100 protein-coding genes and 1 pseudogene (1 of these 101 running past the window's edge) are annotated in these 113,972 nt (G+C 69.1%); 62 read left to right on the forward strand and 39 right to left on the reverse strand.

Annotation, left to right across the window (positions count from 1 at the left end):
• Window positions 1–193 precede the first annotated feature (193 nt).
• The 4 genes from ACZ3HL_RS23790 to ACZ3HL_RS23805 form a co-directional block, all read right to left on the reverse strand.
• Window positions 194–856, reverse strand: a complete 663-nt coding sequence (locus ACZ3HL_RS23790) for an ABC transporter ATP-binding protein (protein ID WP_465411360.1) — start codon at window positions 854–856, stop codon at window positions 194–196.
• Window positions 856–1,548: an ABC transporter ATP-binding protein gene (locus tag ACZ3HL_RS23795; protein WP_465411359.1), complete on the reverse strand. Its 693-nt coding sequence runs from the start codon at window positions 1,546–1,548 to the stop codon at window positions 856–858. The genes ACZ3HL_RS23790 and ACZ3HL_RS23795 overlap by 1 nt, the downstream gene beginning before the upstream one ends.
• Window positions 1,541–4,117 carry an FtsX-like permease family protein gene (locus ACZ3HL_RS23800; protein WP_465533743.1) on the reverse strand — a complete coding sequence of 859 codons (2,577 nt, stop codon included), beginning with the start codon at window positions 4,115–4,117 and terminating at the stop codon, window positions 1,541–1,543. Before ACZ3HL_RS23800 ends, ACZ3HL_RS23795 begins: the two co-directional genes overlap by 8 nt.
• Window positions 4,118–4,263: 146 nt before the next feature.
• Window positions 4,264–7,452, reverse strand: coding sequence for an AfsR/SARP family transcriptional regulator (locus ACZ3HL_RS23805; protein WP_465533745.1), 3,189 nt, complete (start codon window positions 7,450–7,452; stop codon window positions 4,264–4,266).
• 95 nt (window positions 7,453–7,547) lie between these two features.
• Here ACZ3HL_RS23805 and ACZ3HL_RS23810 point away from each other — a divergent pair, with 95 nt between their 5' ends.
• Both ACZ3HL_RS23810 and ACZ3HL_RS23815 read left to right on the forward strand, forming a co-directional pair.
• Window positions 7,548–8,423 (forward strand): NAD(P)-dependent oxidoreductase, encoded by an 876-nt coding sequence (locus tag ACZ3HL_RS23810; RefSeq protein ID WP_465533747.1) that lies wholly within the window; start codon window positions 7,548–7,550, stop codon window positions 8,421–8,423.
• 11 nt (window positions 8,424–8,434) lie between these two features.
• Window positions 8,435–9,295, forward strand: a complete 861-nt coding sequence (locus ACZ3HL_RS23815) for an NAD(P)-dependent oxidoreductase (protein ID WP_465411355.1) — start codon at window positions 8,435–8,437, stop codon at window positions 9,293–9,295.
• 42 nt (window positions 9,296–9,337) lie between these two features.
• On the opposite strand, the gene ACZ3HL_RS23820 is transcribed toward ACZ3HL_RS23815, so the two are convergent.
• On the reverse strand, window positions 9,338–10,252 hold the full coding sequence (locus tag ACZ3HL_RS23820) for a LysR family transcriptional regulator (RefSeq protein WP_465533749.1): 915 nt from the start codon (window positions 10,250–10,252) through the stop codon (window positions 9,338–9,340).
• A gap of 79 nt (window positions 10,253–10,331) precedes the next feature.
• Between ACZ3HL_RS23820 and ACZ3HL_RS23825 the strand changes: the two genes are divergently transcribed.
• The 4 genes from ACZ3HL_RS23825 to rraA all read left to right on the forward strand — a co-directional run bounded on the left by ACZ3HL_RS23825 (window position 10,332) and on the right by rraA (window position 13,248).
• Window positions 10,332–11,234 (forward strand): EamA family transporter, encoded by a 903-nt coding sequence (locus tag ACZ3HL_RS23825; protein ID WP_465411353.1) that lies wholly within the window; start codon window positions 10,332–10,334, stop codon window positions 11,232–11,234.
• Window positions 11,231–11,851 (forward strand): NAD(P)-dependent oxidoreductase, encoded by a 621-nt coding sequence (locus tag ACZ3HL_RS23830; RefSeq protein WP_465533751.1) that lies wholly within the window; start codon window positions 11,231–11,233, stop codon window positions 11,849–11,851. The genes ACZ3HL_RS23825 and ACZ3HL_RS23830 overlap by 4 nt, the downstream gene beginning before the upstream one ends.
• A gap of 298 nt (window positions 11,852–12,149) precedes the next feature.
• Window positions 12,150–12,749, forward strand: a complete 600-nt coding sequence (locus ACZ3HL_RS23835) for a TetR/AcrR family transcriptional regulator (RefSeq protein ID WP_465533753.1) — start codon at window positions 12,150–12,152, stop codon at window positions 12,747–12,749.
• A 13-nt stretch (window positions 12,750–12,762) separates the two neighbouring features.
• Complete coding sequence (gene rraA, locus ACZ3HL_RS23840) at window positions 12,763–13,248, forward strand: ribonuclease E activity regulator RraA (RefSeq protein WP_465533755.1); 486 nt, start codon at window positions 12,763–12,765, stop codon at window positions 13,246–13,248.
• 6 nt (window positions 13,249–13,254) lie between these two features.
• Here rraA and ACZ3HL_RS23845 read toward each other — a convergent pair whose 3' ends face one another.
• Complete coding sequence (locus ACZ3HL_RS23845) at window positions 13,255–14,148, reverse strand: NADP-dependent oxidoreductase (protein ID WP_465533757.1); 894 nt, start codon at window positions 14,146–14,148, stop codon at window positions 13,255–13,257.
• A gap of 70 nt (window positions 14,149–14,218) precedes the next feature.
• On the opposite strand from ACZ3HL_RS23845, the gene ACZ3HL_RS23850 reads away from it, so the two are divergent.
• Together ACZ3HL_RS23850 and ACZ3HL_RS23855 are read left to right on the forward strand one after the other, a co-directional pair.
• On the forward strand, window positions 14,219–14,797 hold the full coding sequence (locus ACZ3HL_RS23850) for a TetR/AcrR family transcriptional regulator (protein ID WP_465411347.1): 579 nt from the start codon (window positions 14,219–14,221) through the stop codon (window positions 14,795–14,797).
• Window positions 14,798–14,871: 74 nt separating this feature from the next.
• Entirely contained in the window at window positions 14,872–15,711 is an 840-nt protein-coding gene (locus ACZ3HL_RS23855) for an MBL fold metallo-hydrolase (RefSeq protein ID WP_465533759.1), read from the forward strand.
• Here ACZ3HL_RS23855 and ACZ3HL_RS23860 read toward each other — a convergent pair.
• The 4 genes from ACZ3HL_RS23860 to cmtR are packed head-to-tail and all read right to left on the reverse strand — an operon-like array spanning window position 15,679 to window position 17,767.
• Complete coding sequence (locus ACZ3HL_RS23860) at window positions 15,679–16,125, reverse strand: LppU/SCO3897 family protein (RefSeq protein ID WP_465533761.1); 447 nt, start codon at window positions 16,123–16,125, stop codon at window positions 15,679–15,681. The genes ACZ3HL_RS23855 and ACZ3HL_RS23860 overlap by 33 nt on opposite strands.
• Window positions 16,126–16,168: 43 nt before the next feature.
• Window positions 16,169–16,780 (reverse strand): class I SAM-dependent methyltransferase, encoded by a 612-nt coding sequence (locus tag ACZ3HL_RS23865; protein WP_465533763.1) that lies wholly within the window; start codon window positions 16,778–16,780, stop codon window positions 16,169–16,171.
• A 10-nt stretch (window positions 16,781–16,790) separates the two neighbouring features.
• Window positions 16,791–17,444 carry a cation efflux transmembrane domain-containing protein gene (locus ACZ3HL_RS23870; RefSeq protein WP_465411343.1) on the reverse strand — a complete coding sequence of 218 codons (654 nt, stop codon included), beginning with the start codon at window positions 17,442–17,444 and terminating at the stop codon, window positions 16,791–16,793.
• On the reverse strand, window positions 17,441–17,767 hold the full coding sequence (cmtR, locus tag ACZ3HL_RS23875; RefSeq protein WP_465411342.1) for a Cd(II)/Pb(II)-sensing metalloregulatory transcriptional regulator CmtR: 327 nt from the start codon (window positions 17,765–17,767) through the stop codon (window positions 17,441–17,443). Before cmtR ends, ACZ3HL_RS23870 begins: the two co-directional genes overlap by 4 nt.
• A 453-nt stretch (window positions 17,768–18,220) precedes the next feature.
• On the opposite strand from cmtR, the gene ACZ3HL_RS23880 reads away from it, so the two are divergent.
• Genes ACZ3HL_RS23880 through ACZ3HL_RS23895 form a run of 4 tightly spaced genes read left to right on the forward strand, consistent with a single transcriptional unit; the run spans window position 18,221 to window position 23,087 of the window.
• On the forward strand, window positions 18,221–19,642 hold the full coding sequence (locus tag ACZ3HL_RS23880) for a family 2B encapsulin nanocompartment shell protein (protein ID WP_465411341.1): 1,422 nt from the start codon (window positions 18,221–18,223) through the stop codon (window positions 19,640–19,642).
• Window positions 19,639–21,027, forward strand: coding sequence for a family 2B encapsulin nanocompartment shell protein (locus ACZ3HL_RS23885; RefSeq protein ID WP_465533765.1), 1,389 nt, complete (start codon window positions 19,639–19,641; stop codon window positions 21,025–21,027). Before ACZ3HL_RS23880 ends, ACZ3HL_RS23885 begins: the two co-directional genes overlap by 4 nt.
• Window positions 21,028–21,065: 38 nt before the next feature.
• Window positions 21,066–21,929, forward strand: coding sequence for a geranyl diphosphate 2-C-methyltransferase (locus ACZ3HL_RS23890; RefSeq protein WP_465411339.1), 864 nt, complete (start codon window positions 21,066–21,068; stop codon window positions 21,927–21,929).
• A 27-nt stretch (window positions 21,930–21,956) separates the two neighbouring features.
• Window positions 21,957–23,087, forward strand: coding sequence for a family 2 encapsulin nanocompartment cargo protein terpene cyclase (locus ACZ3HL_RS23895; RefSeq protein ID WP_465533767.1), 1,131 nt, complete (start codon window positions 21,957–21,959; stop codon window positions 23,085–23,087).
• 64 nt (window positions 23,088–23,151) lie between these two features.
• On the opposite strand, the gene ligA is transcribed toward ACZ3HL_RS23895, so the two are convergent.
• From ligA to ACZ3HL_RS23910, 3 genes are all read right to left on the reverse strand, one after another.
• Entirely contained in the window at window positions 23,152–25,143 is a 1,992-nt protein-coding gene (gene ligA / locus ACZ3HL_RS23900; RefSeq protein ID WP_465533769.1) for an NAD-dependent DNA ligase LigA, read from the reverse strand.
• A 54-nt stretch (window positions 25,144–25,197) separates the two neighbouring features.
• Complete coding sequence (locus ACZ3HL_RS23905) at window positions 25,198–26,295, reverse strand: calcium:cation antiporter (RefSeq protein ID WP_465533771.1); 1,098 nt, start codon at window positions 26,293–26,295, stop codon at window positions 25,198–25,200.
• Window positions 26,296–26,501: 206 nt separating this feature from the next.
• Complete coding sequence (locus tag ACZ3HL_RS23910) at window positions 26,502–27,038, reverse strand: TetR/AcrR family transcriptional regulator (protein WP_465533773.1); 537 nt, start codon at window positions 27,036–27,038, stop codon at window positions 26,502–26,504.
• Between the two features lie 76 nt (window positions 27,039–27,114).
• Here ACZ3HL_RS23910 and ACZ3HL_RS23915 point away from each other — a divergent pair, with 76 nt between their 5' ends.
• Window positions 27,115–28,575 (forward strand): aldehyde dehydrogenase, encoded by a 1,461-nt coding sequence (locus ACZ3HL_RS23915; protein ID WP_465533775.1) that lies wholly within the window; start codon window positions 27,115–27,117, stop codon window positions 28,573–28,575.
• On the opposite strand, the gene ACZ3HL_RS23920 is transcribed toward ACZ3HL_RS23915, so the two are convergent.
• Window positions 28,547–28,798 carry a hypothetical protein gene (locus ACZ3HL_RS23920; RefSeq protein WP_465533777.1) on the reverse strand — a complete coding sequence of 84 codons (252 nt, stop codon included), beginning with the start codon at window positions 28,796–28,798 and terminating at the stop codon, window positions 28,547–28,549. The two genes, ACZ3HL_RS23915 and ACZ3HL_RS23920, sit on opposite strands and share 29 nt — an antisense overlap.
• A 334-nt stretch (window positions 28,799–29,132) precedes the next feature.
• On the opposite strand from ACZ3HL_RS23920, the gene ACZ3HL_RS23925 reads away from it, so the two are divergent.
• Window positions 29,133–29,564: a hypothetical protein gene (locus ACZ3HL_RS23925; protein ID WP_465533779.1), complete on the forward strand. Its 432-nt coding sequence runs from the start codon at window positions 29,133–29,135 to the stop codon at window positions 29,562–29,564.
• A gap of 58 nt (window positions 29,565–29,622) precedes the next feature.
• Here ACZ3HL_RS23925 and ACZ3HL_RS23930 read toward each other — a convergent pair whose 3' ends face one another.
• The 3 genes from ACZ3HL_RS23930 to ACZ3HL_RS23940 form a co-directional block, all read right to left on the reverse strand.
• Window positions 29,623–31,089, reverse strand: coding sequence for a trypsin-like serine protease (locus tag ACZ3HL_RS23930; RefSeq protein WP_465533781.1), 1,467 nt, complete (start codon window positions 31,087–31,089; stop codon window positions 29,623–29,625).
• A 124-nt stretch (window positions 31,090–31,213) separates the two neighbouring features.
• Window positions 31,214–31,615: a hypothetical protein gene (locus ACZ3HL_RS23935; RefSeq protein ID WP_465411330.1), complete on the reverse strand. Its 402-nt coding sequence runs from the start codon at window positions 31,613–31,615 to the stop codon at window positions 31,214–31,216.
• A gap of 496 nt (window positions 31,616–32,111) precedes the next feature.
• Entirely contained in the window at window positions 32,112–33,152 is a 1,041-nt protein-coding gene (locus tag ACZ3HL_RS23940; protein WP_465533783.1) for a DUF2891 domain-containing protein, read from the reverse strand.
• A 39-nt stretch (window positions 33,153–33,191) separates the two neighbouring features.
• Between ACZ3HL_RS23940 and ACZ3HL_RS23945 the strand changes: the two genes are divergently transcribed.
• Window positions 33,192–33,875 carry a class I SAM-dependent methyltransferase gene (locus tag ACZ3HL_RS23945; RefSeq protein WP_465533785.1) on the forward strand — a complete coding sequence of 228 codons (684 nt, stop codon included), beginning with the start codon at window positions 33,192–33,194 and terminating at the stop codon, window positions 33,873–33,875.
• Between the two features lie 11 nt (window positions 33,876–33,886).
• On the opposite strand, the gene ACZ3HL_RS23950 is transcribed toward ACZ3HL_RS23945, so the two are convergent.
• On the reverse strand, window positions 33,887–34,348 hold the full coding sequence (locus ACZ3HL_RS23950; protein WP_465411327.1) for a nuclear transport factor 2 family protein: 462 nt from the start codon (window positions 34,346–34,348) through the stop codon (window positions 33,887–33,889).
• Window positions 34,349–34,436: 88 nt separating this feature from the next.
• Here ACZ3HL_RS23950 and ACZ3HL_RS23955 point away from each other — a divergent pair, with 88 nt between their 5' ends.
• Window positions 34,437–35,003: a TetR/AcrR family transcriptional regulator gene (locus ACZ3HL_RS23955; protein WP_465533787.1), complete on the forward strand. Its 567-nt coding sequence runs from the start codon at window positions 34,437–34,439 to the stop codon at window positions 35,001–35,003.
• A gap of 56 nt (window positions 35,004–35,059) precedes the next feature.
• Here ACZ3HL_RS23955 and ACZ3HL_RS23960 read toward each other — a convergent pair whose 3' ends face one another.
• A complete protein-coding gene (locus ACZ3HL_RS23960) occupies window positions 35,060–36,058 on the reverse strand; it encodes a hypothetical protein (protein WP_465533789.1) in 999 nt (332 codons plus the stop codon).
• Between the two features lie 194 nt (window positions 36,059–36,252).
• Between ACZ3HL_RS23960 and ACZ3HL_RS23965 the strand changes: the two genes are divergently transcribed.
• The 6 genes from ACZ3HL_RS23965 to ACZ3HL_RS23990 are packed head-to-tail and all read left to right on the forward strand — an operon-like array spanning window position 36,253 to window position 43,557.
• The gene (locus ACZ3HL_RS23965) at window positions 36,253–37,254 is read left to right on the forward strand and encodes a LacI family DNA-binding transcriptional regulator (RefSeq protein ID WP_465533791.1); all 1,002 of its coding nucleotides are present in this window, start codon (window positions 36,253–36,255) and stop codon (window positions 37,252–37,254) included.
• Between the two features lie 8 nt (window positions 37,255–37,262).
• Window positions 37,263–38,885, forward strand: a complete 1,623-nt coding sequence (locus ACZ3HL_RS23970) for an FAD-dependent oxidoreductase (RefSeq protein WP_465533793.1) — start codon at window positions 37,263–37,265, stop codon at window positions 38,883–38,885.
• Window positions 38,886–38,911: 26 nt separating this feature from the next.
• Window positions 38,912–41,050, forward strand: a complete 2,139-nt coding sequence (locus ACZ3HL_RS23975; protein ID WP_465533795.1) for a hydantoinase/oxoprolinase family protein — start codon at window positions 38,912–38,914, stop codon at window positions 41,048–41,050.
• A complete protein-coding gene (locus ACZ3HL_RS23980) occupies window positions 41,047–41,559 on the forward strand; it encodes a hypothetical protein (protein WP_465411321.1) in 513 nt (170 codons plus the stop codon). The genes ACZ3HL_RS23975 and ACZ3HL_RS23980 overlap by 4 nt, the downstream gene beginning before the upstream one ends.
• Before the next feature lies 1 nt (window position 41,560).
• Window positions 41,561–42,832, forward strand: a complete 1,272-nt coding sequence (locus tag ACZ3HL_RS23985; protein ID WP_465533797.1) for a transporter — start codon at window positions 41,561–41,563, stop codon at window positions 42,830–42,832.
• A complete protein-coding gene (locus ACZ3HL_RS23990) occupies window positions 42,829–43,557 on the forward strand; it encodes an alpha/beta fold hydrolase (RefSeq protein ID WP_465533799.1) in 729 nt (242 codons plus the stop codon). Before ACZ3HL_RS23985 ends, ACZ3HL_RS23990 begins: the two co-directional genes overlap by 4 nt.
• On the opposite strand, the gene ACZ3HL_RS23995 is transcribed toward ACZ3HL_RS23990, so the two are convergent.
• Together ACZ3HL_RS23995 and aztA are read right to left on the reverse strand one after the other, a co-directional pair.
• Window positions 43,544–44,068: an SMI1/KNR4 family protein gene (locus ACZ3HL_RS23995; RefSeq protein ID WP_465533801.1), complete on the reverse strand. Its 525-nt coding sequence runs from the start codon at window positions 44,066–44,068 to the stop codon at window positions 43,544–43,546. The two genes, ACZ3HL_RS23990 and ACZ3HL_RS23995, sit on opposite strands and share 14 nt — an antisense overlap.
• A gap of 9 nt (window positions 44,069–44,077) precedes the next feature.
• Window positions 44,078–44,815, reverse strand: a complete 738-nt coding sequence (gene aztA / locus ACZ3HL_RS24000; protein ID WP_465533803.1) for a zinc ABC transporter ATP-binding protein AztA — start codon at window positions 44,813–44,815, stop codon at window positions 44,078–44,080.
• Window positions 44,816–44,863: 48 nt separating this feature from the next.
• Here aztA and aztB point away from each other — a divergent pair, with 48 nt between their 5' ends.
• The 4 genes from aztB to aztD are packed head-to-tail and all read left to right on the forward strand — an operon-like array spanning window position 44,864 to window position 49,004.
• Entirely contained in the window at window positions 44,864–45,715 is an 852-nt protein-coding gene (aztB, locus tag ACZ3HL_RS24005) for a zinc ABC transporter permease AztB (protein ID WP_465533805.1), read from the forward strand.
• On the forward strand, window positions 45,712–46,908 hold the full coding sequence (locus ACZ3HL_RS24010) for a hypothetical protein (protein WP_465533807.1): 1,197 nt from the start codon (window positions 45,712–45,714) through the stop codon (window positions 46,906–46,908). The genes aztB and ACZ3HL_RS24010 overlap by 4 nt, the downstream gene beginning before the upstream one ends.
• The gene (gene aztC / locus ACZ3HL_RS24015) at window positions 46,905–47,804 is read left to right on the forward strand and encodes a zinc ABC transporter substrate-binding protein AztC (RefSeq protein WP_465533809.1); all 900 of its coding nucleotides are present in this window, start codon (window positions 46,905–46,907) and stop codon (window positions 47,802–47,804) included. The genes ACZ3HL_RS24010 and aztC overlap by 4 nt, the downstream gene beginning before the upstream one ends.
• Window positions 47,805–47,831: 27 nt before the next feature.
• A complete protein-coding gene (gene aztD, locus ACZ3HL_RS24020; RefSeq protein WP_465533811.1) occupies window positions 47,832–49,004 on the forward strand; it encodes a zinc metallochaperone AztD in 1,173 nt (390 codons plus the stop codon).
• A gap of 300 nt (window positions 49,005–49,304) precedes the next feature.
• Here aztD and ACZ3HL_RS24025 read toward each other — a convergent pair whose 3' ends face one another.
• Window positions 49,305–49,940 (reverse strand): response regulator, encoded by a 636-nt coding sequence (locus ACZ3HL_RS24025; RefSeq protein WP_465533813.1) that lies wholly within the window; start codon window positions 49,938–49,940, stop codon window positions 49,305–49,307.
• On the reverse strand, window positions 49,937–51,103 hold the full coding sequence (locus ACZ3HL_RS24030; RefSeq protein WP_465533815.1) for a sensor histidine kinase: 1,167 nt from the start codon (window positions 51,101–51,103) through the stop codon (window positions 49,937–49,939). The genes ACZ3HL_RS24025 and ACZ3HL_RS24030 overlap by 4 nt, the downstream gene beginning before the upstream one ends.
• 171 nt (window positions 51,104–51,274) lie before the next feature.
• On the opposite strand from ACZ3HL_RS24030, the gene ACZ3HL_RS24035 reads away from it, so the two are divergent.
• From ACZ3HL_RS24035 to ACZ3HL_RS24050, 4 genes are all read left to right on the forward strand, one after another.
• Window positions 51,275–52,357 carry an ABC transporter permease gene (locus tag ACZ3HL_RS24035; protein WP_465533817.1) on the forward strand — a complete coding sequence of 361 codons (1,083 nt, stop codon included), beginning with the start codon at window positions 51,275–51,277 and terminating at the stop codon, window positions 52,355–52,357.
• Window positions 52,354–53,037, forward strand: a complete 684-nt coding sequence (locus tag ACZ3HL_RS24040) for an ABC transporter ATP-binding protein (protein ID WP_465411309.1) — start codon at window positions 52,354–52,356, stop codon at window positions 53,035–53,037. Before ACZ3HL_RS24035 ends, ACZ3HL_RS24040 begins: the two co-directional genes overlap by 4 nt.
• An 89-nt stretch (window positions 53,038–53,126) precedes the next feature.
• Window positions 53,127–53,933, forward strand: coding sequence for a type I methionyl aminopeptidase (gene map / locus ACZ3HL_RS24045; protein ID WP_465533819.1), 807 nt, complete (start codon window positions 53,127–53,129; stop codon window positions 53,931–53,933).
• A 137-nt stretch (window positions 53,934–54,070) separates the two neighbouring features.
• On the forward strand, window positions 54,071–54,220 hold the full coding sequence (locus tag ACZ3HL_RS24050; protein WP_465411307.1) for a hypothetical protein: 150 nt from the start codon (window positions 54,071–54,073) through the stop codon (window positions 54,218–54,220).
• Between the two features lie 14 nt (window positions 54,221–54,234).
• On the opposite strand, the gene ACZ3HL_RS24055 is transcribed toward ACZ3HL_RS24050, so the two are convergent.
• On the reverse strand, window positions 54,235–54,912 hold the full coding sequence (locus ACZ3HL_RS24055; protein WP_465533821.1) for a hypothetical protein: 678 nt from the start codon (window positions 54,910–54,912) through the stop codon (window positions 54,235–54,237).
• 266 nt (window positions 54,913–55,178) lie between these two features.
• Between ACZ3HL_RS24055 and ACZ3HL_RS24060 the strand changes: the two genes are divergently transcribed.
• On the forward strand, window positions 55,179–55,544 hold the full coding sequence (locus ACZ3HL_RS24060) for an ArsR/SmtB family transcription factor (protein ID WP_465411305.1): 366 nt from the start codon (window positions 55,179–55,181) through the stop codon (window positions 55,542–55,544).
• A gap of 419 nt (window positions 55,545–55,963) precedes the next feature.
• On the opposite strand, the gene ACZ3HL_RS24065 is transcribed toward ACZ3HL_RS24060, so the two are convergent.
• Entirely contained in the window at window positions 55,964–56,938 is a 975-nt protein-coding gene (locus ACZ3HL_RS24065) for a helix-turn-helix domain-containing protein (RefSeq protein ID WP_465533823.1), read from the reverse strand.
• A 120-nt stretch (window positions 56,939–57,058) separates the two neighbouring features.
• Here ACZ3HL_RS24065 and ACZ3HL_RS24070 point away from each other — a divergent pair, with 120 nt between their 5' ends.
• Both ACZ3HL_RS24070 and ACZ3HL_RS24075 read left to right on the forward strand, forming a co-directional pair.
• Window positions 57,059–57,649 (forward strand): isochorismatase family protein, encoded by a 591-nt coding sequence (locus ACZ3HL_RS24070; RefSeq protein ID WP_465533825.1) that lies wholly within the window; start codon window positions 57,059–57,061, stop codon window positions 57,647–57,649.
• Window positions 57,650–57,848: 199 nt separating this feature from the next.
• On the forward strand, window positions 57,849–59,588 hold the full coding sequence (locus ACZ3HL_RS24075; protein WP_465533827.1) for a pyruvate dehydrogenase: 1,740 nt from the start codon (window positions 57,849–57,851) through the stop codon (window positions 59,586–59,588).
• Window positions 59,589–59,594: 6 nt separating this feature from the next.
• Here the strand turns inward: ACZ3HL_RS24075 and ACZ3HL_RS24080 are convergent, their stop codons facing one another.
• Complete coding sequence (locus ACZ3HL_RS24080) at window positions 59,595–60,170, reverse strand: TetR/AcrR family transcriptional regulator (RefSeq protein WP_465411297.1); 576 nt, start codon at window positions 60,168–60,170, stop codon at window positions 59,595–59,597.
• Between the two features lie 222 nt (window positions 60,171–60,392).
• Between ACZ3HL_RS24080 and ACZ3HL_RS24085 the strand changes: the two genes are divergently transcribed.
• The 3 genes from ACZ3HL_RS24085 to ACZ3HL_RS24095 are packed head-to-tail and all read left to right on the forward strand — an operon-like array spanning window position 60,393 to window position 63,965.
• Window positions 60,393–60,845: a (2Fe-2S)-binding protein gene (locus ACZ3HL_RS24085; RefSeq protein WP_465533829.1), complete on the forward strand. Its 453-nt coding sequence runs from the start codon at window positions 60,393–60,395 to the stop codon at window positions 60,843–60,845.
• On the forward strand, window positions 60,832–61,794 hold the full coding sequence (locus ACZ3HL_RS24090; RefSeq protein ID WP_465533831.1) for an FAD binding domain-containing protein: 963 nt from the start codon (window positions 60,832–60,834) through the stop codon (window positions 61,792–61,794). The genes ACZ3HL_RS24085 and ACZ3HL_RS24090 overlap by 14 nt, the downstream gene beginning before the upstream one ends.
• Window positions 61,791–63,965: a xanthine dehydrogenase family protein molybdopterin-binding subunit gene (locus ACZ3HL_RS24095; protein ID WP_465533833.1), complete on the forward strand. Its 2,175-nt coding sequence runs from the start codon at window positions 61,791–61,793 to the stop codon at window positions 63,963–63,965. Before ACZ3HL_RS24090 ends, ACZ3HL_RS24095 begins: the two co-directional genes overlap by 4 nt.
• Before the next feature lie 118 nt (window positions 63,966–64,083).
• Here ACZ3HL_RS24095 and ACZ3HL_RS24100 read toward each other — a convergent pair whose 3' ends face one another.
• From ACZ3HL_RS24100 to ACZ3HL_RS24120, 5 genes are all read right to left on the reverse strand, one after another.
• Window positions 64,084–64,974 (reverse strand): DMT family transporter, encoded by an 891-nt coding sequence (locus ACZ3HL_RS24100; protein WP_465533835.1) that lies wholly within the window; start codon window positions 64,972–64,974, stop codon window positions 64,084–64,086.
• Window positions 64,975–65,205: 231 nt separating this feature from the next.
• Window positions 65,206–65,661 (reverse strand): GreA/GreB family elongation factor, encoded by a 456-nt coding sequence (locus tag ACZ3HL_RS24105; protein ID WP_465533837.1) that lies wholly within the window; start codon window positions 65,659–65,661, stop codon window positions 65,206–65,208.
• 89 nt (window positions 65,662–65,750) lie between these two features.
• Window positions 65,751–65,921 (reverse strand): transposase, encoded by a 171-nt coding sequence (locus tag ACZ3HL_RS24110; protein WP_465411293.1) that lies wholly within the window; start codon window positions 65,919–65,921, stop codon window positions 65,751–65,753.
• Complete coding sequence (locus tag ACZ3HL_RS24115; RefSeq protein WP_465533839.1) at window positions 65,918–67,183, reverse strand: NAD(P)/FAD-dependent oxidoreductase; 1,266 nt, start codon at window positions 67,181–67,183, stop codon at window positions 65,918–65,920. Before ACZ3HL_RS24115 ends, ACZ3HL_RS24110 begins: the two co-directional genes overlap by 4 nt.
• Before the next feature lie 109 nt (window positions 67,184–67,292).
• On the reverse strand, window positions 67,293–68,816 hold the full coding sequence (locus tag ACZ3HL_RS24120; RefSeq protein WP_465411291.1) for a PucR family transcriptional regulator: 1,524 nt from the start codon (window positions 68,814–68,816) through the stop codon (window positions 67,293–67,295).
• Window positions 68,817–68,990: 174 nt separating this feature from the next.
• Here ACZ3HL_RS24120 and ACZ3HL_RS24125 point away from each other — a divergent pair, with 174 nt between their 5' ends.
• From ACZ3HL_RS24125 to ACZ3HL_RS24135, 3 genes are all read left to right on the forward strand, one after another.
• Window positions 68,991–70,559: a discoidin domain-containing protein gene (locus ACZ3HL_RS24125; protein WP_465533841.1), complete on the forward strand. Its 1,569-nt coding sequence runs from the start codon at window positions 68,991–68,993 to the stop codon at window positions 70,557–70,559.
• Between the two features lie 79 nt (window positions 70,560–70,638).
• On the forward strand, window positions 70,639–72,198 hold the full coding sequence (locus ACZ3HL_RS24130; protein WP_465533843.1) for a discoidin domain-containing protein: 1,560 nt from the start codon (window positions 70,639–70,641) through the stop codon (window positions 72,196–72,198).
• Window positions 72,199–72,215: 17 nt separating this feature from the next.
• The gene (locus ACZ3HL_RS24135) at window positions 72,216–73,247 is read left to right on the forward strand and encodes a TolB-like translocation protein (RefSeq protein ID WP_465533845.1); all 1,032 of its coding nucleotides are present in this window, start codon (window positions 72,216–72,218) and stop codon (window positions 73,245–73,247) included.
• Here the strand turns inward: ACZ3HL_RS24135 and ACZ3HL_RS24140 are convergent.
• A complete protein-coding gene (locus ACZ3HL_RS24140) occupies window positions 73,228–74,226 on the reverse strand; it encodes an Lrp/AsnC family transcriptional regulator (protein ID WP_465533847.1) in 999 nt (332 codons plus the stop codon). The genes ACZ3HL_RS24135 and ACZ3HL_RS24140 overlap by 20 nt on opposite strands.
• Before the next feature lie 159 nt (window positions 74,227–74,385).
• Here ACZ3HL_RS24140 and ACZ3HL_RS24145 point away from each other — a divergent pair.
• From ACZ3HL_RS24145 to ACZ3HL_RS24170, 6 genes and pseudogenes are all read left to right on the forward strand, one after another.
• Window positions 74,386–75,896 (forward strand): annotated as a pseudogene (locus ACZ3HL_RS24145) (AbgT family transporter).
• Between the two features lie 50 nt (window positions 75,897–75,946).
• A complete protein-coding gene (locus ACZ3HL_RS24150) occupies window positions 75,947–77,041 on the forward strand; it encodes a M20 family metallopeptidase (protein WP_465534046.1) in 1,095 nt (364 codons plus the stop codon).
• A 57-nt stretch (window positions 77,042–77,098) separates the two neighbouring features.
• Entirely contained in the window at window positions 77,099–77,239 is a 141-nt protein-coding gene (locus ACZ3HL_RS24155; RefSeq protein WP_465533849.1) for a hypothetical protein, read from the forward strand.
• A gap of 319 nt (window positions 77,240–77,558) precedes the next feature.
• Window positions 77,559–78,494, forward strand: coding sequence for a universal stress protein (locus tag ACZ3HL_RS24160; RefSeq protein ID WP_465411285.1), 936 nt, complete (start codon window positions 77,559–77,561; stop codon window positions 78,492–78,494).
• Window positions 78,495–78,590: 96 nt separating this feature from the next.
• The gene (locus ACZ3HL_RS24165; RefSeq protein ID WP_465533851.1) at window positions 78,591–79,526 is read left to right on the forward strand and encodes a glycoside hydrolase family 43 protein; all 936 of its coding nucleotides are present in this window, start codon (window positions 78,591–78,593) and stop codon (window positions 79,524–79,526) included.
• Between the two features lie 62 nt (window positions 79,527–79,588).
• Window positions 79,589–79,825 (forward strand): DUF6480 family protein, encoded by a 237-nt coding sequence (locus ACZ3HL_RS24170; protein WP_457954410.1) that lies wholly within the window; start codon window positions 79,589–79,591, stop codon window positions 79,823–79,825.
• On the opposite strand, the gene ACZ3HL_RS24175 is transcribed toward ACZ3HL_RS24170, so the two are convergent.
• Entirely contained in the window at window positions 79,812–80,540 is a 729-nt protein-coding gene (locus ACZ3HL_RS24175) for a dienelactone hydrolase family protein (RefSeq protein ID WP_465533854.1), read from the reverse strand. The two genes, ACZ3HL_RS24170 and ACZ3HL_RS24175, sit on opposite strands and share 14 nt — an antisense overlap.
• A gap of 10 nt (window positions 80,541–80,550) precedes the next feature.
• Complete coding sequence (locus ACZ3HL_RS24180; RefSeq protein WP_465533856.1) at window positions 80,551–81,894, reverse strand: MFS transporter; 1,344 nt, start codon at window positions 81,892–81,894, stop codon at window positions 80,551–80,553.
• A 370-nt stretch (window positions 81,895–82,264) separates the two neighbouring features.
• On the opposite strand from ACZ3HL_RS24180, the gene ACZ3HL_RS24185 reads away from it, so the two are divergent.
• The 8 genes from ACZ3HL_RS24185 to ACZ3HL_RS24220 are packed head-to-tail and all read left to right on the forward strand — an operon-like array spanning window position 82,265 to window position 89,159.
• Complete coding sequence (locus ACZ3HL_RS24185; protein ID WP_465533858.1) at window positions 82,265–83,734, forward strand: 2-hydroxymuconic semialdehyde dehydrogenase; 1,470 nt, start codon at window positions 82,265–82,267, stop codon at window positions 83,732–83,734.
• A complete protein-coding gene (locus ACZ3HL_RS24190; protein ID WP_465533859.1) occupies window positions 83,731–84,522 on the forward strand; it encodes a 2-keto-4-pentenoate hydratase in 792 nt (263 codons plus the stop codon). The genes ACZ3HL_RS24185 and ACZ3HL_RS24190 overlap by 4 nt, the downstream gene beginning before the upstream one ends.
• Entirely contained in the window at window positions 84,519–85,451 is a 933-nt protein-coding gene (locus ACZ3HL_RS24195; protein ID WP_465533861.1) for an acetaldehyde dehydrogenase (acetylating), read from the forward strand. Before ACZ3HL_RS24190 ends, ACZ3HL_RS24195 begins: the two co-directional genes overlap by 4 nt.
• On the forward strand, window positions 85,448–86,455 hold the full coding sequence (gene dmpG / locus ACZ3HL_RS24200) for a 4-hydroxy-2-oxovalerate aldolase (RefSeq protein ID WP_465533863.1): 1,008 nt from the start codon (window positions 85,448–85,450) through the stop codon (window positions 86,453–86,455). The genes ACZ3HL_RS24195 and dmpG overlap by 4 nt, the downstream gene beginning before the upstream one ends.
• Complete coding sequence (locus ACZ3HL_RS24205; protein WP_465533865.1) at window positions 86,452–87,219, forward strand: 2-keto-4-pentenoate hydratase; 768 nt, start codon at window positions 86,452–86,454, stop codon at window positions 87,217–87,219. The genes dmpG and ACZ3HL_RS24205 overlap by 4 nt, the downstream gene beginning before the upstream one ends.
• On the forward strand, window positions 87,216–87,644 hold the full coding sequence (locus tag ACZ3HL_RS24210; RefSeq protein WP_465411275.1) for a RidA family protein: 429 nt from the start codon (window positions 87,216–87,218) through the stop codon (window positions 87,642–87,644). Before ACZ3HL_RS24205 ends, ACZ3HL_RS24210 begins: the two co-directional genes overlap by 4 nt.
• On the forward strand, window positions 87,641–88,162 hold the full coding sequence (locus tag ACZ3HL_RS24215; RefSeq protein ID WP_465533867.1) for a 3-hydroxyanthranilate 3,4-dioxygenase: 522 nt from the start codon (window positions 87,641–87,643) through the stop codon (window positions 88,160–88,162). The genes ACZ3HL_RS24210 and ACZ3HL_RS24215 overlap by 4 nt, the downstream gene beginning before the upstream one ends.
• A 1-nt stretch (window position 88,163) precedes the next feature.
• On the forward strand, window positions 88,164–89,159 hold the full coding sequence (locus tag ACZ3HL_RS24220) for an amidohydrolase family protein (protein ID WP_465533869.1): 996 nt from the start codon (window positions 88,164–88,166) through the stop codon (window positions 89,157–89,159).
• Window positions 89,160–89,164: 5 nt separating this feature from the next.
• Here ACZ3HL_RS24220 and ACZ3HL_RS24225 read toward each other — a convergent pair whose 3' ends face one another.
• Window positions 89,165–90,088 (reverse strand): LysR substrate-binding domain-containing protein, encoded by a 924-nt coding sequence (locus tag ACZ3HL_RS24225; RefSeq protein WP_465411272.1) that lies wholly within the window; start codon window positions 90,086–90,088, stop codon window positions 89,165–89,167.
• A gap of 26 nt (window positions 90,089–90,114) precedes the next feature.
• Here ACZ3HL_RS24225 and ACZ3HL_RS24230 point away from each other — a divergent pair, with 26 nt between their 5' ends.
• The 5 genes from ACZ3HL_RS24230 (at window position 90,115) to yicI (ending at window position 96,783) form a co-directional block, all read left to right on the forward strand.
• Window positions 90,115–91,281 carry a carboxylesterase family protein gene (locus ACZ3HL_RS24230; protein ID WP_465533871.1) on the forward strand — a complete coding sequence of 389 codons (1,167 nt, stop codon included), beginning with the start codon at window positions 90,115–90,117 and terminating at the stop codon, window positions 91,279–91,281.
• A gap of 252 nt (window positions 91,282–91,533) precedes the next feature.
• Window positions 91,534–92,811, forward strand: coding sequence for an ABC transporter substrate-binding protein (locus ACZ3HL_RS24235; protein WP_465533873.1), 1,278 nt, complete (start codon window positions 91,534–91,536; stop codon window positions 92,809–92,811).
• A complete protein-coding gene (locus ACZ3HL_RS24240; RefSeq protein WP_465411269.1) occupies window positions 92,808–93,692 on the forward strand; it encodes a carbohydrate ABC transporter permease in 885 nt (294 codons plus the stop codon). Before ACZ3HL_RS24235 ends, ACZ3HL_RS24240 begins: the two co-directional genes overlap by 4 nt.
• The gene (locus tag ACZ3HL_RS24245) at window positions 93,689–94,501 is read left to right on the forward strand and encodes a carbohydrate ABC transporter permease (RefSeq protein WP_465533875.1); all 813 of its coding nucleotides are present in this window, start codon (window positions 93,689–93,691) and stop codon (window positions 94,499–94,501) included. The genes ACZ3HL_RS24240 and ACZ3HL_RS24245 overlap by 4 nt, the downstream gene beginning before the upstream one ends.
• Window positions 94,498–96,783: an alpha-xylosidase gene (yicI, locus tag ACZ3HL_RS24250; RefSeq protein ID WP_465533877.1), complete on the forward strand. Its 2,286-nt coding sequence runs from the start codon at window positions 94,498–94,500 to the stop codon at window positions 96,781–96,783. Before ACZ3HL_RS24245 ends, yicI begins: the two co-directional genes overlap by 4 nt.
• Window positions 96,784–96,820: 37 nt before the next feature.
• On the opposite strand, the gene ACZ3HL_RS24255 is transcribed toward yicI, so the two are convergent.
• Window positions 96,821–97,831, reverse strand: coding sequence for a LacI family DNA-binding transcriptional regulator (locus ACZ3HL_RS24255; protein WP_465533879.1), 1,011 nt, complete (start codon window positions 97,829–97,831; stop codon window positions 96,821–96,823).
• Window positions 97,832–97,869: 38 nt separating this feature from the next.
• The gene (locus ACZ3HL_RS24260; RefSeq protein ID WP_465533881.1) at window positions 97,870–100,074 is read right to left on the reverse strand and encodes a glycoside hydrolase family 3 C-terminal domain-containing protein; all 2,205 of its coding nucleotides are present in this window, start codon (window positions 100,072–100,074) and stop codon (window positions 97,870–97,872) included.
• 393 nt (window positions 100,075–100,467) lie between these two features.
• Here ACZ3HL_RS24260 and ACZ3HL_RS24265 point away from each other — a divergent pair, with 393 nt between their 5' ends.
• From ACZ3HL_RS24265 to ACZ3HL_RS24280, 4 genes are all read left to right on the forward strand, one after another.
• Window positions 100,468–103,455: a glycoside hydrolase family 3 protein gene (locus ACZ3HL_RS24265; protein ID WP_465533883.1), complete on the forward strand. Its 2,988-nt coding sequence runs from the start codon at window positions 100,468–100,470 to the stop codon at window positions 103,453–103,455.
• 37 nt (window positions 103,456–103,492) lie between these two features.
• Window positions 103,493–104,188 (forward strand): glycoside hydrolase family 12 protein, encoded by a 696-nt coding sequence (locus ACZ3HL_RS24270; RefSeq protein WP_465533885.1) that lies wholly within the window; start codon window positions 103,493–103,495, stop codon window positions 104,186–104,188.
• Between the two features lie 174 nt (window positions 104,189–104,362).
• Window positions 104,363–105,571 carry an acyltransferase family protein gene (locus ACZ3HL_RS24275; protein WP_465533887.1) on the forward strand — a complete coding sequence of 403 codons (1,209 nt, stop codon included), beginning with the start codon at window positions 104,363–104,365 and terminating at the stop codon, window positions 105,569–105,571.
• The gene (locus ACZ3HL_RS24280; RefSeq protein WP_465411261.1) at window positions 105,564–106,754 is read left to right on the forward strand and encodes a cytochrome P450; all 1,191 of its coding nucleotides are present in this window, start codon (window positions 105,564–105,566) and stop codon (window positions 106,752–106,754) included. The genes ACZ3HL_RS24275 and ACZ3HL_RS24280 overlap by 8 nt, the downstream gene beginning before the upstream one ends.
• Window positions 106,755–106,829: 75 nt before the next feature.
• Here ACZ3HL_RS24280 and ACZ3HL_RS24285 read toward each other — a convergent pair whose 3' ends face one another.
• Both ACZ3HL_RS24285 and ACZ3HL_RS24290 read right to left on the reverse strand, forming a co-directional pair.
• The gene (locus ACZ3HL_RS24285; protein WP_465533888.1) at window positions 106,830–107,324 is read right to left on the reverse strand and encodes a TIGR03618 family F420-dependent PPOX class oxidoreductase; all 495 of its coding nucleotides are present in this window, start codon (window positions 107,322–107,324) and stop codon (window positions 106,830–106,832) included.
• Between the two features lie 18 nt (window positions 107,325–107,342).
• Window positions 107,343–113,972, reverse strand: partial view of a type I polyketide synthase gene (locus ACZ3HL_RS24290; RefSeq protein ID WP_465533889.1) — the 3' portion only. 5,301 nt of this gene lie beyond the right edge of the window; only the last 6,630 of its 11,931 coding nucleotides appear in the window; its start codon lies off the right edge, out of view — the gene reads right to left on this strand; its stop codon occupies window positions 107,343–107,345.

Genomic DNA, 113,972 nt, shown 5'->3' on the forward strand with positions numbered 1-113,972 from the left:
GGGGTGTTTTCCAAACCCTATACCTAAACATATATTGACGATAAAGTGGCTTTCGCAACCCCCGGCCGAGCCCCAGCACCCAGCAGTACATGAAGGGCTCCGCCTACTCGGGCGAGCGAGTAACACCAGCACCGAACCGGGTTGGGTCTCGTGAGTGGTTAGGACGGTTAGAACCGTCCTAACCACTCACGAGTCAGGAGAGGACGCCGTCCAGCAGCCGTACCCGCCGGTCCGCGATCCGGTGCACGTCGTCGTCGTGCGTCGCCACGATGACCGCGGCACCCTCTTCGGCGCAGCGCCGCAGCAGCCGAAGCACCCGCGGCGTGCTCCCGGCGTCCAGGTGCGCCGTCGGCTCGTCGGTGAGCAGGACCCGGGGCCGTCCGCTGACCGCCCTGGCGAGTGCGACCCGTTGCTGCTGCCCGAACGAGACCTCGAGCGGGTACCGGTCGCCGAGATCGCCGATCCCGAGTTCCTCCAGCAGTTCCGAAACCCGCGTGTGGATGTCTTTCGCACTGGGCTTGGGAACGTCAGACCGGAGCCGCAACGGCAGCGCCACGTTCTCCGCGATGGTCAGTTCGTTCGCGAGGCCGAGCGCCTGCGGCAGGACGGCGCAGGTGTGCCACGGCGGCGCGCCCGCTATCGGGACGCCGTCCAGCAGGACACTGCCCGAATCGGGCGAGTCGAAACCGCACAGCAGCGCCAGCAGCGCGCTCTTGCCGGAACCCGACCGGCCGGACACGGTGACCAGTTCGCCCGCGGCCACTCGCAGTTCGAGTCCGCGCAGGACTTCGACGTCCCCGCTGGGATGGGGGAACCGGCGGCGCAACCCGACGGCCTCGAGGGCGGGTTCCGCCATCACGGCACGACCTCCCGTTCTTCGACTTCTTCCAGTCTGCCCTTGTGCATCCGCGCGACCCGGCTGCCGAGCTCGATGAGCCTGTCGTCGTGAGACGCCACGATGACGGCGAAATCCTGATCCGCCAGGTACTTCAGGGTGTCGAGCACCCTGTCCGCGGAGCCTTCGTCCAATTGGGACGTCGGCTCGTCGGCGAGCACGACGGTCGAGCGGCGGGCCAGGGTGCAGCCGAACGCCAGGCGCTGCTGCTGCCCGCCCGACAGCGCGGAGATCCGCCAGCTGCCGGTCCCGCCGAGCCCCAGCTGCTCGAGGATGTCATCGGGCAGGCATTCGGTCCCGGCCGATTCCGCCGCCGCGTGGAGATTGTCGGCGACGCTCAGGTACGCGAGCAGGTTGTCGGTCGGGTTCTGGAACACCAGGCCGAGGTGGTTCCGCCGCAGCGCCCGCCGGTCACGATGCCGCAGCTTGCCGGTTTCGCTGCCCTGGAAGGAGATCGTGCCCCGCACGGGCTGCTCGAAGAGGCCGAGCGTCCGCAGCAGGGTGGACTTGCCGGAGCCGGACGGTCCCGCCAGCACGGTGATCCCGCGCGCCGGGATGTCGAAGGTGACGTCTTCGACGCCGGTGACCGTGCCCGCCGGCGTCTGGTAGTCGACGCCGATCCCGCGCAGCCGGAAGATCGGTTTCTCAGGCACGGATCAACTCCGCGGTCCGGGCGGTGCGCACCGAGCGCATCGCGATCCAGCCCGCCAGCGCCACGACGAGCACGCCGACGGCGAGCACGGTCAGGGCGAGCGGGGTCGGGTCGGGCAGTGCCGACTGCGGCGGCAGGAACGTCGCCGGATCGAACCGCGGCACCGAAAGCCCCGCGACCGACACACCGCACACGACACCGATGACCACGGCGAGCCCGCTGAGGGTGCCCAGTTCCATCAGATGACTCGCCAGCAGGGCACGTGGCCGCATCCCCATCCGTAGCACCAGAGCCCCGGCGAGCGCGTTCTGGCGCCGTCGGACTTCGACCGCGACCAGCAGCGACAGCACGGCCACGACGCCGAGCACGGCACCGAGCAGAGCCATGAACGAGAACGTCCACGACACCACGTAGAACGGGAGCGCGTCGAGCGCGGACTCACGGGTGACGCGGTTGACCGCCGTCATCACCCCCACGGACGCCAGCGCTTCGGTCACCTGCGTCATCGACGAGCTGGACAGCACGCTCCACTTGGGCACGGTGCGCAACTGCGCCTCGGTGAGCGAATCCCGCGAGATCACGTACCCGGCCTTGGTGCCGATGATCGGGAACATCGGCAGCTCGCCGATCGCCTTCGCGTCGGCGAGACCGGCGGGCAGCGTGGTCTTCTGCGCGGCGTCGTGTCCGATCCGGATCGCCGGGACACCGGTGCCCTGGCTCGCCAGACCGCCCAGCAACCGGTCGACCTCGTCGCCATTGAGCGGACCGAGTGTGGCCGCCTGCCGGAATGTTCGCGGGTCCACTACCAGCACGACGTTGCCGGTGCCGGTCAGCTCGCCGACGATCGTGGTGCTGCCGCTCAGCGAGGCGGGCAGTGCGACCTTCCCGGTGCCGACGATGCTTTCGGTGTCGAGCCTGGTCTCGGCCCCGACGAAGATGGCGGACTTCGTCTGCAGGGCCTCTTCCTGACCGCGCGCGATGCCGATCCCGGTGGCGAGGGTCCCGATGGCGAGCGTGCCGATCACGAGCACACCGGTGACCGGCGCGCGGGCACTGGCGAGCCGCCGGATGGCCAGTTGCAGCGCGGGCCGGGACCACAGCCGGGCGCGATGCGACGCGTGCAGGGCGAGCCAGGCCAGTCGTGCGGCGACGAGCCCGACCGTCAGCACCACGAACACCGGATACGTGAGCGCGAGCGGGTCGACCTGGGGGAGCGGATTGCCGATCCGCGACCCCTTGCTGTAGTCGACGAGCCGGTTCCAGCCGAGCAGGGCGACACCGGCGGTGAGCAGTTCCCACGGGAAGAAGGCCAGGAACTTCACCTTCCTGCGCCGTCCGGAGCGGACCCGGCCGAGCTCGAACTCCCGGTGGGTCCGGACGGAGATCACCCCGGCGAGCAGTGCGAGCGAGACGAGCAGGATCGCGGCCGCGACGAGCGATCCCCAGAACGTCGCGCCGTCGTCCAGTTCACCCGGTGGCCCGTAGAGCACGAGCAGCAGCCGGGCGAGCACCGCGCCCACCGCGCCACCGGCGACGATCGGGAGCCCGAGTTCGGCGACCGCGAGCAACCCCAGCGCGCCGGGGCCGCTGCCCCGCGCGGACAGCAACCTCAGCTGCGGATGCCGTCGCTGGTACCACTGCAAGGCGACCGTGCCGATCCCCGCGCAGCCGACGAGAATGCTGATGGCCGCGAGCGGCAGGATCGAGATCAGGACGTTCGATTCCGCCTGGTTGCTGATCTCGACCGAGCGCTCGAACGGCAGCGATCCGACGATCGCGTCGCCGAGGCCGCGGGAGCCCAGATCCGCCTTGACCGCGGCGATGAGGGCCTTCCCTCGTTCCTCCAGGTCCTCGGCTTCGCTCACGGTCTTGGGCGGAGCCTCGTAGAACGACATGTGCAAGGTCTTGATCACCGGGATGCCCAGCGCACGGACCGTGTCGTCGAACGTCTTCCCGTCGCCGGCGAACATGACCGAGTCGAGCGGGTCGTTGGCGAGCCTGCTGACGACGGCGTTCCGCTGCTGCGAGCACCACCAGCGCGGCGCCGGGTCGGGAAGGTCTCGGTACAGCCCGGTCACCGGAGGTATCGGGGTGCCCTGGATGCTCGGCGTGGCCCCGGCCTTGATGTCCTCCGCCCCGGCGACGACGGTGCCGAGCAGGAAACCGGCGCCCACGGATCCGCTCGCCACGTCGAGATGGCCCTGCGTCGCCTGGTCACGGTGAGCGAGAACGACCTTGTAGTTGGGGTCGCCGTTGAACTCGGTGCCGAAGAGATACGGCGTGTAGCGGGAGGTGATCGGCGCGGGGAAGCCGTGCGCCGGGGCGTTGCGGCGGACCGAGTCGACGACCTGCGGGGCCACCGCGGCAGGCACGTTGTCCTTGCTGAAGACCGGCCCGTAGTAGTCCGGGCACACGATGCCGGACTGGTACGTGACGGTCGCGCCACCCGCGGCCGAGGCCTGCAGGACGGCGGCGGTGCCGAGGAAACAGGCCAGTAAGGCCGTCACCGCGGCGATGATCAAAGTCAGGGGACTGGTCAGTGCCGCTTTCGGAGCCGCTCGCCACGGCATTGTCACCCTGGGCCCGCCGGGAGCCCCCCACCTCACCCGCATGGATACGCACGCTACCGGTCACGGCGCTCTGACGACAGGAAGGAATCACTGTTTGTTGCTGACGTGAAGTAAGGCATGGTCCATTGTGGTGAAACGGTGCGCACTCACTGACTGTCCGTCACCAATTTCTCGATCGGCGTTGTCTCACCCGCCTCACTCTGCGCCGAGAATGCGGTTTCCCCGAGCGCCGCGACGATCACGCCGGTGATCCTGTCGACGTCGCCGCGCTCGGCTTTCGGCAGGGGAGCGCCCACCGAGCGGCGCGCGGCCGCCGCGGCACCGAGCAGCCGCGCGGCCAGAGGATACGAGCCTGCCGCCGCCTCCGCGCCGGCCAGACCCTCGAGACCGAGGGCGATCGCACGAGGATCTTCGCTGACACGAGCGATCGCGAGACCGTCCAGGTGCAGCCGTTTCGCCGCCGCCGTATCCCCGCGTTGCTCGGCGATGAACCCGAGCTCCGCCAGGATCAGGGTGCTGCCCGCTTCGGACTCCACCCGGCGATGCCAGTCCAGTATGGACAGAAGGCGCCGCTCGGCCTCGTCGAACAGCCCCTGACGCCGCGCACCGAGCGCGAGCCCTGTCTCGGCGTAGACCTCCCCGGGTTTGAAGCTGTGCTCGACGGCCAGCGTCCTTGCCCGCTCGTGGAACTCCTTCGCTCCTTCGAAGTCGCCGGTGAGCAGCGCCGTCCGGCCCAGCCACGACAGCTTGTAGGAGACCTCCGGCCACAGCTCCAATTCCTCCGCGCGGCGAAGGCTTTCCCGATGGACGCGGGCGGCGTGGTCGTAGTCCCCGGCGATCGAGGCCAGCATGCCGATGACGAACGAGGCCTGCAACCAGCCCCACCGTTCGCCGAGGCCGTCGAAGACGCCGGCGCTCTGCGCGGCGATCCGGCCGCCTCCGGTGAGGTCGCCACCGGCGATCAGGTGGGCCGCCCTGTCGCTCAGCGCGGCGGCGGCGCTCCAGTCGTCCCCGATGTCGTGGGCGGTTTCCAGGGCGCCGAGTGTGAGCTTCTCCGCCCGGCACAGGTCGCCGACCGTGGACCACGCGTAGCCGAGGAACCACAACGTCCGCGCCCGTACGAGCGGATCGGCGATGCCCCACATGGCCTCTTCCGCCGCGTCCTCCGTGCCGGTGCCGTCGAGCACGGCGATGCCGGTGCGCCAGCCGAGCGCCTGCGCGTGCTCGTCTCCGGTGACGGCCTCGGTGCCGAGCACGAGATCCAGCGAGCGCCGGGCCTGGGTGAGCCGTCCGCGGAGGAACCAGAACCAGGTCGTCGCGTTCACCAGCCGCAGCGCGAGCCGATGTTCTCCTTGCCGTAGCAGCGTTTCCAGTGCGCGCCGGGTGTTGGCTTCTTCGGCGTCCAGCCTGTCGAGCCAGCGCCGCTGCTCCTTCCCGCGCAGGCCCGCGTCCCCGCGTTCGGCCAGCTCGACGTGGAAACGGGCGTGCCGCAAGTACAGGTCGTCGAGTTCGCCCGCCTGCTCGGCGTGGCCCAAGGCATACGCCGATACGGACTCCAGCAGCCGGAACCGCGGTTCACCCGACCGGCCGGGCCTGCTGACCACCAGCGACCTGTCGACGAGCCGGGACACGAGGTCCAGCACATCGCCGGTGGCGATCTCGCCGCCGGCGCACACCGACTCCGCCGCGTCGAGCCCGCAGCCCTCGGCATGGACGGCGAGCCGCCGCAGCACGATCTGCTCCGGCTCGCTGAGCAGGCTCCAGCTCCAGTCGATCATCGCCCGGAGCGTCTGCTGGCGACGCGGCCCGCCTCGCCTGCCGGAAGACAGCAGGGCGAACCGGTCGTCGAGGCGGGCGAGGAGTTCGTGCACGCCCAGCGTCCGGACGCGGGTGGCGGCGAGTTCGAGCGCCAGCGGGATGCCGTCGAGCGTGCGGCAGATCCGCGCGACCACGGCCGCGTTCTCCGCGTCGAGCGCGAACCCCGGCGCGGCCGCCGCGGCACGGGCGGCGAACAGCCGGACGGCGCTCGACTCCCGCACGGCGGCGAAATCCGGCAGCTCGGGCAACTCCAGCGGCGGCACTGCCCAGACGTTCTCTCCTGGCAACCCGAGCGGCTCCTGGCTGGTGGCGAGCACGCGCAGCCGGGGCGCCGCCGCGAGCAGCCTTTCCACCAGTGCGGCGACCGGCTCGACGACCTGTTCACAGTTGTCCAGGACGAGCAGGATCTCCTTGTCCCGCAAGGCATCGGCCAGCGACTGGGACAGCGTACCGGCCGACGTCGCGTCCTCCCGGAGATCCAGCACGGCCGCCAGGACGACGGCGACGAGATCCTCGGGCGGGCACGTCGGGCACTCGACGTTGTCCAGACCCGCCAGCTCGACGAGCCAGGTGCCGTCAGCCAGCTCGAGCTTCGACGCGGCCTCGATGGCGAGCCGGGTCTTGCCCACACCGCCCGGCCCGGTCAAAGTGACCAGCCGCGCGTCGGTGACGAGCGCTCCGACCTCCTTGACCGCCGTCGTGCGGCCGATCAGCTCGGTCACCGCCTCCGGCAGATTCCCGCGCACCGGCCCCGCGGTGCGGACAGGCTCGAGGTCCGGACTGCGGGTGAGGATCGCCTGGTGCAACGCCGCGAGCTCCGGCCCCGGTTCGAGACCGGATTCGTCACGCAGACGGGCGCGCAGTTCGGCGTAGGTTTCGAGGGCTTCACTGTGCCGCCCGGCCGCGTACAACGCGCGCATCAGCAGGCCGCGGAGCCGCTCCCGCAGCGGATAACGCGAGACCAGCCCGGCCAGCTCCCCGGTGAGGACGCCGTGTTCGCCGAGCGCCAGCCGGGCTTCGGCACGCTCCTCCTCGGCGAGGAGCCTCTCCTCCTCCAGGCGCTGAGCAGCGGCGACGGCGAACGGCTCGTCCTCGAATCCGGCGTACGCGGGCCCTCGCCACAACGCCAGCGCATCCGCCAGCAGAGCGGCACGGGCGCGTGGGTCCACGGTGTCGCGGGCCCGCGCGGTGAGCGCACGGAACCGGTGGACGTCAAGGTCTCCAGGCTCGATGGCGAGGACGTACCCGGCCGGCTGGTGCGTCACGAGCTCCCGCGCGCCGGGCTCGGCGCGATCCAGCGCGCGGCGCAACTGGGAGACCTTCGTCTGCAGGGTGTTGCCCGGATTGCCCGGCGGATGCTCGCCCCACAGATCGTCGGTCAACGACGACACCGACGCCGCCCTGCCGTCGCGGCTCAGCAGCCCGGCGAGCACGAGGCGGACCTTCGCCTCGGGCACGACGACGGGCTCGCCCGCGGTCGTCCACACGGCGAGTGGTCCCAGCACTCCGAATCGCACGAAACCGACGTTAGCGCGGACCACCGACAGGATCGTGCGCGAGGCCGTGCGCGGACCCGCAGCGATCCGTGCGCGGCCGGCGTCACGGTGGTCCCATGAGCGAACACGGCAAGACCCCGGTGACGGTACTGGGGCTGGGCGCGATGGGAACCGCGCTCGTAGAGGCACTACTGACGGCAGGCCATCCGGTCACCGTGTGGAACCGGACCGCGAGCCGCGCCGAGGCAGTGGCGGCGAAGGGAGCTTCGGTCGCTTCGACCGTCTCGGAGGCTCTCGCGGCGAACCAGATCGTGATCGCCTGCCTGCTCGACTACGACTCGGTGCACGAGGTCCTCGACCCGGTGGCGTCCGAGCTCGAGGGACGGCAGCTGATCAACCTGACCAACGGCACCCCCGGCCAGGCGCGCGAAATGAGTGCCTGGGCCGAGGAACTGGGCGCGGAGTACCTGGACGGCGGGATCATGGCGGTCCCGCCGATGATCGGCAGCCCCGCGGCGTTCATCTTCTACAGCGGTTCGGGCACGGTCTTCGGCCGGGCACGCACCGCGCTCGACACCTTCGGCGGCGCCAACTACCTCGGTGCCGATCCCGGGCTGGCGCCACTGCACGACATCGCGCTGCTCAGCGGGATGTACGGGTACTTCATCGGCGTCATCCAGGCGTACGCGCTCGTCGGCTCGGCGGGGGTCAAGGCGCGGGAATTCGCGCCGCTGCTCCGCACCTGGATCGAGGCGATGAGCGGCTTCCTGGAGCGCTCCGCCGAACAGATCGACGACGGCGACTACGTGACCGACGTCGTGTCGAACATCGGGATGCAGGCAGCCGCCTACCCGAACCTGGCGCAGGCGGCGAAGGACCAGGGCATCAGCGCCGAGTTGCTCACGCCGCTCCAGTCGCTGATGGACAAGCGGGTCACCGACGGACGCGGCGCCGAAGACCTCATCGGCGTCATCGAACTCCTCAAGAAGTAAAGGAAAACACAATGATCACAATGATCGGGCTCGGCCCGATGGGACAGGCCATGGTCCGCGTACTCCTGGCGAACGGCCACGGAGTGACCGTCTGGAACCGCACCGCCGCCCGCGCGGACGACGTCGTCGCCGCGGGTGCCGTGCGCGCCGGGACCCCAGCGGAAGCGGTGGCGGCCTCGGAGCTGGTGTTGCTGAGCCTCACCGACTACGCCGCGATGTACGACATCCTGGGCAAGGCCGAGGATGCCTTGGCGGGCAAGGTGATCGTCAACCTCAGCTCGGACACCCCGGAGAAGACCCGGGAAGCCGCGGACTGGGTCGCGGCCAGGGGCGGGCAGTTCATCGCCGGTGGCGTGATGGTGCCCGCCGAACTGGTGGGCAAGGACGATGCGTACGTCTTCTACAGCGGCCCGACCGACGTCTTCGAGAAGCACCGCGAGACCCTGGCGCTGATCGGGCGACCGGACTTCCTCGGTGAGGACATCAGGCTGGCGCAGCTGTTCTACCAGGCGCAGCTGGACATCTTCCTGACCTCGCTTTCGGTGTTCCTGCACGCGAGCGCGCTGGTCCGCTCGGCCGGGGTGCCCGCGCAGAAGTTCGTCCCGTACGCCAAGGAGAACTTCAGGATGATGGATTTCTACCTGGACGCCGCGGTCGAGCAGATCGAGAAGGGCGAGCACCCGGGCGACGACGCCAACGTGACCATGATGGGCGCGACGGCCGACCACATCGTCCAGGCGAGCCGGGACGCCGGGATCGACGTGCTCCTGCCGGAGGCGGTCAAGGCGCACTACGACCAGGCGATCGCCGCCGGGCACGGCCGTAGCTCGTGGACCAGCCTTTTCGAGATCATCAAGGCGGGGCGCAAGTAAGTGCTCGTGGCTCGTGAGTGGTAAGGACGGTTCTAACCGTCCTTACCACTCACGAGACTGGACCGACTCGGCACGGCCGCCCTTGCCGTTGGCGACGCCCAGTACTTCCAGGAAGGCCTTCGCCGCCGGAGTGACCGTGAAGCGGTTCCAGACGAGATGCTCGATCCGCGCGGGCGCGTCCCGCACCGGCACGGTGACCACGTCGGTCAGGTTCGGCACGAATTTCGACGGCAGCAGCGCCACTCCCAGTCCCTGATGGATGAGCCGTGCCATGAAGTCGGCGGCCGTCACCTCGAAGGCGACTTCCCGGGTCACCTTCGCCGCGGCGAAGGCCTGATCCGTCTGGGCCCGTCCCGCTGATCCCGCCGGGAAATCGACGAACACCTCCGACGAGAGCCGCTTCAGGTCCACTTCGGACTCGACGGCGAGAGGATGCCCCGGAGCCACCACGGCGATCAGATCGTCGCGGCCCAGTTCGCACGTGGCCACGCCGTCCGGCCGGTCGGTCACCGGGAGGCCGAGGAACGCGACCTCGATCGCACCGTCCTTGATCTGTGCCACCAGTTGTTCACTCGCGCCGACTCGCAGCCCGATCCGGACGTGCGGATACCGGCTACGGAAGGTCTGCAGGGCGGCCGGGACGTCGACCGCCGCGACGGTCGGGATGACGCCGACGGTGAGCCGCCCGCGGATCTCGCCGACGGCCGCGGCGACCTCCGATCCGGCCCGCTCGGCGGCCTCGAGGCATTGCCGGGCGGCGGGCAGGAACGCCTCACCGGCGGCGGTGAGCCGCACCCGGCGGCTCGTGCGCTCGAACAGCCGCGCGCCGAGTTCCCGTTCCAGCCGCGCGATCTGGTGACTCAATGCCGACTGCACGACCAGACACCGTTGCGCGGCACGCGTGAAGCTGTTCGTCTCCGCCACGGCCAAGACGTACCGCATCTGCTGAAGCTCCATGGATCCATCTTGAATCACGATGGATCAAGTGACAAACATGTGTTGGACTCATCGATCGGCTGCGTCGAAGCTGGGAAGCGTGAAAACGCTGACGACCACACCTCTCGCCGCAGGTCTCGCCGGAACCGCGCTGACCGCCTTCGCCCCCATGGTCTGGGGAACGACCTACGTGGTCACCACCGAACTCCTACCGCCGGGACATCCGCTTTTCGCTGGTCTCATGCGCGCCTTGCCCGCCGGACTGATCGCGCTCGCCATCACCCGCACCCTCCCGCGCGGCACCTGGTGGCTGAAGGCCGCCGCGCTCGGCGTCCTCAACATCGGGATGTTCTTCCCCTTGCTGTTCGTCGCCGCCGAACGCCTGCCCGGCGGAGTCGCGGCCACGCTCGGTGCCGCCCAGCCGTTGCTCGTCGCGACCCTCGCCGTGGCCGTACTGCGCCAGAGCCCGTCCGCATGGCGCTTCGCCTGGGGGATCGTCGGGATCGTGGGTGTGGGCCTGGTCGTGATCGGGCCCGCGGCGGGCTTCGACCTCGTCGGCGTCATCGCCGGACTCGGCGGCGCGGGCACCATGGCGCTCGGCGTCACCCTCACCAAACGATGGGGACGCCCCGCCGACGCCGGGCCGACCGCGTTCGCGTCGTGGCAGCTCACCGCGGGCGGGTTGTTCCTGGTGCCGGTGACCTTCCTGTTCGAAGGCGCGCCGCCCGCCATCGACCTCGACGCGGCCCTCGGCTATCTCTGGCTCGGTCTGATCGGCGGCCTGCTCGCCTACGTGCTGTGGTTCCGCGGCATCACGTCCCTGCCGGTCACCTCGGTCGCGGTCCTCGGCCTGCTCTCGCCGATGGTCGCCGCGGTGCTCGGAGCCGTGCTGCTCGCTCAGTCGCTCGGCCCGATCCAGCTCGCCGGTTTCGCGCTCGCGCTGGCCTCGATCGTGGCCGGCCAGATCACCCCGAAGAGCAAGCGGGAAGGTGTCGTCCGATGAAGATCGCCGTCGTCGGAGCGTCGGGAATGGCAGGTTCTCGCATCGTCGCCGAGGCCGTTTCCCGCGGACATCACGTCACCGCCGTCTTTCGCCGCACCCCACCGGACTTCCCGCATCCCGACGTGGACGTGGTGCGCGCCGACGTCACCGACATCGGCCACATGAGCGCGGTATTGGGTGGAGCCGATGCCGTCGTGGGCGCGACGAGACCCGCGCCCGGCACCGAAGAGACGGTCGCCGCCACGGTCACGGCGCTGCTCGACGCCGCGGCGGGCACGCGGGTCCTGGTCGTCGGCGGCGCCGGCCCCTTGCGGTCGCCGTCCGGCGGGCTGGTGATCGACGACCCGGCGTTCGTGCCGCCGGCGTGGCGGACCATCGCCTCGGCCAGTACCAGCCAACTCCAGGCATGCGAGGCCCATCCGGGCGACTGGGTGTACCTCAGTCCGCCCGCGATGCTCGAACCCGGCGCCCGGACCGGGGTCTACCGTCGGGGAACGACGACCATCCTCACCGCCGAGGACGGCGCGTCCAGGATTTCGGCGGAGGATCTGGCCGTCGCGATCGTGGACGAACTCGAGGATCCCGGCCGGGACCGGCATTTCACCGTCGGCTACTGACGCCGCAGCCGCCACTTCAGCTCGGGCGGGTCACCGGGCGACGGCGTCTCCGGGCTCCGTTCGGCCTCGACCTGGATCTCGATGTTGGTCTTGTGCGAGATCGGGTCCCAGATCTCCTCGATCGGCGCCAGCAGCGACTGACTGACGCCTGCCCGGCGGGCGCGCGCGGCGTACCACGCGAACCCGGCCAGAAAGAGGGAAGGCTGAGGAACGCGGCCACGGGTGCCAGGAACTCCATGCGCCGGACGATACAGTAACGTCGTGTATCCAGAAACAGTCTGTTACTGAATGGCGGGCGATGACCAGGCTGACACGAGCCGAACAGCAACGGCGCACCCACGAACACCTGCTGGAGGCCGGGCGCCAGGTCTTCCTGCGGCGCGGCTTCCTGGCGGCGACGGTGGAGGAGATCGCGGCCGACGCCGGGTACACCCGGGGCGCCGTCTACAAGCACTTCGGCGGCAAGGAAGGGCTGTGGCTGGCGATCGTCGAAGCCACCGCGGAAGGACACCTCGCGGAGCTGAGGAAAACCCTCGCCCTCGCCACCGGCAGGGACGACGTGATCGCGGCACTGGCCCCGGTCGACGTGGCGGACAAGGATGCCGCCAGATGGAGCGCGGCCGCCGCGGAGGTGCTCGCCGCGACGGCACAACAGCCCGAAACCGCCGCCCTCGTCGCCGCCATCCAGCGACGTCACGACGACGAGGTCGTCTCTCTGCTCGTCGAGCACACCCGGCGGCTCCGCCTCGAACCCGCCTTGCCGCTCCACGAGGCCGTCGTGATGCTGGGCGCTCTGGGTATCGGGCTCGCCCTGCGTCAGACGGTCGCACCGGCCGCCGACCCCGCCGCGATCCTCACTCACGTACTGGACTCGGTGTTCCCGCCCGGGACGACGTGAGAAACTCGCGCGCGTGATCGATTCCTTCACCACCGCCGACCTCGTGGACGAACACGGCGACCGGCTGCGCGTCTGCGACACCCAGTTCCGCCAGTTCGGCGGGCACCGGAAGTTCTCGGGCCCGATCCGGACCGTCTCCTGTCACGAGGACAACGGGCTGGTCAAGAAGCTCCTGGCGACCCCCGGCAACGGCGCCGTCCTGGTCGTCGACGGCGGAGGTTCGCTGCACAGCGCGCTCACCGGCGACATGATCGCGAAGTCCGCCGTCGACAACGGCTGGGCGGGCATCGTCGTCAACGGCGCGGTACGCGACAGCGCCGAGCTCGCCGGACTACCGCTCGGGGTGAAGGCGCTCGGCACCAACCCGCGCAAGAGTTCCAAGGCGGGCGCCGGCGCTGTCGACGTCCCGGTCGGCTTCGGGGGAGTGACCTTCACTCCCGGCGACACGCTCTACGCCGATGACGACGGCGTCGTGATCCTTCCTTCGACCGGATCCTGAACCGGCTCAGACGACGATGACCCGGCGGCCGCGGGTGTGCCCGGAGTGGCTGTCGGCATGCGCCGCCGCGGCATCGGCGAGCGAATAGGCCTTCTCGACCGGGATGTGCAGCTTCCCCCGCGAGATGAGGTCGACGGCCTCGGCCAGCGCGTCCGGCACGCTTCCGGCCACGCCGGAGAAGCGGACGCCGAGCTCGGGCGCGCCGAGATCGGCGATGGAGACGACCTTCCCCGGATCCCCGGTGAGCTCGACCAGTTCGGTGATCACCCCGGACCCGGCCAGGTCGAGAGCGGCGTCGACGCGGCCGAACCGCCGCACCCGCTCGACCCAGCCCTCGCCGTAAGTCGTGGCGAGCGCGCCCAGGCCGCGCAGGTAGTCCTGGTTCGCGGCACCGGCCGTGCCGATCACCTCGATGCCGCGCTCGCGGGCGATCTGCAGCACCGCCGACCCGACCCCGCCGGACGCGCCACTGACCAGCAGCTTCTCGCCAGGCCGCACCCCGACTTCGCGGATCAGCCGCAGCGCGGTCTCGACCACGGAGGGGTATCCCGCCGCCTCTTCGAAGGTCAGCCCTTCGGGCATCACAGCCCAGGCCGTCAGTACGGCGAACTCGGCATAGGTGCTCGCGCCCTCTCCGAACACGAAGTCGCCGACTTCGACTCCGGTGACATTTTCGCCGACCTCGTCCACCACTCCGGCGGCGTCCAGGCCCACGCCGGACGGCAACACGATCGGATGCGCGCCGAGGACCTGACCTTCGCGGATCCTCCAGTCGACTGGGTTCACCCCGGCGGCCCGCACCGCGATGCGTACCTGGCCTGGTCCCGCGTGCGGATCTTCGGCGTCGACGAGCTGCAGGACTTCCGGACCACCGAACTCGGTGAAGATCACTTTCTTCATGTCTCCGACCGTAGCACTAACGGTTAGTGTTTTGGAGCAGTTGTTGTTTTGGATCTGATAGCGTCCCCGCATGACCGTGCCGACCGGACGGCGTGAGCGGAAGAAGGCCGCCACCCGTCAGAAGATCGCCGACACCGCACTGCGGCTTTTCCTGGAACGCGGATACGAGGCGGTGGGCATCCGCGAGGTGGCCGCGGAGGCCGACGTCGCCGTCACGACGCTCTTTTCCCACTTCGCCTCGAAAGAGGCCTTGGTGTTCGGCCAGGACGCGGACTTCGAGCAGGGGCTCGTGCGGGCGGTCGCCGAAAGGGCGCCGGACGAGCCGCTCATCCCGGCGCTTCGTCGCGAGATCCACGCGATGGTGCGCCATTGCACGGCGGACGGCGTCGCCGCGATCTGGCGCATGATCGACGACTCGCCCGCATTGCGGGAGTACGAGGACTCGATGCGGCTGCGCCACGCGGAGTCGCTGGCGGCGGCCATCGCGGCCGATCCGGAGTTGTCGCGGTCCGCGACCGCCTGCCGGACGATCGCGAGGTTCGTACTCGACGCCTACTCACTCGGCCGGGAGGCCGCGGATCCGGAGGTCGCGGTGAACGAGATCTTCCGGATGATCGAAGCGGCCTGGGAGGCCACCGGCCCGGTCTAGTGCTTGCGATCTGCCACCAGTTGGGTCTACCGTCTCGGCAAAGCGGTTGCAAATCACAATCGGAGAGGGTCGCCGTGCTGACACAGGTCGCGGAGGGCGTGCTGGTCCATCAGAGCGCGTTGCTCGAGAACAACACGGTCGTCGTGGAGGGCCGGGACGGTGTGCTGCTCGTCGACCCCGGGCTCACGGGCGACGAAATGGCCTGCCTGGCGCACGACCTCGCCGATTCGGGCCGCCCGGTGGTGGCGGGTTTCGCGACGCATCCCGATTGGGATCACGTGCTCTGGCACACCGAGCTGGGTGACGTACCCCGTTACGGCACCGCCCGTTGCGCGGAGTACCTGCGAGATCTGCGGTCGAACGCCGATTGGAAGACCGGCGTCGCCGAGGGGCTGCCACCGGAAATCGCCGGTGAGGTGCCGCTGGACCTGTTCGGCCTGATCACCGGCCTGCCCGCCGGAACCGCCCGGATTCCTTGGGACGGCCCGCGAATCCGGATCGTCGAGCACCCGGCCCACGCTCCCGGTCACGCGGCGCTGGTGATCGAGGAACGCGGGGTGCTCGTCGCCGGCGACATGCTTTCCGACGTCCTGGTACCGATGTTCGACGACGACGGGGATCCGCTCGAGGACTACCTTGCCGGGCTCCGCGTGATCGAAGACGTGGCGGGCGACATCGACGTCGTCGTACCCGGCCACGGGGCCGTCGGCGGAGCCGGTGAAGTGCGGGCGCGGGTCGACTTGGACCGGGCGTACGTGCACGCCTTGCGGGACGGCCGGGCCCCGGACGACCCGCGAATCGGCCCGTCCGCGAGACCCGGCTGGGAATGGGTGAGCGATCTGCACGCCGGGCAAGCCCAGACCCTAGCCCGGAGGCGGTCGTCAGCCTCTCGGCATGACACAGAGCTCCCGTGACTCCCCGGACTTGAAGTCGTAGACGACGGGATTGCCGTACTCGTAGCCGGGCACGGAGTTGCAGTCCGAGCCGGACCCGGACGCGAGCTGGGCGATCACCGAGTAGTTGGCGGAGCTGTCCGAACAGTGGACCCGGACGGCGCTGGCGCTGAACGCGCCGTTGCTGCCGGCGTCTTCGTCGGCCGAGATGCAATCCCCGGCCTGTGCGGAGAACGGGTCGGGGTCGACCTGGGGGACACTGGCACCGGACGAGCCGCCGCTCGTGGTGATCGCCACGGTCACCGCGATCGCCCCGCCGGTGACGACGACCGCCGCCGCGGCGATCCCGACGATCAACCCGGTCTTCGGGGTCTTCTTCGGCGGCGCGACGGGGTACTGCTGCCAGATCGGCGGCTGCTGCTGAGGGTAGGTCACGCCATCATGGTCGGCCTCGGCGATGAAATTCCGATGACACGGTTCACTTGCGGGCGACGAGCCGTTCCACCAGCCCGAGTTTGAACCGCTCCCGACGCTCCACGGCCAAGCCGAGACCGTCGATCTTGTCGAGCGGGCGGCGGAGGAAGTGCTCTCCCGCCATCGGCACGGTGATCTTCTCGGCGATCCATTGCAGACCGCGGACGGCGCGCGACGAGCTCGCGATGTGGTCGAGCAGGACGAGCCTGCCCCCTGGCCGGAGGACCCTGGTCATTTCCCGCAACGCCCTGCCGTCGTCGGGAATGGCGCAGAGCCCGAGAGTGCAGACCACGGTGTCGAACGAATCGGCGTCGAAGGGCAGGTGGTGGGCATCGGCGCGCTGCAGTGTCACCGGGCGGCCGAGGCGTTCGGCGCGGCCGCGGGCGATGGCGAGCATGCCGTCACTGAGGTCGATGCCGGTGAGCGTGACGCCGTCGGGATAGAGCGGCAGGTTCAGGCCGGTGCCGACGGCGACTTCGAGGACTTCGCCGGTGGCCTGGCCGCAGGCCCACGCACGGGAATCGCCGAAGAGCTTCCGGTCCAGGAACTGCATCTCCCGGTCGTAGTTGCGGGATTTGGTGTCCCAGTAACGGTTCCATCGGGCCGGCCGGGTCATGGCGCTCCTTTCAGCAGCAGTGCTCACCGCGCCAGGCCTCACGGCCTTCCTTGATCGCGACGGCGGCGATGACGAGCGCGACCAGCGGATCGGCCCAGTACCAGCCGAAGAGGCTGTTGAGCAGTAGCCCGACAAGCAGCACACCGGAAAGATAGGTGCACAGCAAGGTCTGCTTCGAGTCGGCGACGGCGCTCGCGGAGCCGAGTTCGCGCCCGGCGCGGCGCTGGGCGTAGGACAGGAACGGCATCACGATCAGTGAGACCGCCGCCAGCACGATGCCGACAGGGGAGTGCTCGGCAGGGTCGGCACCGAACAGGGTGCGGACCGCTTCGACGGTGACGTACGCGGCAAGCGCGAAGAAGGACACCGCGATGACCTTGAGTGCGGTGCGTTCGCGGGCTTCGGGATCCTTGCCGGAGAACTGCCAGGCGACCGCCGTGGCCGAGGCGACCTCGATGACCGAGTCCAGGCCGAAACCGACGAGGGCGGTCGACGAGGCGATGGTGCCCGCCGAGATGGCGACGACCGCCTCGACGACGTTGTAGGTGATCGTCGCGGCGACCAGGAGCCGGACCCGCCGGGACAGCACGGCACGGCGATCCGGGGCCACAGTGGACGTCGCGCCGCAGCAGCCGTCCGCGCAGGAACCGCTCTCCACGCTCATCGGAGCACCTCGTCCAGGCAGGGCTCCGCGGTGTCGACGGCCAGGACGACCTGGACGAGTTCACGCAGGGCGCGGGCGAGATGCGCGTCCGCCAGCGAGTAGCGGACCTGCCTGCCTTCGTAGGTGGCCACGACCAGTCCGCAACCTCGCAGGCAGGCGAGATGGTTCGACACGTTCGAGCGGCTCAACCCGAGTTGCCCGGCCAGGAGCCCGGGATAGCTCACGCCATCGAGCAGGGCGACCAGGATCCGGCACCGGTTCGGGTCGGCGAGGGCGCGGCCGAGCCGGGCGAGGGCGGCCCCCTGGGTCTCACATGTCAGCACGAACAGGACAGTACAGCCAACGCTGACATGTCAGCAAGGGCTGAACCATTGACCCGACGGAGTGTCCGGAGGCGACCCTCTGTTTCGTCGCGGTCTGTCAAGTCGTCGCCGAACGCGGGCGCCGGAGCGACCCGAAAGAGTCCGGTGTGGCCACTCCAACGGCCGCATCGCGGGCACGCGGGGGAGTCCCGGCGCGGCTTCGCATGACACCTCAGCGCAATTGCCTGCCCGATTGCGTGGCCACATAAAACGTCGAGTCACCTTTCAGAAAGGGTTCCCGCATAAGAAGGAATTCGGCATTCGGGTGGCCTTGTCGCATTACCTGAAAGTGCGCTTGTGTGGGAAAAACCCCTTGCTATGTTGATCCTGCGGACCGCACTTCGGGGCATGACCGGCGCGCCGCGAACTGTGGATCTTGTTTGTTCACACGACTATCGAAGGGTGGACCTTGCTGTGACCGTGACCGAATCGGGCACTTCCGCCGAAGGTGTCCAGGGGCCGGAAAATCCGCAGCTGAGTTTGGGCAGGGCCGCCGCTCGCAACCTGGCGACGACCACCAAATCCGTTCCGCAGATGCAGGGAATATCGTCCCGGTGGCTGCTGAAATCGCTCGAATGGGTTCAGGTGAACGGCGGCGCCTACCGGGTCAACCGGCGGCTGAATTACGCGGTCGGCGATGGACGGGTGACCTTCTCGAAGGCGGGCGCCGAGGTGACCGTGATCCCGGCGGAACTGGGAGAACTGAAGCCGCTCAAGGGATATGACGACGAAGAGGTACTCGCCGAACTCGCCCGCCGGTTCGAACAGCAGGAAGTGGCGGCCGGCGACGTGCTGGTCGAATTCGGGCACCGGGCAGACCGGGTCTACCTCATCGCACACGGCAAGATCACCAAGACCGGCCCCGGTCACTACGGTGACGAGACCGCGCTCGGCGTGGTCAAGGACGGCGACTACTTCGGCGCGCAAACCCTCGTCGCGGACGACGGCATCTGGGAATTCACCGCCAAGGCGGCCACCGCCTGCACCGTGCTCACCCTGACCCGTCAGGACTTCGAGCGCGTACTGGAACAGTCCGAATCGCTGCAGACGCAGATCGAGCAAGCCGCACAGGACTCCGGGCGCGCCAACGACTTCGGCGAGGCCGAGATCGACATCTCCTCGGGGCACGACGGTGAGCCGCTGCTTCCGGGCACGTTCGTCGACTACGAGACCTCGCCGCGCGAGTACGAACTGAGCGTCGCCCAGACGGTGCTCCGGGTCCACAGCCGGGTGTCCGATCTCTACAACCAGCCGATGGACCAGACCGAGCAGCAGTTGCGCCTGACCATCGAGGCACTGCGTGAGCGGCAAGAGCACGAAATGATCAACAACACGGACTTCGGCCTGCTCCACAACGCCGACTTCACCCAGCGCATCGCGACGCGCACCGGCCCGCCCACCCCGGACGACTTCGACGACCTGCTCGCGCTGGTGTGGAAGGAACCCGGCTTCTTCCTCGCGCATCCGCGTACGATCGCCGCGTTCAGCCGCGAGTGCAGCAAACGCGGGATCTACCCGACCGGCACCGATCTCGGCGGGCACAAGGTGCCGTCCTGGCGCGGGGTGCCGATCCTGCCCTGCAACAAGATCCCGGTGAGCCAGACCAGCACCAGTTCCGTGCTGCTGATCCGCACCGGCGAGAAGAACCAGGGCGTCGTCGGACTGCGTCAGATCGGGCTGCCGGACGAATACGAGCCCGGCCTGAACGTCCGGTTCATGGGGATCTCGGAGCAGGCGATCATCTCCTACCTCGTCAGCACCTACTACTCCGCGGCCGTGCTCGTTCCGGACGCGCTCGCCGTCCTCGAAGCCGCCGAACTCGGCCGCGAAGGATGACCGCCACGACGCCGGAGGCCGACCGGCGGCTCAGTCTCGGCCCCGCCGCCGCGCGCAACCTGGCGACGACCACCAAGACGCGGCCGCAGATGCAGAGCATCACGCCGCGCTGGCTGCTGAAGATGCTGCCCTGGGTCGAGGCGTCCGGCGGTACCTTCCGGGTCAACCGGCGGCTGACCTACGCGATCGGTGACGGGCGGGTGAGCTTCACCAACGTCGGCACCGAGGTCCGGGTCGTCCCGCAGGAGCTCGCGGAATTGGCCTTGCTGCGGGGTTTCGACGACGAGGACACGCTCACCGCGCTCGCCGACCGGTTCGTGCAGCACGAGTATCAGCCCGGCGAGACCATCGTCGCCCACGGATCTCCGCTCGACGAGGTCGTGCTGGTCGCGCACGGCAAGATCGCCAAGGTGGTGCCGGGCGAGTACGGCGCCGAGGCCGCTGTCGGCGGTATGGCCGACGGCGACCACTTCGGTGACGAGATGCTCGCCGGCATCGACCGGAACTGGCCGTTCACGGCGAAGGCCGTCACCCCGGTCATCGTGCTGACCCTGCGCGCGGACGACTTCGCCGACCTCAACGGCCGGTCCGAAGCGATGCGCCGTCACGTCCAGGACATGCTGGCGAACAAGGGAAAGCCGCAGAACGCCAAGGGCGAGGCCGAGATCGGGATGTCGTCAGGGCACGACGGCGAGCCGCTGCTCCCTGGCACGTTCGTCGACTACGAGATCTCACCGCGTGAATACGACCTCGCCGTCGCGCAGACGTCGCTGCGGGTGCACACGCGGGTGACCGATCTCTACAACGGGCCGATGGACCAGTTCGACGAGCAGCTCCGGCTGACCGTGGCGGCGCTGCGGGAGCGGCAGGAGCACGACCTGATCAACAACCGCGAGTTCGGGCTGCTGCACAACGCCGACCTCAAATCGCGGTTCCAGACCCGGGCGGGTCCGCCGACGCCCGACGACATGGACGAACTCGTCAGCCGTCGCCGCAAGACGAAGTTCTTCCTCGCCCATCCGAAGGCGATCGCCGCGTTCGGCAGGGAATGCACGCGCCGCGGCCTGTATCCCGAGGGCACCACGGTCGACGGCAAGGTGGTCGGCGCGTGGCGCGGGGTGCCGCTGCTGCCCTGCGACAAGATCCCGATCACCGACAGCGGAACGTCCTCGATCCTCGCCATGCGGACCGGGGTCGAGGACAACGGGGTGATCGGGCTGCACCAGACCGGCCTGCCCGACGAGTACGAGCCGGGCCTGAACGTGCGCTTCGACGGTATCAACGAACAGGCGATCGCGAGCTATCTGATCAGCACCTACTACTCGGCCGCCGTGCTCGTTCCGGACGCGCTCGGTGTCCTGGAGAACGTCGAGGTCGCACGGTGACGACAACGAACAACAATGCTCCAGAAAGGACCACACACGTGACCATCGCCCGTACTCCCGCTCCTGCCAAGGTGTTGCGCACCGAGTACCAGAAGTCGGTGGCGTCGTACTGGAACAAGGAGAAGGACCCGGTCAACCTGCGGCTGGGCGATGTGGACGGGCTTTACCACCACCACTACGGGGTCGGCGAGGTCGACTGGTCGGTGCTGGAAGGCCCCGAGAACACCCGCGACGAGCGGATCATCGCCGAAATGCACCGCCTGGAGACCGCTCAGGCGGACGTCCTGCTCGATCACCTCGGCGACGTCAAACCGGACGACCGGCTCCTCGACGCCGGCTGTGGACGCGGCGGGACCAGCATCATGGCCAACGCGCGGTTCGGCTGTCACGTCGACGGCATCTCGATCTCGGAGAAGCAGGTGGAGTTCGCCAATCACCAGGCGGATATCCGTGGCGTCGCCGACCGGGTGCGCTACCACTTCCGCAACATGCTCGACACCGGTTTCGACACCGGCTCGCGCAAGGCGATCTGGAACAACGAAAGCACGATGTACGTCGACCTCCACGAACTGTTCGCCGAGCACGCGCGACAGCTGGAGTTCGGCGGGCGGTACGTCACCATCACCGGGTGCTACAACGACGTGACCGGCGGCCGGTCCAAGGCCGTCGCGCAGATCGACCAGCACTACACGTGCAACATCCACCCGCGCAGCGAGTACTTCAAGGCCATGACGGCGAACGACCTGGTGCCGATCTCGGTGGTGGATCTGACGCCGGACACGATCCCGTACTGGGAACTGCGGGCGAAGTCGTCGGTGGCGACCGGGATCGAAGGGCCGTTCCTGGACGCCTATCGCGAAGGCAGCTTCCACTACCTGCTGATCGCCGCGGACCGCGTCTGATCCCGGCGAGACCATCGGAGCGAAGCGATGACCGAACAGGGTGCGCTCGCCACACTGCTGGCCGGTCCGAGCGGGCTGGGCACCTCCGCCGCCAGGCTGGCGGCCCGGCTGACCGCTGTCCCTCAGGAGATCCCGTCGCCTGAGGAGCCCGCTCTCGACCCGGCGTACGCCTACCGGCCGTGGGGCGACGGGTCGGCACCACCGCTCTACTGTCCCGTCACCGAGCGGATCAACGACCCGCTCGCCGAGGAGGTGGACCGGCGGCTGGTCCTATGGGCAGGGGAGTGCGGGTTCGACGAGGAGGAGTGCGAGCAGATCGGGAAGGCGGGCTTCGGCAGGCTCGTGATGCTCGCCCACCCGGACTGCGAGGACCCCGAAAGGCTGCTGATCTCGGCGAAGCTCAACGCCGCGTGGTGGGCGGCCGACGACCTCTACGCCGACGACACCTCGCTCGGCGCCGTACCGGCCGAGCTGCCGCCGAAGCTCGCGCTGGCGATGGCGGCCATGGACCCGGTGCCGTCGCTGGGCGAGTTCAGCCGCGATCTCGACGAAACACTGCGGAACGACCGGGTTCTGGTGGCGCTGGGCTCGGCGACGGACTTCCTGCGGCGATCCGGGACCGCCGCGCAGGTCCAGCGCGTCTGCTACTCGACCTTCGCGATGTTCGTGAGCTGGACCGCCTACGCCGCATGGCGCCACAGCGGGAAATACCCGCCGGCGTGGGAATATCTCGCGGCGCGGCAGCACGACAGCTTCTACACCTCGATGACGTTGATCGACGTCCTCGGTGGCTACGAACTGACCTCGAACCTGTACTACGACCCCCGGGTCCGGGAGGCGGCGATCCAAGCGGGGACGGCGTCCGTGCTCGTCAACGACGTGCACTCGGTCGTCAAGGACCTGGAGGACGAGTCGCCGCCCTGCAACGCGGTCCTGTTGATCGCCGACGACCGGAAATGCTCGATCGAAGAGGCCACGGCGATCACCGTCGAATTGCACAACGACGTCGTCCGGGACTTCCAGTCCGCGCACGAGAAGCTCAGCGCGGTCCCGTCCGTCGAGCTGCAACGGTTTCTACGCGGGTTGCGAGGGTGGATGGGCGGCGGTTTCGAATGGCACTCGACGAGTCCCCGGTACCGGACGCAGCCCAGCGTTTAGTCCTCTGAATGCGGTAGTTCGCGACACGAACCTCCGCATTCAGAGGACTAAACGCGGAAGGAGGTCAAACGACCCCGGCCTCGATCAACTGACCCCAGATCACGCCTTGGTCCACGACCTCGACTTCGAGTTTTTCGGCCTTGGTGAGCTTGCTCGCCCCGACGTCGGCGCCGGTGATCAGCATGTCCGTGTTCGCCGAGACCGAAGACGCGATGGTCGCGCCCGCCCGTTCGCACAGCCGCTGGAAGGTCGGGCGCGGCACCTTCTCACCGGAGCGGGGGTCGCTGATCGAGCCGGTGACCACGACCGTCTTGCCTTCCAGCGGCGCACCGGCCGCGACGACCGGCGGCAGGTCTTCTTCGCGTACGTCCAGCGAGACCCCGACCTCCCGCAGCCGCTCGAGCTCGGGACGAAGCCGGGTGAGGTGCTCGATCAGGGACGCGGCGACCTTGGGGCCGATGTCCTCCACGGCGACGAGGCCTTCCTCGCCGGCGTCGGCGACGGCTTCCAGCGAACCGAACCCTGCCCGGCACAGGCGCGCGGCGGTGCCCTCGGAGGCCATCGGGATCGCGAGCCCGATCAGCGCCCGGCGCAGCCCGACGGCCCGGCTCGCGTCGATCGACTCGATCATGCGCGTGGCGGAGATCTCGCCGATGCGGTCGAACTCCAGCAGCTTTTCCTTGGTGAGCCGGTAGAAGTCCGACGGGTGCTCGAGAATCCCGGCCTCGGCGAGCCGCTCGATCCAGACCCCGCCGATCGCGTCGATGTCCGCGGCCGCGCGCGACGCCCAGTGGATCAGCCGCCGGACGGTCTGGGCGGGGCAGGCGACGTTGGTGCAGAACAGTTCCCGGCTGTTGCCCTGTTCGGTCAACGGTTCTTCGCACGACGGACAGACCGACGGCGGCACGATCTCCCGTTCCTCGCCGGTGCGTTTGGCCGCGTCGAGTACGCCCGCCACGAACGGGATCACGTCGCCCGCGCGGCGTACCAGCACCGTGTCGCCGATCTTGATGCCGCGGGCCTTGATGACCTCTTGGTTGGCCAGCGTCGCCCGGGTGACGGTGGTCCCGCCGACGAACACCGGCTCCAGCCACGCGACGGGCGCGATCTTGCCGGTCTTGCCGACATCCCAGACGACATCGGCGAGCACGGTGGTCTTCTCCTCGGCGGCGAACTTGAACGCCAGCGCGCCGCGCGGTGAGCTGGACCTGGTCCCGGCTGCGGCGTAGGCGTCGCGATCCGCCAGGCGCAGCACCGCACCGTCGAGGTCGTAGTCGAGTTCGTTGCGCTGCTGCTCGATGGTCGTGATGACGGCCTGCGCCGACTCGGCGTCCTCGCAGTGGCGCATGTCGGCGGCGGCGAATCCGAGCGTCCGGAGCGCGCCGTCGAGATCGGTTTCCGCGCTGTCGGGCTCCGTGGAGAGGTCGAACGCGAAGAACTGGAGACGCCGCTCGGCGACGGTGGCCGGATCCTTGGCGCGCAGGGTGCCGGCGGCGGCGTTGCGCGGGTTGATCAGCGGCTTGTCCGGATGGACCTTGTTGTAGGCGGCGAAAGTCGAGCGCAGCATGACCGCCTCGCCGCGGACCTCGACCCGGCTGGGCGCGTCGACCTTGTCCGGGACGCCGTCGGTCAGCGCCCGGACCAGCATGGTCACGTCGTCGCCCGTGGTCCCGTCGCCCCGGGTGACCGCCCTGGCGAGCCGGCCGTTCTCGTAGACCAGCGCCAGCGACAGGCCGTCAAGCTTCGGCATGACGACCACCGGCTGCCCGGGGAACCGGGCGAAGAACGCCTCGACCTGCTCGGGTTTGGTCGCCTTCTCCAGCGACAACATCGGGCGCGAGTGCCGGATGGGCGCGTGCAGGATGGCGGGCGCGCCGACCTGCTCGAGCGGGTTCGGATCCGGGGCCAGCTCGGGGTTCGCCTCGATGAGCCCGCGCAATTCGTCTTCGATCGCGTCGTAGTCGGCGTCGGCGACCTTCGGCGAGCCCCGGTAGTAGGCGTCGCGAAGGACGACGATCTGATCGGCGAGTTCTTGGATGCGGTCCCGAGCGTTCACGGGGCAGAGATTACCCGGGACCACCGACAGAACACCGTCCGAAGAGGACTCGTGTCACGGGCTGACGGCGAGCACCAGGAACGCGGCCAGCAGGATCAGGTGCACCCCGCCCTGCAGCCGCGTCGCGCGGCCGGGGACGACGGTGAGCACGCTGACCGCGATCGTCAGCGCCAGCAGCACGATATGCGTGGCGCCGAGGCCCAGCATGAGCGGGCCGTCCAGCCAGATCGACGCCAGCGCGATGGTCGGGATGGTGAGCCCGATGCTCGCGATCGCCGAACCGTAGGCGAGGTTCAGGCTGGTCTGCATCCGGTCGCGCCGCGCGGCCCGGGTCGCGGCCAGGGTCTCGGGCAGCAGCACCAGCATGGCGATCACGACGCCGACGAACGACTGCGGAAAACCCGCGGCGCTGACCCCCGCTTCGATCGCGGGCGACTCGACCTTGGCCAGGCCGACGACGGCGACCAACGCGACCACCAGCAGCCCCAGGCTGGTCAGCGCGGCCTTGCTGCTCGGCGGTTCGGCGTGCTCCTCCTCCTTGACGGAGCCCTCGCTGTCGACCGGCAGGAAGAAGTCGCGGTGGCGCACCGTCTGCGTGAGCACGAAAAGCCCGTAGAGCAGCAACGACGCGACCGCGGCGAAGGTGAGCTGTGTGCCGTTGAAGGCCGGGCCGGGGGTGCTCGTGGTGAACGTCGGCAGCACGAGGGTGACCGATGCGAGTGTCGCCACGGTGGCGAGCGCGCCGCCACTGCCTTCGGGGTTGAAGTGCGTTGCGCCGTAGCGGCGGGCGCCGACGAAGAGCGAGATGCCGGCGATGCCGTTCATCGTGATCATCACCGCGGCGAACACGGTGTCGCGCGCGAGGGTTCCGGCCTCGGGGCCGCCGGAGGACATCATCGTCACGATCAGCGCGACTTCGATGACCGTGACCGCGATCGCCAGCACCAGCGAGCCGAACGGTTCCCCGACGCGATGCGCGACCACCTCGGCGTGGTGAACCGCGGCGAGCACCGTCCCGCCGAGCGCGAGCGCGACGATGACCACGGGCACCGGGCCCAGGTCGCGGCCCCAGCTCAGGGCCAGCACGACTATGGCGAGGACCGGCATGACGGTGGTCCAGGACACCGGGAATCGTCTGCGCGAAGCGGCCATGCCGTCACCCTCGCACACACTGCGTGACGTCGCCCCTCCATAGGGGTCGCGGGTGACGAAGTTCTTAGGCGAGGTTCGCGCCACATCGACGCCTCAAGCGCGCTCTGGTCCGGGAGGTCCCCGTGCCGATCGAAGTCTTCAAGAAGCAAAAGGTGGTCGCGGCCCCATCGCCAAGCGCGACGCAACCCTCATGGAGGGCGTGGGCGCTAGCGAGCACCGACTCCGTTCAGGAAGGTCTCGACGAGCAGATCGGCGGCGCGCGGTGCGTCCATGTCCTCCCTCGACGCGAGGTGGAGCAGCTGGATCAGCAGACGGCCCGCCCAGCCGTCCGGAACGTCCGCGCGGAGGAACCCCTCGCCGGTGGCCCGCTGGAGGAACGTCTCCACCTCGGCGGTGAGCCGGCTCCGGCGGTCCTGGATGGAGGGTTCGGCGCGCATCCGGGTCAGTTCGACCGGCCATCGGCGGTTGACTTCGATGATGCCTTCGACGTAGCGGTGCAACGCCACGGGAACCGCCGTCTCGGTGAACCGGGCAGCGCTGACGACCTCCTCGACCGCGGTCAACCGGGAGTCGTAGATGGCGGCCAGGAGCTCTTCGCGGGAGGCGAAGCGTCGATAGACGGTGCGCCGGTCGACGCCGGCTTCGGCGGCGATCGCGCTGATGCTGGCCGAGGGGTCGTCAGCGAGCATCCGCGCGCCAGTCCTCAGAAGGACTTCCAGATTGCGGGCGGCGTCAGCTCTCATGGCGGGAATGTATCACGCAGGAGTGGCGTTAACCTGCATAAGTGCTACTTCAGTGTGACAGTATGGAGGCAAGGCCGTGCTCACGAACGACAAGCTCTTCATCGGAGGCGAGTGGACGACGCCGAGCGAACCGGCGCGGCTCGACATCGTGTCCCCGCACGACCAGTCGGTTCTGGGGCGGGTGGCCCAAGCCCTGCCCGCGGACGTCGACCGTGCCGTCGCCGCGGCTCGCGCCGCCTTCGACGAGGGTCCGTGGCCGCGGACCTCGCCTGCGGAACGGATCGAGGTTCTCCGGCGGCTGAACGCGTTGCGGGAGGCTCGCGCGGACGAGATCGCGAAACTGATCTCCGCCGAGAACGGTTCGGCTCTCTGGTTCACCCGGGCCGGGCAGCCCGGAGTGGGGCGCATGGCCGTTTCGTATCTGAAGGCGGCCGAGGAGTTCGGGTGGGAAGAGACGCTCACGCCCTCGGACCCGTCCTCGCCGTTCCGTTCGATCGTGCGCCGGGAACCGATCGGGGTGGTCGCCGCGATCATCCCGTGGAACTCGCCGTTCTCCGCGGCGACGGCGAAGATCGTCCCGGCGCTTCTCGCGGGGAACACGGTCGTCCTCAAGGTGTCGCCCGAGAACTCGCTCAGCATGGGCCTGCTCGCGGACCTGCTGGCGGAAGCCGGGCTGCCTGCCGGAGTGATCAGTGTGCTGCCCGCCGACCGGGAGACCAGCGAATACCTGGTGAAGCACCCCGGCGTCGACAAGATCGCGTTCACGGGCTCGACCGCCGCCGGCCGCCGGATCGCGTCTCTGGCGGGGGAGCGGCTGAAGCGGGTCAGCCTGGAACTGGGCGGCAAATCCGCGGCCGTGATCCTGCCCGACGCCGTCCTCGACGACGTGCTGGCCGGATTGAAGTTCGGGTCCCTGCTCAACAACGGCGAGGCGTGCATCGCGCAGACGCGGATCCTCGCGCCGCGTGACCGGTACGACGAGGTCGTCACCGGGCTCAAGGAGATGATGGAATCGCTCGTGGTCGGCGACCCCGCCGACGAGAAGACGTTCATCGGCCCGATGGTGCGGCCCGGCCAGCAGCAGCGCGTGCGCGACTACATCGACATCGGCGTCGCCGAGGGCGCGCGGCTGGTCACCGGAGGCTCCGAACTTCCGGCAGGCCTGGACAAGGGCAACTACGTCACGCCGACGTTGTTCGCCGACGTCGACAGCACGATGCGCATCGCCAAGGAGGAGATCTTCGGGCCGGTACTGGTCGTCATTCCCTACGAGGACGAAGACGACGCGGTCCGCATCGCCAACGACTCGGAGTACGGGCTCTCCGGCGGCGTCTGGTCGGCGGACGAGGGCCGCGCGCTCGCCGTCGCACGGCGGATGCGCACCGGGACCGTCACCGTCAACGGTGCACCGATCGGCTTCGACGGCCCCTTCGGCGGCTACAAGGCCAGCGGAATCGGCCGTGAATACGGTGCCGCCGGCCTCGCCCAGTACGTGGAGCTCAAGACCATCACGAAGGGCGAGCGCCGGGGATCTTGACGGTGATCCGCTCGTCCGCGGCCACGATCCGCTGAAGGCGGAAGCGGCAGAGGGCGTGGAACATCTCGCCCAGCTCTTCGGGGTCGATGCGGCCTTCGAGGTCGCGTTTGCTCGCGTTGAGCACCCGGCCGATCACGGCCGCGGGCACACGGCCACCGAATTCGCCCGTCAGCCAGACACCGATTTCGCCGATCTCGTTCGTGATGGTGCGCTGCGCGGTCATCAGCCGTACCCCTCTGCGTCGGAGTGTCACGACACACCGACGGGCGACCGGAAGCCCCATGACGGGATACTCGCCAGATTGCTCTGCTCGGCCCAACCGCCCGGTGTCGGTTGCATCGAACCGTGCAGCGGGCCGGACGGATCTCCGGGAGAACCCCGATGTGACCGGCATCCGGGTGTGCCAGCCTCGAAGTTGACCATTGTGGACAGTCAGGGAGGAGGGCACACGCGTAGTGGCCCCAGCAAGTGATGAAGAGACCACGCGATGGATAGCGGAGTTGACGGCCCTCTGTGAGCTTTACCGGTCCGCGGAGATCGCGGGATCGACGGAGGCGGTGTCACACGCGGGGTGGCACACCGGAGCCCGGACCGGCACGAGCACCTCGGACGGGCGGATGCTGGCCTATCACGATTCGGGTGTCGAGGCGGAGTGCGTCTTCCGAGAGGGAGAGCGCACGCTGTTCAACATCATGAGCACCGGATACGGGAGCGACACCGGCGAGCACGGGTTCGCGGTGTGGAGCAGCCGACCGGGCGTGCTCGGAGCGATAGACACCGGGGTGACCCGGCTGGAGGTGACCGACGCGGACGGCGATGTCGTCCAGGCCGCGATCGTGGCGCACACCTTCGCGGTGGACGTGGATCTGGGGCCGGTGCCCCAGACGATCGACGAAGTGTTCGCCCCATGGGAGCCGCCGGAGCTGACGGTCCGGGTGTACGGCGAGGGTGACGCGCTGAGGTACGAAGGTCCTCTGCTGACCGCGTGAAAATAGGTGAAGGCCCCCTTCGCCAAGCAACGAAGGGGGCCTTCACCTGGCTGTGAGGTCAGCCGTTCGGAGTCGTGATCACCGCGAACGTGGATCCCTGACTGGCGATCCGCTCGCTGAGATCGGTGGTGATCGTCTCGATCGGCGCGTAGTTGTTCAGCTCACCGGCCTGGCATGGGCCCGACCTGGACTGCTGGTTGCCGACCAGGATGCCCAGGGCCGCGTGGTCGGCCTGGCTGAACAGCGGGCCGCCGCTGTCACCCGGACGGGCGCAGAGGTCGGTGTTGATGCCGACGTCCGTGGACAGGACCCGGCCGCAACGGGTCCCGACGAGGTAGCCTGCGCCCGCGCCGCTGTCGACGGAATCGGGATAGTTCACCGCGCTCGACGCCGTCCCGGAGGCACAGACGACATACCCGGCCTTGATGTCGGCGAGCTTGCGGGCACTGGTGATGTACTCGTCGACCGACGTGGCCTGCGCGCCGCACGGGGTGTCGCCGTTGCTGTCCATACCGCCGTTGCGGCAGTACTTCAGCACGCGGTTGCGGCCCGTCTGACCTTCGAGCCACTGCGTCGCCGCCGCGTCGTTCACGTACGGCAGAGCCGCGTAGTCGTACGGGTACGAGCTCTTCTCGATGCCGTGCTGCTGCAGGACGTCGTTGCCGTTGTGCTGGGTCGGCGTGTTGTTGGTCTTGGTCCGCATGCAGTGCCCCGCGGTGAGCACCCAGCCCCTGCCGGGGAAACCGCCACCGGTTGAGCGCAGGTTGAAGCCGCTGGTGCAACCACCCCAGGTGCCGTTGTCACGTTTCATGTCGAGCCGGAGGCCACCGCGCATCGGGCCGTAGTTCGTGCAGTAGAGCGGATGGCAGAAACCCAGATCCACGTTCGCCGTGGACAGCGCGTTCGGGTTCTTCAGCACGCGGGAGACGACCATGCCGGATTCGGCCGCCGCGGCCTGGTGCGCGGCGTTCGTCTCGGCGGCCGCGGCGCGCATGGCCGCCGCCTTCTCCTGCGCCACCCAGTCGCGTTCCCAAAGCACGACACGGTTTTCGGACTCACTCACCGAAGGCAGGTACACCGCTTCCGGTCCAGCGCCGACCTTGGCCGCTACGCGGTCCTTCGCCGCCGTGAGCTGCTGCAACGAGTGCTGGACCTGTTGCGTGCGAACGGCGGAACGGGCGGGCATCGCCTTCAGATACGGTTCGGCCGCCGAAGGCTTGGTCATCGCCACGACCAGTTGACCCTTGTCCTGGTCGAGCCACATGCCGCCGTACTCCGCGCCGCGGTCGCGGCGCAGGAGTTCGTCCAGTCTGAGGCTGTCGGCCTGGAGCTCCAGACGCCGCAGTGCCTCCTGTTCGCTCACTTGGTAGTTCTCGACCAGATAACGCATCGACTCCCGCACCGAAGCAGGGTCGAGCGAGGTGTGGAACGACTGCACGGTTTCGGCCGTCGCCGGGCTGCCCAGTGCCATGGTCGCTGCCAGTACCGAAGCGGCCAGCGCCCCCAGTTTTCTAGCTCTCCGCACGAGATCTCCTCACATGTCGGACCTTCGCGATCATTCAACCGGACGCCGCCGCGTGAGTGGGGAGATTTTCCGACAACGCCTCGCGCCCCGTGCCCGCGATGCGGCGGGCACGGGGCGCGATTCGCTACAGACTCGGCTCTCGCCGCTGTTTTCCTTGGCGGGACTTGACGATCCAGGCGCAAAAGAGCGTCAGGAGACCGACGCTGGTCCCCGCCGACACCCCGATTTGCGGGGTGCTGATCCTGACGACGCCGACGACGATTCCGCCGCCGATCGTCAGCAGGAGGCACATCCGCAGGGTCGGGGCCCAGCCGGCGAGGACCGCCATCGCCAGGCAGAGCCAGCTGTCGCGCGTCGGCTCCTTGCGATGGCGTCCCGGGGTCCTCAGCAGCGGCCGCGCCGTGCGGATCATTTCCGCGGGCGTCGCGACTCGCCGAGCCGGCTTTACGGCGTGTTCGATGACGACTTTGACCCGTTGGGGCGGCTCGTTGTCTGGTGTCTCGGTGTTGTCGGGCTGTAAGGTCACGACCGTCCTGTCCTTGTTCTAGCGAGCGAGCGAATGGACATCCGCGTGGCCTCCTGTGACAGCAGGGGGCCACGCGTGCGTTACCGGTTTTTGACCGGTGCGGCTGAAGACATCTTGGCGAAAGCGGACTGTGACCGTTCAGTAGTACTGCGTGTGTCGCGCTGAACGGTATGCACGCGTCGCTCAACGGTCTGGGTGACTTCGGAAACTACTAAAAGTAGCGGGTGGGACCGAATGGACTAGTGCCGCCGAAAGGTCTCCATGACCCGGCACCTTCCCTTTCCCGTGTGTCTCGCGCCAGGGCCGCTGCGGCAAGGTTCGCAGGTGGAGGCGATGTTGACGCGGAAGCGCAGCGTGTTTTCGCATTGTGCGAAATGCTGATCGCAACTGCCGAGTACGGTCGGATTCGAGCATTCGTGCTCACGCTCGGTTCACCCGACCAGGAGCGTGCTCACCCGGAGTCGTCTCGCTCGGCTCACCAACAGCGAGTGACTGCTCAGTCGAGCAGGAGGAGCGCGTAGTAGGCAAGGAAGTGTTCGACCATGTAGGCGCCGCCGGTGGTCTGTGCGAGCGAAGCGTGGGTATGAGCGTGTGTGGTTTCGAGGACGGCAGGGATCCGGTCGTCCTGGTCGGGAAGCGCGGCCGCGACGCGGTGCCAGCACCACGCCCGGTGCAGGTTGAGACCGTGCAAATGGGCGAGTTGCCCGTCGGAGGTGTCCGTCACGGTCGCCGGGGTGAACAGGGACGCGGGCCGCCGTTCCGCGATGCCTGGCAGGAAACCGTCCAGCCAATCGGCGAACTCGGCCGCGGACATCAGGCGTGACATGAGCTCGGCCTCGGCGAGGGCGGGCGACAGGAAGTCGGCTCCTGACGGTTCCCAGGATCCGGGGTAGTCGCGGTCCGCGCCGAACCAACGCCAGGCGGTCTCGGTGATGAGGCTGCGCAACCGCGGGTCGCCGTGGTCGGCAAGGTACTCCGCGTACAGCAGAGCGCGGGACAGTCCGAACGCGCCGTTGTCATGCACCCCGTACCGGATCGGGTAGGTGGCTTGGGGAAGCCAGTCGAGATAGCGGTTCACGAAAACCGTGCTCAACCGATGCAATCCCGCTGACCAGCGCATGGCGTCCGGGTCGTCCCAGGTGGCGACTTCGAAGCTGAGTTCCAGCAGTGCCGACCAGCCGTACGGGCGCTGGGTGTTGCGCTGCTCGTCGGGGGCGAAGTAGGCGATCTCGCCCGCGAGGGCTTCGACGGTCAGGTGCTCGCCGAGAAGACCGCGGATCTCCTCGGCGGGCACGAGTTCGGGGTGATGGCGAAGCAACCGCACGAGTACCCAGAACATCTCCACGCAGGAATGCCAATCGAAACTGCCGTAGAAGCACGGGTGCGACAGTTTCGGCGAGCGAATGGGCACGCCTTCGAGGTGCCAGTGACTCTCGTGGTGCGGATATTCGCGGACGACGTTCGCCAGTGCCGTCCTTGCCAGCGCACCGGCATTCGACTTCAACAGCCGGTCGCGTTCGGAATCCCAGCCGGTCATCGCACCACCCCTCACCACTCACGAGGTTACGATGCGGGAGTGGACGAACGACCGATCACCACGGCGCAGCGCAACTTCCGGCGGGTCGCCGAAGAGCTGGAAAGCATGGGGACCCAGGATCGTTTCACCTACATCTTCCGCTCCCGGTTGTGGAGTTCCTCCTCGGTCTCCGGGCCCGGTTCGGAGTCGGTCCAGACACGGGAACTGAGCGACCGGTTGCCCGCTCTCCTCGATCGTTTCGGGGTGCGTACCCTGTTCGACCTGCCGTGTGGCGACTACGGCTGGCTCAGTGAGGTCGGCCTGGATCTCGACCGGTACATCGGTGCCGACATCGTCCCCGATCTGATCGAGCTGAACGCCGAAAGGTTCCGGGACGACCCGGTCCACGAGTTCCGGGTGCTCGATCTGACCGGTGATCCGCTGCCGTCGGCCGATCTCGTGTTGTGCCGGGATTGCCTGGTCCATCTGAGTTTCGCCGATATCGGGCGAGCCCTGCGCAACCTGCGGCGGAGCGGTTCCCGGTACCTGCTGACCACGACCTTCACCGAACTGCGGACCAACACCGACATCGTGACCGGCGACTGGCGGCCGCTGAATCTGTGCCGGGAGCCGTTCGGGTTCCCGGAGCCGCTGGCCGTGCTGGTCGAGGGGTGCACCGAGGAGGACGGCGCCTATGCCGACAAGTCCTTGGGCCTGTGGGAGATCTCCGCGATCGTGGACTGATCGCGCCGGCTTCACCTAAGCGGGAAGTCGGCGCCGTGTTCTTCCTTCGGGCGCGGGCCGTGGATCCGCCGCTCCGTCTCGGAGATGGCGACGTCGTTGATACTCGCCTCGCGACGGCTCATGAGACCGTGCGCGTCGAACTCCCACAGTTCGTTGCCGTAGCTGCGCCACGACTGCCCGGCCCGGTCGTGCCATTCGTACTGGAATCGGACGGCGATCCGGTCCTCGGTAAACGTCCAAAGGTTCTTGCGCAGCGCGTAATCCAGCTCCCGCTCCCACTTTCCGGTCAGGAACGTGACGATCTCCTCGCGGCCCCGGACGAAGGTCTCCCGGTTCCGCCACACCGAATCCGGTGTGTACGCCGACGCAACCTTGCGGGGATCCCGGGTGTTCCAGGCATCCTCTGCCGCTTGGACTTTCCGCAGTGCCGTCTCGCGGGTGAACGGCGGACAGGGCGGGCGTTCTTCGGTCATCGTCGAGCCTCCTCAGGTGGAGAACGTGCGTTCTCTACGGCTGCCGCCTACGATAGGGAACGATCGTTCTCAACGTCAAGGAGCTCCCATGCCCGCCGCCGTCACCGAGGAGCGGAACCGCGCGGATCGCGAAGCCCTGCTCGACGCCGCCGAGAACCTCTTCTACGAGAACGGCATCCAGGCGGTCGGCATGGACCAGGTCCGCGCGGCGTCCGGCCTCTCGCTCAAGCGCATCTACCGGTTCTTCGAAGCCAAGGAAGACCTCGTGGTGGCGATGCTCAAACGTCGTGATCAGCGTTGGCGGGGAAGCCTGGCAGCTCATGTGGACCGGGTCACGGATCCCCGCGAGCGGGTGCTCTCGATCTTCGACTGGCTTGGGGAGTGGTTCGCCGAACCGGGTTTCCGTGGCTGCGCCTGGATCAACGCCCACGGCGAACTCGGCACGTCGTCCGAGGCGGTACTGGCCGAGGTGCGAGCGCACAAGCAGGCGTTCCACGACCAGATCGACACCTGGGTGCGGGCCGCGGGCCGGTCGGTGACCGAACCGGTCTACCTGCTCGCCGAAGGGGCCATCGTGACGGCGGGAATCAGCGGTGACCCGGCGCCTGCCCGGCAGGCGCGTGCGGCGGTCGCGGCGCTGCTCGGGCGCCCGTGACCAGGACGCCTCGTGAGTGGTAAGGACGGTTCTAACCGTCCTTACCACTCACGAGGTCAGATCGCCCGCGCGATCGCGATCGAGCCGTCCAGGCGTGCCCCGGCTTCGTAGAACATGTACTCCTTGCCGTTCATGGTCCCGAACGACGGAGCCGCGCAGCGCCCGTTGTCCGGCGCACCCGGCAGCGGGGCGTGGAAGACGCCGAGATGCCTGCGCTTGCCGAAGTCGTTGCCGACCTCGGTGATGAGCATGTTGCCGCCGGCTTCGATGTTCTCGTGGTAGATGACGTACGTCGACGTGCCGCGTTGCGCGATCGTCGGGGCGCCGATGTTGCTCGCGCCGACCTCTTCGGGGCGGATCAGCGGGGTCTGCGAGAACGTCCAGTTCCGTCCGTCGGCGGACCAGCCCCAGCCGATCGAGCGATGGTTGCTCCTGTCGTTGATCATGAAGACCATCACGTACTTCGCGCCGCGTGACGGCAGGCTGTGCCGGAACACCCGCGCGTAGGAGGCCTCGGTGGTGCCGGCGGGCAGCATCGAGGTGGACAGCACGACCTTGTCGTAGGTGAAGCGGATGCCGTCCTTGGATCGGGCGAGCCGGGTCGTGGTGTTCTCGCCGTGGAAGTACAGCCACAGTTCGCGCGCGTCCTCGTTCCACAGCACGTGCGAAGACGAGACGTGCGAGACGTCGTAGTGCGGTTTCCACGTCCTTTTGACGATCGGGTTGTTCGCGTATTCGATGAAGGGGCCATCGAGGCTGTCGGCGTAGGAGAGACAGATGCCGCCGGGCGCGTCGTGCGGCGCGTAATACAGGTAGTAGCGGCCCAACGGGTTCGCGACCCGGCCCGCGACACCACGGATGCACGGGAAGATCAGCTCGCCGGTCGGGTTGTACTTCAGCTTGCTCTTGTCGAACGCGGTGCGCAGGAACCGGTACTCCGGGAATCCGGCCGGCGCCGCGGCCGCGGACCCGGCGCCCAGGACGGGTATCGCGGCCAGGCCGAGGCCTACTCCGGCGGCTCCGCGCAGAGCCGCGCGTCGGGACAGCTCGGTCATGCGGACACTCCCTTTTCGTCGGCGTTGACGTGGTCGTCCAACCATTCGGACAGCACGCGGGAAGCGTCAAGGAGCTAATACGTATTAGTCCTGCTCAGCGACGGTACCGGACAGGAAGTGCCGGTTTCCTTGATTTCGCCGGATCCCGCACAGATGCTCGGCTAAACCGCATTAGCCCACATCGAGGAGCCGGAATGGCAGCAGGACGCCGTCCGCCGCGGCAGGCGGACATCGCCCGCATCGCCGGGGTGTCGCAGGCGACCGTCTCCGTGGTGCTCGGCGGCAACCGCTCCGTGCGGATGGCCGAGTCGACGCGGCAACGGGTGATGGAGGTGGCGCAGGATCTCGGCTACGTGCCGCATCCGGTCGCGACCCGGCTCGCGCGTTCGCGCTCGAACCTGCTCGGTCTCTACACGTTCCGCAGCGCTTTCCCGACCGACGAGGCCGACACCTACCACCCGATCCTGTCCGGTGTGGAGGAAGAGGCGGCGAAATTGGGCCAGGACCTCATCCTGTTCACCGGCACCAGCGGACCGGGCGCCCGGCAGGAGGCCGCGATCCGCCGCACCCGGCTGGCCGACGGCTGTCTGTTCTTCGGCAGGCACGTCCCGGAAGGTCCGGTGGCCCGGCTCGTCGACGACGGCTTCCCGCTGGTCTACATCGGACGGCGGCCGGAGCTCGGCGGCCGGATCCCTTACGTCGGCGCCGATTACGTGACGGCGTCCGCGCTGGTGCTGCGGCGCCTGCTCGATCTCGGCCACCGCGAAATCCGGTATGTGCGCGAGGCGGACGAGGCACCGTCGTCGGAAGACCGGCAGCGCGGAGTGCTCCGCGCCGCACCGCGGACGGGCGTCGTCCGGTTGCAGGGTCCGGAGGTCACCGCGACGACCGTGCGCGGCTGGATCGCCGACGGGGCCACCGCCGTGGTGGTGGAGGGGACCGACACCGGTGCGGCGTACCGCGCGGTGCGGCGTGCCGTCGACACCGCGGGACTGTCCACTCCGGACGATCTCTCGCTGGCGGTGCTCGGTGGCCCGCCAGGGGTGAGCGGTTTCGAGGTCCCCATGCGGGAGATGGGCAGACGCGCGGTGCGGCTGCTGGTCGACCTCGTGACCGAAAAGACGACCGCGCCGCAGCAGCTGCTGCGGTGCCCTTTGGTGGACGGCGCGCAGGTCGGCCCACCACGATCCCGATAGGACGAACCATGTACGAACTCGGCACCGAGATCCTCGTCGCGGGCGGCGGGGTGGGCGGCGTCGCCGCGGCGCTCGCCGCCGCCTCGGCGGGCCATCACGTCGTGCTGACCGAGGAAACCGACTGGCTCGGCGGCCAGTTCACCGCACAGGCCGTGCCCCCGGACGAGAACCCGTGGATCGAACGCTTCGGTGGCACGGCGTCGTATCGCGCCTTCCGTGAGGGCGTGCGCGACTACTACCGGCGGAACTATCCGCTGCGCGCCGAAGCGGCGGCGTTGACCGACCTCAACCCGGGCGCGGGCCGGGTCAGCAAGCTGTGTCACGAGCCGCGGGTGGCGCTCGCCGTGCTGGAGGCGATGCTGGCGCCGCACCGGGCCGCCGGACGGCTCACCGTGCTGCTTCGCCATCGGCCGGTGGCGGCGGAGGTGAGCGGTGATCGGGTCGACGTCGTCACGTTCGAAGGGCCTGGTGGGGAGCGCACCGCGGTGCGTGCGCGATACGTGCTCGACGCGACCGAGAACGGCGATCTGCTGCCGTTGACCGGTACCGAATTCGCGATCGGCGCCGAAGCCCAGTCCGACCACGGCGAACCGCACGCCCCGGAACACGCGGATCCCGGCAACCTCCAGGGGATCACCTATTGCTTCGCCTTGTCGCATCACGCGGGTGAGGACCACACGATCGACCGGCCGGAGATGTACGGCTTCTGGCGCGAGTACCAGCCGGACTTCTGGCCGGGCCGATTACTCGGTTTCCTCGCGCCGGATCCGCGTTCGCTGGCGCCGGTCGGCCGCACCTTCGACCCGAACCCGGACACCGATCCGCTGGCGGTGAGCGCGGACCAGAGTGCCGACGCCGGCGACAAGGAACTGTGGGGATTCCGCCGGATCCTCGCGCGCAAGCTGCACCAGCCGGGCTCCTTCGACTCCGACATCACGCTGGTGAACTGGCCTCTCAACGACTACTGGCTGCGGCCCGCGGTGGAGATCGACGGCGTGAGCACCGCCTCGGACGTCGCGCTGGCGCATCACGAGGCCAAACAGCTCTCGTTGTCGGTGCTGTACTGGTTGCAGACGGAGGCACCGCGGCTGGACGGCGGCACCGGCTTCCCCGGGCTGAAGCTCCGCCGGGACGTCGTCGACACCGACGACGGGCTGGCCAAATCCGCCTATGTGCGTGAAGCACGGCGGATCCGGGCCGTGACGACGATCGTCGAGCAGGACGTTTCGCTCGACGTACTCGGCCCCACCGGCCGCAAGCGTCGCGAACACTCCGTGGGTGTCGGCAGCTACCGGATCGATCTGCATCCCTCGACGGCGGGCGACACCTACGTCGATGTCCCGAGCGTCCCGTTCGAGCTTCCACTCGGCGCGTTGCTGCCCCAGCGGATGCGGAACCTGCTGCCCGCCGGCAAGAACATCGGCACGACCCACATCACCAACGGCTGTCACCGGCTGCACCCCGTGGAGTGGAACGTCGGCGAGGTCGCCGGCCATCTCGCCGGATTCGCGGTGCGCGGAGGCGGCGAGCCGCACGCGGTCCGCGAGGACCCGGCGCGGTTCGAGGAGTTCGCCCGCCTGCTGGATCGGGCCGGCGTCGAACGGCGCTGGCCCGAGGTCCGCGGTTACTGACCCCCATTCACCAGGAGGTGTGGACGATGACGTCCCAGCCCACTCCGGTCCGCGTCGGCATCGACGTCGGCGGTACGTTCACCGACGCCGTCGCCGTCGACGCCCGCACGTTCGCGTTGCTCGGCCAGGTCAAGGTCCCGACCAGCCATGACCACGAAGACGGCGTCGCACACGGGATTCTCGAGGCATTGGAGAAGCTCCGCGCCGACGTCGGCATCGGCGCGGAGGACGTGTCGTTCCTCGCGCACGGCACCACCCAGGCGACCAACGCGTTGCTGGAAGGCGACGTGGCGACGGTCGGGATCGCCGGCGTGGGGACCGGTTTCGACGCCTTCGCCACCCGACGGCTCGGGGCCTTCGCGAAAATGGAGCTGGCACCCGGGCGGAAACTCCCGGTGCGGTTCGCGCCGGTGCGTGAGCTCGCCGACGCGGGTGAAGCCGTCGAAGCATTGGTCCGCCAGGGAGCGGAAGTGATCGTCGCCGTCGAACCGTTCAGCGTCGACGATCCGGCGGGGGAGCGGGCGGTGGCGGCCGCCGCACGGGAGCGGGACGTGCTCGCCACGGCCACACACGAGATCACCGGCCTGTACGGGCTCACGAAACGCGCCCGCACCGCGGTGCTGAACGCGGGGATCATGCCGCGCATGGTGTCCACCGCCGATCTGGTCGAGTCGAGTGTGCGGCGGGCGGGCGTGACCGCGCCGTTGATGGTGGTCCGTGGTGACGGCGGGGTCATGTCGTTGCCGGAGATGCGCCGGCGGCCGCTGCTGACGGCGCTGTCCGGGCCCGCCGCGGGTGTCGCCGGCGCGTTGATGGGGGAGAAGCTCAGCGAAGGTCTTTTCCTCGAAACCGGCGGCACGTCCACCGACATCAGCGTGGTCCGTCGCGGGCGGGTGCTCGTTCGGCACGCCCATCTCGGTGGGCACGAGACGTACCTGCCCGCCCTCGACGTGCGCACGATCGGCATCGGCGGCGGTTCCCTGATCCGGTTTTCCGGACGCGCCGTGACCGACGTGGGGCCACGCAGCGCGCATATCGCGGGCCTGCCGTACGCGTGTTTCGCGCCCGCGTCGGCGCTGGAGGGGGCGAAACTGATCACCGTCTCCCCACGGCCGGACGATCCGAGTGACTACGTCGCGCTGGAAGCGGCCGACGGCAAGCGGTACGCGCTCACGCTGACGTGTGCCGCCAACGCGCTCGGCATCGTGCCCGCCGATTCCTACGCGCGTTCGGAGGCGGAATCCGCGCGGCTGGCACTGGCGCCGCTCGCCGAGGCGATGGGCACGTCGGGTGAGGAAGCCGCCCGGACGGTGATGCGCCAAGCGGTGAAGCCGGTACGCGCGGTCGTCGACGAACTGATCCGGGAGTATCGGCTGGACCGGCCGACCCTCGTCGGTGGCGGAGGCGGGGCGGCCTCGGTCACCCCCTTCCTCGGCGAGGATTCCGGGCACGAGTGGCGGATCGCCGCGCACGCGGAAGTGATCAGCCCGCTCGGCGCCGCGCTGGCGCTGGTCCGGGAGTCGGTCGAGCGGATCGTGCCCAGTCCCTCCAACGCCGACGTCCTCGCCGTGCGGACCGAAGCCGAAGCCGCCGTGGTCGCGCAGGGTGCCGACCCGGCGGGCGTCGAGGTCGACGTCACGGTCGACCCTCAGCGCAACCTGGTGCGCGCGGTCGCCACTGGCGCGACCGAGCTGCGCACCAAGGACCGTGCCTCCACAGTGGACGATGAGGCGGTCGGAACCGCCGTCGCGCGCAGCATCGGTGTCGGACCTGATCGGTTGAGGCGCGTCGCGAGCACGGCACACCACCGTGTCTTCGCCGCGTCGGCCCGGCGGCAAGGAGTGTTCGGCCGGTTCACGAAACCGGTCCGGCATGTGCGGGTCGTCGACGGCGAAGGCGTGATCCGGCTGCACGGTGCGGGGGCTGTCGTCGAGACCTCCGACGCCGGTGCCGCCCAGGCTCGGCTGGCCACGCTCGCCGACCAGCACACCCGTTACGGCGACGGCGGTTCTCGTGCTCCGGCGGTGTGGTTGCTGGTGGGGCCCAAGATCGCGGACCTGTCCGGCGTGCTCGACCGGGACCAGCTGCTCGCGTTGGCCGGGGCCGAGTTGAAGACCCGCGCGAGTGACGAGCCGGTCGTCGTGATTCTGCAGGACCGCCGATGAGCGACGTCGATCTGGCGGTCGGCCTGCTGCGCGCGACGCCCACCCACGAGAACCGTTCCGACGCGCAACTGCGTACCTGGGCGGAGATCGCGCTGGCCTACGGCGACGAACTGGCCGCCGGCAACGATTCCGGCGACGTCCAGGTCGTGGAGCGCGAAGGTGGCGTCAGCGACGGCGAACTGGTGCTCGCCGAGCATCAGCGCGGCTCCGTCATCGTGTACCCCGATGCCTTGCGCCGAGTCGAAAAGCTGGCACGAGCACGCGGATGGCCGATCACCCGGGAAGCGCTGCGCCGGGCCGCCGTGGCACACGAACTCGCCCACCACCGGCTCGACGTGCGCGAGCTGAACCGGCGGCTCGGGCATACCGCGTTCCGGCTCGGACCGCTGCGCCTGCGCGGCCACGTCGCCGGGGCGGAAGAGATCACCGCGCACCGCTTCGCCCACCACCGCAGTGGCCTGGCCGTCAGCCCGCTGCTCATCACCACCGCGCTCGCGGGAGGGAACTGACATGGGAATCGCGATTCTCGTCCTGATGGCGGTGGGCGTCGTGCTCATGCTCACCCGAGTGCTGCCCACCGCGTTCGCGCTGGTGCTGCTCGCGCTCGGGATCGCCGTACTCGCCGGAGCTCCCCTGACGGGCGCGAAGGACAGCATCCTGACCGGAGTGCTCCAGACCGGCTCGGCGACCCTGGCGTCCACGATGATCGCCGTCCTGCTCGGTTCCTGGCTCGGCACGCTCATGGACGAGACCGGTATCGCCGGAACGCTCGTGCGGAAGATCGTCGAGTTCGGCGGGGAACGGCCGTCGGTCGTCGCGCTCGGCGTGTTCGCCGTGTCGATCCTGTGCGGCAGCATCACCGGTTCGGCTCCGGCGGCCATGCTCGCGGGCGTCGTCGGCATCCCCGCGATGATCGCCGTGGGGGTCAGCCCCGTCGCCGCCGGTGGCACGGTGCTGATGGGCATCTCGGCCGGAGCACCGCTGGAACTGGCCGTTTGGCAGTTCCTGTCCGACGCGCTGGGCGCGCCTGTCTCCGACGTCAAGTCGATCATGATCAAGCTGTTCCCGCTCGCGCTCGTCGTGGGCATCGCCTACGTCCTCATCCAGACGCGGCACGGCGCCCGGCACACGTGGGCGGTGAAACTGGAGCGGCCGAAGGCGCGCGTGCGCCGCGGCGACGCACCTTGGTATGCGTTGCTTTCGCCACTGTTGCCCATCGTCCTCGCGCTCGGGTTCGCGGTGCCGATCGTGCCGTCCCTGCTGGCCGGGGTGGTCTACGCACTCGTGACGACGACGAAATGGGGCGAGCTCAGCGGACGTGGCCTGCGCTCGCTGTACAAGGCGTTCGACGTCGCGGCGCCGCCGATCGTGTTGTTCGTCGCGATCGGAATGCTGCTGGCCGCCGTGAAACTTCCCGGCGCGAAGGACGCGCTGACGCCGATCGTGGCGGCGATCAGCCCGTCCGGGGCGGTGTGGTTCGTCGTGGTCTTCGCGGCGCTGGTCCCACTGTGCCTGTTCCGCGGTCCGCTCAACGTGTTCGGGCTCGGTGCCGGTGTCGCGGGTGTGCTGGTCACCGGCGGCATCTACCCGCTTCCGGCCGTCGTCGGGCTGATGGCGTCCTACAACCAGGTGTTCAGCGTCTCCGACCCCACGAGCACTCAAACCGTGTGGGCGTCCCAGTACGCCGGGGTGCGTCCCGAACGCGCGATGGTCTCGACGCTGCCGTACACCTGGCTGGTCGGTTTGGGCGGCATGGTGCTCACGGCGGTGCTGTACCTGTGATCACGACGTCCGACGGACTCCGGCTCGACAGCATCAGGCACGATGGGGGCCCGGAGACGGTCGTGTTCGTCCACGGCATCACCGCGGACCTCGACGAGAACGGGCTCTTCACCGAGCTCGCGCAGAGGCTCGCCGCCGCGGGATTCACCGTGCTGAGGTTCTCCTTCCGCGGGCACGGCCGTAGTGACGGGCGGCCGAGAGACATGACCATCGCGGGCGAACTCCTGGACCTGCGCGCCGTGGTGGAGTCGGTGGGCGGCCCCGTTTCGGTGGTGGCGTCGAGCTTCGGTGCGGTCAGCACGGCACTGTCGCCGGCGTCGCTACCGGTGCGGCGGGTCGTGCTGTGGCAGCCGGTGCTCGACCTGCGCCGTACGTTCCTGGAGCCGGAGCTGCCCAGGGGTATCGCGTTGTACTCGGACCGCGCTTCGTTGGCACAGAACGGGTTCCTGAACGTCGAAGGCCGGTTCGAGCTCGGCGCGGCGCTGTTCGAGGAGTTCGCCCACCTCGACCCGAGGGGTGCCTTCCTGGCATCCAGAATGCCCGCGCTCGTCGTCCACGGCTCGGGAGACGAGCACGTTTCTCACGACATCGCGCGGGAAACGGCCTTGGCACGGGCCGGGACGGATTGGCATTCTCTGGCGGGCGCGGGACACGGGTTCGGGGACTCGGCGGAAGAGGCGCTGGACGTCACCGTGCGGTGGCTTTCGCGGGTCAGGGTCGGCTGAGCCGCTCGTCGATCTCGTCGAGGATTTTGGCCATGCTCGCCCAATCCGACTCGTAGATCCCCTCGCTGGCGTACCACTCCATCACGCAGCCGTGGTGCTCGCCCGTCCGGAGATCGACGCACAGCAGTCCTCCGTCGATGGCCCGGCCGACGGGGACGTTCGCCGTGCAGAACGGGAACCCGGCCTGGCCCGCTTGCTTGCGGTGTGTTCCTTCCGACGTGCAGCAGCCAGGGTCTGGGTACCGCGACTGCCTGGCGTATTCCTCCTCGGCTCGCGCCACCGGCAGAGGCTGGTAGCCCTTCGGGATAAGGTTTCCGGCTCCGTGAACGCGCTGGTCGTCGACGCCGTCCATGAGGGCCCACCAGGTGAGCAGTTCGGACGGGAACTCGAGGCCGACGCGCTTTCGCAGACGTTCGACGTGTGCTGCCGGCGCCGGTGGCCGGATTTCCCGCGCGGTGGCGGGTGCGTGCTCGGACAGAAAGGCCATGATGCGCCGCCACGTCGCTTCCATCGGTGCACCCTAGCGAGAATCAGCGGCCTCAGGTGGCTGGATGCGGGCCGGCAGGCCCCATGCCTCCGCCACGCGTTCCGGGGTCAGCACCGACGCCGGTTCGCCTTCGCCGACGAGCCGCCCGTCCTGGAGCAGCAGGCAGTGATCGGCCCGGCCCGCCACCTCCAGATCGTGGGTGACGCGCAGGATGGTCGTGCCTTCGGCGAGCGTGGCGCGCAGGGCTTCGTCGATCAGGCCGCGGGCGTGCAGATCGAGCCCGGCCGATGGCTCGTCGAGCAGCAGAAGCCCGGCTTGCTGAGCCAACCCCTGCGCCACCAGTGCCCGTTGACGTTGCCCGCCGGACAACGTGCCGATCAATCGGTCCGCGATCGACGTGATCTCCAGTAGGTCCAGGCATCCCGCGACGATCTTCCGGTCCATCTTGGACAGTCGCCGCCAGTGCCCCCGGTGCGCCCAGCGCCCCATCGTGACGGTGGCGCGGACGGTGATCGGCAGCGACCGCGACACCTCGCTCTGCTGGGTCACGTAGGCGACGCGTCCCGGGTCCCGCCGGGTCACCGCGCCGGTGGTCGGCGGAAGCACGCCCGCGACGAGGTTCAGCAGCGACGATTTCCCCGCTCCGTTCGCGCCGGCGATCGCGGTGAGCCGTGCCGACGGTACCTGGGCGGTGATTCCGCGCAGCACCTCACGGGAGCCGTAGTGGGCGTGCGCGCGGTCGATCGTGAGCGCCGCTGTGTCCGGGGTCATCGACACCTCTTTCGGATAATGACAATCATTGCCACTATAGTGTGACGCGTGGAGTGGTTGCTGATCCCCTTCGAGGTGTCGTTCGTACAGCGTGCGCTGGTGGCGGGAGTACTCGTTTCGGCGGTGTGCGCCGTCGTGGGCACCTGGGTGGTGTTGCGCGGCATGGCTTTCATCGGCGACGCGATGTCGCACGGCATGTTGCCCGGCGTGGCGATCGCCTCGCTGACCGGCATGAACCTGTTGATCGGCGCGGCGATCAGCGCCGGGGTGATGGCGCTCGGCGTGACCGCGCTCGGCCGTTCGCGGCGATTGTCCGAGGACACCACGATCGGGCTGCTCTTCGTGGGGATGCTCGCGAGCGGCGTGATCATCGTGTCCCACTCGCGGTCGTTCGCGGTCGATCTCACCGGCTTCCTGTTCGGCGACGTGCTCGCCGTCGGATCGGGTGATCTGGTGGGCCTGGCGATCACCCTTCTGGTCGTGGGGGCGGTGGCGTTGGCGGGGCACCGTTCGTTCACCGCGCTCACCTTCGACGTCCGCAAAGCACACACACTGGGGCTTCGTCCACGCCTGGCCAACGCGGTGCTGCTGGGGCTGGTCACGTTGACGATCGTCGCGTCGTTCCGCGTGGTGGGGACGTTGCTGGTGTTCGGGCTGCTCATCGCCCCCGCCGCGGCGGCGCTCTTCTGGTCGCGGCGGATCACCACGATCATGCTCATCGCGGCGCTGCTCGGCATCGCCGCCACGGTCGGCGGCCTGCTCGTGTCCTGGCATTGGGGCACCGCGGCGGGCGCGACCATCGCCGCCGGCGCGGTCCTCCTGTTCTTCCTTTCCGCGTTCCTGTCCTTCGCACGACAGCGAATCCGTTCCCTGACACCGGAGATCGAGAGCTCACGATGAAACTGAAAGCAGTGACGGTGGTCGTCGCGGCGCTGACCCTGGCGGCGTGCGGCTCGGAGCAGCCGAAGGAGGTGACCGCGGAAGTCCCGCACGGCTACGTCGAAGGCGCCGAGGAGGCGGCCGAGGCGCAGTCGCGGCTGATCGTCGCCGACACGGACACCGGCGCCGTACGCGTCGTCGACCTGATCACCGAGGAAGTGCACGAGGCCGGACGAGTCGACGGAGTGCGAACCGTGACCGGCGACGGCCGATTCGGTTACCTGACCGCTCGCGACGGCGCGATCCGGGTGATCGACAGCGGCTCGTGGATGGTCGACCACGGAGACCACGTCCACTACTACCGGTCGAAAGTCCGGGATGTCGGCGTCGCGCCCGGCAAAGAGCCCTTGGCGGCCTACAGCGATCCAGTCGTCACCGTACTGTCCTATTCGGACGGTTCGGCGACGTTGCTGGATCGGGCCGCGCTCGACAAGGGTTCCGTGACCGAACTGGGGAAGATCCCGCGTGAGCCGCACGCGGCTGTCGCGGTCCCGTACGGCGGGCACATCATCGCCACGGTGGCCGATGCGGGGAAGCCGTTCGCCCGCGGCGTACGCGTCCACGACCGCCAGGGCAAAGCGGTGGCGGAAATCGGCCAGCCGTGCCCGGAATTGCAGGGCCAGGCCGTGACCAGGCGCGGAGTCGTTTTCGGTTGCGCGGACGGCGCCCTGCTGGTGACCGAAAAGGACGGTGCGTTCGCCGGGGTGAAGATCCCGTACCCGCGCACTGTCACCGCGCAGGAACGCGCCACCGCCTTCTTCCACCGCCCCGGCAGCTCCACGCTCGCGGCGCGGGCGGGGGAGTCCGCGGTGTGGTCACTGGACGTCGGGCGCCGTAGCTGGCAGCACGTCGAAACCGGCCCGGTCGCCGCGGTGAACGCCGTCGGAGAGGGCGGCCCGCTGCTGGTCCTCGCCAGGGACGGACAGCTGCGCTCCTTCGACAGCGCCGGAAAGGAACAGACGGCCATCCCGCTCCTGACCCCGGAGGCGGCCGCCGCCGACGTTTCGTCGATCCAGGTCGATTCCACCCGCGCCTACGTCAACGACCCGCTCTCGGCCGAGGTGTTCGAGATCGACTACAACGACAACCTCCGGCGCGCCAGGACACTGAAGGTCGGCGGCAAGGCGGGGCACATCGTGGAGACCGGCCGATGAGGCGCCGCGTACTCGCCCTGTTCGTGGTGGCGCTGCTGGCGGCGGCCGGCTGCTCCGGGACCGGCGGGGGCGGCAAGTCGGTCGTCGTCACGACGAACATCCTCGGTGACATCACTCGTGCCGTGGTCGGTGATCAGGCCGAGGTGACGGTGCTGATGAAGCCGAACGCGGACCCGCATTCCTTCGGTATCTCCGCACAGCAGGCGGCCCAGGTCGAACGTGCCGGTCTGATCGTCTACAACGGACTCGGCCTCGAAGAGGGTATCCTGCGCACTGTCCGCACAGCCGAGGAAAGCGGCGTACCGGCGTTGCCCGCCGGGGAGCGGGCGAACCCGATCAGTTACGCCGACAACAAGCCGGATCCCCACTTCTGGACGGATCCGGCACGGGTGCGCGACGCGGTGAAGGCGATCGCCGACGAGGTCGTCGCCCATGTCGACGGGGTCGACGAAGCGGTGATCCGCGCCAACGCCGAACGCTATCGCGGCGAGATCGATGCGCTCGACAAGATGATGGCCGAGAAGTTCGGCGGGATTCCACCGGAACGCCGGAAGCTCGTCACGAATCACCACGTGTTCGGGTACCTGGCCCAGCGGTTCGGATTCCAGGTCGTCGGCGCCGTGATCCCCGGCGGGACCACGCTCGCTTCACCGAGTTCCTCGGATCTGAAGGCCCTCGCCGACACCGTTCGCGCCGCGGGAGTGCCGGTGATCTTCGCCGATTCCTCACAACCGGACCGGCTCGCGCGGGTTCTGGCCGAGCAGGCGGGGCTGCACGTCCAGGTGGCCCCGTTGTTCTCGGAATCGCTCAGTGAACCAGGCCAGGGGGCGGCCACCTATCTGGAAATGATGCGCGCCAACACCGAATCGATCACCACCGGTTTGACCCGTTCCTGACCGGAACAGACGAAAGGCACAGGAAAAATGGCACGGAAGACCCGATATCTCGCGCTGATGGCGGCGACGGCGAGCACGCTCGCGCTCGCCGCCTGCGGGACCGAACAGCCGGCGGCGGAGCCGGCGAAGGACGCGGCTCCGGCACCGGTCGTCGCCGATCCGGTGGCCGTCACCTACGACGGCGGAATCGTCCTGCTCGACGGGAACACCTTGAAGGTCGCGAAGAACCTTCCGCTGGAAGGCTTCAACCGTCTCAACCCCGCCGGGAACGACCGGCACCTCCTGGTCTCGACCTCCACCGGGTTCCGGGTCCTCGACGCGGTCGGTGCCGTGCTCACGGACAACGAGGTGAAGGCGGCCAAGCCGGGTCACGTCGTCCGGCACGCCGGCAAGACGGTGCTGTTCGCCGACGGGACCGGTGAAGTGACCGTCTTCGACCCGAAGACGATCGGTACCGCGGCGCTCCCCGCGCCGAAGCACAAGACGCCGGAGGCACATCACGGCGTGGCCGTCGAACTCGCGAACGGCGAACTGCTCACCACCGTCGGCAACGAGGACAAGCGGTCCGGGATCGTGGTGCTGGACAAGGACAAGAAGGAGATCGCGCGCAACGAGCAGTGCCCCGGCGTGCACGGTGAAGCCGCCGCGCGCGGGGAAGCTGTCGTGGTCGGCTGCCAGACCGGTGCGCTGATCTACCGCAACGGCGTCATCACCAAGGTGACCAGCCCGGATCCCTACGGACGCATCGGCAACCAGGCCGGCTCGGACGTCTCCCCGATCACCTTGGGCGACTACAAGGTCGACGAAGCGGCCGAGCTCGAACGCCCGAGCCGGATCTCCCTGATCGACACCGAGAAGGCCACGCTCAAGCACGTCGACATCGGGACCAGCTACACCTTCCGGTCGCTGGCCCGCGGGCCTCAGGGTGAGGCACTGGTACTGGGCACCGACGGCCAGATCCACGTGATCGACCCGGTCAGCGGTGCGGTGACGCGGAAGATCGCCGTCCTCGGCACGTGGCAGGAGCCGATCGAGTGGCAGCAGCCGCGCCCGGCGATCTTCGTCCGGGGCGGGACCGCCTACGTCACCGATCCCGGCAAGAAGGAGATCCACTCGGTGGACCTCGCGTCCGGCACCAAGACCGCGACCGGGACGATTCCGGGAACGCCGAACGAGATCAGCGGGGTGCTCGGGCACTGATTCAGTCGGCGCCTGACAGCAGGCTTCGGTAGCGATGCTGCGAAAGCCACTTTCGCAACCTTCAAGGTTGCGAAAGTGGCTTTCGCAACACGCTCGCCCGAGCAGTTCGGGTCGCAAGCCAGGAGCGTGTCCGATTTGAGTGCTTTGCAAGGGTCGGTGGTGGGTGCAGGGCCCTCGGCCCCGACCACTCACGACCACCGCACCGACCACCTCGCCGCCGACGCCCTCGTCGCGAAAGCCACTTTCGCGACGCCTGATGTCCCGAAAGTGGCTTTCGCGACACGTCAGGGGCCCCTGCGGTCAGCGCCGGATCAGGCCGAGGTCGGTCGCGGTGGCGACGGCCGCGGTGCGCGAATCGACGCCCAGTTTGGTGTAGCTGCGGGCCAGATGGGATTTCACCGTGCCCTCGGTCAGGTGCAGCCGGTCCGCGATGGCCCGGTTGGAGAGACCGTCCGCGACCAGGACCAGGACTTCGATCTCGCGCGGCGTCAGTGCGGTGGCGGGCATCCGCATCCGGTTCATGAGCCGGTCGGCGACGGTCGGGGCGAGCGTGGTCCGCCCGGCCGCGGCGGTGCGCACGGCGGCCGCCAGATCCTCGGGAGGGGCGTCCTTGAGAAGATAACCGGTGGCTCCCGCTTCGATGGCGGGCAGGGTGTCCGCGTCGGTGTCGTACGTGGTGACGATGAGCACGCGAGGAGCGTCCGGCCGCGCGGTGATCGCCGCGGTGGCCTCGGCGCCGGTCATCCCGGAGCCGAAACGCAGGTCCATCAGCACGACGTCGATGTCGCCTTCGGCGGCCCGGGTCACCGCTTCCTCGGCGGTCGAGGCTTCGGCCGAGACCACGAGACCCGGTTCGGTTTCCAGTACGGCACGCAGGCCCGCCCGGACGATGGGGTGGTCGTCGGCCAGCAGGAGCCGGATCGGCGGTTCGGTCACGGGCCTTCCTTGGGCAGTCGCGCGGACAGGGTGGTGCCATGGCCGGGGGAGGACTCGACGGTGAGGATCCCGTCCAGCGCTTCGATCCGGGCGCGCATCGCGGTGAGCCCGAAGCCGCTGTGTTCCGGGTCGAAGCCGACGCCGTCGTCGACGACGGCGAGGGTGACGTGCTCATCGCGGTAGCTCAACGTGACTTCGGCGGTGGACGCGTCGGCGTGCCGGACGGTATTCGCCAGGGCCGCCTGACCGATGCGCAGCAAGGCGACCTCGTGCGCGGTCGGCAGCGGAACGACGTCGCCTTCGAGACGGAAGCGCGCGGTGATCCGGTGCCGGTCGCCGGCGGTGGCGCACAGCCGTTCCAGCGCGTCGGCCAGTGTGGTGTCGTCGAGCGCGGGAGGCGACAGGGCGACGACGAACCGGCGGGCTTCGGCGAGGTTGTCCGCGGCGGCCTGCCGAGCCTGCTCGACGTAGCGAGCGGCGTTCCCCGCGGTATCGGGCAGCGTCCTTTCCGCTGCGCGCAACAGGAGTTGAATGCTCGACAGTCCCTGGGCGAGGGTGTCATGGATCTCGTGGGCCAGCCGCTCCCGCTCGGCGAGCACTCCAGCCGCGTGCTGGGCTTCGGCCAGATCGGCGCGGGTGGCGGTGAGCTCCTCGATCAGGTTCCGGCGTCGTTCGCTTTCGCGGTACAGCGCCTGGTAGCCCCAGACGACGGCGACCGCGACGGCGGCGCCGAGTGCCGGGCCGATCGCCGCCGCCGGAACGAACGAACCTTGGTGGGCGGCGAACGCGGTGATGGCCGCCAGCGCGGTCACGATCACGGCCACGAGGCCCTGACGGCGCGGCAGCAGGTGCAACTGCAGGAAGTACAGCGGGAAGGCGACCCAGACGCCGTCGGCGGTCAGCACCAGCAGGACCAGCCACACGAGGCCCACCGCGACCAGCCACCACAGGGCGGCCCGGCGGGACGTCCGGACGCGGGGCAGAAGCGGGCCGGCCGCGTACACCACGGCGCACGTCACGGCCGCCGCGACGATCGCTCCCGCTTCGGGTGAGCCCTCCGCGACCGCCCGCACGGTGGCCAGCGCGAGCAGTGCGACGAGCAGCAGGTGCAGACACCAGGTCAGCACCCGGCTGGTCGGGGTCAAAACGGGCGCGGCGGTCACAGTGCGTCCAGATTACGGAGCGGGATCGGCGAGCGCCTCTATCCAAAGGTAGAGGCGGCGTGCCGTCTTCCGGCCGGCGAAGTGCCATCTCCGGCCGGATGCCGGCGCGGTCAGCGGCGGCGATCGTGGAGAGGTAGCCAGCCCACCCTCCCGAGAGGACAGACCCGAGCCGTGTTCGTCGCCTGGAGAGATCTGAGATTCGCCAAAGGACGGTTCGCCCTGATGGGTGCCGTCGTCGTGCTGATCACCCTGCTGGTCGGCCTGTTGTCCGGGCTCACCGCGGGGCTGGGCGAGCAGAACGTCTCCGCGATCACGGGCCTGCCCGCGGACAAGATCGTCTTCACCGCTCCCGGTGCCGGGCAGAACCTTTCCTATGCCAATTCAGCGGTCACCGAAACACAGCGGCGGAAGTGGGCAGGGACCCCGGGCGTCACCGCGGCCGAACCGCTGGGCATAGCCACCACCAAGGCCACCGCGGGCGACCGCAGCGCCGGGATCTCCGTTTTCGGCGTCCGGACCGGTTCGGCGCTCGCCCCGGACGGCGAAAAGATCACCGCCGACTCGGTGGTGCTGTCGACGTCCGCGGCCGAGGATCTGGACGTCCGGAGCGGGGACACCATCGCCGTAGCCGGGCGCCCGCTGAAGGTCGCCGCCGTGACGGGGGACGCCTGGTTCAGCCACACACCGGTGATCTGGGCGGATCTCGACGTCTGGGCGAAGACGGCGCCACCCACCGACGGCGAGCCGAGCGCGACGGTGCTCGCGCTGACCACCACGGACGACGCCGATCTCGCGGCCACCGACCTCGCCGCCGGCACGACGACGGTCTCGAAGAGCGACTCGCTGTCCGCGATCGGCTCCTACACGTCCGAAAACGGCTCGCTGCAACTGATGCGTGGCTTCCTGTTCGCCATCTCCGCCCTCGTGATCGGCGCCTTCTTCACCGTGTGGACCATCCAGCGCAGCGGTGACATCGCCGTCCTCAAGGCGTTGGGGGCGAGTACCGCCTTCCTGCTGAAGGACGCCCTCGGCCAGGCCGTCGTCCTTCTGGTCGGCGGCACCGCCATCGGAACCGGTTTGGCCGTCGGGCTCGGCACGGCGGTCGCCGGCTCAGCCGTGCCCTTCCTGCTGACTCCGGCCACCGTGCTCGTGCCGTCCGCCGTGATGATCCTGCTCGGTGCGCTGGGTGCGGCGCTTTCCGTCCGCCGCATCACTTCCGTCGACCCGCTGACCGCATTGGGGAGTGCCCGATGAGCCTGAACCTGACCGGTGTCACCCTCACCTATCCCGACGGTGACACCCGCCTCACCGCGCTCGACGACGTCACCCTGGACGTTCCGCCGGGCACGATCACCGCCGTCGCCGGTCCCTCCGGCTCCGGCAAGTCCAGCCTGCTCGCCGTCGCGGCGACCCTCATCACCCCGGACCGGGGGACCGTCACCGTCGACGGCACCACGACCACCGGCCTGACGCGCGGCGAACTCACCGAAATTCGCCGCCGCAAGATCGGGATCGTCTTCCAGCAGCCGAATCTGCTGCCCGCCCTCACGGCCGCCGAACAGCTTCAGGTGATGGCCCGGATCGACGGCCGCTCCCCGGCCGGGGCCCGCGGCGTGGCCATGGACCTGCTGGACGCCGTCGGGCTCGCGGCGCAGGCGGGCCGCCGCCCGCACCAGCTTTCCGGCGGCCAGCGGCAGCGGGTGAACATCGCGCGCGCGTTGATGAACGAGCCGACCGTGCTGCTGATCGACGAGCCGACGAGCGCTCTCGATCACGACCGCGGCGCCGCGGTCGTCGATCTGATCGCCGGCCTGACACGCGAGCGGGCCACCGCCACCGTTCTGGTCACGCACGACCGTGTCCATCTCGCCGCGATGGACCGGATCGTCGAGGTTCACGACGGACGGCTGGGCAGTCCTTCCCCGGTCGGCTGACGGTTCTCCACGAAGGAAGTTGGTATTATTATACCGCCGCCTGCTAGGGTGCCGGTATAATAATACCAACCCTGTGACACGAGGATCCGATGATCGAACTGAAGACGCCCGCCGAGATCGAGCGTATGCACGTGACCGGGCGTTTCGTCGCCGAAGTGCTCACCGAGGTCGGCGACCTCGCGGGCGTTGGCGTCAACCTGATGGACCTGGAACACCACGTCCGCGGCATGATCGAACGGCGTGGTGCGGAGTCTTGCTACTGGGACTACGCGCCGTCCTTCGGCAAAGGCCCGTTCCGCAACGTCATCTGCCTGGCGGTCAACGACGCCGTCCTGCACGGCCTGCCCCACGACTACACGCTGTGCGACGGAGACGTGCTCACCGCGGACCTCGCGGTCAAGATCGACGGCTGGGCGGCCGATTCGGCGCGGACGGTCATCGTCGGGACGCCCGCCGAGGAGGACCTGCGGATCGTCCGCGCCACCGAGGAGGCACTGGAGGCCGCGATCGACGCCGCTCGGCCAGGCAACCGTCTCGGCGACATCTCCGCGGCCATCTGGGCGGTGGCCCGTGCTCACGGCTATCCGGTGAACACTGAGTTCGGCGGCCACGGTATCGGCCGCACCATGCACGAGGAACTCCACATTCCCAACAAGGGCAAGGCAGGGCGCGGCCTGAAGCTCCAGCCGGGGCTCACCGTCGCTCTCGAACCCTGGTTCGCCCGCACGACCGACCGGATCGTCTTCGACGACGACGGCTGGACCATCCGCTCGGCCGACGGTTCACGCGCGGCCCATTCCGAGCACACGGTGGCCATCACCGAGGGCGCCCCACTGGTGCTCACCAGGCGCGAGCACGAGATGTCCGGCGATCGTGTGTACACGAAGGACTCCTGAGCTCGTCCGGCACCACGATGCCGCATCCGGTGGCTTCAGTGACGTTCGACCGAAAACTCCGAATACGGCCCGTCATCGCGGCGCGACCGTTAGAGTGAACGGTCGCTGTAGTCATCACCCGTGAGGAGTAGCGGTTCATGATCGCCGAGAGCGCGAACCAGCAGAGCGTGACCTTCCCGCAGGAAGCCACGCCGATCTTCGACCTGGTCGCGAAGATGGTGGCGCGGACGCAGACCGAGGACGAGCGCGACTTCGACCGCGAAGCCGGACTCGCGACCTCGGTGTAGCTTCCCGTCGAGAGTCATTCAGGCGGCGCGCTCGCGTGAGCACGGAGTTCCGCGGCCGTGCGGCGGGCATGGGCCAGTCCGTCGAGGATCCATTGCGGGGGCTGCCGGTCGTTGGTCGCGATCCGCTCGTAGGCGGCGACCAGCCTTTCCGCGATCTTCAGCCGCGCGTCCGCGGCTGTCGGCTCCCGCGCCGCTTCGTCTTCGCCCTGTTCGGCCGGGATCGCGACCAGGGCGAGGTGTCCGGTCGGCGAACGGGCCGGTTCCGGCACGGGCTCGGCGGCGTCTGGTCGCTGCTCCGGGGCCGGCAGCCTGCGTAGGCGGAAGGCCGTTTGCTCAGTGTGCTCCGGCACACCCTCGCGGCGCGCGCCCTGCGACGGAACGGGATCCGCGCGGAACCGCGCGACCGAGGGCCAGTACCGGGTGCGTACGGACCGCGGTGTCGCTCCGTCGAGCCTGTACGCGATCTCCTGCCAGGTCTTCCCGTCGAGCTTGGCGGCGACCACCGCCGCCTCGAGGATCTGCTGTGCCATCCCGATCAGGCCGGAATGATCCCGCGTCGAGCACGGGTCCTGCTCTGCCGCGGCGTCCACCCGTGCGGCGTTCGCGGCGAGATCGGCCAGCTCCGCCGCATGCGCGGCGAGGGCAAGGTGAGCCCGGGTGGCGGCGGTGGGGATGGAGTGACGTGTGGTCACCGTCCGCACCTCGTGGCGGGCCGGGGGACCGACAAGAGGCTCGCGGAATCCCGCATGCCGTGACTCACAGGTGTTCTCACCTTCTCTGATATGCAAACTTGCATAAATATGCAATTCATGGGCGGGTGTCGATGCTCGAGTAACGCGTTTTTGTGCCCTGATCGGGTGTGCTCGCGCCCGAACGGCGCGAGGTGAGGTTCGGCGGCTCCGGAAATCGGGCACGATCGGGGTTGTGCGGACGGCTGGACCTGCGGGAAGGGATGCCGATGAACAGCCCCCTGTATCAGGCGACGGCGGAGTTCTTCAAGACGCTGGGGCATCCCGTCCGGATCCGCGTGCTCGAACTCCTCAGCGAGCGGGAGCATCACGTCTCGGAGATGCTCGCCGACCTCGGTATCGAGCCCGCCAACCTGTCTCAGCAGCTCGCCGTCCTGCGGCGCGCCAACCTGGTGGTGCCGCGCAAGGAAGGGACGACCGTCTCCTACTCCCTGACCAGTCCGTCGGTCGCCGAACTGCTCGCCGTCGCTCGCGGGATCCTGACCGGGGTCATAGCCGGCCAGCTGGGATTGCTCGACGATCTGCAGAATTCCGCCGGAATTCCCGGTGACGCCCGTTCATCCGAAAAAGACTGAAAACCGGAAACGGTCCATTTCGTTCATTGCGTCAGCTGATCTTCAGTTGTTTTCCTTGCCGTCGTCCGGCCGCTGCTCGCTCGATTCTGAATTGTCCTCGCGGGGGTGCGTGCCATTTCCGGCGGCCGTCCTCCTCGTCTCCTCGACCAGAGAGTCGAAGATGGGGGTTCCGCACAGCTCCACATGGTCCTCCGTCGTGCCGGTCTTCGTGCCCGGTCATCTTGCCCCGGAACGGCTTCTTCGATCCAGTTCCGCCGGGCAATGCACTCGATTGAGCTCACCCTCCGGGGTGAGCTATTCACCGACGCGAAAAGGTGAGCGTAGGCCACGGCGCTTTCCGGGCGCGCACTCGGTCCCGCCGGTTTGCGGAAATAAGGATTCCACTTTCCGTCGAACGGCGAGAAAAGGATTTCTCTCGCCTACCTAGGTCCGCGTGCCGATCCCGTGGCGGTGAACTCGGTCCGGTAGCGCGTCGGTGTCGTTCCCAGAGCGGTGGCGAAGTGCTCGCGAAGACGGGCAGATGTGCCGAACCCGGACTGTGCGGCGACCACGTCGATGCCGAGCGCGGTCGTCTCGAGAAGCTGGCGTGCCCGCGCGAGACGTTGTGAGACAAGCCAGCCGTGGACGGTGGTCCCCGTGCGGGCGCGGAACGAGCGGGTGAAGGTACTCCGGCTCATATGTGCCCGGGCGGCGAGGTCGTCGATGCTGTGCCGTGCGGCCAGGCGGGACAGCGCCCAGTTCATCACGGTGGTGAGTGGATCCTCGTCCGCGGCGGGTACGGGAAGCTCGATGAACTGGGCCTGGCCGCCGGGACGGTGCGGCGCGGCGACGATCCGGCGGGCGACGCGGTTGGCGACGACCTGCCCGGCCGTGCGGGCGAGCAGGTGGAGGCAGGTGTCGATCCCGGCGGTCGCGCCCGCTCCGGTCACGATGTCGCCTTCGTCGACGTACAGCTCTTCGGGGCGCAGTTCCACCTCGGGGAAGCGCCGCCGGAAGGTTTCGATCCATTTCCAGTGGGTGGTCGCGGTGCGCCCGTCGAGGATGCCGGAGTCCGCGAGGGCGAAAACTCCCAGGCAGAGCCCGACGACGAGTGCTCCGCGTTCGTGCGCGGCTCGCAGCGCGGCGGCCACGGTTGAGGGCGTCGAGGATTCCGGGTCGGACCACCACGGCACGACGACGACGTCGGCCTCCGCGAGCGTGCCGAGGCCGGCGGGAACGTCGATCGCGTAGCCGGCGCTCGTGGTGAGCCTGCCCGGTTCGACGGCGGCGACCGTGATCGGCCACGGCTCCATGTCGCCCGCCGGGGATTCGGGTCCCCACACCAAGGACGGCACGGCGAGATGGAACGGGCTGATCCCCTCGAACGCCAGGACGGCCACACTCGGAGCGCTCATCGTTCCCTTCCCGCGGATGTCGGCCGATCCCGACCACAACTGACCCGAATCCATATCTCGATATCGGATCGGGTCAGCGACGATGGTAGCCGTACCGACCGGAAAGCGAAGGAACACACGATGACCAGCACCACGCTGCGCGAAATCAGCACCTTGCCGACGACCCCCGCGACCCTCTCGGACGCGACCGTGATCCTCGTCGACTACCAGAACACCTACACACGCGGCGTGATGGAACTCGACGGCTGGGAGGCGGCGCTCGGCGAAGCGGCCACCCTGCTGGCGCGTGCTCGCGCCGAGGGCGCGACGGTCATCCACGTCATGCACGACGGCGGCGAGGGCAGCCCGTACGACCTCCGGCAGGACCTCGGCCGGATCCACGAGCGTGTCGCCCCCGGCCCTGGCGAGGAGGTCGTGGTGAAGACCGCGCCGAACTCGTTCGCCGGGACCCGGCTGGGGGAGCTGGTCGATGCCGCCGGGCAGAAGGACGTCGTGGTGGCCGGGTTCATGACCCATATGTGCGTCACGTTCACCGCGGAAGGCGCGTTCCTGCGCGGCAACACCCCGACCGTGGTGGCCGCGGCTTGTGCCACACGGGCGCTTCCTTCCGTCGCCGGTCCGGTGACCGCCGCGGACCAGCACCGTGCGGCGCTCGCCACGATCGGTGATCTCTACGCGGTCGTCGTCGGTTCCTCGGCCGAGCTCGCCTAGAACGTCCTCTGCCCGCTCGAAGTCTGTGAAGGCCTCCTTGAGGGACTCCGGGTCCCTCAAGGAGGCCTTCACAGACCAGATTGGATACACGAGGCCTCGACCAGGCCCTGTTTGCCTTACCGCTCAATAGGACCTGCGAGGCGGGGCCCGGACGTGGATCATGAGGGGGTCCGCCCGCCGAAACATCGAAGGGGTCCTGATGGCCAAGCCCAACGTCGCCGAGCAGTTCGTCCAAGTCCTGGTGCAGGCCGGGGTGGAACGGATCTACGGCGTGGTCGGGGACAGCCTCAACCCCGTCGTCGACGCCATCCGCCGCACCCCGGGCATCGAGTGGGTCCATGTCCGCAACGAGGAGGCGGGTGCCTTCGCGGCGGCCGCCGAGGCTCAGCTGACCGGGCGGCTCGCGGTGTGCGCGGGTAGCTGCGGCCCCGGCAATACCCATCTGGTGCAAGGGCTTTACGACGCGCACCGCACCGGAGCCCCGGTCCTCGCGCTCGCCTCGCATATCCCGTCCGGCCAGATCGGGACCGGGTTCTTCCAGGAGACCCATCCCGAGCGGCTGTTCGTCGACTGCAGTGGCTATTGCGAACAGATCAGCAGGCCCAGTCAGATGCCCAGGGTGCTGCGGATCGCCATGCAGCACGCGTTGTCCCGCGGCGAGGTTTCAGTGCTGGTGCTGCCCGGCGACGTCGCGCACCTCGACGCCGTCGCGCCGACGGGGACCGGGGCGCCGGTCACCGAGCACGGGACGGTCGTGCCACCGGAACCCCAGGTGGCACGGCTCGCCGAGCTGATCAACGATGCCGAGACCGTCACCTTGTTCGCCGGCGCCGGAGTGCGTGGCGCACACGCGGAGGTGATGGAGCTGGCCGGGACCGTGCAGGCACCGGTCGGGCACAGCCTGCGTGGCAAGGAATGGATCCAGTACGACAATCCCTACGACGTCGGGATGAGCGGGCTGCTCGGCTACGGCGCCTGCTACCGGGCCATGCACGACGCGGACCTGCTGGTCCTGCTGGGCACCGATTTCCCTTACGACACCTTCCTTCCTCAGGCAAGGACCGTGCAGATCGACCACGACGCGACCCGCCTCGGCAGGCGCACCCCACTGGAACTGGCGGTGCACGGCGACGTACGGGAGACCCTGCGAGCCGTGCAGCCGCTCCTGCGGCGCAAGACCGACCGGACGTTCCTGGACCGCATGCTGCGTGATCACTGCAAAACGCTGGAGCAGGTCGTCGACGCCTACACCCGCAACGTCGAGCGGCACGTGCCCATCCACCCGGAGTTCGCCGCGGATCTCCTCGACGAGCTCGCCGCGGACGACGCGATCTTCACCGTCGACACCGGCATGTGCAATGTCTGGGCGGCCAGGTATCTCACTCCCAACGGGCGCCGCCGGGTCATCGGGTCGTTCCTGCACGGCACGATGGCCAACGCCCTGCCGCACGCCATCGGCGCGCAGTTCGCCTATCCGGGTCGTCAGGTCGTGTCGATGTCCGGTGACGGTGGGCTGGGCATGCTGCTCGGCGAGCTGCTCACCGTGGCCCTGCACGACCTTCCGGTCAAGATCGTGACGTTCAACAACTCCTCGCTGGGCATGGTGAAGCTGGAGATGCTGGTGGACGGCCTTCCCGACTACCAGACCGATCACCGTCCGGTCGACTTCGCCGCGATCGCCAACGGTGCGGGCCTGCGTGCCGAGCGGGTGACCGATCCGACCCGGCTGCGCGCGGCCCTCAAGGAAGCGCTGAGCCACGACGGGCCCGCACTGGTGGACGTCGTGACCGACCCGAACGCGCTGTCGGTCCCGCCGCATATCACCGCCGGGCAGCTCGGCGGGTTCGCCTTGGCCGCGAGCAAGGTCGTTCTCGAAGGCGGGGTCGGCCGGATGATCGACCTCGCCCGGGCCAATCTCCGGAACATTCCTCGGCCGTGACGCGCGTCAGGCCCGGCCGGTGCCCATCCCGCGCCACAGCAGGTCGAGGAGGCTCGCGACGTCACGCCGCCATTCGCCCTTCGGGTCGAGGTACAGCAGGCCGCCCAGTCCACGCAGGACGGTCTCGGCTTCCAGATCCGCGCGGACGGTCCCGGCCTCGACATTGGCCTGCAGCAAGGTGAAAACGGCGCCGACCATGTCCTGGTAAGCCCCTGCGGGCAGTTCCCCTCGTGAGGCGGTCGCGACGCGCAACGCGTCGGCCAGGCCGCGTTTGGTCATCATGTAGTGCGCCAGGTGGTCGGTCGTCCAGACCCGGAAGGCCTGCTCCGGTGGGTACTTCTCGAGCAGGCTCGGCACGATCTCGACGAGCTGGCGCACCTCACGCCGGTACACCGCCAGGATGAGAGCCTCCGGCGTGGGGAAGTGCCGGTACACCGTGCCGACGCCGACCTCGGCCTGCTTCGCTATGGCGTTGAACGAAACTTCGCCGGAACAGGCCAGCGACTTCGCCGCGGTGGCGAGGATGCGCTCGTGGTTGCGGCGGGTGTCCGCGCGTCGGGGATTGACCGATCCCGTCGTCATGGTCCCTCCTGTCCGCCGACCTGTTCTCCGGTGAATGTAGCCGAGGGACCCGTCGGACCTGGAGCGACTCCAGGGCGAGCATCGACCTTGCCGAGCGGATTGTATTCCGCTAGCTTGAAAATTGAAGCGGATGAATATCCGTTTCACCTCGCGAACAGACTCCCCACCACCTCAACCTACGCCGTCGGGCCCCGGCCCGGACGATCTGCGGAAAGAGATTCAGTGGACATCTCACTCGAAGTCAATGGCAGGACGGAACATCTCGGTGTCGAGCCCGGGGTGACCCTGCTGGACGCGCTGCGGGAGCGGCTCGCCGTCACCGGCCCGAAGAAGGGTTGTGACAGAGGGCAGTGCGGCGCCTGCACGGTGCACGTCGGGGGACGGCCGGTGCTCTCCTGCTTGACCCTGGCCGCCACCGTGAAGCAGCCGGTGACCACGGTCGAAGCACTGTCCACAGAGGACGGCCTGCATCCGGTTCAGCAGGCGTTCGTCGATCAGGACGCCCTGCAGTGCGGGTTCTGCACGTCCGGGCAGATCATGTCGGCGGTCGCCGCCGTCGAGCAAGGCGTCGAGGACGTCCGCGAGTTCATGTCCGGCAATCTCTGCCGATGCGCGGCGTACCCGAACATCGTGGCCGCGGTCGAGCAGGCGAGGAGGGCCGATGCGTCCCTTTGAGCTGCTCGCCCCCGAGACCGTCGAAGACGCGGTCGGCTCGCCGGGCACGTTCCTGGCGGGCGGGACCACACTCGTCGACCTGATGAAACTCGACGTCCTGACACCGCGACAGGTTCTGGACATCAACGCGATACCGCTGCGCGGCATCGACACCAGCGACGGCCTCCGCTTCGGTGCGCTGGAGCGGATGGCCGACATCGCCGGACATCCCGGGGTGTACCCGGCGATCTCGCGTGCGCTGCTGCTCAGCGCCTCCCAGCAGATCCGGAACATGGCCAGCATCGGCGGAAACCTCATGCAGCGCACGCGCTGCTCGTACTTCCGTGACGTCGCCATGCCGTGCAACCGCCGGGTCCCCGGCAGCGGCTGCCCGGCGATCGCCGGCGCCAACCGGATGCACGCGGTGCTGGGCACGAGTGATTCGTGCGTGGCGACCCACGCCAGCGACGTCGCCGTCGCACTGGTCGCCCTCGACGCGCGGCTCCGCCTGGTCGGCGAGACCGGGAACCGCACCGTCGAGCTGGGTTCCTTCTATCGCACGCCCGGTGACACCCCCGAGGTCGAGAACGACCTCCGCCCCGGGGAACTGATCGCCGAGGTCGAGGTGCCGCGGCTGGACTGGGCGTCGAACTCCACCTACGTCAAGGTGCGGGACAGGCAGTCCTACGAGTTCGCGCTGTGCTCCGCGGCGGTCGCGTTGCGGGTGGAAGACTCGCGCGTCGTCGACGCCCGGGTCGCGGCCGGCGGCGTGGCCACCGTGCCGTGGCGGCTGCCCGCGGTCGAGGAGGCCTTGCGGGGTGCGCCCGCCACGGTCGCCGCCTTCGAAGACGCCGCGGCGCTCGCCGCGGAGGGTGCGCGTCCGCTGTCCGGGAACGGCTTCAAGCCGTCGTTGCTGCGGCGGACCATCGTCCGCGCGCTACTCGAACTGACCGAGGGGAGCCGCTCATGACCAGCCGGGTGGACGGGCCGCTGAAGGTCACCGGCCGGGCCGAGTACGGGGCGGACCACACCTTCCCCGGACTGGTCCACGGCTATGTCGTGCTCAGCACGATCGCTCACGGCGAGATCGACACGATGGACGTCACGGCGGCGAAGGGCGCGCCCGGCGTGATCGGCGTGTACACGCCCTTCGATCCGCTGGACCTGCGCACTCCGACCACGCAGGTCATGGGCGAGACGTGGGTTCCGTTGCAGGACAAGGAAGTCACGTACTACGGCCAGCCGATCGGCTTCGTGGTCGCCGAGACCTACGAGCAGGCGCGCGACGCGGCGATGCTGGTCGAGGTCTCCTACCTGACCCGGCCTGCGCTGACTTCCCTCCAGGATGGCCTCGCGTCGGCCGAGGACGCACCGGAATCGCGGGGTGTGCCGTCGGCCCTCGCCGTGCTCGCCGAGGGCGTCGAGTCCATCGAGGACGCGCTCGCCGAGAGCCCGGTGGTCGTCGAGGCCACGTATACCACAGCGCCTCAGCATCACGCCGCGATGGAACCGCATTCCGCGGTCGCGGTGTGGGGGCCCGACGGCCTGACGATCCACAGCGGTAACCAGGGGTCCGACCTCCAGGCGGCGGAGCTGGCGATGGCGCTGGGCGCGAAGCGGTCCGAGGTGCACGCGGTGAATCCCTTCGTCGGCGGTGCGTTCGGGGGCAAGGGCCGCACCTCCGCCCCGGCGTTCCTCGCCGCGGCGGCGGCCAGGGTGCTGGGCAGGCCGGTGAAGGCCGTGCTCAGCCGGGAACAGGTCTTCACCGCGACGGCCGGCCGCGCCGCGACAGTGCAGAAGATCGCCCTCGGCGCGGAGCACGACGGCACGCTGAACGCGCTGCGGCACGATTCGTGGTGCAGCACGCCCATGGACCGGTCGTTCGTCGAGCCGACGTCACACGGCACCTCGCGCGAGTGGTACGCCACGCGGAACCTGGCCATCAGTCAGAAGATGGTGCCGCTCAACATCCCGCCGACCACCTTCATGCGGGCGCCGGGTGAGGCACCGGGATCCTTCGCGCTGGAGAGCGCGATCGACGAACTCGCGGTCGCGCTGGGCATGGACCCGATCGAGCTGCGGCAGCGGAACAATTCGACCGCTCCGCCCGGCAAGGACCTGCAGTGGTCGAGCAAACATCTCGACGAGTGTTTCCGCGTCGGCGCGGCCAGGTTCGGCTGGGCGGATCGCACTCCCCAGGGGCGGACGGACGGCGACTGGCTGGTGGGCATGGGCACGGCCACCGCCATGTTCCCCGCCCTGCGGTTCCCGGCCACGGTCGGGATCACCCTCCTGCCCGATGACACGGCCGTCGTCGCGACCAGCGGGGCGGACCCCGGGACGGGCCTGCTGACCGTGCTTTCCCTGGTGGGCGGGGAGTCGCTGGACATCCCGCCGGATCGGGTGGTGCCGCGGCTGGGTGACTCGAGCCTGCCGCCCGGTGGAATGTCCGGTGGTTCCACGGCGACCGCGAGCGCGGGCACGGCCATCATGGTCGCCGCGGCCACAGCGATCGACGAGCTGCTCGCGCTGGCGTCGGCACCGGGAGCGCCGTTCGACGGCATGGACGTCTCCTACGCGGACGGCCAGGTGCTGGCGGGGGACCGGACGATGTCCTTCGGGGAACTGTTGCGGGCACTGGACCGCCCCTCGTTGGCCGTGACCGGTTCCTCGGCACCCGGCGAGGAGCTGACGAAACATTCGTTCAGCTCGTTCGGCGCGCAGTTCTGCGAAGTCCGCGTGCACAAGTGGACGCGGGAGATCCGGGTGTCCCGCATGCTCGGGGTGTTCGACGCAGGCCGGATCATCAACCCCGTGGCGGCGCGCAGCCAGATCCTCGGAGGCATGATCTGGGGTGTTTCGGCCGCCCTGCACGAGGGGCTGGAGATCGAGGAGAACGGGCGGTTCGCCAACGGTGACTTGGCGAGCTACCTGATCCCGGTGAACGCGGACATCCCCGAGGTCGACGTTCACTTCGTCGAGTATCCGGACACGCTGCACAACTCGGTCGGCGCGAAGGGGCTGGGCGAGATCGGCATCGTCGGGATGGCGGCGGCCGTCGCGAACGCCGTCCACAACGCCACCGGCATCCGGGTGCGGCATAGTCCGATCCTGATCGAGGACCTCCTGGACGAGTCCTAGTGGCCCGTGGAGATTCGGGACACGACTCGTCCCGAATCTCCACGGTCGCCACCTCCTCGACTGTCCACAAGAGACATCTGTGGTGCGGTGGCACGTTGCGAGAGCTGCTTTCGCAACGTCAGCGAGTCCGACGGACGCGAGGATGAGCGGCCAGCACCAGCGCGAGGAAGGTGATCGCGACCCCGGCGATCGTGGCGGCCGAGGGCCGCGGTCCTGGTGTGATCGCGTCCAGCAGGACCGCCCCGGCCAGCTGACCTGCCACGCTCGCCAGCCCGAAGAGCAGTACACCGATGCGCCGGACGACGAGCGTCGCCACCGCGATGATGCCGATCCCGATCACTCCGGCGAGGTAGAGCAGCGGTTCCGCCGGAAGATCCCCGGGCAGACGCCCGCCCAACGTGACGCGCGCTGTCAGTGCGATGGCGAGCGATCCGGCCGCGACCGCGAAATTGACCATTGTGGGCGGCCACGGCGATTCGGCGACCGCTCCCACCCTGCCGTTCAACGCCGTCTGGACCGCGATCGCGACACCGGCGAGGACGGGCAGCGCCACCAGCGCCAGGGCTCCATGCCAAGCACCGAGCCCGGCCACCGCGACGGCTGCCACACAGGCCACCGCCCCGGCAGTTCGGGCCATCGTGATCGGGCGGCCACCCGAGAACCGGTCCACGACCAGACCGCCGACGGCCGAGCCGCCCACGACGGCCACCGTGAAGACGGCCACTCCGAGCGAGCCGACACTGATTCCCTGTCCGGCCACGAACAACGCTCCGCACACACCGCCGGTCAGATGCCACCACCGCAGCTCGCCGGCGCGCACAGCCGCGTGAACCAGCCTCAGCCCACGCCGCCCGGCTGCGAGCAGCGGAACCACCGCGACCAGGAGGATCAGACCGACCGAGGTCGACGCCAGCGTCGCCGCGATCCCGTCGCCCACGCGCGCGCCGAGTTCTCCGTTCAAGCGGGATTGAAGCGCCAGCCCCACACCGGCGGCCACCGCCCCCGCCATCGGAACGACATCCCGACCTTGCCCTACCGAGTCCCCACGCCCAGTCACTGGCCTGATGGTGGCAGGCTCGGTACTCGCGGGGCAAGGCGATCTGGGCGCTGGGGCGTCCCTGTCAGAGCGAGGCCGACTTCGGCCCTGGTCAGGCACGGTGTCCTAGGTGCCTGCTGGCTTTGGCCGCGGCTGATCGCGGTTCACATCGTGAAGGCCCCTTTCGGCCAAGCCACGTTTGCCTCACCTCTCAACAGGAAGCGTTTCCCGATGGCGCCCGTATGGCTTGGCGTCGAGAAGCGTGACGCGCACAGCCCCGCCGCTGGGCACGCGGTACTCCCGCCGGTCGCCCGGTCGCGCGCCGTGGACCGCGCGGCCGAGCGGAGAGTCAGGGGAGTAGACCTCGAGTTCGCCGTGGCCTGCCTCGTCCCGCATGCCGAGCAGGAAGGTCTCGGTGTCGCCGTCGTCGTACCGGACGGTGAGCACCATGCCGGGCTCGGCGATCCCGTCGTCGGGAGGATCCTGTCCGACGACGGCGCCGCGCAGCATGTCCTCGATCTGCCGGATCCGTGCCTGCCGGTGGGTGATATGCGCGAATTCCTCGTCGCCGTACCGATCGTCGGTGCCGGGGCGTCGCAACGTCGCGAGCTCCCGCACCAGGCGCGCGTGCGCTTCCGGGGTCAGCCAAGGGCCTGACATGGTGGTGATCGCCTTTCGGTGGGTACGTCTGTGGGGGCCGGGCGCGGAAAGGGCCCAGCCCCCACAGACTTCGATGAGTCCCGCTTCGGTCAGCGGGTCTCGGGTTCACGAGACCGCCGCTGGAAGGCGCCGGCGTCGGTGGCGAATCCGATCGCGGCCTTCAACAGCAGGTCCTTCTCTGCGCGCAGCAGCGCGTTCTCGGCGCGGAGCCGGTCCACTTCGGACTGTTCGTCGGCCGGCTTTCCGTTGTCCGGAGTCATCGGCGAAGGGGGTCGAACGGGCGCAGGGCCTCCGGCTGTTTGCCGGTGGTGATGTGCTCGGCAAGGAGCCGTCCGGTGATCGGGCCGTGGGTCAGTCCCCACATCCCGTGCCCGCCCGCGACGTAGAGCCCCGGCGTGCTCGTCGCGCCGATCACGTGCCGCCCGTCGGTGGTGACCGGGCGCGAGCCGACCCATTCGTCAGTGCGCCGCTCCCAGTCCAGGCCGGTGAGGAAGGGCCGCGCCGACGCGATGATCGCGTCGATCCGGGCCGGAACCAGTGGCGCGTCCGGCTTCCGGAACTCCATCGTCCCGGCCACGCGGAGGCCATCCCGGTACGGCGTGCACGCCACGCGGATGCCCGGCAGGTACAGCGGGCCCGGCACCGGGCGGTCGGTCGGCACGGTGAAGGAGTAGCCGCGTCCGGCGCGGACGGGGACCTTGACTCCCCACTTCCGGCCCAGGTCACCCAGCCAGGCCCCGGTCGCCAGCACGACCGCGTTGGCGTTCACCGTCTGGCCCGTGGTCGAGCGCACGCTCAGCGCGTGGCGGTACGCGCGCAGCGACGCGACCTCGAACTTGTGGCGGATCGTGCCACCCCGGCCGACCACCGCCCGTGCCAGCGATTCGACGAACCGGCCCGGGTCCACGTAGCGCTGGCCGTCGATCCGGACGGCGGCGCCGAGCCTGGTCGTGGCCTGCGGAAACCGTTCGGCGAGCTCGGCCGCGGTGAGCCGTGTCCAGGAGATGTCCTGTCCGGTCTCTCCGATGCGCCGCAGCTCGGTGATCAGCCCCGTGGCCTGGTCCGCGGTCTCGAACGCCGCGGTGATCGGCGCTTCGATGGTCGGCGCGTCCACCCCGTTCGCGGTGAGGACGTCGAAGGCTTCCAGGCACTCGTCGTTCAGCGGCGAGTTCGCCTCGACGGCGCGGGTCCACGAGCGTCCGGTGCAGTTCGCGGCGAAGCGGGCGAGGAACGACCACAGCCGCGGATCGGGAGACGGCGGGACGTGCAGCGGGGCCTGCCGGTCCAGCAGGGTCCGCAGCCCGTAGCGGAGGACACCGGGCTCGTTGAGCGGGATCGCGAGCCCGGGGGAGAGCCAGCCGGCGTTGCCCCACGACGCTCCCGCCGCGATGCCTTCGCGATCGAGCACGGTGACTCCGACGCCGCGTTCCTGCAGGAACCACGCCGTCGACAGGCCGACCACGCCGGCTCCGATCACGATCGCCGAACGCGGGCCGCCGTCGATCCGGTCGAGCTCGCCCATGAAATCCTCCGCTGCACGAGTGGTGCTGTCGCGGTCAGGATGGCTCGGATCCGGGCACCGGGGATTGTCCGGTTCCGACAATCCAGGCGGGCCGGTTTGGCCGGAACGGTCAAGGGGCCGGTTCGGACACGGCCAGCTCGATGATCATCGCCAGCCGTTTCGAGGGCAGGTCGAGGCGGAGTTCGGTCACTTCCGCCATCTTCCGGAGCCGGTAGCGGATCGTGTTGGGATGCACTTCGAGCCGCTCGGCGGCCTCCGCGAGATCCCCCTGCGCCTCCAGCCAGGCGCGCAGCGTCGCGACGTAGCTGGTGGCGTTGGCGCTGTCGTGCCGCCGCAATTCGGTGATCGGGCCGCGGGCCGGTGCCCTGCCGGACGCGGCGGCGGCGCGCAGCCGTTGCACGAGGATGTCGTCCCATGCCTCGTCGTAGGCGATCGCGGGTCCGGTGCCCGGCCGCACGGCGTGCAAGGCGAGACATTCGTCGGCTTCCAGCCTGCTGGCAGGCAGTTCCGCCGACGTCGCGCCCGCCCCGATCCCGGCCAGCATCGTCACCTGCCGGGGCAGTGCCTCGCGGATCGAACGCACCCACGCCCTGGCCGCCTCGACGTCGTCCCCCGGCAGGACCGTGTAGACGGTGTTGCTGAACAGTGTGCTGCGGCCCGGGCGTGACCAGCCGAAACCGGTCGTCGCCCGCTCGAACGCGAGCAGGAGCGCGGCGTGGCGCTCGTCCCCGATATGGGCTTGGAGCGCGATCACGCGGAATCGTCCGGGAGGCAGGCCGAGCCTGCTGAGCACGGCGGCCGCGTCCGGCGTTCCCTCCACCAGCCGGATGACGAGGTCGGATTCGACCTGCCGCTCCAGGTCGGCGCTCGCCCGGGAGCGCAGGAGGTGCAGGCCGACCGTGCGCGAACTGTCCCGCAGGACCGCTCGCCGGGCGTCGGTCAGCGGCCGTTCGCATTCCACCCAGATCGAGCCCAGCAGCTCCCGGCCCGCGCGAACGGCGACGACCATGCGCCCGGTCAGCCCGTGTCCGGGGTCGGCTTCGACGAACAGTGGCTCGTCGGATTCCGCGAGATGTGCGAACACACCGCGCCGTTCGAACAGTTCACGGACCGGTTCCGGGACGCGCCTGCCGAGGATCGTCTCCAGCCGCGCCCGGTCGGCCAGGTGCTGCCTGCTGGAGTAGGCCAGGACCCTGGAGAGCCGGTCCTCGATGGTCACCGCGCTGCCGAGCGCGTCCGCCAAGCTGTCGGCCAGCGCGAACAGGTCGGTCGGACCGCGGCCCGACTCGGTCTCGCGGCCTTCCAGGACGAGCCCGTAGACGACGCCGGCGAGCTGGCCCCAGGACACGTCCGGGTCCACCAGGAGCACGGCGACGTCGCCGGTCTCGGCGCGCTCGTCCGGCGCCGATCCGCGGACCAGGACGACCGACGCGTGCGCCGCGACGGCCAGGTCGACGGCCGTCGCGATCGAGTCCGTCCCGACGGCGAGGAAGACGTCTCCGCGCAGGTCGCGGGGGTCCGCGGCGTCGTACATCACCACATCGCGCAAGGCCACCTCGCGCGACACCGGGCAGCACCACAGCCGCGCCCCGTATCCGCCAAGGACGTTCACGAGCCGATCCAGCGTCACCATGGCCGCGACCCTGCCATCAAATGATGCCGGACACGACGCGTTCACCCGTTGACTGTGAGTTTAAGAACCTTTTACACTGCGATCGTTAGGAAACTTACTTAACTAAAGCGACCCGGCCGACAAGTCGCCGCCCACCGCCGGTACTCGCCGACTCCGCAACGTCGAGGAGTTCGCATGAAACGGAGAACACCCCTGGCCGGTGTCGCGGTGGCGACGCTGGCCCTGCTGGGGCAGACCTTGATCGCTTCGGGTACCGCCGCGCAAGCGGAATCACTGCTGTCCGCGGGCAAACCGACCACGACCTCGTCGATCGAAGGCGCCGAGTTCGGCGGCGCCAACGCCGTCGACGGCAACACCACCACCCGGTGGGCGAGCGAGGAGATGGTCGATCCGCAGTGGATCGCCGTCGACCTCGGCGCCACCTCGACCGTCACCAAGGTCAAACTGAACTGGGAAGTCGCCTACGCCAAGACCTACAAGATCCAGGGCTCGGCCGACGGCAGGACCTGGACCGACATCAAGTCCGTCGTCGGCGGCGACGGCGGTATCGACGAGCATCTCGGGCTCAACGCGACCGCGCGTCACATCCGCGTCCACGGTACGGCTCGCGGCACGACCTACGGCTATTCGTTGTGGGAGCTGGAAATCTACGGCGACCGCGTCGGCGGAGGGGACACGCAGGCGCCGACGGCGCCCACAGGTCTCGCCGCGAACGCCACCACGACGGACAGCGTCACCCTCGGCTGGACCGCGTCCACCGATAATGTCGGGGTCACCGAGTACGAGGTGCTCCGCGACGGCAACGTCGTCGGGACCACGGCGACGACCACCCACACCGACAGTGGCCTGGCGTCCGGAGTGGAGTTCGGCTACTCCGTGCGGGCGCGGGACGCGGCGGGCAACGTCTCCGCGGCGAGTCCGGCGATCAGGGCGGCGACCCAGCCCGGGGGCACCGGCCCCATCACCCTCGCGCTCGCGGGTGACATCGCCAACCCGGAGCTGTTCTCCACACACCAGGGGACCGCGAACCAGGTCGCCAGGATCAACCCGAAGTACGTGCTGACCGTGGGCGACAACCAGTACCACAAGGGCACCATCTCCGAATACCGCTCGCACTACGACAAGACGTGGGGCAAGTTCAAGAGCATCACCAAACCCACGACGGGCAACCACGAATGGGACGACCAGCTCCGGGGCTACAAGGAGTACTTCGGTTCGATCGCGTACCCGCAGGGTTTGCCGTACTACAGCTACGACATCGGTGACTTCCACTTCGTCGCGATGGACTCGAACCCGATCTACACCGGCGGTGGTTCCGACCAGGTGACCTGGCTGCGCAACGACCTGGCGAAGAACACGAAGTCCTGCGTCATCGGATATTGGCACCACCCGCGCTTCAACTCGGGGAACTCCGGGGACAAGAAGCAGATGGCGCCGCTGTGGAACGAGATGGCCAGGGCGAAGGCGGACATGGTGATCACCGGTCACGACCACCATTACGAGCGGACGAAGCCGCTGGACGTCAACGGGCACGTCGACGAGGCCAACGGCGTGCGGTCGGTCATCGCCGGCATCGGTGGCGACTACCTCTACACGGACTACAGGGCACGTGAAGGGGTGGAGAAGATTCTCGCCAAGCACGGGGTGATGAAGCTGACGCTGAACGGGAAGTCCTACTCCTGGGAAATCCACGACACCAACGGGAATGTGCTCGACAAGGCGGGTCCGTACACCTGCCGCTGACGGCCGTGGTCCGGTGCCGTGCGCGGCACCGGACCCGGTGTGTTCTTCCACGACGACGTAGGTCCATTCAGGAGTACAGGTGAAGCGATTGGTGAAGCCGGGCACCGCCGCGATCGCGGCGATCGTCCTGCTCGCTCAGCCCGTGACGGCTTCCAGCGCCACGGCGGAATCCCTGCTGTCGGCCGGCAAACGGACCACGACCTCCACCGTGGAGAGCGAGGGTTTCGACGGCGCGCTCGCCGTCGACGGCGATTCGACGACCCGATGGGCGAGCCTGGAGGGCGATCCACAGTGGATCGCCGTCGACCTCGGCGGTCCGGCGGACATCAGCCGGATCAAGATCTTCTGGGAATCCGCCCACGCGAAGGACTATCAGGTCCAAGCGTCCGACGACGGCCAGAATTGGCGGGACGTGAAAACCGTGGTGGGCAGCGACGGTGGCCTCGACGAGTTCACCGACCTGAACACCTCCGCCCGGCACGTCCGGATCTTCGGCACGGCACGGGCGACCGTGTACGGGTACTCGTTGTGGGAGCTGGAGGTCTACGGCGTCCGGACCGGTGACGGGGACATCCAGCCGCCGTCGGTGCCGACCGGGCTCCGGCAGGCGTCGTCCACGACCGAGAGCATCACGCTGGGCTGGACCGCGTCGACCGACAACGTGGGGGTCACCGAGTACGAAGTCCTGCGCAACGGCAACGTCATCGGCCGGTCCGCGACGACTTCCTACACCGACACGTCCTTGGCGTCGGGCTTCGACTTCCAGTACGCGGTGCGGGCACGGGACGCGGCGGGGAACCTGTCCGGGTCGACCGCGCCGGTGAAGGCGTCCACCCGGCCGACGGCGACCGACGGCATCGTCATCGCGCTCGCCGGCGACATCGCCAAGGCCGAGCTGCCGTCCGAGCACCAGCGGACGGCGGAGCTGGTGCGCAAGATCAACCCCCGGTACGTGCTGACGGTCGGCGACAACCAGTACGTCGACGGCACCATCGAAGAGTTCCGGACCTACTACGACAAGACCTGGGGCAAATTCAAGAGGATCACCAAACCCACGCCGGGCAACCACGAGTGGAACAACGAACTGGCGGGCTACAAGCAGTACTTCGGGAAGATCGCGACGCCGAAGGGAAAGCCGTACTACAGCTTCGACGTCGGCGCCTTCCATTTCGTCGCGCTCGATTCGGACCCGGTGTACAACGGCGGTGGCGCCGAGCAGGTGGCGTGGCTGCGCAAGGATCTGGCGAAAACGAAGAAGTCGTGTATCGCCGGATACTGGCACCATCCGCGTTTCAACTCGGGGAATTCCGGCGACGCGAAGAGTATCGCGCCGTTGTGGAACGAGATGGCCAGGGCGAAGGCGGACGTCGTGTTCGCCGGTCACGACCACCATTACGAGCGGACGAAGCCGCTGGACGTCAACGGGCACGTCGACGAGGCCAACGGTGTGCGTTCGGTCATCGCCGGCATCGGCGGCGACAGCCTCTATCTCGATTACAAGGCCCGTGAAGGCGTCGAGAAGATCCTGGGCAAGCACGGGGTCATGAAGCTGATACTCAAGGGAAAGACGTATTCCTGGGAGATCATCGGCACCAACGGGGAACTGCTCGACAAAGCGGGTCCGTACACCTGCCGGTGACGGGGAAAGGGGACGGGGTGAAGCTCCCGGTGAAGTTCGGCGTGGCGCTCGCGGGCGTCGCCGCGCTCGCCGCCGCGTCGGTGGTGTACGTGGTGCAGGCCAAGGCGAACAGCCCCGAGCGGCGGACGGCCGACGCGGCGGTCGCGGTGGACTCCTCGGGGCCGGTCGCGCTGGGGGAGCCGGGGAAGCTGCTGTTCCGTAACGGAGCGCCGGGGCCGGGATACGGCAACGTCGCGTCGGTCCCCGTCTTCGAACCCGGCGGTCCGCGGCGGATCAGTTCGCTCGGGTGCGAACGGTTCTACGTGGCGATGGACGGCGGACTGTGCCTGGCGAAGGAACCCACCCCGTTGCCGGGCGCGGTCGCCAAATTCGTCGATTCCGCGCTCGGCGAGGTGAAGCGCATCGACGTCCCCGGCATCCCCAACCGCGCGAAACTCTCACCCGGCGGCCGGATGGGAAGCTGGACCACGTTCGTCACCGGTGACTCGTACTCGACGCCCGGCACCTTCTCGACGCGGACGGCCATCATGGATCGCGAACGGAACGAGCTCTCCAGCAACATCGAGGGCATCCCGCTGCGGATCGGCGACGCGGTCCACCGGGGCGAGGACGTCAACTACTGGGGCGTCACGTTCGCCACCGACGAGCGGACGTTCTTCGCCACGGTCGCCACCGGCGGGCGGACCTATCTCGTGGAAGGTGACAACGAGGCATGGAAGGCACGCACCCTGCGGGAGAACGCGGAATGCCCGTCGTTGTCGCCGGACGGCACGAAACTCGCGTTCAAGAAACGCGTCGCCGACGGCGATGTCCGGCCCTGGCGGGAGCATGTGCTGGACCTGACCACGATGCGGGAGACCCCGCTCGCGGAGGCGCGCAGCATCGACGACCAGGTGGTCTGGCTCGACGACGACACGATCGCCTACGGCCTGCCGCGTGCGGATGGCAAGGAAAGTGACATCTGGTCCGTGCCGGCCGACGGCACCGGATCGCCGCGCCTGCTGGTTCCACTGGCGTCGTCCCCGTCGGTCACGACGGCTCGTCGATGACGGCGAATCTCCCGTCCTCCCGGTACAGCCAGTACCGGCGCAGCATGCGCAACACCACGGAGACCTGCAGTGCGGTGATCCCAGGTAGGGGAGCGAGGTCCCTGGTGAGGAAGTCGGCCATTTCGTCCTCGTTCCGGAACACACCCTGGTGGATGACCGAAGCGGTGCCGGCGACGATCGACACGTACCGTGCCGACGGATGCCGCGCGAGTTCCCCGGCCACGGCCTGGATGGCGCCCGGGGTGATGGTCAGGGCGATGACCGCCTCCAGTTCGTAGCCGAGCTGCGCGGGTTCCACCTCGACGCGGGGCCGGACGATGCCGCGCCGCAACGTCGACTGGATCAGCCGGTACGCGGTGGACTGGCTGAGGTCGAGGCTCCGGCCCGCCTCGGCCGCGGTGATCCGCCCGTTCCCGGCCAGGAGCGCGATGAGCCGTCGCTCGTCCGAGCCCACCTCGTCGGCGTCGAAGCCGTCCGGCGCGGCCGGTACCACCTGTTCCCGGGACAAGATCTTCTGCTGTTCGTCGCTCAACCGGTGCAGACGCCAGGAGTCGGCCCTGGTGAGCGCCCGCAGCACCAGCTCCGAATGGGTGCCCGCCACGCCCGGCACGCCGGGGATGCGCTCGGCGAGCAGCTCGCGCGCCTCGGCTCGATCCGGAACGTGCACGGCCAGGTAGACGTCCGACCGGCCCGCCGTCTCCGCCGCGAGCTGGACCTCGGGAAAGCGCGCAAGCGCCTTCGCCGCCGATCCGGACGCGCCCGGTTCGGTCGTGACCCAGACATGCCGCGGGTTCCCGCGCGCTCTCGCCGTCCACTCGACTTGGCCGATCACCCGGAGGATCCGCTGTTCCTCCAGCCGGACCAGCCGTCGCCCCACCGTGCTGGCGGAGACGTCGAGCGCCTCGGCGAGCGTGGCGACCGAGGCGCGCGGGGCGATCTGGAGCGCCGCGATCAGGTCAAGCTCGGGTTCGGTCATCATTAGGTGAATGTATCAGTCGTCAGGCTCGTTCATATGACTGATTCGTGCGAAATCAAGTTCGGGGTTGCACTATTCGTTCGCTTGAGTTTGTAATGGGCCTCCAATCAGGAAGGAGCCGCGCCGGTGAGTTCCAGCCAGGCCAGAACGACCTCACGTCCGATGAACCTCCTGCTGCGCGCGCTCGACGGCGTCGAGCGGCTCGGCAACAAGCTGCCGCATCCGTTCTGGCTCTTCGCCATCTTGAGCGCGGTGCTGGCTCTGGCCAGCTGGGGGCTCAGCGCGGCCGACGTGTCGGCGGTGAACCCGGCCACGGGCAAACCGGTCGAGGCGAAGAACCTGCTGTCCGCCGACGGCGTGCGGATGATGGTGACCGACGCGGTCAAGAGCTACACGTCGTTCCCGCCGCTGGGCACGATCCTCGTGGTGATGCTCGGCGTGGCGGTCGCCGAGCGGTCCGGTCTGCTCGCGGCCGTGCTCCGGTCCGGTGTTTCGAAGGTCTCGCCGCGATGGGTGACCTTCGCGCTGGCGTTCACCGGAATGGTGTCCCACGTCGCGTCCGACGCCGCCTATGTGGTGCTGATCCCGTTGGGGGCCTTGGCTTTCCGCGCGGTGGGGCGCAGCCCGATCCTGGGCATCGTGGTGGCGTTCGTGTCGATCTCCGCCGGTTATGACGCGAGCCCGCTGATCACGCCGACCGACGCCATCCTGTCCGGGCTGACCACGGCGGCGGCGCAGACGATCGACCCGGCCTATTCGGTCACGCCGCTGGCCAACTACTTCTTCTCGCTCGCCTCGTCGGTCGTGCTGGCCGCCGTGATCACGCTCGTGACCGAGAAGGTCCTCGCGCGGCGCGCCGAGGCGATGCCCGTCGACGACGACGCCGAGGAGGACGACCTCGGCTCGCTCCAGCTCAGCCGCCAGGAACGACGCGGCCTGCTCGCCGCGCTCATCGCACTGGCGGTCTTCGTGGTCGCTCTGGTGCTGGCGGTGCTGCCCTCGTCGTCGCCCCTGCGCGGCAAGGGCGGAAGCATCATCGAGTCACCGTTGCTGACCTCCATCTCGATCTTCCTCGCGCTCGGTTTCCTGGCCGCGGGCTGGGCCTACGGCAGGGTCGCCGGGACGGTGACCAGCAGCCGTGACATCCCGGGGTTCATGGCACACGGATTCCGCGAGATGGCACCGATCCTGGTGCTGTTCTTCGCGATCTCCCAGTTCCTCGCCTACTTCAAGTGGACCGGTATCGGTGAGATCACCGCGATCAACGGCGCCGGCCTGCTCAAATCCGCCGGCGTCTCCGGACCGGTCATCATGCTGGGCATCCTCGTCGTGGTGACCCTGGTGAACCTGATCGTCACCAGCGGCTCCGCCCAATGGGCGCTGATCGGCCCGGTGTTCGTGCCGATCAGCTGATGTTGCTGGACATCCCGCCGGAGACGACGCAGGCGCTGTACCGCATCGCGGACTCGTGCACGAACGCGATCACCCCGATGAGCCCGTATTTCGTGATGGCGCTGGGCTTCCTGCAGCGCTACCGGCGTTCGGCGGGTATCGGCACGCTGTTCTCGATGACGGTCCCGCTCTCGTTCGCCCTGCTGGTGGTGTGGACGTTGCTGTTCTTCGTGTTCTGGGCGTTCGGCATCCCGCTCGGCCCCGGCGCCCCCGTTCGGTAGAAAGGATTCTCTTGTCACACACGGATTGGTCCCGCCAGGCACGGCCGGCCATGCTCGACGATCTGCGGACGATCGTCGAACTGGAGACGCACAGCTACGACAAGCCGATGTTGGACAAAGGACTCGACACCATCCGGTCCTGGGTGTTCGACCGGCTCGGCGCGCCCGAAACCGAGGCTCGTCACACCGACACGGTCCGCGGCGACGTGCTCGAACTGAGCTATGCGGGTACGGCGCCGGGATCGGTTCTGTTGCTGAGTCACTACGACACGGTCTGGCCGACCGGCACGCTCGCCGGCTGGCCGTACACCGACGACGACGGCCGCGTCACCGGGCCGGGCGCGTTCGACATGAAACTCGGTCTGGTGCAGTCGGTCTGGGCTCTGCGAGGCCTCCGCGAACTCGGCCTTCCGCATCCGTCGGTCAAATTCCTCTTCAACGGCGACGAGGAGATCGGCAGCCCCCACTCGCGGCCGTACATCGAAGCGGCCAGTGAAGGCGCGCTGGCCACCCTCGTCTTCGAGGCGTCGCTGGGCGGCAAGCTGAAGACCGCGCGCAAGGGCGTCGGCCTGTTCGACGTGACCGCCGCCGGCGTCGAGGCGCATGCGGGCCTGGACCCGTATGCGGGTGCGAGCGCGATCCACGCCCTCGCCGAGATCGTCGGGCAGCTGGCGTCCGCGGGCTCGCGCGAACTCGGGACCACGGTCAACGTCGGCACGATCTCCGGCGGGACCGGTCGTAACGTCACGGCGGGCGGTGCCGGCTGTGGCGTCGACGTCCGTGTCGCCGAACCGTCCGAAATGGACCGGATCGACAAGGTGTTCGCCGGTCTGGAAGCCACCGATCCTCGCGTGACCGTCTCGGTCGAAGGGGAGTGGAATCGACCGCCGATGACACCGAACGACCCGTCGCGGGCGCTGTTCGCGACCGCGCGGAAAGTGGCCGCCGACGAGGGCTGGCAGCTGGAGGAGACCGCGGTGGGCGGTGCGAGCGACGGCAACTTCGTGTCCGCGCTGGGCCGCCCGGTGCTCGACGGGCTCGGCGCCGTCGGAGGCGGCGCCCACGCGCGCGACGAACACATCCTCGTGCGGCACATCCCGGAACGGACCGCGCTGGCGATCGGGCTGATCACGGCACTCGCCTGACGAGCGGGCCTGCCCGGTCCGCTCGTGGGTACGCGGTAGGCAGGAGGTGTTCGACCCGTGCTTCTGCTGCGCAAGGGGCACGTCGAGGTGATGTCTTCAGTCAGGTATCGCGCGTTCGCCGACCGGCGGATGGCAGGTTGCGAACGCCACTTTCGCAACATTGAAGGACGCGCGGGCGAGTTCTTCAACGCCCGCTGACGTGCCGCTAGGTGCCCATGGTCGAGGCGTGTTGCGAAAGCCACTTTCGCAACGTCTGACGTCCCGAAAGTGGCTTTCGCAACACGGGCCGGCGGCCGGTGCCTCAGCGGTACAGGGCGTGCTCCGCAGTCTCCGGATCCTTGCCCGCGTCCCGGGCCGGCAGCTGGCCCGCGCGGTCGGGCGGCCCGATCCGGTGCTGCTCGGTCTGGTGGCATCGCATTGGCCCTGAGCGAGGTTTCGGTGACCGCCGAACGTGGTATTCATGGGGTTGCCGAGGCCGGGCAGGACGTGAGCAGTGATGTCATCATCGGAATCCACCATGGACAAGGGAGCGGTCGTCGCGGGCTACGACGGCTCCGAAGAAGCACGGAAGGCCGTGCGCTGGGCGGCCGGGGAAGCAGCCGACCGCGGCCGCGGATTGGTCGTCGCCCACGTCGTCGGCTTCCCGCCCGTGCCCGAGGCGCTCCCAGGCGGCGGGGCCTGGCCGCGGCCGGGGTTTCTCGAAGCAGGTCAGGAGACGGCGCAGCGGCACGCCGAGGCCATGCTCGGCGACATCGCGCAGGAATGCCGCCGTGCATGGCCGGGTCTGGCCGTTTCGACGCGGCTGTTGTCCGGCCGCGCACCCGACGAGCTGGCCCGCGCCGCGGAGAACGCGGAGCTGCTGGTCATCGGTTCGTCGGGGCTCACCGCGCTGCCCAGGCTCCTGGTCGGCTCGACGGCCAACGAACTCCTGCACGACTACCACCGGCCCATCGTGGTCGTGCGCACCGGCGACGAACCGGCGGCGGAGGGCGACCGAACGGTCGTGGTCGGCGTCGACGGCTCCGAGACCAGCAGGGAGGCCATCGGGTTCGCCTACGACTTCGCCGACCGGCACGACTGCGTGCTGGTGGCCTTGCATGTCTGGTCCGACCTCCCGCTCGAAGCGATGGCGGTGACTCCTACCGAGCACGACAGGGAGCTCATCGAGGAACGGGGAAAGCCCCTGCTCGACGAATCCCTGGCCGGATATCGGGAACGGTATCCGGACGTCCCCGTGCACCGGGTGATCGCGGTCGACCGGCCCGCTCATGCGCTGGCGGAGCAGGCCGAAGGTGCCACGCTGCTCGTCGTCGGCAGTCATGGACGCGGGCCGCTGCGCCGAGCTCTGCTGGGCTCGGTCAGCCGCGCCATGGTCCACCACGCGCCCTGCCCCGTCGCCGTGGTCCGTCACCACAAGGAGCGCCACGCCGACTACCCGAAGACGCGCGGATGAATCCCGCGGCACCGGGTGAACGACGAAGTACACGCTTCCCGGTGGCAGGACCCCGGCGACACTGCCGACCGCGTCCTCCCGTCCACAGAATCGGTCATGAAGTTCATTCACCGCCTCGTGACTCTCGCCGTCGCCACGACACTCCTCACCGCGCCTCCGGCGTTCGCCATTGGTACGCCGAGACTGCTGATCGGACAGGACTTCCCGGACCCCGACATCGTCAAGACCGACTCCGGTTACCTCGCCTTCTCCACGAGCACGGGCGCGGTGAAGATGCCGTACGCGCACGCTCCGGCGCCGGAAGGTCCATGGCGGATGGCCGGCGACGCCCTCGCGGCCGTACCCAAGTGGGCGAAACCCGACGGCGGGTTCTGGGCCCCCGATGTGACCCGGCTTCCCGACGGCACGTTCCTGCTCTACTTTTCGGCGGCGGTCGCTCCCGGAGGGGAGATGTGCATCGGCGTCGCGACCGCCGCGAAGGCCGAAGGGCCGTACACGCCTGCCGGTGACGGTCCACTGATCTGCGTCCCCGGCGACGGCGGCGACATCGACCCGCAGACCTTTGTGGACTCTGACGGCTCGCGGTACCTGCTCTACAAGAGTGACGGCGCGGCGGTCGGTCCTCCGGCCGCGATCTGGTCGCAGAAACTGCTCGCCGACGGGCGGACATTCGACGGCCCGCGGATCGAGCTGCTGCGCGCCGATCTCACGTCGGAGAACGCGGTCGTCGAGGCACCGTCGGTGGTGAAGACGCCGAGCCGGTACCTGCTGTTCTACTCCGCCGACACGTTCCAGAGTTCCGGCTACCACACGGGATATGCGTCCGCGCCCTCGCTCAGCGGACCGTTCGTGAAAGCCGGTGCGCCGTTCCTGTCCACCGATCTCCTCGGGGGCAAGGTCGACGCGCCGGGTGGGGCCGACATCGTCGACGGCCATATCCACTTCCACGGCTGGCTCGGGGGCGGCCGCACCGCCCGCGGGATGTACCAGCTGCCCATCAGCTTCCCGAACGACGTTCCCCAGCTCGGCTGACAGGGTTCCGTCGCCGTCGTTCGGGTATCCGAACGGTGACACCGACCGAAGGAGCACCGGCGATGACAGCGCAGCCGCCCGACCCGGACCCTGAGAAGACTCCCGACCTCGAACCAGGAGGCGGCGTTTCGCCGGGCGCCACACCGCCGGATTCGGCTCAGACGTCCGGACTCTCGCATCCACAGCCGATGCCCTCCAAAGCGATGCCGGTCGCCTGGCTGATCTTCATCGGCGTCCTCGTCGTCTTGGCGAGCGGCTTCGTCGTCGCGCTGGCGCTGGGATGGCTCAAGCTGGGCTGACGACGGGCACGCATTCGGCGAGCAGGGCGACGACGTCGTGCCACGCTCGTTCCGCGTGGCGCGGGTGATGACCGACGCCCGGGAGCACGGCTTGGTCGACCGTGGGGTGATGGAAGGCGTGCAGGGCGCCGCCGTAGACCACGAGCCGCCAGTCGACGCCCGCCTCCTGCATTTCGGCGGTGAACGCCTCCCGCTGCGCGGGTGGCATGATCGGGTCTTCCGAGCCGACCCCGGCCCAGACCGGGCAGCGGATACGCGCCGCTTCGCCCGGCCGTCCCGTGGTCACCGCGTTGATCGTTCCGATCGCGCGAAGGTCGACGCCGTCGCGGCCGAGTTCCAGCGCGATCGCGCCGCCGGTGCCGTATCCGATGGCGGCGATCCGGTCCGGGTCGGCCCGCGGCTCCGACCGCAGCACGTCGAGGGCCGCGTGGCCGATCTCCCGCATCCGCGCCGGGTCGGCGAGCAGCGGCATCACGTACGCCAGCATCTCCTCGGGGTCCGAGAACCAGCGCCCGCCGTTGAAGTCGAAGGCCAGCGCCACGTATCCCAACTCGGCGAGGGCGTCGGCCCGGCGACGCTGGAAATCGTTCAGTCCCGTTCCTTCCGGCCCGATCAGGACCGCGGGACGGCGGTCGGCACCGGCCGGGAGTGCCAGGTGCCCGACCATCGTCAATCCGTCGGCGGGGTACTCGACCGTGCGCGTGGTGACCGGCATGAAACGGACTCTAACGATCGTCGAGCCCGGCCGGGCCGGTGTTCACGGACAGCGGAACGGCGTCCGGTCCGCGAGTAACGTCCATTGTGGACTGGGAGGGGACCAGGCGGAACAGGACCATCGCGCTGATCATGCTGACGCCGCAGATCGCGGCCAGGTACCCAGTGATGCCGGCGGTCGAGCCGGTGGCGTTGAGCACGGCGGTGGCGATCATCGGAGCGAGTCCGCCGCCGAGGATCGCGCCGCCCTGAAGCAGCAGCGACATACCGGAGAACCGGACGTTGACCGGGAAGGTGTCCGCGATGATGGCGCCCTGCACGCAGTGGGTGATCGGGACGACCAGGCCCATACCCGCCAGCGCGAGCATCGCGAGCCCGGTGGTGCCGGTGTTCAGCAACGGGAAGAACGCGAGGCACCACAGCAGGAGCGCGGCCGAACCGGCGACGAACATGGTGCGCCTGCCGTGACGGTCGGCGATCCGGGTCCAGATCGGGATGGTGGCGAACCACAGCACCGCGGATCCGGTCACCGACAGGATCAGGAACTGCCGGTCGTAATGGAGGTTCTGGGTTCCGTAGGACAGGGTGAAGACCATGAAGACGTAGGCGACCGCCGAGTTCGCCACGCCGACCAGCAGGGTCAGCGCCAGCCTGCCGAAGCCGACCTTGAATGCCTCGCCGAGCGGGAACCGGACCACCTTGTCGTTGCGGGCCGCCTGCGTGAACGACGGTGATTCGGTGATCTTCAGCCGGATCATCAGTCCGATCGCGACCAGCACGAAGCTCAGGAGGAACGGGATCCGCCACCCCCACGCGGCGAACGCGCTCGCGGGCATCACCGCGCTGCTGCCGAGGAACAGCAGATTCGCCAGCACCAATCCGGCCGGGGTGCCCATCTGCGGGAATCCGGCGTACCGGTTCCGTTGGCCGGCGGGCGCGTGTTCCATCGACATCAGGGTCGCTCCCGCGCCTTCGCCGCCGAGCCCGATGCCCTGCACGATCCGCATCGCGACCAGCAGGATCGGCGCCCAGATGCCGATCGACTCGTAGTTCGGGATCAACCCGATCAACGTGGAGCCGACGCCCATCAGCATCAGCGACACCACCAGCGTGGACTTGCGGCCGATCCGGTCGCCGAAGTGCCCGAACACCAGCCCGCCGAGCGGGCGGGCGATGAACCCGACGGCGAAGGTGCTGAAGGCGGCGAGGGTGCCGACCGTGGGACTCAGCGAGGGGAAGAACTGTTTGTTGAAGATCAGCGCGGACGCGGTGCCGTAGAGGAAGAAGTCGTACCACTCGAGGGTGGTCCCGGCGAGCGTGGCGGCGGCGATCTTGCGGGGCGCGGGTGCGTTCATCTGCGAAAACCCAATCGACTCGGGCGACAGCCGATCGCGGCTGCTGGCGATTGGGCAGAAGCCTGACACCGTGAGGCATAGGCCACAAATGCCGAATCGCCGGTCTCCTATGCCTGAACCGGTATACCTCGCCGGTACTGGATGGACGACACGCGTGATCAGATGGACGACACGTGTGATTGGCCGGACGACACACGTGACGTCGGCTCGCGCCGCGTGTTGTCCGCCTGATCACGCGTGTCGTCCATCTGATCACGCGAGATGTCCGTCTGATCACGTGAGCGGGCCGGTTTCGATATGTGCGTATGGGCATGGCTGGCGAGCAGATACGCATTTGTTCCGCATGGCGCGGCCGGACAGAGTGAACGGCATGACAGAGCCAGCGCGGTGGATCCGCAACTTCGTGGACGGTGAGTTCGCCGAGCCCGACGGGCCGGGGTTCCCGGCGGTCGATCCGGCGACGGGCGCGGAGTTCGCCCGGGTGCACGAGGCCGGCCGGGACTTGGTGCACCGCGCGGTCACAGGCGCCCGCGCGGCGTTGCACAACGGCTGGGCGGAGACTCCGGTCAGGGAGCGGACCGCGTTGCTGCGCCGGGCGGCCGACCGGATAGAGGCCCGGTTCGAGGAGTTCGTCGCGGCCGAGGTCGCGGACACCGGAAAGCCGATCACGCAGGCCCGCGAACTGGACGTGGCCCGCGCGGTGGCGAACTTCCGCACGTTCGCCGACGTGATCGCGGCCGCCGGCCAGGAATCGTTCGTCACCGATCTGCCCGGCGGGGCGCAGGCGCTGAACTACGCGGTGCGCAAGCCGCTCGGCGTGGTCGCGGTGATCGTGCCGTGGAACCTCCCGCTGCTGTTGCTGACCTGGAAGGTCGCGCCCGCGCTCGGCTGCGGCAACGCGGTCGTGGTCAAGCCGAGTGATCAGACCCCGTCGACCGCGACCCTGTTGGCCGAGGTGCTGGCCGAAGTCGGCTTGCCAGCGGGCGCCTACAACGTGGTGCACGGGTTCGGCGGCGATTCGGCGGGGCAGTACCTGACAGAGCATCCCGGCATCGACGGGGTGACGTTCACCGGCTCGTCGGCCACCGGAACCCAGGTGATGCGCACGGTCGCGCCCCGGGTCCGGCCGGTGTCGTTCGAACTCGGCGGGAAGAACGCCGCCATCGTGTTCGAGGACGCGGATCTCGACGAGACGCTCGCCGGGCTGACCCGGTCGGTGTTCGCGAACACCGGGCAGGTGTGCCTGTGCACCGAGCGGGTGTACGTGCAGCGCTCGGTGTTCGAGGACGTGGCGGCCGGGCTGGTGGAGCGGGCTCGCAGCCTGCGGCTCGGCGACCCGTCGGCGGAGCGGACCACCACCGGTCCGCTGATCTCGCCGGAGCACCGGCGCAAGGTGCTGGACTACCTCGCGCTGGCGGAGAAGGCCGGCGCCAAAACCCTGACCGGCGGCGGGATTCCCGAGCTCGGTCCGGAACTCGACGGCGGCTCGTGGCTGGAGCCGACCCTGTGGGCCGGCCTGACCAACGAGGACCGGCCGGTGCGCGAGGAGATTTTCGGCCCGGTGGCCGCGCTGATCCCGTTCGACACCGAGGACGAGGCGATCGCGCTGGCCAACGACACCGAATACGGGCTCGCGTCGTCGGTGTGGACCCAGGACCTGCGCCGGGGACACCGGGTCGCGCAGGCCATGCACGTCGGCATGTCGTGGGTGAACACCTGGTTCCTGCGTGACCTGCGCTCGCCGTTCGGCGGGATGGGGCTTTCCGGGATCGGCCGGGAGGGCGGCGCCTCTTCGCTGCACTTCTACACCGAGCCGACGAATGTGTGCGTGCGGCTGTGACCGCGGCGATCGATGCGGCCGCGGCCCGGCTCGCGACCGCGGCGAGCACCGCCACCCCCTGCCCGCCGGTGCGGGAATTCCTCGGCGCACAGGACGTTGACGCGGCCTACGCGGTGCAGCGCAGGCTGCGTGACCAGCGGGTCGAGGCAGGCGCCAGGGTGGCCGGGGCGAAGATCGGGCTGACCGCGCCTTCGGTGCAGCGGCAGTTCGGCGTGTATCAGCCGGACTTCGGCGTGCTGTTCGACGACATGCTGTACGCGCACACCGAACCCGTCCCGTACCGGCGGTTCCTGCAACCTCGCGCGGAAGGCGAGATCGCGTTCGTGCTCGGCCGCGACCTGGACGTGCCGGGCGCATCGGTCGCGGACGTGCTGCGGGCGACCGAGTTCGTGCTGCCCGCGATCGAGATCGTCGACTCGCGGATCGGCGCCTGGGATCTCTCCATCGTGGACACGGTGGCGGACAACGCGTCCAGCGGCGCGGTGGTACTGGGCTGCACCCCGATCGCGCTGACCGGCCGGGATCTCGCCGCGACCGGGATGACGTTGGAGCTGGACGGTGAGCCGGTGTCGTTCGGTGCGGGCCACGCCTGCCTCGGGTCGCCGGTGGCCGCGGTCGCCTGGCTGGCCCGAGAGCTGGCCGCTCGCGAGCAGCCGTTGCGCGCCGGCGACGTGGTGATGTCCGGGGCGCTCGGTCCGATGGTGCCGGTCACGGGGGCGGGCCGGTTCCGGTTGCGGCTGGACGGACTCGGCGAGGTCGACGCGGTGATCGAGGAGGAGATTCAGTGACAGCAACGGTTCCGGTCGCCGTCATCGGCTCCGGCAACATCGGTACCGATCTGATGATCAAGGTGCTGCGGTTGTCGAAGACGCTGCGGATGGCCGCGATGGCGGGTATCGACCCAGCGTCGGACGGCCTGGCCAGGGCCGCCAGGCTCAAGGTGGCCACCACCCACGACGGTATCGACGGCCTCGCCGCGCTACCGGAGTTCGCCGGCGTGCGGGTGATCTTCGACGCGACCTCCGCCGGCGCGCACCGGCGACACGCCGAGGTGGCCGAGGCGCACGGCAAGCTGATGATCGACCTGACCCCGGCCGCGCTCGGCCCGTTCGTGGTGCCGCCGGTGAACCTGGACGAGCACCTCTCCGCGCCGAACGTGAACATGGTGACCTGCGGCGGACAGGCCACGATCCCGATCGTGGCGGCGGTGTCCTCGGTCGCCCCGGTCGCGTACGCGGAGATCGTCGCGTCGATCTCGTCCCGCTCGGCGGGGCCGGGCACCAGGGCGAACATCGACGAGTTCACCGAGACCACCGCGGCCGCGATCCGCGAGGTCGGCGGCGCGGCGATGGGCAAGGCGATCATCGTGCTGAACCCGGCCGACCCGCCGATCGTCATGCGGGACACGGTGTACTGCCTGGTCGAGGGCGAGCCGGACCAGGAGAAGATCGCGGCGTCGGTCCGGCAGATGGCCGACCGCGTGCGCGAGTACGTGCCGGGCTACACCCTGAAACAGGAAGTGCAGTTCGACCCGGTGTCCCGGCAGTGGGTGCCCGAGCTCGGCCGGGAGATCTCCGGGCTCAAGGTCTCGGTGTTCCTCGAAGTGCTCGGCGCGGCCCACTATCTGCCGGACTACGCGGGAAATCTCGACATCATGACCTCGGCGGCGCTGCGCACGGCCGAGCGGATCGCCGAATTGAGGGGATGGCTCGCATGAAGGTCTACCTCCAGGACGTGACCTTGCGCGACGGCATGCACGCGATGGGGCACGCGTACACAGTGGACCAGGTCCGGCGGATCGTGTCCGCCGTGGACAAGGCCGGGGTGGCGGCGATCGAGGTCGCCCATGGCGACGGGATCGGCGGCTCCAGCGCGACCTACGGATTCGGCGCCCACACCGACGAAGAGTGGATCACCGCGGCCGCGGAGGTGATCGAGAACGCCACGCTGACCACGTTGCTGCTGCCCGGTATCGGCACCATCGGCCAGCTGCGCCGCGTCCGCGACCTCGGGGTGCGCAGCGTGCGGATCGCCACCCACTGCACCGAGGCCGACGTGGCCGCGCAGCACATCGCCTGGGCTCGCGAGCACGGCATGGACGTGTCCGGATTCCTGATGATGAGCCACCTCTCCACGCCGGCCGCGCTCGCCGAACAGGCCAGGCTGATGGAGTCCTACGGCGCGCATTGCGTGTACGTCACCGATTCCGGCGGCCGGTTGACGATGAACGGGGTCGCCGACCGGATCGACGCGTACCGGCAGGTGCTCGGCCCGCAGACCGAGATCGGCATCCACGCGCACGAGAACCTCTCCCTTTCGGTGGCGAACGGCGTGACCGCGGTCGAGCACGGCGCCTACCGGGTGGACGTCGCGCTGGCCGGGCAGGGCGCGGGGGCGGGCAACTGCCCGGCCGAACCGTTCGTCGCGGTCGCCGACCTGCTCGGCTGGGAACACGGCGCGGACCTGTTCGCATTGCAGGACGCGGCGGACGACCTGGTCCGCCCGCTGCGGGAGCGGCCGGTCCAGGTGGACCGGGAGACGCTGACCCTCGGGTACGCCGGGGTGTACTCGAGCTTCCTGCTGCACGCCGAACGCGCAGCCGCCCGCTACGGACTGGACACCCGGCGGATTCTCACCGAGGTCGGCAGGCGGAAGCTGGTCGGCGGGCAGGAGGACATGATCGTGGACATCGCACTCGACCTGGTACGGAGCGGCACATGATGGCCATCGCGGAGATCTCGGCGCTCGCCGAACGGCTGGACACCGCGCAGACGTCGCGTGCGGACACGCCGAGCCTCGCCGACGACCACGAGTTCGACATCGCCGACGCGTACGCGATCCAGGCCGCGCTCGTGGCCCGCCGGGAGGGCCGTGGCGAGCGGGTGCTCGGCGTGAAGCTGGGGCTGACCAGCAAGGCGAAGATGGCGCAGATGGGCGTGTCCGAAGTGATCGCCGGCAGGCTCACCGACGCGATGCGGGTAGCCGACGGCGGCGAGGTTTCGCTGGCGGGCTTCATCCACCCCAAGGTGGAACCGGAGATCGCCTATCGACTGGCCCGCGATATCGGCCTCGACGACCCCTCGTTCGACGTGGAGTCCGCCGTGGACGCGATGGCGCCGGCGATCGAGATCATCGACTCCCGGTACCGGGATTTCCGGTTCACCCACACCGACGTGGTCGCGGACAACACCTCGGCCGCCGGGTTCGTGCTCGGCCCGTGGCGCGCGTTCGGCGAGGCGGCGAACCGGGCGGTGCGGCTGCGCTCCGGGGACCGCGAGGTGATCGGCTCGACGTCGGCGATCCTCGGCGATCCGGTGCGCGCGCTGCACGCGCTGGTCGAGCTGTGCCGGAAACGGGACATCCCGCTGCGGGCCGGGCAGGTGGTGCTGGCCGGGGCGGCGACCGAAGCGGTGCCGTTCGCGCCCGGCGTCGCCGAGGCGCACATCGCCGGGCTCGGCCGGGTCTCGGTGCGGGGGCTGGCATGAGCGGGCGGGTCATCTCCGGGCTGGCCAAGCCGCGGGGCAGGTTCCCTCATGTGAAGGTCGCCGGAGACCTGGTCTTCGTGTCCGGTACCAGCTCCCGTCGTCCGGACAACACGTTCGCCGGTGTCGAGGTGGACGAACTCGGCACCACGAACCTGGACATCCGGGCGCAGACCCGCGCGGTGATCGAGAACATCCGAGGCATCCTGCACGAGGTCGGCGCCGACCTCACCGACATCACGCAGATCACCACCTTCCTGGTTTCGATGAACGATTTCGGCGGCTACAACGAGATCTACGGCGAGTACTTCGACGAAACGGGCCCTGCCCGCACGACGGTCGCGGTGCATCAGCTGCCGCATCCGCATCTGCTGATCGAAATCCAGGCGATCGCTCATCTACCGAAAGACACGGAGGTTCCGCGATGACCGGCATTCCCGAGGTCGTCAATTTCCGGGCATGGATCGCCGAGCACGAGCATCTGCTCAAGCCGCCGGTGAACAACCGGACCATGGCGCTCGGCAAGGACTTCATCGTGCAGGTCGTCGGCGGGCCGAACCAGCGCACCGACTTCCACGTCGACCCCTACGAGGAATGGTTCTACCAGCTCAAGGGCAACATGCACGTGAACATCATGACCGACGAGGGCCAGAAGACCATCCGCATCTCCGAGGGGGACACGTGGCTGCTGCCGGGCGACATCCCGCACTCGCCGCAGCGCCCGGAAGCCGAATCGATCGGCCTGGTCATCGAACGCGTCCGTGAAGAGGGCACGCTGGAGAAGTTCCAGTGGTACTGCCTCGAATGCGACGCACTGGTGCACGAGGTGGAACTCCAGGTGCGCGACATCGTCGAGGATCTGCCGCCGGTCTTCACCGCCTTCTACGGCGACGAGCAGGCCCGTACCTGCGGCGGCTGCGGTGCCCTCCACCCCGGGAAGGGCTGAGATGACCGGCCTGATCGACATCCACACGCATTACGTGCCGAACGGCTGGCCGGATCTGCGCGCGGACGCCGGGCCGGACGCGCCGTGGCTGCGTGCGGAGACCGAGACCGAGGCGATGATCATGATGGGGGAGAAGGAGTTCCGCCGGATCGGTGCGGACTGCTGGAACGCGGAGACCCGGCTGCTGGACATGGACGCCGACGGCGTGCGCACCCAAGTGGTCTCCCCGACGCCCGCGTTCTTCAACTACGGCCGGACCGCCGAGCAGGCGGGCCGGATCGCCCGGATCTTCAACGACCTGGCGCTGGAGATCGTCGCGCCGGCGCCGGACCGGCTGATCCCGTTCTGCCAGGTTCCGTTGCAGGACACCGACGCGGCGTGCCGCGAACTGGAGCGTTGCCTCGCCGCGGGGCATCGCGGGGTGGAGATCGGCAACCACGTCGGCGACCAGGACCTCGACAGCGCCGGGGTGGAGACCTTCCTGCAGCACTGCGCGTCGCTCGGGGTCCCGGTGTTCGTGCACCCGTGGGACATGGCCGATTCGCCCCGGCTCGACCGGTGGATGGCGCGATGGCTGACCGCGATGCCCGCCGAAACGCATCTGTCGATCCTCGCGCTGGTGCTCGGCGGGGTCTTCGACCGAATCGATCCGAGCCTGAAGATCTGCTTCGCCCACGGTGGCGGGTCGTTCGCGTTCTGGCTCGGCCGGATGGAGAACGCGTGGCATCGGCGGAACGACGTGATCGGCACCTCGGAGTTCCCGCCGTCGCACTACCTCGACCGGTTCCACGTCGACTCGGTGGTCTTCGACGAGCGCGCGCTGCGGCTGCTCGTGGACACGCTCGGCCCCGAGCGGGTGATGGTCGGCAGCGACTACCCGTACCCGCTCGGCGAACGTCCGGTCGGCGAGGTGGTGCGGAAGAGCGGTTTCCTGAGCGAGTCCGAGCGGCGGCTGATCACCAGCGGGAACGCCGAACGCTTCCTGTCCCTGTCGTGACCGTCCTAATCGGACATTCCGGTGGCGACGTCGGTCAGGCTGCGGATCAGCGCGTCCACCGACGGGCTGAGCGTGCGCTGGGCGGGCAGGGTGAGCCCCACGCTGTGGCCGATGGGTTCCAGCGCCAGCCCGATCCTGGTGATCCTGGGGTCGTCCTTGGTGATCAGGCTGGGCAGCGCGGCGATCACGTCGGTCTCCAGCAGCAACTGCCGCACGGTGAGGAACGAGGTGGTCTCCACCCGGTTCGCGGGGAGCGGGAAACCGTTGCGGGTGAACAACTGCTCCAGCTCGCGGCGCAACGCGGTCTCCGCGCCGGGGAGGATCCACGGGTACTCCGCGAGATCGGCCAGCTCGACGCCGGTCGCGCCCGCCAGTGGATGCGCGGTGCGCACCACCAGATCCACCGACTCGTCGTACAGCTTGCGCCGTTCGATCCGCTCGTCCGAAGGCGCCGTCAGCCTGCCGATGATCAGGTCGACCCGGCCCGCCTCCAGCTCGACCAGCAGGGCTTCGGGAGAGCCTTCCCGGACCACGATGGTCAGATACGGCCGCTCGGTCTTGATCGCCGCGATCGCGCGCGGCAGCAGCATGTTCGACCCCGCGAGATGGGTGCCGACCACCACCGTGCCGCGTTCGGCGTCGGCCAGCTCGGCGACGTGCCGCCCGGCCTGTTCGAGCTGGGCGAGCACCGCGCGGGCGTGGCCGGTGAACGCCTCGCCGAACACGGTCGGGGTGATGCCGCGCGGGCCGCGTTCGAACAACCGCACGTCGAGGATCTCTTCGAGTTCGTGCAGACTTCGGGTCGCCACCGGCTGCGTCACGTGCAGCTCGGCGGCGGCCCCGACCACGGTGCCCTGCCTGGCCAGCGCGTCGAGCAGGACGAGGTGGCGGAACTTCAGTCGACCGTCCAGCAGGCGAGGCAAGATCACCAGCCGATCCTACCCGCGAGGTGCGTATGACCACGATTGTCCGAACCGGACCGATTCGCTATGCCATAGCGGCGCGGTTCGCGCCGCCGGTCGCCGTTTCGGAGCAGGCGCCATCGAGCGGGGAGATCAGCCCGCAGCCGCCGTCCCGGCTGGACCGCGTGATGGGTCCGCCGCGCGATCGGCTCCCGCAGGGCGAGGACTGTCTCAACTTGACGGTCACCACTCCGGGCCTGGACGACGGACGCAGGCCGGTGCTGGTGTGGCTGCACGGAGGCGGTTTCTCCAGCGGTGGCGGGTTGCTCGACTGGTACGACGGCGGCGCGCTGGCGGCCGAAGGCGACGTGGTGGTGGTCGGCGTCAACTACCGGCTCGGCGCGCTGGGCTACCTGTACCTGGACGGCGTCAGCCCCGGCAACCTCGGGCTGGCCGACCAGGTCGAGGCGCTGCGCTGGGTGCGGGCCAACATCGCGGCCTACGGCGGGGATCCGGAGAACGTGACGGTCGCCGGCCAGTCCGCGGGCGGCATCTCCATCCGCCTCCTGATGGACCTGCCCGAGGCTCGCGGCCTGTTCCGGCGGGCGATCCTGCAGAGCGCGCCGCTCGGCCTCGCCACCCGGCCGCCCGAGCACGCGGCGAAACTCGGTCAGGTGTTCGCCGACGCGCTCGGCACCGACCCGCACACCGCCGGAATCCCGGAAATCCTCGCCGCGCACAAGGAAACCGCGCTGACCAACCTGCGGCTCACCGGCGATCCGATGGGACCGGCGTTCGTTCCGGTGGACACGCCGGAGAAGGCGTCCTTCACGGACAACGTGCGTGACCTCGACGTGCTGTACGGCTGGAACGCCGACGACATGACCGCGTTCCCCGGCGCCGCGGGCACCGACGAGATCTACGCCGAACCTCTGGCCGCTTTCGGCGACCGCCTGCGCTCGGCCGGTGCCGGCGTCTGGTCGTACCGGCTCGACTGGCGGCCCGAAGGGTCGGAGTTCGGCGCCACCCACTGCCTGGAACTGCCGCTGCTGCTCGGCACCGAGCGGGCCTGGCAGGACAGCCCGATGCTCGGCACGGTTCCGTGGCCCGAGGTCGACGCTTTCGGCACCGCCCTCCGCTCGGTCTGGACGTCCTTCGCCCGCAGCGGCACCCTCGACCCCACTCCGGTCGCGGACCACCCCGTGCGGTTCGACCCGTAACTCGCGTGGCCAGAGCCGTAACTCGCGTGCTTGGAGGCGTAACTCGCGAGTTACGCCTCCACGCACACTCACAGGCCTGGTGAAAAGGCCCTGACAGTAGAGGTGGGAGCGCGCCCGGTCAAGACGTTGTGCTGACCGGGCGCGCGGTCCTATCGTGTCCATCGAAGCGCTTCGACAGTTCGGGTCACCGCGGATTCCGAAGGAGGCCACGATGGCAGGCGGGTATCACCGACTTCTCTGGAGGGACCTCTGATGTCGAAGCGAGTGCTGGCCGCCGCCATGGTCGCCATGCTGGCCGTCGCGGGCTGCGGGTCCGGATCCGGCAGCGGTGACCCGAAAACCCTGAAGTTGTGGCACTACGAGGCGCCGGACAGCGCGATGGGCGTCGCCTGGGCCGAGGCGATCAAGCAGTTCGAAGCGAGCCATCCCGGGGTCAAGGTCGCCTTCGAGGAGAAGGGGTTCGAGCAGATCCAGAAGACGGCGCCGATGGTGCTCAATTCGGGCGACGCGCCGGACATCCTGGAGTACAACAAGGGGAACGCCACCGCGGGGCTGCTGTCCAAACAGGGCTTGCTGACCGACATCAGCGAAGAGGTCGCCAAACGCGGCTGGGACAAGCAGCTCACCCCGGCGCTCCAGACCACCGCTCGTTACGACGAGAACGGCGTGATGGGATCCGGCAACTGGTACGGCGTCCCGAACTACGCCGAGTACGTGAAGATCTTCTACAACAAGGACATGTTCGCGCAGCAGGGTCTCGAAGAGCCGAGGACCATCGAGCAGCTGACCGCCGCAATGGCCAAATTCGCCGGGGCCGGGGTCACCCCGCTGGCCGTCGGCGGCTCCGAGTACCCGGCGCATCAGGTCCTCTACCAGCTCGCCCTCACCAAGGCCGACCGCGGCTGGGTGGACCGCTACCAGCGCTACACCGGCAAGGTGGATTTCCACGACGCCGCGTGGACCTACGGCGCGACGACCTTCGCCGACTGGGTGCGGAAGGGCTACATCAGCAAGGATGCCGCCGGCGTCGACGCCGAGGCCATGGGCATGTCGTTCATGCAGGGCAAATACCCGATCATGATCAGCGGCAGCTGGTGGTACGGCAGGCTGGTGCAGAGCATCAAGGACTTCCAGTGGGGTTCGGTGCCGTGGCCGGGGATGACCTCGGGTTCCGCGGGCAACATGTGGGTCATCCCCAAGGGAGCGAAGAACCGCGACCTCGCGCTCGACTTCATCGCGATCACGATGTCCCAGCCCGTCCAGGACAAGCTGCGTGAGGCAGGCGGTGTCCCGGTGGTGAACGGTTCCACGCCACCGTCCGAGCCGCGGCTCAAGGATCTGGTGGAAGACTTCACCGCTCTGTCCACACAGGACAAGCTCGCGTTCTATCCCGACTGGCCCGCGCCCGGGTACTACGACGTCCACGTCTCGGCGACGCAGAAGCTCATCACCTCCAGCGCCCAGCCGTCGCAGGTGCTCGACGAGCTCGCCAAGCCGTACGAGGAGAACCTGGCGAACGTCGGCAAATGACCAGGGGACGGGGAAACTACCTGCTCTTCCTGATCCCCGGCGCGGTGCTGCTGATCGCGGTGATCCTGGTGCCGTTCGCGATGAACATCGGTATCAGCTTCACCCAGTGGTCCGGTGCCGGCGATCCGAAGTGGACAGGACTGGAGAACTACCGGCGGTTGTTCGCGGACGACGTCTTCTGGGCGTCGTTCCGCCACAACCTCGGGCTCGTCGTGGCGATGGCCATCGTGCCGACCGTGGTGGGGCTGGTGATCGCGGCCGCGCTGTTCGATTTCGTGGCCAAACGGTTCGGGACGCGGGCGGCCAGCGTGCTGCGAGCCTGCGTCTACCTGCCGCAGGTGCTGCCGATCGCGGTCGCCGGCATCGTGTGGAGCTGGATCCTCGCGCCCGAGGGCGCGGTCAACGAGCTCCTCTCCGCCGTCGGGCTCGGCTCGCTCGCCCAGAACTGGCTGGGCGACCCGGATCTCGCGCTGTGGAGCGTGATGGGCGTGATGGTGTGGATCCAGGTCGGCTATCCGGTGGTCATCTTCATGGCCGGGATGCAGCGTGCCGATCCTTCTCTGCACGAGGCGGCGGAGCTGGACGGCGCGTCGTGGTGGGGCCGGTTCTGGCATGTGACCGTGCCGCAGCTGCGGCCCGAGGTCTTCGTGGTCCTGCTGACCTGCACGATCGCCGCGTTGAAGGTGTTCGGGCCGATCTACGTGCTGACCAGGGGAGGCCCGGGAGGGTCCACCAACGTGCCGTCGTACTACTCGTTCCAGAACTTCTTCGAGAAGACGCAGGTCGGCTACGGCGCGGCGATCGCGACCGTGCTCACGGTGCTGATCCTCGTGCTCACCACGGTGTTCCTCCGGGTCCAGAAGCGGGGTGAGCACGCGTGAAACGGCACATGACGCTCTGGTCGTTGATCGTTCTCGCGGTCGTGATGCTGGCGCCGTTCCTGGTCGTGGCGCTGAACGCGCTGAAATCCCCGGCCGAGTACGCGGCGGACGGCCCGTTGTCCTTTCCGGACGGGGTGTACCTGCAGGGGCTGATCGACTTCTGGGTCCGGGTCGGGTTCGGGCAGAAACTGCTCAACAGCGTCGTGATCAGCGGGTCGGTCGCGGTGCTCGCGGTGGTGATCTCGGTGCTGAACGCCTACGCGCTGGGCATCGGACGGGTCCGCGGCAGGACATGGATCCTGGTCGCCTTCCTCATCGCGAACACGCTGCCGCAGGAAGCGCTGGCGTACCCGCTGTACTTCCTCGCCAACGAGACCGGTCTTTACGACACCCAGCTCGGCGTGATCATCATCTTCACCATCATCCAGGCCGCGTTCGGCACCTACCTGCTGTCCTCGACGTTCGTCGGATTCCCGCACGAGCTGCTCGAGGCCGCCTATCTCGACGGCGCGAACAAATGGCAGACCCTGGTGCGCGTCGTGGTGCCGATCAGCAGGCCGACCCTCGGCGTGCTGTTCGTGTTCTTCTTCATCTGGACGTGGAACGAGTTCTTCCTGCCGCTGATCCTGCTCATCTCCAACGACACCCAGACCGTCCCGGTCGCGCTGGGTGTGTTGCAGGGCCAGCGGATGATGGACGCGACCATGACCAGTGCCTCGGCGTTGCTCGGGGTCATCCCGGCGATCGCCTTCTTCCTGATCTTCCAGCGGACGTTGACACGTGGCATCACGGCAGGGGCGGTCAAATGAAGTTCAGCAACGGCTATTGGCTGCTGCGCGACGGGGTACAGGCGGCGCATCCGGTGGAGGTGTACGACCTCACCGCGGGGGACGACCGGATCGTGGTGCACGCGCCGACCCATCCCGTCCGCCACCGTGGAGACCTGTTGAAGGGGCCGGTGGTGACGGTCGGGTTCTCCTCGCCGATGCCGGACGTGATCGGGGTGAGCGTCACGCATTTCGAGGGCGGCCTGCCGCAAGAACCCCGCTTCGAGCTGTCGGCCGTCGACGAGGAGGCGAAGATCTCCGAGGACGGGCACACGCTCACGACGGGCGCGTTGTCGGTGCGCCTCCACCGCGGTGAGGGGTGGAAGGTCGACTTCGTCGCGGACGGCAAGGTGCTCACCACCAGCGGGGCCAAGGGCATGGGCTTCATGAGCCTCGACGGCGAGCATCATGTCCGCGACCAGCTGGACCTCGGTGTGGGGACCCAGGTCTACGGGCTCGGCGAGCGGTTCGGGCCCTTGGTGCGCAACGGGCAGGTCGTCGACATCTGGAACGCCGACGCCGGCACGAGCAGCGAACAGGCCTACAAGAACGTCCCGTTCTACCTGACCAACGCCGGTTACGGCGTGTTCGTCGACCATCCGGGGCACGTTTCCTTCGAGGTCGCCTCCGAAGCGGTGTCGCGGGTGCAGTTCAGCGTCGTGGGCCAGTCCCTGGAGTACTACGTGATCTACGGGCCGAGCCCGAAGGAGATCCTGCGCAAGTACACGGCGCTGACCGGCAAACCGGCGCTCCCGCCCGCGTGGTCGTTCGGGCTGTGGCTGTCGACGTCGTTCACCACCTCCTACGACGAGGAGACCGTCTCGGGGTTCGTCGACGGCATGATCGAACGCGATCTGCCGCTGAGCGTGTTCCATTTCGACTGCTTCTGGATGCGCGAATTCAACTGGTGCGACTTCGAATGGGACCCGCGGACGTTCCCGGACCCCGTCGGCATGCTGGAGCGGCTGAAAGCGCGGGACCTGCGGATCTCGGTGTGGATCAACCCGTACGTGGCGCAGCGATCGCCGCTGTTCGCCGAGGGCGTCGCGGGCGGATACCTGCTGCGGAAACCGAACGGCGACGTGTGGCAGTGGGATCTCTGGCAGCCGGGAATGGCGCTGGTCGACTTCACCAACCCCGCGGCGCGTGCGTGGTACGCGGCCAAATTGGACGCTCTGCTCGAACAAGGCGTGGACTGTTTCAAGACCGACTTCGGCGAGCGGGTGCCGACGGACGTCGTCTACTTCGACGGGTCAGACCCCGAACGCATGCACAACTACTACACCTATCTCTACAACAAGACAGTGTTCGACGTGCTCCGCGAACGGCGCGGGGAGGGCGAAGCGGTCGTGTTCGCGCGCTCGGCGACCGCCGGTTCGCAACAGTTCCCGGTGCATTGGGGAGGCGATTGCGAGTCGACGTACGAGTCGATGGCCGAGAGCCTGCGTGGCGGCCTTTCCCTGGGCCTGTCCGGCTTCGGGTACTGGAGCCACGACATCGGCGGCTTCGAAGGCACCCCGGATCCGGCGCTGTTCAAACGCTGGATCGCGTTCGGGATGCTGTCCTCGCACAGCAGGTTGCACGGCAGTTCGTCCTACCGCGTGCCCTGGCTGTTCGATGAGGAGGCCGTCGACGTCCTGCGGGTGTTCTCCAAGCTCAAGGCACGGCTGATGCCGTACCTGTGGCACGCGGCGGAACAGGCGGCGGCCGAGGGCACGCCGATGATGCGGGCGATGGCGCTGGAGTTCCCCACCGATCCGGCCTGCGCCCACCTGGAGCGGCAGTACATGCTCGGCGACTCGCTCCTGGTGGCACCGGTGTTCTCGGACGAGGGCGAGGTGACCTACTACGTGCCGGACGGGGTGTGGACCGACTTCTTCACCGGCGAGGAGATCGAGGGGCCGCGGTGGGTGACCAAGGTCTGCGACATGCTCACCGTCCCGCTGCTCGTGCGTCCCAACACCGTGCTGCCGCTGGGTGCCGTCGACGACCGGCCGGATTACGACTACGCCGACGGCGTCACGCTGCGGCCGTACCGGCTCGAAGACGGCGCCAGGATCACGACCACCGTCGGCGACTCGACGTTCCGCACGCGCAGGGAGGGCGAAAGCGTCCACATCGACGTCGATTCCGCACCCGAGGTATGGCAGGTGGCGTTTCCCGGGGGCGACGAGACGATCGTGGCGACGGGAAGCGCGTTGACGATTCGCGGTGCGGTCTCCCCGGCGGAAGGCCGCGCTGGGTCATCTGGGGCGCCCGCCTGAGTGTCGCGAAAGCCCCCTCCGAGCCAGTGGTTACCCCTCAATGAGAAGGCGCCGGGCCCGTGCTGCCTCGCTCGGTCAGGCGGGGCGACAGCAGCCGGACCTCGGCCTGGCCTCCGTCGTCGAGGTGGCGCATCGCCATCTCGACGGCGAGGCTGCCGAGTTCCGCGGCGGGGATGGCGATCGACGTGAGCTGGACCGACTGCGCCTCGGCCATGTCCTCCGGGCAGACGGCCAGTACCGAGATGTCCTGGGGAACCTGTTTGCCGCGACGGTTCAGTTCGGACAGCAACGGGCCGAGGATGGCCTCGTTGTGCACGACCAGGCCGGTGACGCCGGGATGCTGGGCGAACACGTCGTCGAGGCAGGCGCGCAGCGCGTCGTAGGAAGGCGCGCACGGGAACGAGCCGGCGCGCACCTTGCGTTTCGTGGCCGTCTGGCGGAAGCCGCGCAGGAAGCGTCCCGCGTAGCTCGTGCCGCGTTTGTAGACCGCCGGGGAGGGGCCGATCAGCGCGATCTCGCGATGACCGAGGTCGGCCAGATGCGTGACGCTCGCGGAGCCGGCGGCGGTGAAGTCGAGATCGACGCAGGTCAGGTCGCCGGGGTCGGAGGGGACGCCGATCAGCACCACCGGCCGGTGCAAGGATCTCAGCACCGGCAGCCGGGGCTCGGAGGTCTCGACGTCCATCACGATCAGCGCGTCCGCGATGGCGGACGCCGCTATCCGGCGCAGTCCGTCCGGGCCTTCGTTCTTGGTCAGCAGGAGTACGTCGTGGTCGTACGTGCGTGCCTCGGTGACGGTGGCCGCGACGAACTGCATGACCACCGGGACGTTCAGGTCCGTCCGCAGCGGGACGACGAGCGCGAGCACGTTGGTGCGGCTGCTGGCCAACGCGCGGGCGCCCGCGTTCGGGTGGTAACCGAGTTCGGTGATGCTGTGCTGGACACGGCGGCGGGTGTCCTCCGAGATCGAACGTCGTCCGGACAGCACGTAGGACACGGTGCTGGGGGAGACCCCGGCCGCCCGGGCGACGTCTGCGATGGTGACCATCAGCCGATGATAGTGCGAGTCGAATCGATTCGACGGGGTCAGCCCTTGCTCAGTTCGATCAATCGTGGCAACGCGTCGGTGGGCAGCTCGACACCTCGGTAGGCCATGAGTTTGGTGAATTGGCGCATCGGCATCGAGGCGACCATGCGCATCCAGTCCGCGTTGTCGCGGGCCTGTTTGCTCTGACGGTCGGTCAGGTTCGCGGCGAGCAGTTCACCGAGCTCCGGACCCACGATCGGGTGACCGAACCACTCCTTGACCGTCGAGTCGATCGACAGGACCGGGATGATGAGGTCGCCGGCCAGCATGATGGGCGCTTCGGCGACGATCTGCGCGGCGCTCCGACCGATTTGGACGGTGTAGTCACCAGGCGAGACCACCCAGCGGCTCAATCCGATGTCGTACCAGGCGAAAGCGCGGCGATCGAGGGTGAGCTCGACCCGCCGGGTCTCGCCCGGTTCGAGGGAGATCTTGGTGAACGCGCGGAGCTCCCGTGCCGGGCTGCGAACGGGAGCGGCGTCGGTGGCGACGTAGACCTGGACGACGTGTTTACCGGCGCGGGTTCCGGTGTTGGTGACGTTCACCGCGACCGTGGCGGAGTCGTCGCCCGTCGCCGTGACCGTCAGGCCGGTGGTCTCGAAGGTCGTGTAGGACAGGCCGTGGCCGAACGGGTAGCGGACCGCGACCTCGGCGGTTTCGTAGTAGCGATAGCCGACCATGACCCCTTCGCCGTACCGGACGTGGCCGGACTCGCCGGGGAAGTTGAGATAGCTGGGGTTGTCCTGCAAACGCAACGGAATGCTCTCGGCGAGGTGCCCCGATGGGTTGGTGACCCCGAAGAGCAGATCGGCGAGCGCGCTGCCGCCTGCCTGCCCCAGGAGCCAGCCGTCGAGAATGGCGTCGACGTCGTCGTGCCAGCCCTCCAGCGACACCACGCCGCCGTGGGAAAGGACGACCACGGTGTGCTTGCTGGCCGCCGCGACCGCCTTGATGAGCTCGACCTGCGCCGCGGGGAGATCGATGGTGTCCCGGTCGAAGCCCTCGGACTCGTCCCTTTCGCCCAGACCCGCGAAGACCACCGCGACGTCGGCCTCACGGGTGATCTCGATGGCGTTGCCGTCCAGGCCGCTCGTGTAGGTCACGGATTCCCCGAGTGCCCGGATCGCGTCGAGCGCGGTGTCGACCCGGGTCGGATTGACGTGAGAGCTGCCGCCGCCCTGGAAGCGGGGATTCGCGGCGAACTCGCCGATGATCGCCACCGCCGATCGCGTGGCCAGGGGCAACGTGCCGCGGTCGTTCTTCAGCAGGACGGCGCAGTCGGCGGCGACCTCTTTCGCCAACCGGTGCTGCTCGTCGGGATCGACGTCGCCACCCGACGGCACCGCCCTGTCGATGAGGGCGAGAAGGCGGCCGACACTTCGGTCGACGACGGTTTCGTCCAGCTCCCCGCTCCGGACAGCCGCCACGATCTCGGCGTCGCCGCTGCCGCCGGTTCCCGGCATCTCCAGGTCCAGCCCGGCCGCGAGCGCGGCGACCCGATCGTTCACCGCGCCCCAATCCGACACGACGGCACCGTCGAAACCCCATTCGTCGCGCAGGACTTCGGTGAGCAGCCGTCGGTTCTGAGCGGCGTAGACGCCGTTGACCCGGTTGTACGAACACATCACGGTCGCGGGGTGTGCCTCGGTGACGACCCGCTCGAACGCCGGGAAGTAGATTTCGCGCAGGGTCCGTTCGTCGACCTCCACGCTGACCCGCATCCGGTCGGTCTCCTGGTTGTTGGCCGCGAAATGCTTCAGTGACGCGCCCACGCCTTCGGCCTGCATGGCCCGCACGTAGGCGCTGGCGAGCACCCCGCTCAGCAACGGGTCTTCGGAGTAGTACTCGAAGTTGCGGCCGCACAACGGGGACCGCTTGATGTTCACGCCGGGGCCCAGCACCACCGACACCCCGGCCGCGCGGGCTTCCCGGCCGATCGCCGCACCGATCCGCGCGGCGACGTCGGGATCCCAGCTGGAACCCACCGCGACCGACGGCGGGAAGCAGGTGGCGGACACGCTGTCGTGCACGCCGAGATTGTCGGCCTCGCTGTCCTGCCGCCGCAGGCCGTGCGGGCCGTCGGAGAGCATGATCGACGGGATCCCCGCGGCCTCGATCGCCTCGGTGTGCCAGAAGTCGCGGCCCGACAGCAGAGAGGCCTTCTGCTCGAGCGTGAGGCCGGTGGGTTCGTTCTGCGAGGTCAACGGGATTCCTTCCGCTGGGAACTGTCCACTGTGTTCGAGAGTGCCAGACGAATCCGTGCTCGCTCCGATGAACGCGAGGCTAGCGACGCTAGGAAAGCTAGCGGCACTAAAGGTCCCTTGCTCTCTTTTCGGGTCTGCTCGCGATGTCTCCAATGTGGCATTGGGGACGCTCAACGTCCCCAATGTCACATTGGACGCGTCAGGCCCCGTTCCGCCACCGGAGGTGATCGAGGAGCCATTGTCTCGCCGTGTGCTGTCCGCTAGCATCGCCGTAACGCGACTGTCGAATCGTTTCGACAATCGAATCTCTCGCTCGATCACCACCGCTCTAAACTCGCCGAATATCGCCGCCCGTTTCATCGAAGCGCTTCGATTACTCGCGATGGAGTCTTCATGAGCAGAGCCGCTCACCTCGTCCGCCCCCGCCGGCTGGGCATGTTCACCATGACGGTCGCCCTGATGCTGGGCCTCGCCTCACCCGCGGTCGCGGACGAGCTGAACGCCCTTCCGTTCCGAGATCCTGGCCTTCCGCTGAACACGCGGGTGGACGACCTGGTGCGGCGGCTGACCCTCCTGGAGAAGGTGTCGTTGCTGCACCAGTTCCAGCCGGCGATCCCGCGGCTGGGCATCCCCGAATTCAAGACGGGAACCGAGGCGCTCCACGGCCTCGGCTGGACGACGGAGCGCACGAACGGCGCCGTCGTGACCGCGAACGCCACGGTCTTCCCCCAGGCGATCGGACTCGCTTCGACCTGGAACCCGGCGTTGATCAAACAGGTCGGCGCGGTCGTCGGTGACGAGGCGCGGGGCTACCATTCGCAGGATCCCGGATTCTGGGGGCTCCAGCTGTGGGCGCCGGTGGTGAACCTGCTGCGTGATCCGCGATGGGGACGCAACGAGGAGGGCTACTCCGAAGACCCCCTGCTGACCGGGGCGATTTCGACGGCGTACGGCAAGGGGATGAGCGGCGATCACCCTCACTACCTCAAGACCGCTCCGGTGCTGAAGCACTACCTGGCTAACAACAACGAGATCCGCCGCGACACCACGTCGTCCAACCTGCGTCCGCGAGTGCTGCGCGAATACGACGAGCAGGCGTTCCAACCGGCCATCGCGGCCGATGCGGCGACCGGCGTGATGGGTTCGTACAACCTCGTCAACGGACGCCCCGCGACGGTGAACCCCGACCTGAACGACGTCGTGCGAACCTGGACCGGCAAGACGCTCTACAACGTCAGCGACGCCTCCGCCCCGTACAACCTGACAGGTTCCGAGAAGTACTACGCGACCAACGAGGAAGGCTTCGCGGCCACCCTCAAAGCCGGTCTCGACGGCTTCACCGTCGACAACCAGAACCCCGGCCCGACCATCAAGATCATCACGTCCGCGCTGGCGAAGGGGTTGCTCGCCGAGGCCGACATCGACAGGGCGGTGAAGCACGTCCTGAGCGTCCGTTTCCGGCTCGGCGACTTCGACCCGGACGGCGGGCCGTACGCCAAGATCGGCAAGGACGTGGTCAACAGCCCGGCGCATCGGCAGCTCGCCCGCAAGACGGCGGGCGAAGCCATGGTGCTGCTGAAGAACGACCGCGGCGCCCTGCCGCTGGACCCGAAACGCGGAGTGGCGGTCATCGGGCCGCTGGGTAAGACGCTGTACACCGACTGGTACTCCGGCGGACTGCCGTACAAGGTCACCCCGGCGGACGGGATCCGCGCGCGGCTCGGCGGCGGAGCACAGGTCACCGACACCGAAGCCGTGGACAGGATCGCCTTGCGCGATGCCGCCACCGGCAAGTACCTCAGCGGCGGCGCGGGCGATGCGGGCGCGGTGCTCAAGACGGGCGCCACCAGTGCCGGGGCCACGGAGCAGTTCGACGCGTTCGAGTGGGGCGACGGGGTGCTGACCTTGCGCAGCGTCGCGAACGGGAAGTACGTCGAGCGGCAGAATCTCGCCGACGCCACCAGCCCGTTCCTCAACCAGGCACCGCAACCGCGGGACTGGTTCGTCCATCAGCAGTTCAAGCTGGAGGACGCCGGTGACGGCACGGTCGTGATCAGGTACGCCGGGTACGAACTCCCGAACGACTGGGACGGGCCGAACAGCTACCTCACCGTCGCCGCCGACGGCACGCTGACCCTGGGCTCGCCGAACGCGGCGGGAGCGACGAAGTTCCGCAAGGAGCGGATCACGTCCGGGATCGACAGCGCGGTGAAGGCGGCGCGATCGGCCGAAACGGCGGTCGTGGTCGTGGGCAGCATGCCGTTCATCAACGGCCGGGAAGACCACGACCGCACCTCGACGGCGCTGGCGGGGAGCCAGAGCGAGCTGATCAAGGCCGTGCGCGCGGCGAATCCGAACACCGTCGTGGTGGTCGAGAACAGCTATCCCACCACCTTGAACTGGGAGCAGGAGAACATCCCGGCGATCGTCTGGACCTCACACGCCGGACAGGAGACCGGGAACGCACTGGCCGACGTGCTGTACGGCGACGTGAACCCGGCGGGCCGTCTTACCCAGACGTGGTATCGCTCGGACGCCGAGCTCCCGGACATCCTCGACTACGACATCATGAAACGCGGCAGCACCTACCAGTACTTCACCGGAAAACCGCTCTACGCCTTCGGTCACGGCCTGTCCTACACGAACTTCCGCTACAGCGATCTGCGGCTCGGCAAGCCTGGTCCACAAGGGACGTTCGAAGCCACGGTGAAGGTGACCAACACCGGGAAACGTGCCGGTGACGAGGTGGTGCAGCTTTACACCCATCAGCTCGTCTCCCGTGACAAGCAGCCGAACCAGCGGCTCCGCGACTTCGAGCGGGTGCGCCTGGAGCCCGGGCAGACCAAGACGGTGCGCCTGTCGGTACCCGATCTCCGGCATTGGGACGTCACCCGGGGCAGATGGGTGCTGGAATCGTCCGTCCACGAGGTGATGGTCGGCGCGTCCGCCGGCGACATCCGGCTGCGCTCGGCGCTGCCCGTGCGTGGCGAGCGGATCCCGCCGCGCGATCTGTCCCGGGACACCAGGGCGATCGACTTCGACGACTACTCGGGTGTCGAACTGGTCGACGAAAGCAAGGCCCGCGGGGACGCGGTCGGTGCCGGCGCGGGAGACTGGCTGCGCTTCGGCGATGTGGACTTCCGGTCCGGGGCGAGGACGTTCACCGCCAGAACTGCTCGTGCCGAACCGGGAACGTCCACTGTGGAAATCCGGCTCGGCGGTCCGCGCGGCAGGCTCGTCGGAACCGCGCGGATCGCCAGCACCGGCGACAAGTACACGTACTCGACCACCAGCGCGACGGTATCCGGACCGAGCGGGCGGCACGACGTCTATCTCGTCTTCACCTCCGATTCGAGAATCAGCACGTTTTCTCTGCGGTAGCGGTCCATTGGTGAAAAGACACGGAAGGAACCCGGCTATGCGTAGGCAAGCACGATCCTTGATCGGCGGTGTCGTCGTGGCGTTGGTCGCCGTCCTGGCGGTGGGAGGGACGGCGCAGGCCGCCACCTGGAGCTCTTCGGACAAGTGGGGGACCTGGTCGAACGGCGGCTACACCGTCCGCAACAACGTCTGGGGCGGCGGCGCCGGCCCGCAGTCGATCTGGGCGAACTCCTACAGCAACTTCGGCGTCTGGGCGGACCACCCGAACACCGGTGGGGTGAAGTCGTATCCGCATTCGGCGAAGAACGTCGGCCGCCAGCTGAGCGGACTGCGGAGCCTTTCCAGCAGTTTCAACGTCTCCAGGCCGGGTGGCGGCGCCTACGCGACGGCTTACGACATCTGGGCGAACAACAACGCCTACGAGATCATGCTGTGGATGAACAAGCAGGGCGCCGTGGGCGCGATCGGTTCGAAAGAGACCACGGTGTCGGTCGGCGGCCACACCTGGGACGTCTACCGGGGGAGCAACGGTGCCAACGCGGTGTTCTCGTTCCTGCGTACCTCCAACACGAACGCGGGTTCGGTCGATGTGCTCGCCGTGCTGAACTGGATCAAGAATCGCGGGTGGTACGGCGACGTGACGGTCGGTGAAGTGCAGTTCGGTTTCGAGATCACGTCGTCGCGCGGCGGGATGAACTTCTCGGCGAACAGCTACTCGGTTTCGGCTTCCTGACCGGTTGCCGCAGCGGCCTGTTCGGCTGGTCCACTCGGCCGACGTTGCGAAAGCCACTTTCACAACGTTGAAGGTTGCGAAAGTGGCTTTCGCAACACGCCGCGGGCGCACCCCTAGATCAGGTCCGCACCGGCGGAGATGCCCGGCTGAGGAGCGGCCGCTGACGATGGGGGCATGGACATTCCCCATGCGTCCGCGGCCGTTCCGGGTCGTCGGGCGGCGCGAAACGCGCGGGCCGCGCGCTTGCCGTCGCTGACCGGGATGCGCTTCGTCGCCGCGTTGGCGGTCTTTCTCTCCCATCTCACCCTGGCGGATCTGTTCGCCTCCGACGGCGTCCAGAGGTCGATGACGGCGACGTTCATCCAGGGCGGTTTCACCGGTGTCGGCTTCTTCTTCGTGCTCAGCGGATTCGTGCTGGCCTGGTCCGCGCGGGAGAAGGACACGGCGCGGACGTTCTGGCGGCGTCGGTTCTTCAAGATCTACCCGAACCACGTCGTCACCTTCGTCGCGGCGGCGTTGCTGCTGGGGCTCGTCGCGAACGAGACCTTCGACTTCGGGACCGCGGCGCTGAACCTGTCGCTGTTGCAGGCATGGGCGCCGGTCGACGGCGGCTTCAACATCGTCTCGTGGTCCCTTTCCTGCGAGGTGCTGTTCTACCTGTCGTTCCCCTTGCTGTTCCGGTACATCCGCCGCATCCGGCCGGACCGGCTGTGGCTTTGGGCGGGCGTGGTCGTCGCGATGATCCTGCTCGTCCCGATCGCCGCGACCTCCCTGCCGAACGAGCCCTACCTCTGGTACGCGGAGACGTCGGTGCCGCGGTTCTGGTTCGTCTACGCGTTCGCGCCCGTACGCCTGCTCGACTTCGTGTTCGGCATTCTGCTGGCGCGTGTCGTGCTGGAAGGGCGCCGCCTCCCGCTGGGATTGGGCTGGGCCGCGGTTCTTTCGCTGGCCGCCTACGCGGTGGCGCCGTTGTTCCCCATGACCTACAAGCTGACGGCGGTCACGGTGGTGCCCCTCGGCCTGCTCATCGCGGCGGCCGCGGTGGCCGACCGTGACGGACGGCCGACCTTCTTGGCGGGCCGCCGGATGGTGTGGCTCGGTGAAGTCTCCTTCGCCTTCTACATGGTGCATTGGCTGGTGCTCACCTTCGGGGTGCGGTGGATCGGGGACCAGTGGGGCACACCGGCGGCGTTGGGCGTGTCGGCACTGCTGTTCGCGGTGACGCTCACGCTGTCCTGGCTGCTCCACGCGGGCGTGGAACGCCCTGTCATGCGGCGGTTCTCCACTCGGCGCCGGCCGCGGCTCGTTCTGTATCGGCAAGAACCGGCATCCGCGAAGGCCGCGGCACCGGCACCCACGGTGAGGATGGAAGACCATGGCTGAAGAACTCGAAAGTTTCCCGTTCCCGCTGGGCCCGCGCGGCCGCCCTGTCGACGACTACGAACGCCGTCTGCGGGAATGCCCGCTCGGCAACGTACGGCTGCAGAGCGGCGACGTGGCGAGGCTCGCGGTCCGGTACGACGACGTCGTCAAGGTGCTCAGCGACCAGCGATTCAGCCGGAACCTCACGTACGAGGGGGCGCCGAGGCAGGCCGACGGTCTCGATTTCACCGTCGACCCCGACATCATCATGAACATGGACCCGCCCCGGCACACCCGGCTGCGGCGCCTGCTGGCGGGGACCCTGACCCCGCGCAAGGTCGAGGAGTGGCGGCCCAGGGTGCGCACCATGGCCAACAAGATGATCGACGGGCTCGATGGTCCGGTCGTCGACGTGGTGAGCACGATCGCGTTCCCGTTCGCCGTCGAGGTGATCAGCGAGGTGATGGGGGTACCGGGGATCGACGCCGAGCGGATCCGGCACTGGTCGGATCTCCTGCTCCCGTCCGGCGGCCTCGGGATCGAAGAGCAGACCGCGGCGCTGATGGAGTTCGCGGCGTACTGCGTCGAACTGATCGAGCAGGTCCGCCACCTGCCGGGCGACGGCGTGCTCCAGACGATGATCCAAGCGCGGTACGAAGGCGACCGGCTCACCGACGACGAGCTGGTGCGCAACACGATCGGGATGTTCCTCGCCGGGCACGAGACGACCGGATCGGTGCTGTCCCGTGCGTTCCTGCGGCTGCTGGCCCCGCGTGAGCACTACGACCGCCTGGTCGCCGAGCCCGGTCTGATCCCCAGTGCGGTCGAGGAACTGCTGCGCGTCGAGGTACCGGGGGACGGCGCTCCGCTCCGGGTGGCGCTGGAGGACGTCGAGCTGGCGTCCGGAACGATCCGCAAGGGTGAGGCGGTCGTCGCGTCCTTCGTCGGGCCGAACTACGACCCGACGATCTACGACGCCCCGCGGGAGCTGCGCCTCGACCGGGACGAGAAGGCCCATCTCACCTTCGGCCGCGGGGTGCACTTCTGCCTCGGCGCGAACCTGGCGAGGATGGAGATGCAGGAACTGATCGGCGCCTTCGTCGACCGGCACCCGCGGCTGTCGCTCGCCGAGGACCCGGACCAGGTCGAGTGGACCGACAGCGCCTTCAAGCGGCCGTCCCGGCTGCTGCTGAACCTGCGCTGAGCGAAGGCGAAGGGAGCTTTCCCCGCGTGAGACGCGAGGAAAGCTCCCTTCGTCGTGTGAGAGGCGGGGAGCCGGCTACCACTGCCACCTGGTGGGCGTCCCGGTGAAGTCTTCGGCCCGCATGCCGAACGCCCAGGCAGGCCGGATCGCCACGACGGCGTTGACGTCCGGGTCGTAGCTGTAGGCCGACGAGTACTTCGCGTTGGCCGTTTCGACGAACGTGGCGATGGCCGCCGGGTCCGTGACGAACTCCGCGACGCCGTCGAGGACGACCGGGTCGAGCGCGTCGTCGATGGTGACGGTGCAGCGGGGATCCGCGCGCAGGTTGCGCATCTTGCGCGAGGTGTGGGTGCTGCCGAACCAGAGGGCTTCGCCGTCCCAGGCCGCCCACACCGGCATCACGTGCGGCCTGCCGTCGGGCCGGACGGTCGCGACCCAGTAGTTCATCGTGGCCCGGAGTTTGTCGTCGGCCCAGGACCAGGGCAGCAACCCGGCTTCACACTGTTGGGTGCCATAGCCGGGCATGTGCGGACGGCCTGCCTTCAGCGGTTCTCGGATATCAGTGCTCATTTCCCTGCTTTCCTTTTCTCAGGCGGCCGACGCGTCGTCGTCGAAGGCGAGGACGTCGTCGATGAGGTCGAACAGTTCGTCTTCCGACGCCGAGTCGAGGTCGTCGTCGCCGGGCAGCGCCGGGCGCGCCTTGAGCGCCATCGCTTCGAGCCTCTCGGCTATCTCGGCATCGATGTCTACAGTGGACAGAGTGGTTTCGAGCTCCCGGAGTTTCGCGAGCACGGTCCGTGTCGCGTCGGCCCGGTCGTCGCCGAGGCATTCGTCGAGGTGTCCGGCGAGCCCGGCCGGGGTCGGCTGTTCGTAGACGACGGTGGTGGCGAGCCGGAGCTCGGTCTCCGCGTTGAGCCGGTTGCGGAGCTGGATCGCGGCGAGCGAATCCATCCCGAGGTCGCGGAACGGCTGGTGCACGCCGATCACATCGTCGTCGTGACCGGAGACCGCGGCGACCGCGCGCACCACCAGGTCGAGCAAGACGGTCCGGCGTTCGTCGGCGGATACCCCGGCGAGCCGGTCGCTCAGCGACATCTCGGCCGTCGTGTCCACCTGCCGACCCTCCACCAGTTCGTCGAACACCCGGCTGGCCCGGGTGGCGGTGTGCGCGGGGGCGAATCCGGTCCAGTCGACGTCGCCGATCGCCTGCACGGCCACCGGGCGGGCGAGCGCGCGATCGAGCGCCGCCAGCGCGGTCTCCGCGCTCATGCCCGACACCCCTTCGTGATGGCTCTGTCCCGGGACCGCGGTCCCCATGCCTTCGTCCGCCCACGGCCCCCAAGCCACCGCGGTGACAGGCAGCCCGAGTGCCGCCCGGTGCTGGGCGATCGCGTCGACGGCGGCGTTCGCCGCGGCGTAGTTGGCCTGACCGGGAGCGCCGAAGGTACCCGCCATCGAGGAGAACAGGACGAACTGTTCGAGCGGCAGGTCCCTGGTCAGTTCGTGCAGGTGCCAGGCGGCGCCGGCCTTCGCCTCGAACACTGCCTCCAGCCGTCGCGCGGACTGGGCGTCCAGTACGCCGTCGTCGAGGAGCCCGGCCGCGTGCACGACACCGGTCACCGGATGCTCGGCGAGCAGGGCTCGCAGTGCTTCCCGATCGGCGACGTCGCAGGCGGCGATCGTCACGGTGGCACCGAGCGCGGTCAGTTCGGCGCGCAGTTCTCCGGCTCCCGGCGTCTCCGCGCCACGACGGCCGGCGAGGACCAGATGCGGTGCGCCGTGTGCAGCCAGCCATCGGGCGACCCGCTTGCCCAGCGCGCCGAGCCCGCCGGTGACCAGGACCGTGCCAGACGGTCGCCAGCCCGCCCCGGTCTCCGGGAACTCGAGCGTCCTCAGCCGTCGCACGTGGAGTCCGTCGGCACGCACCGCGAAGTGGTCTTCGCCGTCGTCGCAGGTCAGTGCCTCGCAGACGTGCGCCCAGTCGGCGTCGCCGGGTTCCGGCGGCAGATCGATGAGCCCTCCCCAGCGGTGTGGTGCTTCGAGCGCGACCACGCGCCCGAGTCCCCAGACGGCTGCCTGCCAGGGATCCGGCGGCCCGTCCGCGGGACCGGTCGCGATCGCGCCGGTGGTCACCGCCCAGACCGGTGCTTCGATCGAGGTCCGTTCCAAGGCCTGGACGAGCGCGAGCACGTCGGACGTCGTGCCCGCGAGCCAGAGGATGCCGTCGGGGGCGGTCTCCGCGAGCCGTTCCGTCCAGCCGTCGGAGCCGGTGTGCCGGACGGTCCGTACCGGGCAGCCGCGTTCACTCAGTGCCCGCTCGGCCTTGGTGACCCGTTCGTCGAGGTCGTCCGCCGGTGGGGCGATCACCAGCCAGTTCCCGGTCGGCAGGGGGTGTACCCGGGGATTCCTGAGCCGCCAGACGGGTTCGGTGGCGACCGTGTCCGTTGTGGACTGTCGCCGGTGGATCCAGTAGCGCCTGCGCTGGAAGGCGTAGCCGGGCAGGTCCACCCGGCGGCCGCCTTCGTACCACGGTGAGAAGTCCACGCCGGCCCCTCGCGTGTATAGCGTCGCGAGCGCGGCGCCCAGCGTCTCGGTCTCGTGCCTGCCCCGTCGGAGACAGGACACGAGTTCGATCGCGTGGTCGGCGAGGGCCTGCTGTCCCAGTGTGGTGAGGGCGTTGCCGGGTCCGGTTTCGACGATGGTGCGGGCGCCTTCGGCGGCGATCGTGCGCAGGGCGTCGCCGAACCGGACGGTGTCCCTGGCGTGCCGTACCCAGTACTCCGGGGTGCTCGCTTCGGACGGTTCGAGCCGTTCTCCGGTCACGCTCGAGACGATCGGCACCTGCGCCGGGCGGAAGTCCAACGTGTCCAGCACCCGCCGGAAGCCGGCCAGCATCGGATCCATGTGCGGCGAGTGGAACGCGTGACTCACCGCGAGCCGCGTCGCCCGGCCACCGCCTGCGGTGACGGTCGCCGCGAGCGCCAGAACGGCGTCCTCGTCACCGGAGATCACCACGGAGCCGGGGCCGTTCACAGCCGCGATCCCGACCCGGTCAGGCTGTTCCGCGAGCAGGTCTTCGAGTTCGTGCTCTCCTGCGCGCAAGGCGACCATCGCACCGCCGGGGAGGGCCTGCATCAGCCGTCCTCGCGCGGCCACCAGCGTGGCGGCATCGGAAAGCGAGAACACGCCCGCGGCGTGGGCGGCGGCGATCTCGCCGACCGAATGCCCGGCGAGCAGCCCCGGCCGTACCCCGAATCCGGTCAGCACCCGGAACACGGCCACTTCGACGGCGAAGACGGCGGGCTGGGTGAAGTCGGTGCGATCCAGCAGCGCCGCCTCCGGGGTGCCCGGCGCGGCGAAGACGACGTCCGCGAGCGGACGGTCCAGGTGCGGATCAAGTTCCGCGCACACCTCGTCGAATGCCTCGGCGAAGCCCGGCAGATCCTCGCGCAGCCGCCCGGCCATTCCCGGGTACTGGCTGCCTTGGCCGGGGAAGACCACCGCGACCGGTCCGTCGGCGACCTCGCCGGTGAACTGGGCGGTGCCGGTCAGCGCGGTCACCAGGTCGCCGGTGTCGCGGCCGAGCACCACCGCGCGGTAGCGGTGCCGGGCACGCGTCGTGGCCAGGGAGTAAGCCAAATCGAGCGCATTGCCGGCGGGCGTGAGGTGGCGCGCCAGCCGCCGTGCCTGTTCCGTCAGCGCGCCGGGTGATGCCGCGGAGAAGATCCACGGGACCAGCGGACCTCCTCGCGCCGGGGCGGGTTCGGGGGTTTCCGGCTCGGGTCGTTCCAGGATGACGTGCGCGTTGGTGCCGCTGATCCCGAACGCGGACACGGCGGCTCGGCGCGGCCGGTCCGTCTCCGGCCACGGCGTCGGTTCGGTGATCAGCGCGATGCCGCCGTCGTTCCAGTCGAGGTGGGTGCTGGGCCGGTCGTGGAGCAGCCCGGGCAGGGTGCCGTGACGCATCGCCTCGATCATCTTGAGCACACCCGCGATTCCCGCGGCGGCCTGGGCATGGCCGAGGTTGGCCTTCGCGGAACCGACGAGCAACGGGTGACGCCTGTCCTGTCCGTAGGTGGCTTGCAGCGCTCCGGCCTCGATGGGGTCGCCGAGGGTGGTCCCGGTGCCGTGCGCTTCGACCACGTCGATGTCCTGTGTGGACAGCCCGGCGTCGGCGAGGGCGCCGGTGATGACGCGTTGCTGTGCCCGGCCGCTGGGCGCGGTGAGACCGTTCGACGCGCCGTCGGAGTTGATCGCGGAACCCTTGAGGATCGCCAGGACGGGGTGGCCGTTGCGCCGGGCGTCGGACAGCTTCTCCATGACGACGATCCCGGCGCCCTCGGCCCAGGCGGTGCCGTCGGCCTCGGCGGAGAAGGGTTTGCACCGCCCGTCCGGTGCGAGGCCACGTTGCTCGGAGAACTCCACGAACAGCTTCGGGGTGGCCATCACCGTGGCACCACCGGCGAGCGCGAGTTCGCTTTCCCCGTTACGCAGGGACTGGGCGGCCAGGTGCATCGCCACCAGCGACGAGGAGCACGCCGTGTCCAGGGTGATCGCGGGCCCCTCGAAACCGAACACGTACGACACCCGGCCGGACGCGACACTGCCGGCGTTGGCGACCGACACCTGGCCGACGAGGTCTTCCGGCAGCTCGGCGAGCGGGAGCGCGTAGTCCCCGCCCATGATGCCGGTGAAGACACCGGTCCTGCTGCCGCGCAGCGTGGCCGGATCGATCCCCGCCGATTCCAGCGCGTGCCAGGAGACTTCCAGCAGGAGCCGGTGCTGGGGATCCATCACGAGTGCCTCGCGCGGCGACAGCCCGAAGAACTCCGCGTCGAATTCCGTGGCCGTGGTGAGGAAACCGCCGTGCCGGACGTAGGACTTGCCCGGTGTCTCGGGATCCGGGTCGTAGATCCCGGCCAGATCCCAGCCCCGGTCGGTGGGGAACTCCGAAACCACGTCGCGGCCCTGGGCGAACACCTCCCACAGGTCCCGCACCGATTCCACCCCGCCCGGATAACGGCAGCCGGCACCGACGATCACGACGGGATCGTCGTCGACGGCCCGGACCGGCGCGGGGGTGCTCTCGGCGGGTCGCGGTGCCTGGTCCCCCCAGAACCTGTCGGCGAGGTACTCGGCCAGCGCGCCGGGAGTCGGATGGTCGAAGACCAGGGTCGCGGGCAGGCGCAGCCCGACAGCCTCCCCGAGCCTGTTACGCAGTTCCAGCCCGGTGAGGGAGTCGAAACCGAGATCCTGGAACGCCCGGTCGCTCACGACCGAGTCCTTCGTGGTGTGGCCGAGTACCGCCGCGACGGTACGCCGGACGAGCTCGGTCATCGCCGCCTCGTCCCGTTCCGGCGGCAACGAGGGTCCGGCGGCGCCGGCTTCCCGCACGGCGGCCGCGACGCGTCGCGACGGCGCGGCCAGCGCGGAGAACAGGGGCGAACGCTGATGGCGCAGCGCGGTGACGTCGAGGCGTGCCGGAACCAGCAGCGCGGGAGCGCCGGTGAGCGCGGCGTCGAACGCCGCGAGCCCTTGCTCGGTCGGTAGAGGCAGCAGGCCGCGGCGGGCCATCCTGGCGACGTCGGTCTCGGACAGATGTCCGGTCATTCCCGTGTCGAGCGCCCACAGTCCCCAGGCGAGCGACGTCGCGGGCAGGCCGAGTGCGCGGCGATGGTGGGCGAGGGCGTCGAGATAGCTGTTCGCCGCCGCGTAGTTCGCCTGGCCGGCGTTGCCGATGATGCCCGCGATCGAGGAGAACAGCACGAACGCGGCGAGGTCCAGCCCCTCGGTGAGCTCGTGCAGATTCCGCGCGCCGTCTACCTTCGGCCGGAACACGGTGTCCACATTGGACTCGGTGAGGGATTCGACCGTTCCGTCGTCCAGTACGCCGGCGGCGTGGACGACCGCGGTCAGCGGGTGCCCGGCGGGGACGGCGGCGAGCACCTCGGCCAGCCGGTCCCGGTCGGCGACGTCGCAGGCGGTCACGGTCACTCGCGCGCCTGCCCTGGTCAGCTCGGCGACCAGCTCGCCGGCGCCTTCGGTGTCCATGCCCCGGCGGCCGGTGAGCAGCAGGTGGCGTGCTCCGTGTTCGGTGACGAGATGTTCGGCGATCAGCCCGCCGAGGCTGCCGACGCCGCCGGTGACGAGCACCGTCCCGTCAGGATCGAACGGCCTTTCCCGCTGTCCGGCGGGTTCGGTCGCCCTGACGAGCCGGGGCACGAGCACCCGGCCGCCGCGGACCGCCGACTGCGGTTCTCCCGCGGCGAGCGCCTGCTCCGGTGTGCTTTCGTGGTCGAGGTCGGCGATCAGCACGCGGTCCGGCGCCTCGGACTGCGCGGCGCGGACCAGTCCCCACACCGGGGAGCCGGTGGTTTCCGGCGGGTCGTCCGCGGTGGTGGCGATCGCCCGCCGGGTGAGCACGACGAGCTTCGCGGCGCTGAAGGCCTCGTCGGTGATCCAGTCCCGTACCAGGTCCAATGCCTCGATCGTGACGGCGCGGGGATCCGCCGAGGTGTCTGCGGGTCCACAATGGACGCCGACGAGATCGGGCAGTGCCCCGCCATCGGCGAGTGCAGCGCGCAGCGCGGCCAGATCGTCGAAGACGGCGAACGAGGGGGTCTCCGCCCGCGCCTCCGGAGCCGGGATCCAGTCCACACGCAGCAGGGTGCGATTCGCCCTCGGCCCGGCGAGCTTGGCGAGGTCGACCTGCCGGAGGGTGAGCGATTCGATCGTCGCGACGGGATCGCCCGCCCCGTCGGACAGGCTCAGGGTGACCGCGTCGTCTCCAGCCGGGGTGACGTGCACCCGGAGGAAGGTCGAGCCGGTCGCGTGAAGATCGACCGACGTCCAGGCGAAAGGAAGCCGTACGGTGTCGTCTCCCGTCCGGCCCGCGAGGATCGTGTGCAGGGAAGCGTCGAGCAGCGCGGGGTGGATGCCGAATCCTGCTGGCGGTTCGCCTGGCAGCGCGACCTCCGCGTACAGCTCCTCGCCGAGCCGCCACAAGGCGCGAAGTCCCTGGAAGGCGGGACCGTATTCGTAACCGATGTCGGCGAGGCGCGAGTAAGCGTCGTCGAGCTCGACGGGTTCCGCTCCCGACGGCGGCCACTCGCGCGGATCCCGCGCGGGTGCGGTGGGAGTGGCGAGGGACCCGGTGGCGTGGCGGACCCAGCCCGATTCGCCGTCGGAATCCGCGGGCCGCGAGTGGACGGTGAAGCT

The sequence above is a fragment of the Amycolatopsis sp. NPDC000009 genome (assembly GCF_055563465.1).

What these genes read in the sequence shown, in the direction of transcription:
- ACZ3HL_RS23790 (WP_465411360.1), bottom strand. Translation starts at nt 856, where the DNA reads ATGGCGGAACCCGCCCTCGAGGCCGTCGGGTTGCGCCGCCGGTTCCCC.
- ACZ3HL_RS23800 (WP_465533743.1), bottom strand. Translation starts at nt 4,117, where the DNA reads ATGCCGTGGCGAGCGGCTCCGAAAGCGGCACTGACCAGTCCCCTGACT.
- ACZ3HL_RS23810 (WP_465533747.1), top strand. Translation starts at nt 7,548, where the DNA reads ATGAGCGAACACGGCAAGACCCCGGTGACGGTACTGGGGCTGGGCGCG.
- ACZ3HL_RS23815 (WP_465411355.1), top strand. Translation starts at nt 8,435, where the DNA reads ATGATCACAATGATCGGGCTCGGCCCGATGGGACAGGCCATGGTCCGC.
- ACZ3HL_RS23820 (WP_465533749.1), bottom strand. Translation starts at nt 10,252, where the DNA reads ATGGAGCTTCAGCAGATGCGGTACGTCTTGGCCGTGGCGGAGACGAAC.
- ACZ3HL_RS23830 (WP_465533751.1), top strand. Translation starts at nt 11,231, where the DNA reads ATGAAGATCGCCGTCGTCGGAGCGTCGGGAATGGCAGGTTCTCGCATC.
- ACZ3HL_RS23835 (WP_465533753.1), top strand. Translation starts at nt 12,150, where the DNA reads ATGACCAGGCTGACACGAGCCGAACAGCAACGGCGCACCCACGAACAC.
- ACZ3HL_RS23845 (WP_465533757.1), bottom strand. Translation starts at nt 14,148, where the DNA reads ATGAAGAAAGTGATCTTCACCGAGTTCGGTGGTCCGGAAGTCCTGCAG.
- ACZ3HL_RS23850 (WP_465411347.1), top strand. Translation starts at nt 14,219, where the DNA reads ATGACCGTGCCGACCGGACGGCGTGAGCGGAAGAAGGCCGCCACCCGT.
- ACZ3HL_RS23865 (WP_465533763.1), bottom strand. Translation starts at nt 16,780, where the DNA reads ATGACCCGGCCGGCCCGATGGAACCGTTACTGGGACACCAAATCCCGC.
- ACZ3HL_RS23870 (WP_465411343.1), bottom strand. Translation starts at nt 17,444, where the DNA reads ATGAGCGTGGAGAGCGGTTCCTGCGCGGACGGCTGCTGCGGCGCGACG.
- ACZ3HL_RS23885 (WP_465533765.1), top strand. Translation starts at nt 19,639, where the DNA reads ATGACCGCCACGACGCCGGAGGCCGACCGGCGGCTCAGTCTCGGCCCC.
- ACZ3HL_RS23895 (WP_465533767.1), top strand. Translation starts at nt 21,957, where the DNA reads ATGACCGAACAGGGTGCGCTCGCCACACTGCTGGCCGGTCCGAGCGGG.
- ACZ3HL_RS23905 (WP_465533771.1), bottom strand. Translation starts at nt 26,295, where the DNA reads ATGGCCGCTTCGCGCAGACGATTCCCGGTGTCCTGGACCACCGTCATG.
- ACZ3HL_RS23910 (WP_465533773.1), bottom strand. Translation starts at nt 27,038, where the DNA reads ATGAGAGCTGACGCCGCCCGCAATCTGGAAGTCCTTCTGAGGACTGGC.
- ACZ3HL_RS23920 (WP_465533777.1), bottom strand. Translation starts at nt 28,798, where the DNA reads ATGACCGCGCAGCGCACCATCACGAACGAGATCGGCGAAATCGGTGTC.
- ACZ3HL_RS23940 (WP_465533783.1), bottom strand. Translation starts at nt 33,152, where the DNA reads ATGACCGGCTGGGATTCCGAACGCGACCGGCTGTTGAAGTCGAATGCC.
- ACZ3HL_RS23950 (WP_465411327.1), bottom strand. Translation starts at nt 34,348, where the DNA reads ATGACCGAAGAACGCCCGCCCTGTCCGCCGTTCACCCGCGAGACGGCA.
- ACZ3HL_RS23955 (WP_465533787.1), top strand. Translation starts at nt 34,437, where the DNA reads ATGCCCGCCGCCGTCACCGAGGAGCGGAACCGCGCGGATCGCGAAGCC.
- ACZ3HL_RS23960 (WP_465533789.1), bottom strand. Translation starts at nt 36,058, where the DNA reads ATGACCGAGCTGTCCCGACGCGCGGCTCTGCGCGGAGCCGCCGGAGTA.
- ACZ3HL_RS23965 (WP_465533791.1), top strand. Translation starts at nt 36,253, where the DNA reads ATGGCAGCAGGACGCCGTCCGCCGCGGCAGGCGGACATCGCCCGCATC.
- ACZ3HL_RS23970 (WP_465533793.1), top strand. Translation starts at nt 37,263, where the DNA reads ATGTACGAACTCGGCACCGAGATCCTCGTCGCGGGCGGCGGGGTGGGC.
- ACZ3HL_RS23975 (WP_465533795.1), top strand. Translation starts at nt 38,912, where the DNA reads ATGACGTCCCAGCCCACTCCGGTCCGCGTCGGCATCGACGTCGGCGGT.
- ACZ3HL_RS23980 (WP_465411321.1), top strand. Translation starts at nt 41,047, where the DNA reads ATGAGCGACGTCGATCTGGCGGTCGGCCTGCTGCGCGCGACGCCCACC.
- ACZ3HL_RS23985 (WP_465533797.1), top strand. Translation starts at nt 41,561, where the DNA reads ATGGGAATCGCGATTCTCGTCCTGATGGCGGTGGGCGTCGTGCTCATG.
- ACZ3HL_RS23995 (WP_465533801.1), bottom strand. Translation starts at nt 44,068, where the DNA reads ATGGAAGCGACGTGGCGGCGCATCATGGCCTTTCTGTCCGAGCACGCA.
- aztA (WP_465533803.1), bottom strand. Translation starts at nt 44,815, where the DNA reads ATGACCCCGGACACAGCGGCGCTCACGATCGACCGCGCGCACGCCCAC.
- ACZ3HL_RS24010 (WP_465533807.1), top strand. Translation starts at nt 45,712, where the DNA reads ATGAAACTGAAAGCAGTGACGGTGGTCGTCGCGGCGCTGACCCTGGCG.
- aztC (WP_465533809.1), top strand. Translation starts at nt 46,905, where the DNA reads ATGAGGCGCCGCGTACTCGCCCTGTTCGTGGTGGCGCTGCTGGCGGCG.
- aztD (WP_465533811.1), top strand. Translation starts at nt 47,832, where the DNA reads ATGGCACGGAAGACCCGATATCTCGCGCTGATGGCGGCGACGGCGAGC.
- ACZ3HL_RS24040 (WP_465411309.1), top strand. Translation starts at nt 52,354, where the DNA reads ATGAGCCTGAACCTGACCGGTGTCACCCTCACCTATCCCGACGGTGAC.
- map (WP_465533819.1), top strand. Translation starts at nt 53,127, where the DNA reads ATGATCGAACTGAAGACGCCCGCCGAGATCGAGCGTATGCACGTGACC.
- ACZ3HL_RS24050 (WP_465411307.1), top strand. Translation starts at nt 54,071, where the DNA reads ATGATCGCCGAGAGCGCGAACCAGCAGAGCGTGACCTTCCCGCAGGAA.
- ACZ3HL_RS24060 (WP_465411305.1), top strand. Translation starts at nt 55,179, where the DNA reads ATGAACAGCCCCCTGTATCAGGCGACGGCGGAGTTCTTCAAGACGCTG.
- ACZ3HL_RS24065 (WP_465533823.1), bottom strand. Translation starts at nt 56,938, where the DNA reads ATGAGCGCTCCGAGTGTGGCCGTCCTGGCGTTCGAGGGGATCAGCCCG.
- ACZ3HL_RS24070 (WP_465533825.1), top strand. Translation starts at nt 57,059, where the DNA reads ATGACCAGCACCACGCTGCGCGAAATCAGCACCTTGCCGACGACCCCC.
- ACZ3HL_RS24075 (WP_465533827.1), top strand. Translation starts at nt 57,849, where the DNA reads ATGGCCAAGCCCAACGTCGCCGAGCAGTTCGTCCAAGTCCTGGTGCAG.
- ACZ3HL_RS24080 (WP_465411297.1), bottom strand. Translation starts at nt 60,170, where the DNA reads ATGACGACGGGATCGGTCAATCCCCGACGCGCGGACACCCGCCGCAAC.
- ACZ3HL_RS24090 (WP_465533831.1), top strand. Translation starts at nt 60,832, where the DNA reads ATGCGTCCCTTTGAGCTGCTCGCCCCCGAGACCGTCGAAGACGCGGTC.
- ACZ3HL_RS24095 (WP_465533833.1), top strand. Translation starts at nt 61,791, where the DNA reads ATGACCAGCCGGGTGGACGGGCCGCTGAAGGTCACCGGCCGGGCCGAG.
- ACZ3HL_RS24100 (WP_465533835.1), bottom strand. Translation starts at nt 64,974, where the DNA reads ATGGCGGGGGCGGTGGCCGCCGGTGTGGGGCTGGCGCTTCAATCCCGC.
- ACZ3HL_RS24105 (WP_465533837.1), bottom strand. Translation starts at nt 65,661, where the DNA reads ATGTCAGGCCCTTGGCTGACCCCGGAAGCGCACGCGCGCCTGGTGCGG.
- ACZ3HL_RS24110 (WP_465411293.1), bottom strand. Translation starts at nt 65,921, where the DNA reads ATGACTCCGGACAACGGAAAGCCGGCCGACGAACAGTCCGAAGTGGAC.
- ACZ3HL_RS24115 (WP_465533839.1), bottom strand. Translation starts at nt 67,183, where the DNA reads ATGGGCGAGCTCGACCGGATCGACGGCGGCCCGCGTTCGGCGATCGTG.
- ACZ3HL_RS24120 (WP_465411291.1), bottom strand. Translation starts at nt 68,816, where the DNA reads ATGGTGACGCTGGATCGGCTCGTGAACGTCCTTGGCGGATACGGGGCG.
- ACZ3HL_RS24125 (WP_465533841.1), top strand. Translation starts at nt 68,991, where the DNA reads ATGAAACGGAGAACACCCCTGGCCGGTGTCGCGGTGGCGACGCTGGCC.
- ACZ3HL_RS24140 (WP_465533847.1), bottom strand. Translation starts at nt 74,226, where the DNA reads ATGATGACCGAACCCGAGCTTGACCTGATCGCGGCGCTCCAGATCGCC.
- ACZ3HL_RS24150 (WP_465534046.1), top strand. Translation starts at nt 75,947, where the DNA reads ATGCTCGACGATCTGCGGACGATCGTCGAACTGGAGACGCACAGCTAC.
- ACZ3HL_RS24160 (WP_465411285.1), top strand. Translation starts at nt 77,559, where the DNA reads ATGGACAAGGGAGCGGTCGTCGCGGGCTACGACGGCTCCGAAGAAGCA.
- ACZ3HL_RS24165 (WP_465533851.1), top strand. Translation starts at nt 78,591, where the DNA reads ATGAAGTTCATTCACCGCCTCGTGACTCTCGCCGTCGCCACGACACTC.
- ACZ3HL_RS24170 (WP_457954410.1), top strand. Translation starts at nt 79,589, where the DNA reads ATGACAGCGCAGCCGCCCGACCCGGACCCTGAGAAGACTCCCGACCTC.
- ACZ3HL_RS24175 (WP_465533854.1), bottom strand. Translation starts at nt 80,540, where the DNA reads ATGCCGGTCACCACGCGCACGGTCGAGTACCCCGCCGACGGATTGACG.
- ACZ3HL_RS24180 (WP_465533856.1), bottom strand. Translation starts at nt 81,894, where the DNA reads ATGAACGCACCCGCGCCCCGCAAGATCGCCGCCGCCACGCTCGCCGGG.
- ACZ3HL_RS24185 (WP_465533858.1), top strand. Translation starts at nt 82,265, where the DNA reads ATGACAGAGCCAGCGCGGTGGATCCGCAACTTCGTGGACGGTGAGTTC.
- dmpG (WP_465533863.1), top strand. Translation starts at nt 85,448, where the DNA reads ATGAAGGTCTACCTCCAGGACGTGACCTTGCGCGACGGCATGCACGCG.
- ACZ3HL_RS24205 (WP_465533865.1), top strand. Translation starts at nt 86,452, where the DNA reads ATGATGGCCATCGCGGAGATCTCGGCGCTCGCCGAACGGCTGGACACC.
- ACZ3HL_RS24210 (WP_465411275.1), top strand. Translation starts at nt 87,216, where the DNA reads ATGAGCGGGCGGGTCATCTCCGGGCTGGCCAAGCCGCGGGGCAGGTTC.
- ACZ3HL_RS24215 (WP_465533867.1), top strand. Translation starts at nt 87,641, where the DNA reads ATGACCGGCATTCCCGAGGTCGTCAATTTCCGGGCATGGATCGCCGAG.
- ACZ3HL_RS24220 (WP_465533869.1), top strand. Translation starts at nt 88,164, where the DNA reads ATGACCGGCCTGATCGACATCCACACGCATTACGTGCCGAACGGCTGG.
- ACZ3HL_RS24230 (WP_465533871.1), top strand. Translation starts at nt 90,115, where the DNA reads ATGACCACGATTGTCCGAACCGGACCGATTCGCTATGCCATAGCGGCG.
- ACZ3HL_RS24235 (WP_465533873.1), top strand. Translation starts at nt 91,534, where the DNA reads ATGTCGAAGCGAGTGCTGGCCGCCGCCATGGTCGCCATGCTGGCCGTC.
- ACZ3HL_RS24240 (WP_465411269.1), top strand. Translation starts at nt 92,808, where the DNA reads ATGACCAGGGGACGGGGAAACTACCTGCTCTTCCTGATCCCCGGCGCG.
- yicI (WP_465533877.1), top strand. Translation starts at nt 94,498, where the DNA reads ATGAAGTTCAGCAACGGCTATTGGCTGCTGCGCGACGGGGTACAGGCG.
- ACZ3HL_RS24255 (WP_465533879.1), bottom strand. Translation starts at nt 97,831, where the DNA reads ATGGTCACCATCGCAGACGTCGCCCGGGCGGCCGGGGTCTCCCCCAGC.
- ACZ3HL_RS24265 (WP_465533883.1), top strand. Translation starts at nt 100,468, where the DNA reads ATGAGCAGAGCCGCTCACCTCGTCCGCCCCCGCCGGCTGGGCATGTTC.
- ACZ3HL_RS24270 (WP_465533885.1), top strand. Translation starts at nt 103,493, where the DNA reads ATGCGTAGGCAAGCACGATCCTTGATCGGCGGTGTCGTCGTGGCGTTG.
- ACZ3HL_RS24275 (WP_465533887.1), top strand. Translation starts at nt 104,363, where the DNA reads ATGGACATTCCCCATGCGTCCGCGGCCGTTCCGGGTCGTCGGGCGGCG.
- ACZ3HL_RS24280 (WP_465411261.1), top strand. Translation starts at nt 105,564, where the DNA reads ATGGCTGAAGAACTCGAAAGTTTCCCGTTCCCGCTGGGCCCGCGCGGC.
- ACZ3HL_RS24285 (WP_465533888.1), bottom strand. Translation starts at nt 107,324, where the DNA reads ATGAGCACTGATATCCGAGAACCGCTGAAGGCAGGCCGTCCGCACATG.